Source organism: Sulfitobacter dubius, assembly GCF_027214245.1.
Lineage (GTDB): Bacteria > Pseudomonadota > Alphaproteobacteria > Rhodobacterales > Rhodobacteraceae > Sulfitobacter > Sulfitobacter dubius_A.
Genome location: NZ_JAPWHM010000004.1, coordinates 279,738 through 393,463 on the forward strand (window position 1 = coordinate 279,738; position 113,726 = coordinate 393,463).

The 113,726-nt window shown below is 62.7% G+C and carries 107 protein-coding genes, 3 tRNA genes and 1 riboswitch (2 of these 111 cut by a window edge); of the genes, 52 read left to right on the forward strand and 58 right to left on the reverse strand.

All coding sequences use genetic code 11. The annotated features are described in order from the left end of the window. The 9 genes from O4H31_RS11465 to O4H31_RS11505 form a co-directional block, all read right to left on the reverse strand. Positions 1-174 carry the 5' end (the start) of an ABC transporter substrate-binding protein gene (locus O4H31_RS11465; protein ID WP_269345885.1) on the reverse strand. Its footprint begins 972 nt before the window's first position, so only the first 174 of its 1,146 coding nucleotides appear in the window; the start codon lies at positions 172-174; its stop codon lies off the left edge, out of view. An 87-nt stretch (positions 175-261) separates the two neighbouring features. Beyond that, positions 262-1,449 carry a kynureninase gene (kynU, locus tag O4H31_RS11470; RefSeq protein WP_269345887.1) on the reverse strand — a complete coding sequence of 396 codons (1,188 nt, stop codon included), beginning with the start codon at positions 1,447-1,449 and terminating at the stop codon, positions 262-264. Beyond that, positions 1,450-2,277, reverse strand: a complete 828-nt coding sequence (locus O4H31_RS11475) for a tryptophan 2,3-dioxygenase (protein ID WP_269345889.1) — start codon at positions 2,275-2,277, stop codon at positions 1,450-1,452. Continuing rightward, positions 2,274-3,896 carry an AMP-binding protein gene (locus O4H31_RS11480; protein ID WP_269345891.1) on the reverse strand — a complete coding sequence of 541 codons (1,623 nt, stop codon included), beginning with the start codon at positions 3,894-3,896 and terminating at the stop codon, positions 2,274-2,276. The genes O4H31_RS11475 and O4H31_RS11480 overlap by 4 nt, the downstream gene beginning before the upstream one ends. Continuing rightward, a complete protein-coding gene (locus O4H31_RS11485; protein WP_269345893.1) occupies positions 3,893-5,044 on the reverse strand; it encodes an acyl-CoA dehydrogenase family protein in 1,152 nt (383 codons plus the stop codon). Before O4H31_RS11485 ends, O4H31_RS11480 begins: the two co-directional genes overlap by 4 nt. Before the next feature lie 43 nt (positions 5,045-5,087). Further along, positions 5,088-5,888, reverse strand: a complete 801-nt coding sequence (locus O4H31_RS11490; protein ID WP_269345895.1) for an enoyl-CoA hydratase family protein — start codon at positions 5,886-5,888, stop codon at positions 5,088-5,090. Beyond that, the gene (locus tag O4H31_RS11495; protein WP_269345897.1) at positions 5,878-6,339 is read right to left on the reverse strand and encodes a MarR family winged helix-turn-helix transcriptional regulator; all 462 of its coding nucleotides are present in this window, start codon (positions 6,337-6,339) and stop codon (positions 5,878-5,880) included. The genes O4H31_RS11490 and O4H31_RS11495 overlap by 11 nt, the downstream gene beginning before the upstream one ends. Beyond that, complete coding sequence (locus tag O4H31_RS11500; RefSeq protein ID WP_269345899.1) at positions 6,336-7,067, reverse strand: SDR family NAD(P)-dependent oxidoreductase; 732 nt, start codon at positions 7,065-7,067, stop codon at positions 6,336-6,338. The genes O4H31_RS11495 and O4H31_RS11500 overlap by 4 nt, the downstream gene beginning before the upstream one ends. Next, the gene (locus tag O4H31_RS11505; RefSeq protein ID WP_269345901.1) at positions 7,064-9,355 is read right to left on the reverse strand and encodes a bifunctional salicylyl-CoA 5-hydroxylase/oxidoreductase; all 2,292 of its coding nucleotides are present in this window, start codon (positions 9,353-9,355) and stop codon (positions 7,064-7,066) included. The genes O4H31_RS11500 and O4H31_RS11505 overlap by 4 nt, the downstream gene beginning before the upstream one ends. 181 nt (positions 9,356-9,536) lie before the next feature. Here O4H31_RS11505 and O4H31_RS11510 point away from each other — a divergent pair, with 181 nt between their 5' ends. Further along, positions 9,537-10,415, forward strand: a complete 879-nt coding sequence (locus O4H31_RS11510; protein ID WP_269345903.1) for a 2-dehydro-3-deoxygalactonokinase — start codon at positions 9,537-9,539, stop codon at positions 10,413-10,415. 11 nt (positions 10,416-10,426) lie between these two features. On the opposite strand, the gene hpaR is transcribed toward O4H31_RS11510, so the two are convergent. After that, a complete protein-coding gene (gene hpaR, locus O4H31_RS11515; RefSeq protein ID WP_236627358.1) occupies positions 10,427-10,897 on the reverse strand; it encodes a homoprotocatechuate degradation operon regulator HpaR in 471 nt (156 codons plus the stop codon). Here hpaR and O4H31_RS11520 point away from each other — a divergent pair. Beyond that, positions 10,890-11,087, forward strand: coding sequence for a hypothetical protein (locus O4H31_RS11520; protein WP_269345906.1), 198 nt, complete (start codon positions 10,890-10,892; stop codon positions 11,085-11,087). The two genes, hpaR and O4H31_RS11520, sit on opposite strands and share 8 nt — an antisense overlap. Further along, positions 11,084-12,490 carry a pyridoxal phosphate-dependent decarboxylase family protein gene (locus O4H31_RS11525; protein WP_269345907.1) on the forward strand — a complete coding sequence of 469 codons (1,407 nt, stop codon included), beginning with the start codon at positions 11,084-11,086 and terminating at the stop codon, positions 12,488-12,490. The genes O4H31_RS11520 and O4H31_RS11525 overlap by 4 nt, the downstream gene beginning before the upstream one ends. Here O4H31_RS11525 and O4H31_RS11530 read toward each other — a convergent pair. Continuing rightward, positions 12,487-13,362 (reverse strand): hypothetical protein, encoded by an 876-nt coding sequence (locus tag O4H31_RS11530; RefSeq protein WP_269345910.1) that lies wholly within the window; start codon positions 13,360-13,362, stop codon positions 12,487-12,489. The two genes, O4H31_RS11525 and O4H31_RS11530, sit on opposite strands and share 4 nt — an antisense overlap. Before the next feature lie 127 nt (positions 13,363-13,489). On the opposite strand from O4H31_RS11530, the gene O4H31_RS11535 reads away from it, so the two are divergent. Then, positions 13,490-13,565: transfer RNA gene (locus O4H31_RS11535), tRNA-Thr, on the forward strand. Positions 13,566-13,702: 137 nt separating this feature from the next. Here O4H31_RS11535 and purU read toward each other — a convergent pair. After that, positions 13,703-14,587, reverse strand: a complete 885-nt coding sequence (gene purU, locus O4H31_RS11540) for a formyltetrahydrofolate deformylase (protein ID WP_269345912.1) — start codon at positions 14,585-14,587, stop codon at positions 13,703-13,705. Positions 14,588-14,809: 222 nt separating this feature from the next. Between purU and egtB the strand changes: the two genes are divergently transcribed. Beyond that, on the forward strand, positions 14,810-16,072 hold the full coding sequence (egtB, locus tag O4H31_RS11545; RefSeq protein ID WP_269345914.1) for an ergothioneine biosynthesis protein EgtB: 1,263 nt from the start codon (positions 14,810-14,812) through the stop codon (positions 16,070-16,072). A gap of 134 nt (positions 16,073-16,206) precedes the next feature. Here the strand turns inward: egtB and O4H31_RS11550 are convergent, their stop codons facing one another. Further along, the gene (locus O4H31_RS11550) at positions 16,207-21,426 is read right to left on the reverse strand and encodes a DUF11 domain-containing protein (protein WP_269345916.1); all 5,220 of its coding nucleotides are present in this window, start codon (positions 21,424-21,426) and stop codon (positions 16,207-16,209) included. A 329-nt stretch (positions 21,427-21,755) separates the two neighbouring features. Between O4H31_RS11550 and O4H31_RS11555 the strand changes: the two genes are divergently transcribed. Both O4H31_RS11555 and cueR read left to right on the forward strand, forming a co-directional pair. Beyond that, on the forward strand, positions 21,756-24,263 hold the full coding sequence (locus tag O4H31_RS11555) for a heavy metal translocating P-type ATPase (RefSeq protein WP_269345918.1): 2,508 nt from the start codon (positions 21,756-21,758) through the stop codon (positions 24,261-24,263). A gap of 9 nt (positions 24,264-24,272) precedes the next feature. Next, a complete protein-coding gene (gene cueR, locus O4H31_RS11560; RefSeq protein WP_269345919.1) occupies positions 24,273-24,668 on the forward strand; it encodes a Cu(I)-responsive transcriptional regulator in 396 nt (131 codons plus the stop codon). 74 nt (positions 24,669-24,742) lie between these two features. Here cueR and choV read toward each other — a convergent pair whose 3' ends face one another. From choV to dctP, 14 genes are all read right to left on the reverse strand, one after another. Next, complete coding sequence (choV, locus tag O4H31_RS11565) at positions 24,743-25,762, reverse strand: choline ABC transporter ATP-binding protein (RefSeq protein WP_269345920.1); 1,020 nt, start codon at positions 25,760-25,762, stop codon at positions 24,743-24,745. Continuing rightward, positions 25,759-26,592, reverse strand: a complete 834-nt coding sequence (choW, locus tag O4H31_RS11570; protein WP_067626912.1) for a choline ABC transporter permease subunit — start codon at positions 26,590-26,592, stop codon at positions 25,759-25,761. The genes choV and choW overlap by 4 nt, the downstream gene beginning before the upstream one ends. 86 nt (positions 26,593-26,678) lie before the next feature. Then, positions 26,679-27,599 (reverse strand): choline ABC transporter substrate-binding protein, encoded by a 921-nt coding sequence (locus O4H31_RS11575; RefSeq protein WP_067940152.1) that lies wholly within the window; start codon positions 27,597-27,599, stop codon positions 26,679-26,681. Positions 27,600-27,727: 128 nt separating this feature from the next. Further along, entirely contained in the window at positions 27,728-29,347 is a 1,620-nt protein-coding gene (locus O4H31_RS11580; protein ID WP_269345922.1) for a caspase family protein, read from the reverse strand. Between the two features lie 119 nt (positions 29,348-29,466). Continuing rightward, positions 29,467-29,862: a monovalent cation/H(+) antiporter subunit G gene (gene mnhG / locus O4H31_RS11585; protein ID WP_067630875.1), complete on the reverse strand. Its 396-nt coding sequence runs from the start codon at positions 29,860-29,862 to the stop codon at positions 29,467-29,469. Beyond that, positions 29,859-30,146: a K+/H+ antiporter subunit F gene (locus tag O4H31_RS11590; RefSeq protein WP_067630872.1), complete on the reverse strand. Its 288-nt coding sequence runs from the start codon at positions 30,144-30,146 to the stop codon at positions 29,859-29,861. The genes mnhG and O4H31_RS11590 overlap by 4 nt, the downstream gene beginning before the upstream one ends. Next, entirely contained in the window at positions 30,143-30,643 is a 501-nt protein-coding gene (locus O4H31_RS11595; RefSeq protein ID WP_269345926.1) for a Na+/H+ antiporter subunit E, read from the reverse strand. Before O4H31_RS11595 ends, O4H31_RS11590 begins: the two co-directional genes overlap by 4 nt. A 1-nt stretch (position 30,644) precedes the next feature. Continuing rightward, on the reverse strand, positions 30,645-32,189 hold the full coding sequence (locus O4H31_RS11600) for a monovalent cation/H+ antiporter subunit D (protein WP_269345928.1): 1,545 nt from the start codon (positions 32,187-32,189) through the stop codon (positions 30,645-30,647). Continuing rightward, entirely contained in the window at positions 32,186-32,533 is a 348-nt protein-coding gene (locus O4H31_RS11605) for a Na+/H+ antiporter subunit C (RefSeq protein ID WP_120350813.1), read from the reverse strand. The genes O4H31_RS11600 and O4H31_RS11605 overlap by 4 nt, the downstream gene beginning before the upstream one ends. A 2-nt stretch (positions 32,534-32,535) precedes the next feature. Further along, entirely contained in the window at positions 32,536-35,394 is a 2,859-nt protein-coding gene (locus O4H31_RS11610; protein WP_269345932.1) for a monovalent cation/H+ antiporter subunit A, read from the reverse strand. 196 nt (positions 35,395-35,590) lie between these two features. Then, positions 35,591-37,108 (reverse strand): malonate--CoA ligase, encoded by a 1,518-nt coding sequence (locus O4H31_RS11615; RefSeq protein WP_269345934.1) that lies wholly within the window; start codon positions 37,106-37,108, stop codon positions 35,591-35,593. A gap of 177 nt (positions 37,109-37,285) precedes the next feature. Then, on the reverse strand, positions 37,286-38,602 hold the full coding sequence (locus O4H31_RS11620; RefSeq protein WP_269345936.1) for a TRAP transporter large permease: 1,317 nt from the start codon (positions 38,600-38,602) through the stop codon (positions 37,286-37,288). 1 nt (position 38,603) lies between these two features. Further along, positions 38,604-39,098 carry a TRAP transporter small permease gene (locus tag O4H31_RS11625; protein ID WP_269345937.1) on the reverse strand — a complete coding sequence of 165 codons (495 nt, stop codon included), beginning with the start codon at positions 39,096-39,098 and terminating at the stop codon, positions 38,604-38,606. 7 nt (positions 39,099-39,105) lie between these two features. Further along, positions 39,106-40,077, reverse strand: coding sequence for a TRAP transporter substrate-binding protein DctP (gene dctP, locus O4H31_RS11630; protein WP_120350809.1), 972 nt, complete (start codon positions 40,075-40,077; stop codon positions 39,106-39,108). A gap of 225 nt (positions 40,078-40,302) precedes the next feature. On the opposite strand from dctP, the gene O4H31_RS11635 reads away from it, so the two are divergent. Together O4H31_RS11635 and O4H31_RS11640 are read left to right on the forward strand one after the other, a co-directional pair. After that, on the forward strand, positions 40,303-41,538 hold the full coding sequence (locus O4H31_RS11635; RefSeq protein ID WP_269345940.1) for a putative DNA modification/repair radical SAM protein: 1,236 nt from the start codon (positions 40,303-40,305) through the stop codon (positions 41,536-41,538). After that, positions 41,538-42,968, forward strand: coding sequence for a UdgX family uracil-DNA binding protein (locus tag O4H31_RS11640; RefSeq protein ID WP_269345942.1), 1,431 nt, complete (start codon positions 41,538-41,540; stop codon positions 42,966-42,968). Before O4H31_RS11635 ends, O4H31_RS11640 begins: the two co-directional genes overlap by 1 nt. On the opposite strand, the gene O4H31_RS11645 is transcribed toward O4H31_RS11640, so the two are convergent. Then, positions 42,965-43,603, reverse strand: a complete 639-nt coding sequence (locus O4H31_RS11645) for an SOS response-associated peptidase (RefSeq protein WP_269345944.1) — start codon at positions 43,601-43,603, stop codon at positions 42,965-42,967. The two genes, O4H31_RS11640 and O4H31_RS11645, sit on opposite strands and share 4 nt — an antisense overlap. A gap of 144 nt (positions 43,604-43,747) precedes the next feature. Here O4H31_RS11645 and O4H31_RS11650 point away from each other — a divergent pair, with 144 nt between their 5' ends. The 13 genes from O4H31_RS11650 (at position 43,748) to O4H31_RS11710 (ending at position 56,951) form a co-directional block, all read left to right on the forward strand. After that, positions 43,748-44,482 carry an ImuA family protein gene (locus O4H31_RS11650; protein ID WP_269345946.1) on the forward strand — a complete coding sequence of 245 codons (735 nt, stop codon included), beginning with the start codon at positions 43,748-43,750 and terminating at the stop codon, positions 44,480-44,482. Further along, positions 44,430-45,917, forward strand: coding sequence for a Y-family DNA polymerase (locus O4H31_RS11655; protein ID WP_269346341.1), 1,488 nt, complete (start codon positions 44,430-44,432; stop codon positions 45,915-45,917). Before O4H31_RS11650 ends, O4H31_RS11655 begins: the two co-directional genes overlap by 53 nt. Further along, positions 45,917-49,246, forward strand: coding sequence for an error-prone DNA polymerase (locus O4H31_RS11660; RefSeq protein ID WP_269345947.1), 3,330 nt, complete (start codon positions 45,917-45,919; stop codon positions 49,244-49,246). The genes O4H31_RS11655 and O4H31_RS11660 overlap by 1 nt, the downstream gene beginning before the upstream one ends. Before the next feature lie 111 nt (positions 49,247-49,357). Further along, positions 49,358-49,454: riboswitch (TPP riboswitch) on the forward strand. Positions 49,455-49,520: 66 nt separating this feature from the next. Beyond that, positions 49,521-50,324 carry a bifunctional hydroxymethylpyrimidine kinase/phosphomethylpyrimidine kinase gene (gene thiD, locus O4H31_RS11665; protein WP_269345948.1) on the forward strand — a complete coding sequence of 268 codons (804 nt, stop codon included), beginning with the start codon at positions 49,521-49,523 and terminating at the stop codon, positions 50,322-50,324. Then, positions 50,317-51,297 (forward strand): FAD-dependent oxidoreductase, encoded by a 981-nt coding sequence (locus O4H31_RS11670; protein WP_269345950.1) that lies wholly within the window; start codon positions 50,317-50,319, stop codon positions 51,295-51,297. Before thiD ends, O4H31_RS11670 begins: the two co-directional genes overlap by 8 nt. Then, positions 51,287-51,484, forward strand: a complete 198-nt coding sequence (gene thiS / locus O4H31_RS11675) for a sulfur carrier protein ThiS (protein ID WP_269345952.1) — start codon at positions 51,287-51,289, stop codon at positions 51,482-51,484. Before O4H31_RS11670 ends, thiS begins: the two co-directional genes overlap by 11 nt. A 3-nt stretch (positions 51,485-51,487) precedes the next feature. Then, complete coding sequence (locus O4H31_RS11680) at positions 51,488-52,249, forward strand: thiazole synthase (RefSeq protein WP_269345955.1); 762 nt, start codon at positions 51,488-51,490, stop codon at positions 52,247-52,249. Beyond that, the gene (locus O4H31_RS11685; RefSeq protein ID WP_269345957.1) at positions 52,246-52,842 is read left to right on the forward strand and encodes a thiamine phosphate synthase; all 597 of its coding nucleotides are present in this window, start codon (positions 52,246-52,248) and stop codon (positions 52,840-52,842) included. The genes O4H31_RS11680 and O4H31_RS11685 overlap by 4 nt, the downstream gene beginning before the upstream one ends. Next, entirely contained in the window at positions 52,839-53,801 is a 963-nt protein-coding gene (locus O4H31_RS11690; RefSeq protein ID WP_269345959.1) for a HesA/MoeB/ThiF family protein, read from the forward strand. The genes O4H31_RS11685 and O4H31_RS11690 overlap by 4 nt, the downstream gene beginning before the upstream one ends. 36 nt (positions 53,802-53,837) lie before the next feature. After that, positions 53,838-54,785: an ABC transporter substrate-binding protein gene (locus O4H31_RS11695; RefSeq protein ID WP_269345961.1), complete on the forward strand. Its 948-nt coding sequence runs from the start codon at positions 53,838-53,840 to the stop codon at positions 54,783-54,785. Further along, a complete protein-coding gene (locus tag O4H31_RS11700; protein WP_269345963.1) occupies positions 54,782-55,465 on the forward strand; it encodes a TenA family protein in 684 nt (227 codons plus the stop codon). Before O4H31_RS11695 ends, O4H31_RS11700 begins: the two co-directional genes overlap by 4 nt. Next, positions 55,462-56,199, forward strand: coding sequence for an ABC transporter ATP-binding protein (locus O4H31_RS11705; RefSeq protein WP_269345965.1), 738 nt, complete (start codon positions 55,462-55,464; stop codon positions 56,197-56,199). Before O4H31_RS11700 ends, O4H31_RS11705 begins: the two co-directional genes overlap by 4 nt. Further along, a complete protein-coding gene (locus O4H31_RS11710) occupies positions 56,199-56,951 on the forward strand; it encodes an ABC transporter permease (protein ID WP_269345966.1) in 753 nt (250 codons plus the stop codon). The genes O4H31_RS11705 and O4H31_RS11710 overlap by 1 nt, the downstream gene beginning before the upstream one ends. 21 nt (positions 56,952-56,972) lie before the next feature. On the opposite strand, the gene O4H31_RS11715 is transcribed toward O4H31_RS11710, so the two are convergent. Then, positions 56,973-57,062, reverse strand: a tRNA-Ser gene (locus O4H31_RS11715). Positions 57,063-57,310: 248 nt separating this feature from the next. Here O4H31_RS11715 and O4H31_RS11720 point away from each other — a divergent pair. The 7 genes from O4H31_RS11720 to O4H31_RS11750 all read left to right on the forward strand — a co-directional run bounded on the left by O4H31_RS11720 (position 57,311) and on the right by O4H31_RS11750 (position 63,868). Next, complete coding sequence (locus O4H31_RS11720) at positions 57,311-58,228, forward strand: SPOR domain-containing protein (RefSeq protein ID WP_269345967.1); 918 nt, start codon at positions 57,311-57,313, stop codon at positions 58,226-58,228. A 22-nt stretch (positions 58,229-58,250) separates the two neighbouring features. Further along, the gene (locus O4H31_RS11725) at positions 58,251-59,441 is read left to right on the forward strand and encodes a D-alanyl-D-alanine carboxypeptidase family protein (protein ID WP_269345968.1); all 1,191 of its coding nucleotides are present in this window, start codon (positions 58,251-58,253) and stop codon (positions 59,439-59,441) included. 5 nt (positions 59,442-59,446) lie between these two features. Then, entirely contained in the window at positions 59,447-60,082 is a 636-nt protein-coding gene (gene tmk, locus O4H31_RS11730) for a dTMP kinase (protein ID WP_269346343.1), read from the forward strand. Positions 60,083-60,134: 52 nt separating this feature from the next. After that, positions 60,135-61,247 (forward strand): DNA polymerase III subunit delta', encoded by a 1,113-nt coding sequence (locus O4H31_RS11735; RefSeq protein WP_269345970.1) that lies wholly within the window; start codon positions 60,135-60,137, stop codon positions 61,245-61,247. Positions 61,248-61,260: 13 nt separating this feature from the next. Beyond that, a complete protein-coding gene (locus O4H31_RS11740; RefSeq protein WP_269345972.1) occupies positions 61,261-62,067 on the forward strand; it encodes a TatD family hydrolase in 807 nt (268 codons plus the stop codon). Next, positions 62,067-62,876, forward strand: coding sequence for an MBL fold metallo-hydrolase (locus O4H31_RS11745; RefSeq protein WP_269345974.1), 810 nt, complete (start codon positions 62,067-62,069; stop codon positions 62,874-62,876). Before O4H31_RS11740 ends, O4H31_RS11745 begins: the two co-directional genes overlap by 1 nt. A gap of 62 nt (positions 62,877-62,938) precedes the next feature. Further along, on the forward strand, positions 62,939-63,868 hold the full coding sequence (locus tag O4H31_RS11750) for an AEC family transporter (protein WP_269345976.1): 930 nt from the start codon (positions 62,939-62,941) through the stop codon (positions 63,866-63,868). Between the two features lie 50 nt (positions 63,869-63,918). Here O4H31_RS11750 and O4H31_RS11755 read toward each other — a convergent pair. Beyond that, a tRNA-Leu gene (locus tag O4H31_RS11755) sits at positions 63,919-64,002 on the reverse strand. A 134-nt stretch (positions 64,003-64,136) separates the two neighbouring features. Here O4H31_RS11755 and O4H31_RS11760 point away from each other — a divergent pair. Next, entirely contained in the window at positions 64,137-64,658 is a 522-nt protein-coding gene (locus O4H31_RS11760) for a Hint domain-containing protein (RefSeq protein WP_067939494.1), read from the forward strand. Here the strand turns inward: O4H31_RS11760 and O4H31_RS11765 are convergent. Beyond that, a complete protein-coding gene (locus O4H31_RS11765; RefSeq protein WP_269345980.1) occupies positions 64,655-65,509 on the reverse strand; it encodes an NAD(P)H-hydrate dehydratase in 855 nt (284 codons plus the stop codon). The genes O4H31_RS11760 and O4H31_RS11765 overlap by 4 nt on opposite strands. Before the next feature lie 211 nt (positions 65,510-65,720). Between O4H31_RS11765 and O4H31_RS11770 the strand changes: the two genes are divergently transcribed. From O4H31_RS11770 to ligD, 11 genes are all read left to right on the forward strand, one after another. Then, on the forward strand, positions 65,721-66,059 hold the full coding sequence (locus O4H31_RS11770; protein WP_067266338.1) for a P-II family nitrogen regulator: 339 nt from the start codon (positions 65,721-65,723) through the stop codon (positions 66,057-66,059). A gap of 49 nt (positions 66,060-66,108) precedes the next feature. Beyond that, positions 66,109-67,515 (forward strand): type I glutamate--ammonia ligase, encoded by a 1,407-nt coding sequence (gene glnA / locus O4H31_RS11775; protein WP_269345984.1) that lies wholly within the window; start codon positions 66,109-66,111, stop codon positions 67,513-67,515. A gap of 138 nt (positions 67,516-67,653) precedes the next feature. Beyond that, positions 67,654-68,244: an exopolysaccharide biosynthesis protein gene (locus tag O4H31_RS11780; protein ID WP_269345986.1), complete on the forward strand. Its 591-nt coding sequence runs from the start codon at positions 67,654-67,656 to the stop codon at positions 68,242-68,244. A gap of 83 nt (positions 68,245-68,327) precedes the next feature. After that, positions 68,328-68,558 (forward strand): hypothetical protein, encoded by a 231-nt coding sequence (locus O4H31_RS11785; RefSeq protein WP_269345987.1) that lies wholly within the window; start codon positions 68,328-68,330, stop codon positions 68,556-68,558. Positions 68,559-68,654: 96 nt separating this feature from the next. Continuing rightward, a complete protein-coding gene (locus tag O4H31_RS11790) occupies positions 68,655-69,455 on the forward strand; it encodes a lytic murein transglycosylase (RefSeq protein ID WP_067625783.1) in 801 nt (266 codons plus the stop codon). Between the two features lie 283 nt (positions 69,456-69,738). Then, complete coding sequence (locus O4H31_RS11795; protein ID WP_269345989.1) at positions 69,739-70,344, forward strand: hypothetical protein; 606 nt, start codon at positions 69,739-69,741, stop codon at positions 70,342-70,344. After that, positions 70,341-70,739, forward strand: coding sequence for a phage holin family protein (locus O4H31_RS11800; RefSeq protein WP_067623525.1), 399 nt, complete (start codon positions 70,341-70,343; stop codon positions 70,737-70,739). Before O4H31_RS11795 ends, O4H31_RS11800 begins: the two co-directional genes overlap by 4 nt. After that, positions 70,729-72,000, forward strand: coding sequence for a DUF3618 domain-containing protein (locus tag O4H31_RS11805; RefSeq protein WP_269345991.1), 1,272 nt, complete (start codon positions 70,729-70,731; stop codon positions 71,998-72,000). Before O4H31_RS11800 ends, O4H31_RS11805 begins: the two co-directional genes overlap by 11 nt. A gap of 78 nt (positions 72,001-72,078) precedes the next feature. Further along, the gene (locus O4H31_RS11810) at positions 72,079-73,026 is read left to right on the forward strand and encodes a YihY/virulence factor BrkB family protein (RefSeq protein ID WP_269345993.1); all 948 of its coding nucleotides are present in this window, start codon (positions 72,079-72,081) and stop codon (positions 73,024-73,026) included. An 11-nt stretch (positions 73,027-73,037) separates the two neighbouring features. Continuing rightward, positions 73,038-73,874, forward strand: a complete 837-nt coding sequence (locus O4H31_RS11815; protein ID WP_269345996.1) for a Ku protein — start codon at positions 73,038-73,040, stop codon at positions 73,872-73,874. After that, entirely contained in the window at positions 73,874-76,333 is a 2,460-nt protein-coding gene (gene ligD, locus O4H31_RS11820) for a DNA ligase D (protein ID WP_269345998.1), read from the forward strand. The genes O4H31_RS11815 and ligD overlap by 1 nt, the downstream gene beginning before the upstream one ends. Positions 76,334-76,415: 82 nt before the next feature. Here the strand turns inward: ligD and O4H31_RS11825 are convergent, their stop codons facing one another. Continuing rightward, on the reverse strand, positions 76,416-77,570 hold the full coding sequence (locus O4H31_RS11825; RefSeq protein WP_269346000.1) for a trans-sulfuration enzyme family protein: 1,155 nt from the start codon (positions 77,568-77,570) through the stop codon (positions 76,416-76,418). Between the two features lie 168 nt (positions 77,571-77,738). On the opposite strand from O4H31_RS11825, the gene O4H31_RS11830 reads away from it, so the two are divergent. From O4H31_RS11830 to O4H31_RS11845, 4 genes are all read left to right on the forward strand, one after another. After that, positions 77,739-78,950, forward strand: coding sequence for a bifunctional alpha/beta hydrolase/OsmC family protein (locus O4H31_RS11830; RefSeq protein WP_269346002.1), 1,212 nt, complete (start codon positions 77,739-77,741; stop codon positions 78,948-78,950). Between the two features lie 271 nt (positions 78,951-79,221). Continuing rightward, positions 79,222-80,526 (forward strand): adenylosuccinate lyase, encoded by a 1,305-nt coding sequence (gene purB / locus O4H31_RS11835; RefSeq protein ID WP_269346004.1) that lies wholly within the window; start codon positions 79,222-79,224, stop codon positions 80,524-80,526. 74 nt (positions 80,527-80,600) lie between these two features. Then, on the forward strand, positions 80,601-80,759 hold the full coding sequence (locus tag O4H31_RS11840; RefSeq protein ID WP_259949251.1) for a hypothetical protein: 159 nt from the start codon (positions 80,601-80,603) through the stop codon (positions 80,757-80,759). 179 nt (positions 80,760-80,938) lie between these two features. Then, on the forward strand, positions 80,939-81,847 hold the full coding sequence (locus tag O4H31_RS11845; RefSeq protein ID WP_269346009.1) for a lysophospholipid acyltransferase family protein: 909 nt from the start codon (positions 80,939-80,941) through the stop codon (positions 81,845-81,847). Positions 81,848-81,858: 11 nt separating this feature from the next. Here the strand turns inward: O4H31_RS11845 and O4H31_RS11850 are convergent, their stop codons facing one another. Then, the gene (locus O4H31_RS11850; protein WP_269346010.1) at positions 81,859-82,572 is read right to left on the reverse strand and encodes a DUF1223 domain-containing protein; all 714 of its coding nucleotides are present in this window, start codon (positions 82,570-82,572) and stop codon (positions 81,859-81,861) included. Positions 82,573-82,820: 248 nt separating this feature from the next. On the opposite strand from O4H31_RS11850, the gene acnA reads away from it, so the two are divergent. The 3 genes from acnA (at position 82,821) to O4H31_RS11865 (ending at position 87,207) form a co-directional block, all read left to right on the forward strand. Beyond that, positions 82,821-85,595, forward strand: a complete 2,775-nt coding sequence (acnA, locus tag O4H31_RS11855; protein ID WP_269346011.1) for an aconitate hydratase AcnA — start codon at positions 82,821-82,823, stop codon at positions 85,593-85,595. Between the two features lie 145 nt (positions 85,596-85,740). Further along, positions 85,741-86,553 carry a hypothetical protein gene (locus tag O4H31_RS11860; protein ID WP_269346012.1) on the forward strand — a complete coding sequence of 271 codons (813 nt, stop codon included), beginning with the start codon at positions 85,741-85,743 and terminating at the stop codon, positions 86,551-86,553. Positions 86,554-86,616: 63 nt separating this feature from the next. Continuing rightward, on the forward strand, positions 86,617-87,207 hold the full coding sequence (locus O4H31_RS11865) for an NAD(P)H-dependent oxidoreductase (RefSeq protein ID WP_259981617.1): 591 nt from the start codon (positions 86,617-86,619) through the stop codon (positions 87,205-87,207). Here the strand turns inward: O4H31_RS11865 and O4H31_RS11870 are convergent. The 10 genes from O4H31_RS11870 to yajC all read right to left on the reverse strand — a co-directional run bounded on the left by O4H31_RS11870 (position 87,197) and on the right by yajC (position 94,022). Continuing rightward, positions 87,197-87,715 carry a DsbE family thiol:disulfide interchange protein gene (locus O4H31_RS11870; protein ID WP_167360215.1) on the reverse strand — a complete coding sequence of 173 codons (519 nt, stop codon included), beginning with the start codon at positions 87,713-87,715 and terminating at the stop codon, positions 87,197-87,199. The two genes, O4H31_RS11865 and O4H31_RS11870, sit on opposite strands and share 11 nt — an antisense overlap. 13 nt (positions 87,716-87,728) lie before the next feature. Then, positions 87,729-87,884, reverse strand: coding sequence for a heme exporter protein CcmD (gene ccmD, locus O4H31_RS11875; protein WP_243260889.1), 156 nt, complete (start codon positions 87,882-87,884; stop codon positions 87,729-87,731). Then, positions 87,884-88,618, reverse strand: coding sequence for a heme ABC transporter permease (locus tag O4H31_RS11880; RefSeq protein WP_269346016.1), 735 nt, complete (start codon positions 88,616-88,618; stop codon positions 87,884-87,886). Before O4H31_RS11880 ends, ccmD begins: the two co-directional genes overlap by 1 nt. A gap of 66 nt (positions 88,619-88,684) precedes the next feature. Beyond that, positions 88,685-89,341 carry a heme exporter protein CcmB gene (gene ccmB, locus O4H31_RS11885; RefSeq protein WP_269346018.1) on the reverse strand — a complete coding sequence of 219 codons (657 nt, stop codon included), beginning with the start codon at positions 89,339-89,341 and terminating at the stop codon, positions 88,685-88,687. Continuing rightward, entirely contained in the window at positions 89,338-89,949 is a 612-nt protein-coding gene (gene ccmA / locus O4H31_RS11890) for a heme ABC exporter ATP-binding protein CcmA (protein ID WP_269346020.1), read from the reverse strand. Before ccmA ends, ccmB begins: the two co-directional genes overlap by 4 nt. Positions 89,950-89,968: 19 nt before the next feature. After that, positions 89,969-90,322, reverse strand: a complete 354-nt coding sequence (locus tag O4H31_RS11895; RefSeq protein ID WP_269346021.1) for an Mth938-like domain-containing protein — start codon at positions 90,320-90,322, stop codon at positions 89,969-89,971. Between the two features lie 18 nt (positions 90,323-90,340). Beyond that, complete coding sequence (locus O4H31_RS11900; protein WP_269346023.1) at positions 90,341-91,072, reverse strand: sulfite exporter TauE/SafE family protein; 732 nt, start codon at positions 91,070-91,072, stop codon at positions 90,341-90,343. Between the two features lie 16 nt (positions 91,073-91,088). After that, entirely contained in the window at positions 91,089-92,057 is a 969-nt protein-coding gene (secF, locus tag O4H31_RS11905; RefSeq protein ID WP_269346025.1) for a protein translocase subunit SecF, read from the reverse strand. A 1-nt stretch (position 92,058) separates the two neighbouring features. After that, a complete protein-coding gene (secD, locus tag O4H31_RS11910; RefSeq protein WP_269346027.1) occupies positions 92,059-93,708 on the reverse strand; it encodes a protein translocase subunit SecD in 1,650 nt (549 codons plus the stop codon). Between the two features lie 35 nt (positions 93,709-93,743). Further along, a complete protein-coding gene (yajC, locus tag O4H31_RS11915; RefSeq protein ID WP_067627241.1) occupies positions 93,744-94,022 on the reverse strand; it encodes a preprotein translocase subunit YajC in 279 nt (92 codons plus the stop codon). Between the two features lie 217 nt (positions 94,023-94,239). On the opposite strand from yajC, the gene serS reads away from it, so the two are divergent. Then, entirely contained in the window at positions 94,240-95,532 is a 1,293-nt protein-coding gene (gene serS, locus O4H31_RS11920) for a serine--tRNA ligase (RefSeq protein ID WP_269346029.1), read from the forward strand. 241 nt (positions 95,533-95,773) lie between these two features. Further along, complete coding sequence (locus O4H31_RS11925; protein ID WP_269346031.1) at positions 95,774-96,490, forward strand: tryptophan-rich sensory protein; 717 nt, start codon at positions 95,774-95,776, stop codon at positions 96,488-96,490. A 6-nt stretch (positions 96,491-96,496) separates the two neighbouring features. On the opposite strand, the gene der is transcribed toward O4H31_RS11925, so the two are convergent. The 3 genes from der to O4H31_RS11940 all read right to left on the reverse strand — a co-directional run bounded on the left by der (position 96,497) and on the right by O4H31_RS11940 (position 100,193). Then, positions 96,497-97,978, reverse strand: coding sequence for a ribosome biogenesis GTPase Der (gene der, locus O4H31_RS11930; protein ID WP_269346034.1), 1,482 nt, complete (start codon positions 97,976-97,978; stop codon positions 96,497-96,499). A 60-nt stretch (positions 97,979-98,038) separates the two neighbouring features. Continuing rightward, positions 98,039-99,421 carry a PQQ-like beta-propeller repeat protein gene (locus O4H31_RS11935; protein ID WP_269346036.1) on the reverse strand — a complete coding sequence of 461 codons (1,383 nt, stop codon included), beginning with the start codon at positions 99,419-99,421 and terminating at the stop codon, positions 98,039-98,041. A gap of 67 nt (positions 99,422-99,488) precedes the next feature. After that, positions 99,489-100,193, reverse strand: coding sequence for a tetratricopeptide repeat protein (locus tag O4H31_RS11940; protein ID WP_269346038.1), 705 nt, complete (start codon positions 100,191-100,193; stop codon positions 99,489-99,491). A gap of 147 nt (positions 100,194-100,340) precedes the next feature. Between O4H31_RS11940 and O4H31_RS11945 the strand changes: the two genes are divergently transcribed. Beyond that, on the forward strand, positions 100,341-100,790 hold the full coding sequence (locus O4H31_RS11945; RefSeq protein WP_419723596.1) for a DUF302 domain-containing protein: 450 nt from the start codon (positions 100,341-100,343) through the stop codon (positions 100,788-100,790). 20 nt (positions 100,791-100,810) lie between these two features. Here the strand turns inward: O4H31_RS11945 and O4H31_RS11950 are convergent, their stop codons facing one another. The 3 genes from O4H31_RS11950 to O4H31_RS11960 form a co-directional block, all read right to left on the reverse strand. Then, entirely contained in the window at positions 100,811-101,626 is an 816-nt protein-coding gene (locus O4H31_RS11950; protein ID WP_269346346.1) for an ion transporter, read from the reverse strand. A gap of 110 nt (positions 101,627-101,736) precedes the next feature. Beyond that, positions 101,737-103,614, reverse strand: a complete 1,878-nt coding sequence (locus O4H31_RS11955) for an ABCB family ABC transporter ATP-binding protein/permease (protein WP_419723597.1) — start codon at positions 103,612-103,614, stop codon at positions 101,737-101,739. Positions 103,615-103,743: 129 nt separating this feature from the next. Continuing rightward, positions 103,744-106,002 (reverse strand): LysM peptidoglycan-binding domain-containing protein, encoded by a 2,259-nt coding sequence (locus tag O4H31_RS11960; protein WP_269346041.1) that lies wholly within the window; start codon positions 106,000-106,002, stop codon positions 103,744-103,746. A gap of 104 nt (positions 106,003-106,106) precedes the next feature. Here O4H31_RS11960 and O4H31_RS11965 point away from each other — a divergent pair, with 104 nt between their 5' ends. Beyond that, positions 106,107-106,655, forward strand: a complete 549-nt coding sequence (locus tag O4H31_RS11965; RefSeq protein ID WP_269346043.1) for a TIGR00730 family Rossman fold protein — start codon at positions 106,107-106,109, stop codon at positions 106,653-106,655. On the opposite strand, the gene rarD is transcribed toward O4H31_RS11965, so the two are convergent. The 9 genes from rarD to O4H31_RS12010 all read right to left on the reverse strand — a co-directional run. Further along, positions 106,592-107,512 carry an EamA family transporter RarD gene (gene rarD, locus O4H31_RS11970; protein ID WP_269346045.1) on the reverse strand — a complete coding sequence of 307 codons (921 nt, stop codon included), beginning with the start codon at positions 107,510-107,512 and terminating at the stop codon, positions 106,592-106,594. The two genes, O4H31_RS11965 and rarD, sit on opposite strands and share 64 nt — an antisense overlap. Positions 107,513-107,578: 66 nt before the next feature. After that, a complete protein-coding gene (locus O4H31_RS11975) occupies positions 107,579-108,034 on the reverse strand; it encodes a host attachment family protein (RefSeq protein WP_269346047.1) in 456 nt (151 codons plus the stop codon). Continuing rightward, on the reverse strand, positions 108,031-108,240 hold the full coding sequence (locus O4H31_RS11980; RefSeq protein ID WP_067630683.1) for a hypothetical protein: 210 nt from the start codon (positions 108,238-108,240) through the stop codon (positions 108,031-108,033). Before O4H31_RS11980 ends, O4H31_RS11975 begins: the two co-directional genes overlap by 4 nt. Before the next feature lie 137 nt (positions 108,241-108,377). Beyond that, positions 108,378-108,977: a superoxide dismutase gene (locus O4H31_RS11985; protein ID WP_259949156.1), complete on the reverse strand. Its 600-nt coding sequence runs from the start codon at positions 108,975-108,977 to the stop codon at positions 108,378-108,380. Positions 108,978-109,099: 122 nt separating this feature from the next. Continuing rightward, the gene (locus O4H31_RS11990; protein WP_269346052.1) at positions 109,100-109,678 is read right to left on the reverse strand and encodes a sarcosine oxidase subunit gamma; all 579 of its coding nucleotides are present in this window, start codon (positions 109,676-109,678) and stop codon (positions 109,100-109,102) included. Continuing rightward, complete coding sequence (locus O4H31_RS11995) at positions 109,671-112,688, reverse strand: sarcosine oxidase subunit alpha family protein (RefSeq protein ID WP_269346054.1); 3,018 nt, start codon at positions 112,686-112,688, stop codon at positions 109,671-109,673. Before O4H31_RS11995 ends, O4H31_RS11990 begins: the two co-directional genes overlap by 8 nt. 62 nt (positions 112,689-112,750) lie before the next feature. Continuing rightward, positions 112,751-113,080 (reverse strand): sarcosine oxidase subunit delta, encoded by a 330-nt coding sequence (locus O4H31_RS12000; protein WP_269346055.1) that lies wholly within the window; start codon positions 113,078-113,080, stop codon positions 112,751-112,753. A 111-nt stretch (positions 113,081-113,191) separates the two neighbouring features. Then, complete coding sequence (locus O4H31_RS12005) at positions 113,192-113,482, reverse strand: hypothetical protein (protein WP_269346057.1); 291 nt, start codon at positions 113,480-113,482, stop codon at positions 113,192-113,194. Positions 113,483-113,585: 103 nt separating this feature from the next. Beyond that, positions 113,586-113,726, reverse strand: partial view of a sarcosine oxidase subunit beta family protein gene (locus O4H31_RS12010; protein ID WP_269346059.1) — the final stretch only. 1,104 nt of this gene lie beyond the right edge of the window; the window shows 141 of its 1,245 coding nt (coding positions 1,105-1,245); its start codon lies off the right edge, out of view; the stop codon is at positions 113,586-113,588.

The window sequence follows — 113,726 nt, forward strand, 5'->3', positions numbered from 1 at the left end:
CCCGGCCATCTTTGTGGCCAGCATAAAGCCATCGCGCACGTCAATGCCAAGGCCCGCGCCGCCGCCCGAGAGGGTGGTGATCATGCCGACCTTCACCTTGCCCTCTTCGGCCCATGCGCCGCTTGCCGCCAGTGCCGCGACCGAGGCCGCCATCACGAGTGATTTCATCTTCATTTCATTCTCCCTTGGTTGGTTTGGGCCTCTTTACCGGGCCCGTTCAATTGGGTCGTCTTGCCAGCTTAGCGCCTGCGCCTGATGCTGTCAGGTCACCCGCGCGCGGGTCTTGTATTTTTCGTTATCCCAGAGACGGTTCTCCATCACTTCGCGGATAATCGCGACCGCTTTGGAGACATCTTCGGCGTCGATATAAAGCGGAGTAAAGCCAAAACGCATGATGTCGGGCGCGCGGAAATCGCCAATCACGCCACGGTCGATCACCGCCTGCATCGCGGCATAGCCATCCTCAAAGCGGAACGACACCTGACTGCCCCGCTCGGCGCTGTTGCGTGGGCTGGCCAGCGTCAGCTGCGGCACGTCACGCTCAATCTCTTCGATGAACTGCTCTTGCAGCGCGATAGAGGCCGCGCGCAGTTCTTGCATGTCCACATCCGCCCAAAGCTCCATCGCCACTTCGAGCGCGGTCAACTGGATCACCGGCGGGGTGCCGACGCGCATCCGCTCGATCCCCTGTCCGGGCTGGTAGCTCTGCTCAAAGGCGAAGGGCTGACGGTGCCCCAGCCAACCGGCCAGCGCAGGTTGCACGTGGTCGGCCAAATCGGGGCGGACATAGATGAAGCCCGGCGCACCCGGCCCGCCGTTGAGATACTTGTAGGTGCAGCCCACCGCGAACTCGCAATTGCTGCCCGCAAGGTCCACCGGCAGCGCCCCCGCCGAATGGGCCAGATCCCAGATCATCACCGCGCCATTGGCATGGGCCAATTCGGTGATCGCCTTCATGTCGTGCCTGCGCCCGGTGCGGTAGTCGACCTCGGTCAGCATCACCGCGGCGATGTCTTCGCCGATCGCCTCGGTCACCTCATCGGGCGCCACGGTGCGCAGCTCATAGCCCTGTTCCAAGAGGCCCACCAGCCCCTCGGCCATATAGAGGTCCGACGGGAAGTTGCCGCAGTCCGACAGGATCACCTTGCGGTTCGGGCGCAGCTTCAGCGCCGAGGCCAGCGCCTGAAAAACCTTGATCGACAGGGTGTCGCCCATCACAACCGAGCTTTCTGGCGCGCCAACGATCCCGGCAACCATGTTGCCAACGCGGGCGGGCTGTTCCATCCAACCGGCTTGGTTCCAGCCGCGGATCAACATCTCACCCCATTCAGCAGTGATCATCTCCTGCACCCGCGCGGCGGCGGCCTTGGGCAATGGCCCCAGCGAATTGCCGTCGAGGTAGATAACACCGTCAGGCAGGATGAACTGATCTTTTTTCAAAACAGACACTTACAGTGCTCCTCTCACATGCCAAAGCTCGGGGAAAAGCTCCACCTCAAGCATTTTGCGCAAATAGGTCACCCCAGCGGTGCCCCCGGTGCCGCGCTTGAAACCGATGATACGTTCCACGGTGGTCACGTGGTTGAACCGCCAGCGCCGGAAGTAGTCTTCGAGATCGACCAGCTTTTCCGCCAATTCGTAGATTTCCCAATGGGTTGTCGGGTCTTCATAAACCTGTTTCCATAGGCTTTGAACCTCGGCCTTTGGCTGCCAAGCCTGCGGCTCGGGGCTGCCGGCAAGCGACGGCTCCCCCAGCCGCGTGCAAAGCAGATCAATCGCCACCTGATAGAGGCTCGGCTGCTGCATCTCCGCCACCAGCGCCGCATGGGGTTCGGGCGTATGTTCATGCAGTTTGGTCAGCGCCGCGATCCGGTTGCCCAGCAGGTATTCGATCAGACGGTACTGGTAGGACTGAAACCCAGAAGAGGCACCAAGGTGCGGACGGAACTGGGTATATTCGCTTGGCGTCATGGTTCGCAACACGTCCCAAGCCGAATTAAGCTGCTCGAAGATACGTGCCACACGGGTCAACATCTTGAAACTCTGGCGCATTTCCCCGGCCTGAAGCGCCTTTCGGCAGGCGGTCAACTCATGGATTCCCAGTTTCATCCATAGCTCCGAAGTCTGGTGCTGGATGATAAAAAGCAGCCCGTCATGCGCCATGTCGAGCGGGTTCTCGGTGGTCAGGATTTGGTCCAGGCCGAGGTAATCGCCATAGGACTTGTCCTTGGCGAAATCCATCTTAGCGCCTTTGGAGGCTTCGTCGAAACTGCTCATGTATCCTCTCTCAGCGCGAAACGCTGGATCTTGCCGGTCGCGGTTTTGGGCAGTTCTTTGATGAAACGAATGTCGCGCGGGTATTTATAGGGTGCGATGGTCGCCTTAACATGATCCTGCAATAGCTTGATAGTATTGGCGTCTTCGGGCGTTCCGTCAACCAGAACCACATGCGCCTGAACGATAGAGCCGCGCGCGTCATCCGCGGCGGCCACCACCCCGCATTCGCTGACACAAGGATGGCTCAACAGCGCCGCCTCGACCTCCGGCCCGGCGATATTGTAGCCAGAACTGATGATCATATCGTCGTTGCGGGCGGCGAAATGCAGATAGCCGTCCTCGTCCATGGTGAAACTGTCGCCGGTAATGTTCCACCCGTCCTTGACATAATCCGCCTGCCGCTTGTCGCCCAGATAGCGGCAGCCGATTGGGCCCCGCACGGCCAGACGGCCCACCTCGCCGCGCGGCACCTCGTTTCCGTCAACATCGATCACCCGCGCTTCATAGCCCGTGACGGGCTTGCCGGTGCAAGCGGCGCGGTGGTCGTCAAAGCGGTTCGAGATGAAGATATGCAGCATTTCCGTCGCGCCGATGCCGTCAAGCATGGGTTTACCGGTCTTTTCCTGCCATTCGTGATAAACTGGTGCGGGCAGCGTCTCTCCGGCGGAAACGGCGGCACGCAGGCTGCTGAGGTCCGCGCCCTCTTCCATCGCCTGCAACATCGCGCGATAGGCGGTCGGCGCGGTGAAACAGACGGTGGCTTTGTACTTCTCGATGATCTCGATCATGTTGGGCGGGCTTGCGGTTTCCAAAAGCGTCGCGGCGGCCCCGAAGCGCAGCGGGAAAACCGCGAGGCCACCAAGGCCAAAGGTAAAGGCCAAGGGCGGCGACCCGACGAAAACATCCCGTGGCGTAACGTTCAGCACTTCGCGCGCATAGCCATCTGCGATGATCAGAAGGTCGCGATGAAAGTGCATTGTTGCCTTAGGGTTACCCGTCGTTCCTGAAGTAAATCCAAGCAGCGCCACATCGTCCTGCGCGGTGTCCACCGGATCGAACTGCACCGGTTTTTCCAGCGCCAGACGGTCCAATTCGGCGTCGTGGTTGCTGGTGCCGTCAAAGCCCCCGACCGTTTTGAGGAATTTGGAGGTTTTGGCGCAGGCCGTCATCTCATCCATCAGCCGCGTGTCGCAGAGTGCGTGGGTGATCTCGGCCTTGTCGACGATGGCCGCAAGCTCGCCCGCGCGCAGCATCGGCATGGTGTTGACCACCACCGCCCCCGCCTTGGTCGCCGCCAACCAGCAGGCCACCATCGCAGGATTGTTGGCCGAGCGGATCAACACCCGGTTGCCGGGTTTCACGCCCAGATCCTCAACCAGCGCAACGGCCAGACGGTTGGTCCAGTCCGACAACTCCTTGTATGTGCGCCGGCGCCCGTTGCCGATCAGCGCCGTGTGATCGCCAAATCCCTTTTCCACCATCTTGTCAGTGAGTTCGACGCCGACGTTCAGGCGCTCGGGATAGTCGAAACGCTCCAGCAGAAGGTCCGGCCACTGGTCGAAAGGCGGCAGGTTATCGCGGGCGAAGGTGTCTTCATGTCCGGTCGGGTGCAGCTTCATGACATGGCTCCCAAAGTCTGGCGGGCGATGACTACACGTTGCACGTCCGACGCGCCCTCGTAAATGCGCAAGGCCCTGATTTCGCGGTAAAGTCGCTCTACTGCCTCGCCATTGCGCACGCCGTCGCCACCGTGCAATTGAACGGCCTTATCGATCACCTTTTGCGCCTGATCCGTGGCGAAAAGCTTGGCCATCGCCGCCTCGCGGGTGACGCGCGGTGCGCCGCTGTCTTTGGTCCAAGCGGCGCGGTAAACCAACAAAGCGGCAGCATCGACGTCAAGCGCCATGTCCGCGATATGGCCCTGCACCATCTGCAATTCGCTCAAAGGAGCACCCTGTACCCGGCGGCTGGTGACGCGCAAAAGCGCTTCGTCCAGGGCACGGCGGGCAAAGCCGAGGGCGGCGGCGGCGACGGTGGAGCGGAAGACATCCAACACCGACATGGCTATGGCAAAGCCGCGGCCCGCCTCGCCCAGAAGCGCCGATCCGGGCAGTTTCACGCCATCAAAATGCAAGGTGGCCAGTGGATGCGGCGCCATAACCTCTAGCCGTTCCTCAACCCTAAGCCCCGGCGTGTCGGCGGGCACGATGAAGGCCGACAACCCCTTGGCGCCCGGTGCCTCTCCGGTGCGGGCGAACACGGTGTAGACATCCGCGATGCCGCCGTTGGAAATCCACGTCTTGCGTCCGTCGAGCACATAGCCGTTGCCGTTTGGCGTGGCCGTCATCGTCGAGTTTGCAACGTCTGAGCCGGACTGCGGCTCGGTCAGGGCAAAGGCTGAAATCGCCTGTCCCGAACGGGTCTTGGGCAGCCATTCGGCCTTTTGCTCATCACTCCCGAAAAGCGAGATCGCACCGGTGCCAAGCCCTTGCATAGCAAAGGCAAAATCCGCCAATCCGTCGTGACGCGCCAGCGTTTCGCGGATCAGGCAAAGGCTGCGCACATCAAGCACCTCGTCCCCCTCCGCGCCGCTGTGGCGCAGCCAGCCGTCTTGGCCCATCATCGTCACCAGATCGCGGCAGGCCCCATCGGTGTCACCGTGATCCACGTTCTTCAACTCGCGTGCCGCCCACCCGTCCAGAGCCAGCGCCAGCTCCTTGTGGCGTGGCTCAAAAAAGGGCCAGTCGAGAAAACTTTTGTCAGCCATGGTTTACGCCTCCCCGCGTGTTTATCTTTTGGCTATTCGTGGCTCAGTCCCCTTCGAAGACCGGGCGTTCCTTGGCGACGAAAGCGTTGTAGGCGCGTTCAAAATCGCCCGTTTGCATGCAGATCGCCTGTGCTTGCGCCTCGGCTTCGATCGCTTGTTCGATGGACATCGCCCATTCTTGGGCCAGCATCGTCTTGGTCATCATATGCGCGAAGTTCGGGCCGGCTTGGATTTTCTGCGCTAGTTTAAGCGCCTCATCTTCCAGCGTCTCACCTGTCACCAGCCGGTTGTAAAACCCCCAGCGTTCCCCTTCTTCGGCAGACATGGCGCGCCCGGTGTAGAGCAGTTCGGCCGCCCGTGTCTGGCCGATGATGCGCGGCAGGATCGCGCAGGCGCCCATGTCGCAGCCGGCAAGTCCCACGCGGGTGAACAAAAAGGCCGTCTTGGCCTCAGCCGTTGCCAGCCGCAGGTCCGAGGCCATGGCGATGATCGCGCCCGCGCCCACGCAGACGCCATCGACGGCGGCAATGACCGGCTTGCCACAGTTCACAATGGCCTTGACCAAATCGCCGGTCATACGGGTGAAACGAAGCAGTTCCTTCATGTTCATCCGGGTCAAAGGCCCAATGATATCATGCACATCGCCGCCAGAGCTAAAGTTACCACCATTGGAGCCAAAGATCACCACATCGACGTCATCGGCATAGACCAGATCACGGAACCAGTCGCGCAATTCAGCGTAGCTGTCGAAAGTCAGCGGGTTCTTGCGGTCAGGCCGGTCAAGCCGCACGGTGGCGATCCGGTTTTTGATTTCACATTGGAAATGCGTCACATCACTGCGCATTGGCTTTTTCCTTTTCTTCCGTTTGGGCGGCGAAAGCCTGCAAGCGGGCCGCCATGGCGCGGGCTTCCTCAGAGGAGATTCCGCGCAGTTTTTCGTTGATCCAGTCTTCATGCGCCTGCGCTTGGCGGGCGAATTGCGCCGTGCCCGCGGGGGTTAAGCGCAGCATCATCGCGCGGCGGTCACCGGGGACCGGGATGCGTTCGACCAGCCCCTCCTCGCTCAGACGATCAGCGATGCCGGTGACATTGCCGTTAGACACGCGCAGCACGCCCGAAAGCTGGCTCATCTTTAGCCCTTCGGGATGGCGCGAGAGGGCCGACATCACGTCGAACCGCGGCAACGTCGTGTTATGTTCGCGCCGCAGCGTATCGCGCAACTCTTGCTCCAACCCGCGCACGACTTTCAGCAGCCGCAGCCAGAGGCGCACGCGATCCTTGGCCACGTTGCTCATACTTCGCCCCCCGATAGCGCGAGCGCGTGGCCGTTGACCGACGCCGCGGCGTCCGACAGCAGGTAGAGCACAGCGCCGGCGACCTCGGAGGTTTCGACAAAGCGGTTCTGCGGGCTGGCGCGTTTGAGCAAGGCGCGGGCCTCCTCGGCGCTTTTGCCGGTGGTACTGGTGATATTCTCGACCGAGCGATCTAGCAGCGGCGTGTCGATGAAACCGGGGCAGATCGCGTTCACGGTGATGCCCGTGCGGGCCAGTTCCAGCGCCAGCGCGCGGGTCAGGCCGACGACCCCATGTTTCGCCGCGACATAGCCCGCAACGTAAGGATAGCCCTTGAGCCCCGCGGTGGAGGCCACGGCGATCAAACGCCCCTGCCCGGCGTCTTTCATCTCTGAAAGCGCGGCCTGCCAGACGTTGAAGACGCCGGTGACGTTCACCACCATCATATCATTCATGTCCTGTGCGGTGATCTTGTGGAAGGGCGCGGAATGCGCCGCGCCCGCATTGGCGATGACGCCGGTGATGGGGCCATTCTCGGCGCGGGCGGCGGCAAAGGCCGCCTGCACGGCTTCCGCATCGGTCACGTCGCAGGTCTGGAACGGCAGGCCCTGCTCGCGCAGCGGCCCCTCGCGGCGGCCCATGATGGTGACCTTGGCGCCGGTTTTGGCCACCGCATGGGCGATCTCGGCCCCAACGCCAGTGCCGCCGCCGGTGATAACGATATGGCTCATACTTTCTCCATCTCCGCCGCGCGGTCTGCCAGACGCCATGCCTGATCGCGGCCCGGGCCGTAGGGCAGCGGCCAATCGGCGTGGCGGTCGCCGATGGCGGCCGCGGCGTGCAGGGTCCAATAGGGATCGGCCAGATGTGGCCGGGCAAGGCAGACCAGATCGGCACGCCCCGCCATCAGGATCGAGTTCACGTGGTCGGCCTCATAGATGTTGCCCACGGCCATGGTCTTGATACCGCCATCGTTGCGGATGCGGTCGCTGAAAGGGGTCTGGAACATGCGGCCATAGACGGGCTTGGCCTGTTTCGAGGTCTGGCCTGCCGAGACATCGATGATATCGGCCCCCGCCTCACTGAACATACGAGCGATTTCAACGGCTTCGTCGGGGGTCACGCCGTCTTCTTCGACCCAGTCGTTGGCCGAAATACGCACCGCCATCGGCTTGCCCTCGGGCCAAGCGTCGCGCATCGCTTTGAAGACCTCCAGCGGGTAGCGCATGCGGTTTTCAAGACTTCCGCCGTACTCATCGTCGCGCTGGTTCGACAGCGGCGAGATGAAGGACGAGATCAGGTAGCCGTGTGCCGCATGCAGTTCGACCATGTCGAAGTTGGCGCGCTCGGCCATGCGGGTGGCTTCGACGAATGCGTCGCGGATCACGTCCATGTCTGCGCGCGTCGCCGCTTTGGGCAGGGCATTGTTTTCCGACCACGGGATCGCGGAAGCCGAGATGATGTCCCAGTTGCCCGCTTTCAGCGGCGCGTCCATTTCTTCCCAACCCAGTTGGGTCGAGCCTTTGCGGCCCGAGTGCCCGATCTGGCAGCAAATCTTCGCCTCGGTCTCGGCATGAACAAAATCGGTCAGGCGTTTCCACGCGGCCTCGTGCTCAGGCGCATAAAGGCCCGGACAGCCCGGCGTGATGCGGCCCTCGGGCGAGACGCAGGTCATCTCGGTATAGACCAGCCCCGCGCCGCCCTTGGCGCGTTCGGCGTAATGCACGAAATGCCAGTCGGTCGGGCAGCCGTCGATGGCCTTGTACTGCGCCATGGGCGAGACGACGATGCGGTTTTCAAGCTTCATGTCGCGCAGCTGGAACGGCGCAAACATCGGCGCGCGCACCGGGCCATTGCTGTCGGCGCCCGCTTGATCCAGGAACCATCTCTCGGCCCCCTCAAGCCACTTGGGGTCACGTTCGCGCAGGTTCTCGTGGCTGATCCGCTGGCTGCGGGTCAGCATGGAGTAGTTCAACTGCACCGGGTCCAGATCGAGGTAACGCTCAACATCCTCGAACCATTCTACCGAGTTGCGCGCCGCCGATTGCAGGCGCAGCACTTCAAGGCGGCGGGCTTCTTCGTATTTCTCGAACGCCGTGGTCAGGTCTGTGTCGTCGCTGACATGTTTCGCCAGCGAGATCGCAGATTCCAGCGCCAGTTTCGTGCCCGACCCGATCGAGAAATGCGCCGTGGCCGAGGCATCGCCCAAAAGCACAACATTCTCGTGGCTCCATTTCTCGCAGAGGACGCGGGGGAACTTTATCCAAGCCGAGCCACGGATGTGGCTGGCGTTGGTCATCAGTTTGTGGCCGTCGAGGTGGTCTTTGAAGATATCCTCGCAGATCGCGATGGTCTCTTCTTGGGTCTTTTCGCCAAAGCCGTAGGCGTCGAAAGTCTCTTGACTGCATTCCACGATGAATGTCGCCGTGTCTTTGTCGAACTGATAGGCGTGGACCCAGATCCAGCCCTTGTCTGTCTTTTCAAAGATAAAGGTAAAAGCGTTGTCAAATTTCTGATGCGTGCCGAGCCAGACGAAGGGGCAGCGGCGCACGTCGATGTCTGGCTTGAAGGTTTCTTCGAATTCCATCCGGGTTTTGGAGTTCAGACCGTCGGAGGCGACCACCAAATCGTAGTCGTCCATGTATTCGGAGGCATCCTTGACCTCGGTCTCGAACTGCAGGTTCACGCCCAACGCGCGCGCCCGTTCTTGCAAGATCAGCAGCAGCCGCTTGCGCCCAATACCGCAGAAACCATGGCCGGTGCTGTGGCTCACGTTGCCCTTGTGGTGCAGGGCGATATCATCCCAATAGGCGAAATGGCTGCGGATTTCGCGTGCCGAGACGGGGTCGTTAACCTCAAGATTGTCCAGCGTTTCATCCGACAGCACAACGCCCCAGCCGAAGGTGTCATCGGCGCGGTTGCGTTCCAGCACCGTCACATCGGCCTCGGGCTGGCGCAGTTTCAGCGAAATCGCGAAGTACAGCCCCGCAGGACCGCCGCCAAGACAGATTGCACGCATCGAAATTCCCCTCTGGTTCGCTTTGGAACGGAGCCTAGGCTGAGTCGCTTTTTCGTTCAAGGATAAATATTTTAGGCTTGAAGTAATTAGGCAGTCTCACGGCTGACAGGGCATCGGACGCATTGAACCCGCAGCCCACAGGGCCTATGCCAGACGGAAATTCACGACGAGAGGCGGTGCGATGACCGATGTAAGCAAAGCAGACTGGCTGGCGGTTGAGGTCCAAGACGCGCGGTTGCAGGTCTGGGCGATGCAGGGCGGATCGGCGCTAGAGACCGCCACGGCGGAGTGCGACCCGGCGGGCCTGACCAGCGCCTCGGCCTTTGACGCCGCGCTCAAGACACTCACCGCGCCGTGGCAATTGCCGCGTTTGCCGGTCTTCGTGGCGGGCCTGCCCGTAGGCTGGACCGACGCCGCGCCCCGCATGGTGCCCTGCACCGCCGCTGCCGAAAGTGCGACGCCTCTCCCCACAGAAAACTTCGACATTCAGGTCATCCCCGCCCTGCAGCAGCAAAGCCCTAGCGGGCTGCTACAAGGGGCCGAGACACGGATCGCCGGCTTTCTGAGCCTCAATAAAGACTGGGACGGGGTGATCTGTTTGCCGGGCGCGACTTCGGTCTGGGCGCAGATCAGCGCGGGCGAAGTGGTGAGCTTTCAGACTTTCCTGACCGGGGAATTGCTGGACCTTTTGGGCGACGGCACCCCAGCCGAGGGCACGGCGCTGGACGACACGGCTTTTGACGATGCGCTTAGCGATGGGCTGTCGCGGCCCGAGCGGCTGGCGGGGCGTTTGGCCTCCATCCGGGCTGATCTGGCTTTGAAGGATATCCCGCCGCCCACGGCAGAGGCGCGGTTAGCTGGCACGCTGATCGGCGCGGAACTTGCGGCGGCGCGGGCCTATTGGCTGGGCCAAACGCTGGCGGTGATCGGCACGGGCGGCGCGGCGCAGCTTTACTTGCGGGCCCTGACCCAACAGGGTGCACCAGCGACAGAGGCCGAGGGCAGCCGCATGGCGCTGGCCGGAATTTGCGCGGTGCGGCGGGCAGTAAAGGGGGGCTAACCCCCTACGCGTCAGTCTTTCTTTGGACCGTCAGTCTTTTTCTGCATGTCCAGATTAACGAGGTCTTCGAGCATATCCAGCAGGTCTTCCATCCGCTGCTTGCCGAAACGGGCTTCGAAATCCGAAAACAACGCGGCGGCGTCGCCCGCGTGGTCTTGCAGCACCTGCTGGCCCTGATCGGTGATCGTGACGATAGATTTGCGCCCGTCGTCGGGATCACTGGCACGGCTTAGCAGACCTTCTTGCTCCATCGCGCGCAGCATGCGGGTCAGGCTCGGCAGCAACAAACAGGCTTGCTGCGCCAGTGCTGTCTGCTCCATGGGGCCAGATTCCTCGACGACGCGCAACACGCGAAACTTCTGTTCCGAGATGCCGCTTTCGTTCAGGATTTCCCGGATCGGCCCCATCACCCTTTCCCGCGCGCGCAAAAGCGCAATCGGAAGGGAGCGGGCAGTGCGGCGCAGGGGGGGCATTGTGGCCATTCTTGACGGTTTCCTGATCGCTACTTACCAAGTCAAAGAGCGCCCAAAAGGGCGTGACGATCACCATAACCGCTGCGGCATCATTCTTGAAGAGGCCAAGCCGCGCGGAACAACAGTGAGACAATACAACAACATGGGGCAGGAAATGCGGATGACAACCAGAATTAAAACCGACAGGAGCCGCGCATGAACTGGGAGGATTTCCGACAGTGGGGCCGCCGTGCGGCCGATTGGGCCGCAGACTACCACGCGGGCCTGCGCAATGAACCCGTCCGCGCGCAGGTCGCCCCCGGTGATGTGCTCTCTGCCCTGCCCGATGCGCCGCCCGAGGGGGCCGAGGCGATGCAGGCAATTTTTGACGATTTCGAGCAGACCATCATGCCCGGCATGACCCATTGGCAGCACCCCCGTTTCTTTGCCTATTTCCCGGCCAATGCCGCGCCTGTCTCGGTGCTGGCAGAATATTTCGTCTCAGCCATCGCGGCGCAGTGTATGCTGTGGCAGACCTCTCCGGCGGCGACAGAGCTGGAAACCCGCGTCTGCGATTGGATGCGCCAAGCGATCGGTCTGCCCGATGGGTTCACCGGCGTGATCCAAGACAGCGCCAGTTCCGCCACGCTTTGTGCCGTGCTGACGATGCGCGAACGCGCGCTTGATTGGCAGGGCAACAAAGCAGGTCTGTCGGGCCAGCCGCGCCTGCGGGTCTATTGCTCGGCAGAGGTGCACACCTCTGTCGACCGCGCCATTTGGATTGCGGGGCTGGGCGAAGAGAACCTTGTGCGCATCCCTACCCACGGCCCAAGCCGCGCGATGGATGCCGATGCCTTGCGCGCCGCCATCGCCGCCGACCGCGCGGCGGGGCATCTGCCTGCGGGCATCATCGCCTGCACCGGCGGCACCAACGCGGGGGCCAGCGATGATATCGCCGCCGTGATGGATGTGGCCGAGGCCGAGGGGCTCTATACCCATGTCGATGCCGCTTGGGCCGGATCGGCGATGATCTGCCCTGAGTTCCGCGGCCTCTGGGCCGGGGTCGAGCGGGCCGATTCCGTGGTCATGAACCCACATAAATGGCTCGGCGCGCAGTTCGATTGCACCACTCATTTCTTGCGCAATCCCGACGATTTGGTCCGCACATTGGCGATCCAGCCGGAATACCTGAAAACCCACGGCGCGGATGGGATCGTGAACTATTCCGAATGGTCGGTCCCACTGGGCCGTCGCTTCCGGGCACTGAAACTATGGTTCCTGATCCGTGCCCATGGGCTGGAAGGGCTGCGCGAGATGATCCGCAACCATGTGACATGGGCGCAGGACTTGGCCGCACGGCTGGAGGCGACGAAGGGTTTTGAGATCGTGACCGCGCCAATGCTCTCCCTCTTCACCTTCCGCCACCTCGCGACCGCAGACCTTGATGCGCATAACCAAGACCTGCTCAATCGCATCAACGACGATGGGCGGATCTACCTGACCCAGACCCGCATCGACGGGGCCTTGGTGATCCGCTTTCAGGCAGGTGCCTTCACCGCCACGGCCGAGGATGTGGCCATGGCCTATGACGTGATCACCGAATTGGCCGCCGCTGGCACTTAGGGCGCGATCAGACTGACGCCCGGCATGGCGCGGATGATTTCGACATCCGCGTCATAAAGTGCCGTCATCCGCTCGACCAATTCCTCGGTCCAGCCGGGCATGTCGAGTTCTTCTTCGATCTCTTCTTCCAGCGCGTATTTATCGAGAAACGCCGTGATCACACGCCGTTTCTGCGCCTCGGACATCTCCGGATGGGTGTCGAGATAGCTGCGGAACCGGCGCATCCCCTCTTCGGACATGATGGCGTGCAGCAGATCAAAGCCGCCTTTGATCTTGGTCTCCGGCTCCAATCCGGCCATCTCGCGGATGATCTGCGCCCAGATCAGCGGCGTGTCTTCGTTGCACCAGACCGTGATCGGAATGCCCGGCGCCGCTTCGCGCATTTGAGCAATCGTCTCAGACCAGCGCAGGTCTTCCGGCCCCCGCTCCCCCCAGAAGGCCGCCGAAGTCTTGTCGGCCGCTTTGTCATAGAGCACCGGCACCAGCGACGCGGGGTTTCGGATCGCCATAAAGATGCGAATCTCATCCTCGGGGAACAGCTGCGCCATGCGCAACATCCGAACGGCAGCGGCGGGATAGAGCACCCCTTCTTGCAGGGCCGTGGCGGGCGAGCGAAAGAAGTTCGCATCCGACAGGATCACCCGGCTGGCTGTCCCCTCATCGAGAATCGCATCAAGCAAAACATCCCGCGCCACCTCAGAAGGCTCTGCCTTGTGCATCGCGTTGAGCGTATCGCGAAACAGATTGCGATAGGTGCTGGGCCCGGGCACTTTGACGCCGATTTTGGCAAAGTCATCCTGATTGCGCAGCAGGCATTTCAGCAGCCGCTCGTCTTCCGTGAAATGAACACCTGTGTGCAAAACGAGCTGCATGATACTCTGCTCAACCTTGAAAATCTTGGCGTTGAATAGCCCGTCCCGCGCCGCGTGTAAAATCCGAAAGAAACTCTCATTTCCCCTCTTGCACCCCCCGCGCCATTTCTCTAAATGAGCCCTCAGTGCCCCTATAGCTCAGCTGGTAGAGCAACTGATTTGTAATCAGTAGGTCCGCGGTTCGAGTCCGTGTGGGGGCACCATTTTTCCCGCCAGATGAAACACTTATCCTCACGCTGATCCGATACCTGCCGTCCGCGGTTTACGGATGCCTGTGCGCATTGCCCGCCCCCAAGGCCCCGCGATCACACCAGTTCCGGCGAACGCGGGGCCGTGGCGCTTACCCCATCAGCTTGGAACTGTAGCTGCCCGGCGATGCCGGAAAGACCACGGTTTTATTCCCGTTCAGAAAGACCCGATGATGGGCATGGGCGTGGATCGCCCGCGCCAGGACACTGGCCTCAACGTCACGGCCCAGCGACACATAGTCAGAGGCGCTTTGCGCATGGGTGACCCGCACGGTATCCTGTTCGATAATCGGCCCTTCGTCCAAATCGGCGGTGACGTAATGCGACGTGGCACCGATCAATTTCACGCCCCGCTCATAGGCCTGTTTATAGGGATTCGCCCCCTTGAAGGACGGCAGGAAGGAATGGTGGATGTTGATGATCCGGCCCGACATTTTCTGACACATGGCATCCGAGAGGATCTGCATGTAACGCGCCAGCACGACCAGTTCCGCGCCGGTATCCTCGACCACCTCCATGATCCGCGCCTCTGCCTGCGGCTTGTTGTCCTTGGTCACCTTGATGCAATGAAACGGAATGTCATGGTTCGCCACCACCTTTTGGTAGTCCATGTGGTTCGAAATCACGGCGACGATCTCAATCGGGAGGGCCCCGATCCGCACCCGGTAGAGCAGATCGTTCAGGCAATGCCCAAAACGAGAGACCATGACCACAACCTTCATCGTGGTGCCTTGGTCATGGAAATCATAGGTCATGCCAAAGGGTTCTGCGACCGCATCAAACCCGTCGCGCAGGCTTTCAAGCGTGGCCCCGGTTTCCGCCTCTGCGCTGATGCGCATGAAAAACTGACCGTTCTCCGTATCGTCGAACTGCGCGCTGTCGGTGATATTGCACCCGGTTTCGGCGATGTAATTGGCGATGGCGGCGACGATCCCCCGTTTCGAGGGGCAGGTCACGGTCAGGCAGAACTGGGTCATGGGGTGGTCCTTTGGGCGGTTGTACGTGGCGGCAGGGGGCCTGTTTTGCTTGCGTAACGGATTGCAGGCTCCACGCGGGAAGGCAAGCGATAGCGGGCTCACGGGGCCGCCAAAGCGGCCCATACCAAATGGTGAGCATCTGTTATCGCTTGAAATCTACGCGGCGGCCTTAAATTTGCCCATAGTGGACCCTGTCTGCGGACCACCAAAGGAGCGCCCGAAATGAACGCCAAACCCCAGCCGATGTCCCCTGATGAGGCCTTGAGCCTTTTCACCACCACCCGCAGCCGGACGCAGGCTTTGGCAGCGCCGCTTTGTCCCGAAGACATGATGCTGCAAAGCATGGAGGATGCCTCTCCGGTGAAATGGCATCTGGCCCATACGACGTGGTTCTTTGAAGAGTTCATCATCAAACCTCGGGTTGCAGACTATCGCTCGCCCGATGACCGTTTTGCGGTGCTGTTCAACTCCTACTATGTGCAGGCCGGACCGCGTCATGCGCGTGACAAACGCGGATTGGTCTCGCGCCCCGATGGCGCTGCGGTGCGGGCCTATCGCGATCATGTGGAGAACAGCCTGAACGATCTGATGAACGCCAGCCGCGACGATGCCGATGAGATCGCTCAACTGGTTGAACTGGGCTGCCACCATGAGATGCAGCACCAAGAGCTGTTGATCACCGACCTGCTCCACGGGCTTAGTTTTAACCCTTTGCTGCCCACCTACAAAGACCCCGAGCCGCTGGCGGTCACCGACGAAATGCCACTCAATTTCAGCCGCCACAGGGGCGGTCTTGTTGAGATTGGCCATGAGGGGGGCGGCTTTGCCTATGATTGCGAAGGACCGCGCCACAGGGTCTGGCTTGATCCCTTTGAGATTGCCGACCGTCCGGTGACCAACCGCGAATGGATCGCTTTTATGGAGGACGGCGGGTACAGCGACGCGCGGCTGTGGCTGATGGAAGGTTATGCCGTGGCGCAGCGCGAAGCATGGACGCATCCGCTCTACTGGTGGCAGCAGGATGGCACGTGGTGGACCTTTTCCTTGCGCGGGCCGCAGCCCGTCGCGCTTGATGCGCCGGTGGTCCACGTCAGCTATTATGAGGCCGAAGCCTTTGCCCGTTGGGCCGGGGGCCGTCTGCCCACCGAAGCCGAACATGAAGTTGCCTTTCGCGATGTGCCGATCAACGGCAATCTGATGGGCGATGCCGATGCCATCGGCGCCCTACGCCCCCTGCCCGGCAATGGCATTTGGGGCGATGTCTGGGAGTGGACTGCCTCTGATTTTGCCCCCTACCCCGGTTTCCGCCCGCCTGAGGGTGCCTTGGGCGAATACAATGGCAAGTTCATGGTCAACCAGCGCGTGTTGCGCGGCGGGTCTTGCGCCACGCCAAAGCAACAGTTGCGCCCGAGCTACCGAACGTTTTTCTATCCGCATCAACGTTGGCAGATGATGGGTCTGCGGTTGGCGCGCGACGCGGATTAAGGCCCGAGCGAAGTAAGGTCCCGGAGGGAAAAGCCGAGCGGAAAAGCCGTGCGAGGAAAGGCCGGGCGAGAAAAAGGCCGAAACGCCGGGGCATCGTGGTGCCCCGGCATGAGCCTTACCGCTGGGCCCGCGGCCTATTGAATGCCAACCCTGAACTGCACCGCCCCGGTCTCACCCGGCAACATCTGTCCGGCGCAGTTCCACTCGATTGCCCCGGCATAGCCAGCCAGGTTGCTTGCTGGCCGCACCAAATCACAACTGAGGTTGGGTGAGACCTGTTGCGGATCGACGATGGGTTCCGACAGTTCCGTATAGGGTGGGGTCATGTCGTAAATCTTGACGTTCGATGCCTGCGTGGTCGCATTGTTGCGTAGGTATATTCGGTAAAGCAGGATATCATTCACTCCGCCAAGGTTGATGGTCCCTTCACCGGTGCCTTGGGTCTCATTCTCCACCGTTTTGCGCAGCTCGATCTGGGTCGATTGCCCCCCGACCGAGACTTCGTCGGTGTTGCTTGCCGAGCTGGTCACCGTGGTGCGCGCAAAGGCCGTGGCCGCCAGCACTTGATAGACATAGGTACTCCCCTGCCCAGCGCCGGACCCGGCAGAAACCCGCGAGACGATACAGACGGTTTGCCCCGTCGTGACCGCGATGGGACCGGTGATCGGCCCATCGACACTGTCGTCACAGCCGATGTCTTGAAAAAGTGCCGCGCTGAACGCGCCGGTCGGGGTAGAGGTGGCACCGGCGTAGGAAAAGGTCACCTGCCCTTCGGAGGTTGCGGTATAGATATGCGGCAGGGTCGCGACCTGCCCCTGAGCGACCGTCGTGGTTTGGTCGTTGGTCAGGCTGGGCAGTTGCAAAAGGCCGATATCCAGTCCCATGCGATTGCCGAAAGCCTCAGGGGTGAAGGTAAATTCACCGTCATGGGGGTTGGCGTTCACCAAGTCGGGCAGACCTGCCGCGGCTTCGGAAATCGCGCGGTAGTTATTGGCCGGGATCGCACGGATCGTGATCGAACCGCTATAGGCGCCGGAGAGCCCATAGCTCCACGTGCCATCCGTCGCCAGCCCGGGGGTGGCCAGCACCGCGCCGCCACTGTCGAGGATCTCAAGCACCGCCGAAGACGCCCCCTCTTCGCTGCCATTGCGCAGCGCGTCATGCGCGGTGCCGCCGCCTGCCCCATTGTCGATGAAGACACGGCCCGTCAGGATCCGCTCACCTGTCACAAGGTTCACGGAATAGGACGCTTCGTCGTCATCGGGCAGCTGGTCGAACAGGTCATCGGTCAACGGCCCTGTATTGGGATCGCTGTCGGGATCGGGCAGCGAGCTATAGATGATCTCGGCCTGGTTGGTGAAATCACCGCTGCCAAGCACCGTGGTGGTGATGGTCAGGGTCTCGCTCTCTCCGCTGAGCAGTTCATCCACGAACCACAATCCGGTGTCGGGGTCATAGGTATCGCCGGTCGCGGGCGCATCGTCCGAGACATAGGCAAAACCGCTTGGTATTTGGTCGATCACCTTGACGCCAGAGGGCGAGCCGCCGCTGACATTGGTGATCGTGATGATCCAATCGATCGTGTCCCCTTCCGAGACATTTGTGATCGGTGTTGTCGTCCCGGTCGCGGCGGCGATTTTGCTGAGTTCAAGGTCACTGCCCGCCGGATCGAACCCGAAGTCTTGGTCACTCGTCACGCTATTGCCGGAAACCGGGACGCCAATCAGCGGGTTGGAGGTGCCGATGGTCAGCCCCGAGGGCAGATCAGGGTCCGCCTCATCCAGCGCGACGCGGTAGGTCGTGTTCACCATCAAGTCCCCCACTGCATAGGTGCCATCGGCCAATGTATCCGTCGTGACAAGAAAAATATCATCAGCGGTATTGGCCGGAGTGCCATTGTCGGCAAAGACCGAGATGCCCACGCCCGCCCCGAAATTGGTCTCCCCATTGTCCTTCACGTCCGATGCATCCGCGTCCTCATAGATGTTGCCCGAAATGCCCCCCAGCGGGATCGGTGCTGGCCCCCGGCAAGAGATGCCATCACTGCGCCCGCCTTCGTCAAAGGGAATGCCGGAAACCAGCTGCGGCACACCCGTCGCCGTCGAAATCACGAAAAGATTGTTGGTGGTGTTGGAATAGCCATAGAGCCTGCCATCGCGGTCAAACCACAGCGCATCGAACATGCCCGCATAGACGGCGGGACCAATCGCTTGCGGTGTCACGCTGCCCGGTGTGCCGTTGTTGACCGCCGCGCGGAACAAAAAGCCTGAGTTCCTGTCGATCCCATACATGATGCCATCAACGGGATTAAAGGCAAGGTCTTCCGGATTGACGCCGATGGTAAGTGCGATGTCACCCAATACAATCGGTGCGGCAGGATTGGTCAGATCGACGATCTGCCACGTATTCGCGTCAACTTCGTAGATCAGCCGCCCATTGGGCAGAATATCTCCGGCGTTCAGCGCATCGTCCGCGCCAGGGATGTTGCCGAAATCCGTAATGTCGCCAGCCCCATCAATCCGGTAAAGCCTGCGGGTGTTCTGATCCACGCCATAGATATAGCCATCCAGCGCATTGTAGCCCCAAGCGCCATCGCGGTTCTGCCCGGTGCTGCCAGAAGCCTCAACCGTTGCGGCATAGCTGCCGCCGCTATCGCGGAACGTCATACGCACCAGTGTAGAAGGGCTGTCGACGATGGCATAGAGCGAGGCATCGCAGACCAGCGGCGGCGGATCGCTGGAGATGGTCAGCGTGTAGTCTTCCACCTCCCCTTCGAAAACAGTGGCAAGGCCGGTGCTGTCCGTCGACCAGCGAAAGCGGGCGTAGGTGGGCAATATGGTCGCCCCTGCGGGCACCGCCACTTCGAAAAGGATTGCCCCATTGGTCAGACCATCCTTATCCAGCAGGCCGCCGTCTTGCAGGTTCAGCGCGACCTGCTCTCCGGCTTGGTTAAAGGTGCCGTCGCCATCAAAATCGATGAAGGCTTGAAGATAAGAAGACCCCGGCGCTCCGGCCAGATCGCTGACCGCCACTGTGATCTCGGCCAACCCGCCGCGATAGAACTGTGGCAAGGTCACCCCGTCTTCGTCATCCGACCCATCGGTATCGTCGCCCGTGGCCCCGATGGAGTTCTGCGCCAAAAGATCGATATCGGGCGCTGTGCTGCCCAGATAGACCTCCGGCGCGCCGGGACCTTCGATGATATGCTGCGGATCGCCATAGCTGGCAGGGGCATCGCCGCGGTCGGCGTCGGGCGGTGTTCTGATGGTGATGCCATAGTCTTCGACTTCTCCATCGGGGGCGGGGGTGATCGCGTCCAGCCCAGGCGTCGAGGACCAGCGCAGCCGGACGAAAGTCGGGGTCAGCACCGCCGTGACCGGCACGCTGACGGGGAATGAAATCTCACCATTCACCATCCCATCGAGATCCTGCGCCCCGCCGTCTTGGATGTCGGTCGCGACCTGATCGCCAAGAAAGAGGCCATCGCCGCCGAAATCGACAAAGGCCTGCAAATATCCGGTGCCAGGCGTCGGCTCGTTCACCACCACGGTTACGGTGCGGGTCAGATCGCCGTAGAGCTGGGGAAAGCTCTCTTCGTCCTCGTCATCCTTGCCGTCGAGGTCATCGCCGGTGCCATCGACGGAATGCTGTGCCGACCCGTCGCCATCACCGTTGAGCGCGCCGATCCAGTATTGCGCGGTATCCGCGTGCTGCGGATCGCCATAGGTGACCGGCGCATCGCCCCGGTCGGGGCCGGAGCCTGCATAGATCGTCGTGGGGTCATCGCGCCCCTCGCCCGGCCCGTTGGACGCGACACCATCCCCGTCGCCGGGATTTTCGGAATCCGACAGGTCCGAGACAACCGTCCCGCCCGGCGTCTCGGCGGTGACCTCCGCTTGGTTGCTGATCGTGGTGTCCAAATCTTCGGGCACCAAGGTGTAGGTCGCCGTATAGACGGCCTTTTCCCCAACCAAGAGCGTGCCTTCGGGCGACAACGATGTCGCGGCCTGAAAGGTGATCACGGGCGGCACGCCTTTTCCACTGAACTGCGTTTCGGCAAGCTGCACATTGGTCAGATCGACATTGCCAAAGTTCTCAGCCGTAAAGACATAAGCGATCGTCTCTCCCGGATCGGCATAGCCGTTCAGGTTCGTATCGACCAATTGCGCGAGTTTCAGCAGACCGACAGACCCCACATCGATCGAGACCTGCGCCGGAGCGGAATAGGCCCGCGGCTCATTGGGCAGGATGATGGGCGATTGATAGCGGTAGCCAATCGGCGTCGGCGCGGCGAAAAAGGCCACGAAGGGGGTAAAGGTCAACTCTCCGGTCAGATCGTCATAGCTCCACGTGCCCTCTCCCAACACATCGAAACCCACCCGATGGCCTTCGGAATCGGTCACGACATTCTGCGCCCCGGTGGGCGGGATCAGATCGATGGCCTGTTTGGAATATTCGCTGGGCTGCCCGGAATTGTTGGCGGGCGCATTGTTGTTTTCGGTCGCGACGCTGTCATTGAACAGGATGTTCACCACCACAGGCTCGCTCAGCACCTGCTCTTTTATGTCGTCCTGCAGAACCGGGGCTTTGAAGTCACCACATTTCAGGTCATAGGTCTGCGCTTCGTCATAGGTTGGATTGGCAAGCCGGACGAGGAAGCCATTGTTGGCAGTCCGGCCAAAGCGAAAGGTCGAGGTCTGCGGGTAGAAAATTTCCAAACCCGATACCGGCTGGTTGCTATAATTGCGGTCCCCAGCGAGATAGAACACCTCTGTCCCGAGGTTCGCATCCGGCCCTTCGATATAGCCGCGATAGGTGGTCGCACTGCGGTCGACCCGAACATATTCGACCGTCCCGTCGCAAATATTCACATAGACCTGCTCGTTCAGCGGCCCATCAATGTCATTAATCTGAAAGAACACATCCGCCACCACCGGCACGCCGCCGGTGTTGGTCGAGATGTTATGGGTGCCTGCCTCATAGAGGGAGAAATCCATGAAATGAGGGTCTTGTCCGGTTGAGGTGATCTGGATCTGCCCATTGCCAGTGGCGAAAACATGGTCCCGACCCGTAAAGACCATCTCACCGACAATATCGACCGTCACCCCGCCAACCGTGCCCGCGTTGCGCCACAAGGCCCGCTCACCAATGCCCGCCCCGACCACAGTGGGGGCGGCGACGGGATTTAGGATCAACTGCTGGGCTACGGCGACCTTGGTCAGCAGAGCGAACGGAAGCAGGGACCAGAGCGCCTTTGAGATCAACCGCAGCCCCGTCCCCCGACTGACCAAACCGGAGAGAGAGCGCAGACCCTGCGCCACGAACAAGCCGAGAAAATGAAAATAGAAATGCATATCTTTGCTCACAATCTTATCAAGCAGCCTAGCAATGAACCTTTAAAACAGCTTAGCGACGAAGTGGGTTGGGAGGACTTACGCAGAAAGGTATTAAGATATGCTTTTGGTCATACAGGTGGCAGAAGACTAGGCACTGATACGACCTTCGCATATACCGCTACGCCTTTGCCGCTCCCGAAAATGGCCCAGCCCGTGCCGTGCTTCGGCCTGCTGTTAACCGTGATTCGCCTTTCCCTCGGCCCCCTGCTCAATTTTTCAAAATGCCCCCTTGACCCTCCAGCAACTGGAAGCCCCATATTCGGCATATGACGGATAGAGGGCATGAAATGCGCAAAGCAGATACATTCACTTTTGGCGTGCAAAACATGAGTTGCGCGTCCTGCGTGGCCCGTGTGGAAAAAGCGCTGAACGCGCTGGAGGGACTGCACGATGCGCGGGTGAACCTTGCCGCGGAGAACGTGCGGGTGACGACAGAACCGGGTTTTGACGCGGCAAAACTCGACGCCGCCTTGACGCAGGCGGGCTACCCGGCGCGCAAGACCACCCATAGGTTGCGACTGTCGAACATGAGCTGCGCCTCCTGCGTGGGCCGTGTCGAACGGGCGCTGCTTGCGGTGCCGGGGGTGATCTCGGCCTCGGTGAACCTTGCCAGCGAAGAGGCGACGGTCGAGAGCTTGGAGGATGCCGATCTGTTGCCTGCCCTGCGCGATGCGGCGGCGCAGGCTGGCTATCCTGCGAGTGTCGATGCCTCCGCGGCAGGCAGCCCTGATGCGACAGCGCGCAAAGAGGCGGAAGCCTCTCAGCTCAAACGGATGACCCTGTTGGCGGCGGCGCTCACCCTTCCGGTCTTCGTGCTGGAGATGGGCGGCCACCTGATCCCTGCATTCCACCATTGGATCGCGGCCACCATCGGGAGGGAGACAAGCTGGTTCATTCAGTTCATCCTCACCACCCTCGTGCTGGCGTGGCCGGGGCGGCATTTCTATAGCAAGGGGCTTCGCGCTTTGGCGAAAGGCGCGCCTGATATGAACTCTCTCGTGGCGCTTGGATCGGGGGCGGCATGGCTCTTTTCGGTCACCGCGCTCTTTGCGCCGGGGACCCTGCCCGAGGGCAGCCGCGTGGTCTATTTCGAAGCAGCTGCCGTGATCGTGACGCTGATCTTGCTGGGCCGCTACCTTGAGGCACGCGCCAAGGGGCAAACCGGGGCCGCGATTACCAAGCTTATGGGTCTGCGCGCCAGCAGCGCAAGGGTCGAGCGGGATGGCACAGTCGTTGAGTTGCCGTTGGACAAGATCGTCGCGGGCGATATCATCTACCTCCGCCCGGGCGAGAAGATCGCCACCGACGGCGTCGTCGTCGACGGGCAATCCTATGTCGACGAAAGCATGATCACCGGCGAGCCTGTGCCGGTGGAAAAGGCCAAAGGAACGGAGGTTGTCGGCGGCACGGTCAACGGCACCGGCAGCTTGACCTACCGCGCCACCAAAGTGGGCGGTGACACTGTATTGGCGCAGATCATCCGCATGGTTGAAGAGGCCCAAGGCGCAAAGCTGCCCATTCAGGACTTGGTCAACCGCATCACCCTGTGGTTCGTCCCGGTGGTGATCGTTGTGGCATTGGTCACCTTTGGCGTCTGGTTGGCCTTCGGCCCCTCCCTCAGCCACGCTTTGGTGGCGGCGGTAGCGGTACTGATCATCGCCTGCCCCTGCGCCATGGGTCTGGCCACGCCGACCTCGATCATGGTCGGCACCGGGCGCGCGGCGCAACTGGGCGTGCTCTTCCGGCAGGGCGATGCTTTGCAAAGCCTGCAAAGCGTCAAGACGGTCGCTTTGGACAAGACCGGCACGCTGACCAAGGGCGCGCCAGAACTGACCGATCTGGTGATGATGAACGACCTGCCCGAGGATGAATTGCTGCCCCTGATCGGCGCGGTCGAGGCGCGCTCGGAACATCCCATCGCTCAAGCCATCCTGCGGCGGGCAGAAGCTGCGGGCCCTGTGCCCGGTGAGGTCAGCGACTTCCAATCCCACACTGGTTTTGGCGTCAGCGCGACGGTCATGGGCCGCAAGGTTACCTTGGGTGCGGACCGCCTTATGACCCGCGACGGGATCGATTTGGGCGACACCGGGCAGATCGCGGCGGAATTGGCAAAGGCCGGGAAAACCCCGCTCTACGCCGCGCTAGACGGTCAGCTGGCGGCGGTGATCGCCGTGGCCGACCCGATCAAACCCGGCACGCCCGAGGCCATCGCGCGGCTGCATGACCTCAATCTCGATGTGGCGATGATCACTGGCGACAACCGGGTCACGGCAGACGCCATCGCGGCGCAACTGGGCATCGATTGGGTCATCGCCGAAGTGCTGCCAGACGGCAAAGTGGCCGCCATCGACAATCTCAGGGAAGGCGACAACCGCATCGCTTTCGTGGGCGACGGCATCAATGACGCCCCCGCGCTTGCGCAGGCCGATGTGGGGCTCGCCATCGGCACCGGCACCGATGTAGCGATCGAAGCCGCAGACGTGGTGCTGATGTCCGGGGACCTGCGCGGCGTGGTCAACGCCATCGACGTGAGCCAGCGCAGCATGGCGAATATCCGGCAGAACCTCTTTTGGGCCTTTGGCTACAACGTGCTGCTGATCCCGGTCGCCGCGGGTGCGTTCTATCCGCTCACCGGCTGGCTCTTGTCGCCCGCTCTGGCCGCCGGGGCGATGGCATTGTCGAGCGTATTCGTCCTCAGCAACGCGCTGCGCCTGCGCTGGATTGCCGCCCCCTTGGCCGAAAACGCCACCCCCTCACACGGCCCCCGGGCCACCGCCCCCGTGGCCGCAGAATAGGAGCGCATTATGAACATTGGAGAAGTCTCACAACATACGGGCCTGCCGCCGAAAACCATCCGCTATTACGAGGATATCGGGCTGGTCAAACCGCTGCGGGACGCCAACGGCTACCGCGCCTTTCGCGAAAGCGAGATGCACAAGCTCGCCTTTCTGGGCCGCGCCAGAACGCTGGGGTTCAGCATTGAGGATTGCCGCAACCTGCTGGCCCTCTGGGAGGACAAAAACCGCGCCAGTGCCGACGTGCGGGCCATCGCCAAAGAGCATCTGGCGCAGATCGAGGCCAAGATCAGCGGCCTGCAAGAAATGCGCGACACGCTGAGCACGCTGGTCCGCGACTGCGCCGGGGATGATCGACCCGACTGTCCGATCCTAAAGACCTTGGGCACCGCAGCAGCCATATAACCACCGCTTTCAATAGAAAAAGACGCCGCCCAGCCAAGCCGGGCGGCGCCTTTTGCGTTTTGTCAGACCTCGGCCTAGGCCTTGAGCCGGTCCACGATGCTATGCGCCGTGACTGTCCCAATCTGCGTGCCGTCTTCCATAACGGCAATCGCGGCATCGGCCCCACGCAGACGGTCCATCAATTCGCGCACCGGGGTCTCGGATGTGGTTTCGCCTTGGGTGGCAGCACCGTCATCCGCGCCCATCACGTCGCGCGCCGTCAGAACCTCAAGCGGGTTCATATTGGCCACGAACTCCGCCACATAGTCCGATGCAGGGTTCGAGAAAATCTCGCGCGGAGTGCCGATCTGCACGATGCGACCGCCTTCCATAATGGCGATGCGCCCGCCCAGCTTGAAGGCTTCGTCAAGGTCATGGCTCACGAAGATGATCGTACGATTCAACTCGCGCTGCAGGTCCAGCAGTTCGTCCTGCAGCCGCGTGCGGATCAGCGGGTCGAGCGCTGAGAATGGCTCATCCATCAGCAAGATCGGCGCCTCGGTAGCAAAGGCGCGGGCAAGCCCCACACGCTGCTGCATCCCGCCCGAAAGCTCGCCCACCTTGCGATCGGCCCAATCGCTGAGGCTCACCAGTTTCAACTGCCGCTCGGCCCGCTCTAGCCGCTCGGCCTTGGGGACATTCGACAGTTCCAACCCAAGCGCCACATTGTCGCGCACCGTGCGCCATGGCAGCAGGCCGAACTGCTGAAACACCATGGAAACCCCCTCGCGGCGCACCCGGCGCAGTTCAGCCGCGTTGCTGCCATGAATGTCACAAGACCAGCCTTCGGCATGCACATGCACCGTGCCGCGCACCATTGGGTTGAGCCCATTCACCGCACGCAGAAGCGTCGATTTGCCCGAGCCCGAAAGCCCCATCAGCACGAGGATTTCGCCATTCTCAACAGTGAGCGAGCAGTCATGCACGCCCAACACCTGCCCCGTCGCCGATTCAATCTCGGCGCGGCTTTGGCCCTCGTCCATCAGCGGCAGAGCCTTCTCCGGCTTGTCGCCAAAGACGATGGATACGTTATCGAATTCTACTGCTTTACTCATTTCCGTCCCACCCGCAGGATACGGTCGAGCATGATCGCCACAACGACGATCACCAACCCGGATTCAAATCCCAAGCCTGTGTTCACTTGGTTCAAGGCACGCACCACCGGCACACCTAAGCCATCTGCGCCCACCAGTGCGGCAATCACCACCATCGACAGCGACAACATGATTGTCTGGTTCAAACCCGTCATGATCTGCGGCAGCGCATAGGGCAGTTCGATCTTCCAAAGGGTCTGGCGCGGTTTGGCACCAAAGGCCTGCGCGGCCTCCAAAAGCGCCTTGGGGGTCGAGGAGATGCCCAGTTGCGTCAACCGGATCGGCGCGGGCAGCACGAAAATCACCGTGGCGATCAGCCCCGGCACCATGCCGATGCCGAAAAAGACGATCGCAGGGATCAGATAGACGAAAGTCGGCAGCGTCTGCATCAGGTCCAAGACCGGGGCCACCCATGCATAAAGCCGGGGCCGATGCGCCACGGCGATGCCAATCGGCACGCCGACGCCCATACAGACCACACAGGCCGAGAGCACGAGCGTCAGGCTCTCCATCGTCTCTTCCCAGTAGTCTTGGTTAAGAATAAACAGGAAGCCCAGCACAACAAAGGCCACGGTCTTCCAATTGCGCTGAATGCCCCATGTGATCGCGGCGAAGACGGCGATGAGGATCAGCGGATGCGGGGTTTGCAGCACCCAGAGGATCGCGTCGATCAGCCGTTCCATCAGGTCCGACAGCCCGTCAAAGAACCACGCCCCGTTCGTTTGCAGCCAATCCAGCGCGTCTTCGGCCACATCGGCCACGGGGATCTTGTTTTCTGTCAGCCAGTCCATGTCAGTCCTTCAGGCTTGGAGAATTGCGCAAGAGAATGACCCGCCCCATCGATCTGGGGCGGGTCTTTTCCATCATATCGCGATGATCACTTCAGCGAAGCGACAGCTTCCATCGCGTCGCCACCGTCGACGGTGGTCACACCGTCCAGCCAAGTGCTGAGCACGTCGGAGTTCGCTTTGATCCAAGCGGCGGCTGCCTCTTCCGGCTTTTCGCCGTCATCAAGGATCGCGCCCATGATTTCATTCTCCATCTCAAGCGTGAACTCAAGATTGTTCAGGAATTTACCAAGGTTCGGGCATTCCTCAACAAAACCGGCGCGGGTGTTGGTATAGACCGTCGCACCGCCCAAATCGGGGCCGAAGTAGTCATCGCCGCCTTCCAGATAGGTCAGGTCGAAGTTGGCGTTCATCGGGTGCGGTTCCCAACCGAGGAAGACAACGGGTTCTTCTTTGCGGGTCGCGCGCTGCACCTGAGCCAGCATCCCCTGCTCGGAGGATTCAACGACCTCAAACTCGCCCAGATCAAAAGCATTCTCGTCGATCATCGACTGGATCAGACGGTTGCCATCATTGCCGGGCTCAATGCCATAGATTTCACCTTCCAGCGCATCTTTGTTGGCGGCGATGTCAGCGAAGGTCTTGATGCCCATGTCGGCGGCGGCTTTGTTCACAGCCAGCGTGTACTTCGCGCCTTCGAGGTTGGCGCGCACGGTGTCGACGCTGCCCTCTTCGCGGTACTTCGCGATGTCGCCTTCCATGGTGGGCATCCAGTTGCCCAGAAACACGTCGATGTCACCCGACGCCATGGAGGTGTAGGTCACCGGCACGGCGAGGATCTTGGTCTCGGTATCATAGCCAAGCGCGTCCAGCACAACAGAGGCGGCGGCGGTTGTCGCTGTGATATCGGTCCAGCCCACGTCAGAGAAGGTGACTTCGTTGCATTCGGCAGCGGCCAGCGAGGACGCGGCGACCGTCGCCAGAGCGGATGTCATAAGCAGTTTTTTCATTGGTGTTCTCCCCAGAGAAGTTTTTATTGACTGATGCGCCAATCAAAAGCCATCGGCCGCAATATTGCAACCGGATTAATTTCGCCAACTTAATGGAGGGCAAAATGCAATACTACTTGTTTCAAAACTCACCCCCGCGCGGCCTGTTTCGGGCGCAGAACGGGGGTGACATTTTGGTCCGCACCCGGCTCGGGTTCGGCGTCAATCCTTGGGGTCTCTTCAGCGGGGGCGGCGGGCGTCTGAGCAGGCGCAGCCTCGGGCGTGGCGGGCGTTGAGGGGGGCGCTTCGGGTGCGTCGGCCCCTTGTGTTTCCTCAACGGATTCAGGGGCTTCGCCCTGACCCTTTGCGGCTACCATGCCAAATGCCGCGCGGATCGCGGCTTGAGTTCCCTCGCCGTAAAGCCCGTCAATCGCGCCGTCGTAAAATCCGAAATCCGAAAGTTTGCGTTGCAGGGCTTTGCGGGTCTCGCTGTTGAAAAGTTTGGGCTCATCCTGCATCAGCCCCAGCAGCGTGCCGTCCCCCGCCCGCAGCGCGCGATAGAGATAGAGCGCCGCATCCGCCGCCCCGCGACCGGGCACTTTGCCATCGTCGATCATCGCGGCAAAGTTGAACATCGCCGCTGGGTGTCGCCTATCGGCTGCGCGGCGGAAATAGTCCAACGCCAGATCGGAATCGGTTTCCTGCCCCAATTCCCCCTGTAGATGGATGAACCCCAGATCGTTCAGCGCGCCGGCATGGCCCCGCTCGGCGGCGTCGCGATAAAGGGTCATGGCGCGGTCCTGATCCTGAGCGACGCCGCGCCCTTCTTCGTAAAGCTGTGCAAGCTGATACCGCGCCTCGGCAGAGCCGGTTTCTACTGCCCGCATCAGTTGGGCCGCAGCGGTTTGCGGGTCATAGCGCGGATCGTCAGGGTCGCTTTGCAGGGCGGCGAGACCAAGTTGGGATCGGGTGTCCCCTTGCCGCGCCAATTCGGCCAAGCGCTGGCTTTGCGCAGGGTTCAAATCCCCCCAGGTCTGCGGGGTCGCGTCCGCGCTGTCCGTCACTGCAATGAAAGCTGGCGTCGGGGTCAGCCGCCCAAAGCGCCGGGCGGAGAGGCTGCCGCCGCTGCGGCTGCGCAGCGTCGCGCGAAATCCGTCCAGCATGGCGCCGACTTCGACATCCGGCTCGGTCAAAACCTCGGCCAATGTGGCCGCGAAAAGCCCTGCGTTTTCACCGCCCATGTCACAGGCGCCCACCTCACCGGAGGTGACGACCAGCGTGCCAAGGCGCGGCTCAGGCGGCGGCAGCGGCGCGGTCGACTGGCGGGGGGCCGCATGGCAGTTATCAAGCAGGACAAGCCGTATCTGTCGCGCCTTGCCCGCCGCGCGCAGCAGCGCGGGCAGCGCCACCCCCTGTTGCCGCAGCGCCGAGGCCGGGGCCAAGGGCGCGTCGACCGGGATCAGATAGCTCTGCCCGCCCGAGGCGACGCGGCGGCCCGCGTAGTAGACCAAGGCAATATCCGCCGTTTCGGCCTGAAAGGCAAAATCAGAGAGTTCTCGCTTGAACGTGGCGCTATCCGTGTCGATCAGCGTGTTAACATCGAACCCCTGCCCCTCTAACGTCTGGGTCAGCATCGCGGCATCGGCACGCGGCCCGTCAAGCGGGGCGGCATCCTCATAGGCAGAGATGCCAATCACCATCGCCACACGGTCTTGGGCCGCTGCAGCGAGGGGCAGAAACAACATCAAGAGGATCGCGGTCAAACGCATATGGCGGGCTCCTTTCGGTCAGCTTCGGTTGGGCGGCGCCGCCCATTAACCTATGCTGGCAGGAAAAGGTTTCCACCATCGTAACAGTTTGAAATGAATCCGACCCTTGCTGCCGTGGTTCAGGCGTTGGGCGAAGTCTCTTCGATCTCGCGGTCTTCTTCCGGCACGTTGAGCGTGGCCCACGTATCGCCATCCGGCAGTTCCGGCGGATGCGGCAGGCAATCACGCCGGTGGATATTCGCCTTGGCCATGAAATTTGCCGAAACCGGAGCCGTGACAAAGATGAAAGCCATGATCAGCAGTTCATGCAGCGACCCCGTCCCGGACAGAAACGAACTCACCATCGCCGCCAGCAGATAGGCCCCGATCCCCAGCGTCGCGGCCTTGGTCGGCGCATGCAGGCGGGTCATGGGGTCGTTCAGCTTGAGCAAGCCAATCCCGGCGACAAGCACGAAGAAACTGCCGATCACCAGCAGCACGATGATAAAATAGGTGGCGATAATGTCGGGGCTCATTCGATGATATCTCCGCGCAAGACGAACCTAGCATAGGCCACGGTCGAGACGAAACCCAGCATGGCGATGATCAGCGCCGCCTCGAAATAGATCTGCGTGCCCTGCAGGATGCCCAGAAGCACGATGATGCCGATGGCGTTGATGAACATCGTGTCCAGCGCCAGAATGCGGTCCCCGGTGCCGGGGCCGATCCACAGCCGGATCATCGCCATGAACTGCGCGATGGCGACGAGGGTCAGCGCGCCGTAGAGCGCAAGGGTCAAAAGGTCGGTCGCTTGGGTCATACGAAAATCTCCTTCAAGCGGCGTTCGTAGCGGTCTTTGATCTCATCGCGCACGGCGTCGGGGTCGGTGGCGTCCAGCGCGTGCACCAGCAGGTAGCGCCCGTTGTCCGACAGATCCGCCGAAACGGTGCCGGGGGTCAGGGTGATGGTGCCCGCAAGGATCGTGATCGCTTCGGGTTCTTTCAGGTCCAGCGGCACAACAACCCACGCGGGCGACATGCTGGCGTTGGATTTGGTCAGGATGATCCACGCCACTTGGATATTGGCGATGATGATATCCCACAGGACCAAGACCACATAGGCGATCATGCGCAGCGGGCGAATGCCTTGGGGTCGGTCGGTCCACCAACGCGCGGTCAACACCGGGATCACGATCCCGAGGATCAGACCAAAGACCAGCATGCCTGCGCTGAACTTGTTTTGCAGCAGAATCCACACAACGGTGAGCAATAAGGTCAGAAACGGGTGCGGCAAAAGCCAACGGATCGGTCGCATCATGTCAATGGGCCTCCTCTTTGCCGTCCGACAGCTTGCCGGGGGTCTCCAGCACGGTGGTCAGATAACGCTCCGGCCCGAACAATTGATTTGAGATCGCCGTGGCATATTGTGTGGCGGGGCCCGCCAGCAGCGTATGCGCGACCAGAAGGGCCAACAGCCCTCCGACCGCGACATAGCTCAGCGCCGATGGCGCCTCGGCTGGGGTGGCCCCCTCTTGCAGCGCGACACTGCGGGACTTCCAAAAGACCATGCTGCCCGCGCGGCCAAAGCCCACGAGGCTCAGAAGGCTCGCGCCTAAGATCACGGCCCAGATCCAGACCCAGTAATCATTCTCGGCAGCAGCATCCATGATCAGCAATTTACCCAGAAAGCCCGAGAGCGGCGGCACGCCGACCATGGCGATGGCCGCGACAAAGAACAGGGCCGAGGTCAGCTTGGCCCCCGCCACCTGCGGCTGTGCCGTCAGATCAAGGTTGTCCCGCCCTGCCCGCGCCAGATCAGCGATCAGGAACAGCGCGCCCGCAGCCAATGTCGAATGCACGATATAGTAAAGCGCCGCCGCGATCCCCTCGGGCGTGAACAGCGCGATAGAGATCATCACCATGCCCATGGAGCCGATGACGGAGAAGGCCACCATACGGTCCAACTGCTTGGCCGCCAGCACCCCGATCATGCCAAGCGCCAGCGACAGCAGCGCGGCAGGGAGCAGCCATGTGGTGTGCAAATCCGCCGTGGTTGCCAGTTCGGGCGGGAAGATCAGCGTATAGACGCGGATGATTGCATAGGCGCCGACCTTGGTCATGATGGCGAAAAGCGCCGCCACAGGGCCGGGTGCTTCGGCATAGCTCGACGGCAGCCAGAAGTGCAGCGGCACCACGGCAGCTTTGACCGCGAAGACCATCAAGAGCAGCACCGCTGCGGTGCGGATGCCCACGGTCGCGCCTGCATCGATCAAGGCCACCCGCTGCGCCAGATCGGCCATGTTGAGCGTCCCCGTCTCGGCATAGATCGCGCCAAGCGCAAAGAGGAACAGCGTCGAGCCCAAGAGGTTATAGAGCACATATTGCACCCCCGCCCGCAGCCGTGGCGTGCCGCCGGCATGAATCATCAAACCGTAGGAGGCGATCAGCAGCACTTCGAAAAAGACGAAGAGGTTGAAAAGGTCGCCCGTCAGGAAAGCGCCCATGATGCCCATCAGTTGGAACTGGAACAGCGCATGGAAATGCCGCCCGCGTTCGTCCCATTTGGAGCCGATGACATAAAGCAGCACGAAAAGCGCCAGCACCGCCGTCAGCGTGACCATCAGGGTCGACAGGCGGTCGCCCACTAGCACAATGCCAAAGGGCGCGGCCCAATCGCTGAGACGGTAGAGAATGACATCGCCGCTGGACGCCTCAAGCGACAAGCCAAGCCCAATAAGGATCAAGGCCACAGCGCCAAACAGCGATAGCACCCGCTGAATGGTGATGTGATAGCGCGCCGCCAGCACGATGAAGGGGGCGATAAAGGCGGGCAGCACGATGGGCAGGATCAGCCAATGGGTCATGTGCGGTCCTCCGCCTTGGTATCGGTCAGCGGGTCGTCGACATGGTCGTCATTGTTGCCCAGATAGGCGCCAAGCGCGATCATCACCACCACGGCTGTCATGCCAAAGGAAATCACGATGGCGGTCAGCACCAGCGCTTGGGGCAGCGGATCGGTATAGCGCGCGGCATCCGTGAGGATCGGCGGCGCGCCCACGGTCAAACGGCCCGAAGCAAAGAGAAACACGTTCACCGCATAGGTCAGCAGCGATGTGCCCATGATGACAGGAAAGCTCCGCAAGCGCAGCACGAGGTAGAGGCCAGAGGCCGTCAGGATGCCGATGGCGGATGCGACGAGAAGTTCCATGTTTATGCCTCCGCCTTGGTGGTGTCTTCGCGCGATGGGTCGATGTCCATCGGATGATCGGCCTCAGGCACATGCGCCCGGCGGGCCAGCCGCGAGAAGCTTTCCAGCGACAGCATCACCGCACCGACAACGGCAAGGAACACGCCAAGATCAAAAAGTGCCGCAGTCGCCAGCTCAAACTTGTCGAAGGGTGGGATGCGCACATAGGTGAAATCCGAGGTCAGGAACGGCTTGGCAAAGAGCCATGAGCCAATCCCCGTCAGCCCCGCGATCAGAACGCCCGTGCCGATGATCCCATGATAGGGATAGCGCAGCCGCGCCGAAGCCCAAGCAAAGCCGCTGGCCATATATTGCATCACCACGGCGATGGAGACGATCAGACCGGCGATAAACCCGCCGCCCGGCTCGTTATGGCCGCGCAGGAAGATGTAGAAGCCCACCATCAGGACCACCGGCATGATGACGCGGGTCATCACCACCATCATCATCGGGTGCCGGTCCCCTGCCCGTGGCTGGTCCGGCTTGCGGTTGAGCAGGCGTGCACGGACTGGGCCGGAGAGCAGCGTCTCGGTCAGGGCGTAGATCAGCAGCGCGGCGATGCCCAGCACGATAATCTCGCCGTAGGTGTCGAACCCCCGGAAATCGACGAGGATCACGTTCACCACATTGGTGCCGCCGCCGCCCTTGTAGGAGTTCGCAAGGTGGAATTCAGAAATGCTCGGCGCGACAGTGTCGCGCAGCAGATAGTGGTAAGACAGGGCCATGGTCGCCAAGCCTGCGCCGACCGACACCACCACATCGCGGCTGCGCCGCAAAACGCTGCTTTCGATCGGAGTGCGGTTGGGCAGGAAGTTCAGCGCCAGCAACAGCAAGATGATCGTCACCACCTCAACCGTCAGCTGGGTCATCGCCAAGTCGGGCGCGCTGAAAAAGACGAAACCGGCCGAGACGATCAGCCCCACGATGCCGATCAGGATCAGCGACAATAGGCGGTTGCGGTGCAGGAACACCAGCCCGCAGGCCGCCGCTACAAGCATCAGCCAGCCCGCAATCTGCACGGCGTTGGTCGGCTGCAACTCGCGGGTCGCCGCCCCCACAGTGCCGGTAGCCCAAGCGTGATAGCCCACCACAACCACGGTCACCGCCATAATCGCGGCATAGCGCGAGAAGGCACCGTTGTGCAGACGCAGCGAAATCGCCTGCGACAGGCCGACAAAGGCCGCAATGATCCGGTCAAAGATCGACTTGGCCTCGGGCCGGGGCGCGGCATCCCAAAGTCGCAGCAGCGGGGTGAAGAGCGCCAGCAAGATCAACCCGCCAACAACGGCGATGATCGACATATAAAGCGCCGGACCCAGCCCGTGCCAGATTTTGAAATGCGCCGAAGGCATCTCGGCCGCGCCGCCAAGGACAGAGGCTGTCACCAGTTTGACGAAAGGCTCGGCTAGGAAAGGCGCGAGACCGATCACCACAACGGGGATGATCAACAACGCAGGCGGCAGCCACAGACCGGGCTTGGGGTCATGCGGATGGTCGGGATAGTCGTCACGCTCTTTGCCAAGGAAGGTATGGCCGATCAGACGGAAACTATAGGCCGCCGAGAAGAGCGCACCAAAGGTCGCAAGCCCCGGCACCAGCCACTGCATGCCAAACAGCGTGGTGTGCAGGGTTTCCTCCAGCATCATCTCTTTCGACAGGAAGCCGTTGAGCAGCGGGATCCCCGCCATCGACAGCGCCGCCAGCGTGGCGATGACAAAGGTCACAGGCATCAGATGCCGCAACCCACCCAAGCGGCGGATGTCACGGGTATGCACCGCGTGATCCACGATCCCCGCCGACATAAAGAGCGCCGCCTTAAAGGTCGCGTGGTTCAGGATGTGAAACACTGCCGCCATCGCGCCAAAGGCCGTGCCAGTGCCCAAAAGCATGGTGATCAGGCCAAGGTGGCTGACGGTCGAGAAGGCCAGCAGCGCCTTGAGGTCATGTTTGAACAGCGCAATGATCGCGCCCAGCACCATGGTGATAAGCCCCGCCGTGGTAACGATGACAAACCACTCTGGCGTGCCCGACAGCACCGGCCACATGCGTGCCAACAGGAAAATGCCCGCCTTCACCATCGTGGCAGAGTGCAGATAGGCCGAAACCGGTGTCGGCGCGGCCATCGCGTGCGGCAACCAGAAGTGGAACGGGAACTGCGCGGATTTGGTGAAACAGCCCAAGAGGATCAGGATCAGCGCGGGCAGATAGAGCGGCGAGGCTTGGATCATCTCGCGATTGTCGAGGATCACGCTCAGGTCATGGCTGCCGACGATCTGACCCAGCAGCAACATGCCACCGATCATCGCAAGGCCGCCCATGCCGGTTACGGTCAACGCCATGCGCGCGCCTTGGCGGCCTTCGGGCAGATGTTTCCAATAGCCGATCAGCAGGAAGGACGAGAGCGAGGTCAGCTCCCAGAAAATCAGCAAGATCAGCACGTTATTGCTTAGGACGATACCGACCATCGCGCCTTGGAACAGCAGCAGATAGGTGAAAAACTCACCCATATGATCATCACGCGACAAGTAGGACCGCGCATAGGCGATGATCAACAGACCGATGCCAAGGATCAGACAGGCAAAGAAAAAGCCCAGACTGTCGAGCATCAAGGTCAGGTTCAGGCCAAGCTGCGGGATCCAGTCAACCCGCGCGGTGACCAATTCTCCGGCCAGCACGGCGGGCAGATGTGTGAGCAAGCCAATCAATGCCACCAGCGTCACCATGAAGGTCACCCCGGCACAGGCCTGACGTCCTGCGGAATTCATCAGTCCGGGCAACAATGCACCAAGGAAAGGCAAAGCAACGATAAGGAAGAGGGACACGCGAACTCCTGATCTGGCGGACTGAAAGGTCACCACGTTCTGTAGAAATTTTCCCGATACCTCAAGCGAAACCGGGCATTAAACGCCAGTTTGTCGCAGGTTACGCGGCCGAGGCAGACCCATGGCGGTCATGCGGGTGAAGATTTCGCGCAGGGCAAATCCGGTGTGGGGGACAGCCCCCTGCCCGCCCATGCCCTTAACTTGTCTGAAACAGGTCCCGGTAGGTGTCGCGCAGCACGTTCTTTTGCACCTTGCCCATGGTGTTGCGCGGCAGTTCCGGCAGCACGATCAACTTGCGGGGCTGTTTGAACTTAGCCAGCGATCCGGCCACGTCCGCGGCGATCTTCTCTAGGTCCAATTCCACACCCCGACGCGCCACCAGCACCGCCACGACGCTTTCACCGAAATCGGGATGCGGCACGCCGATCACGGCACTTTCCAACACGCCCGGTTGGTCGTCGAGCAGCAGTTCGACCTCCTTGGGGTAGATGTTATAGCCGCCCGAGATGATCAGGTCTTTGTCGCGGCCCACGATGGTCACATAGCCATCCGCATCGCGCCGCCCCAGATCGCCAGTGATGAAAAAGCCATCTTCGCGCAGTTCGGCGGCGGTTTTCTCGGGCATCTGCCAATAGCCCTTGAAGACATTCGGGCCGCGTACCTCAATGCTGCCGATCTCTCCGTCCGGGAGGGTCGCGCCGGTTTTGGGGTCGGTGATTTTCAACTCCACATCCGGCAGCGGCAGGCCCACGGTGCCCGCACGGCGCTCGCCCTCATAGGGGTTGGAGGTATTCATATTGGTCTCGGTCATGCCGTAACGCTCTAGGATACGGTGGCCGGTCCGAGTTTCGAAATCGACATGGGTTTCGGCCAAAAGCGGCGCCGACCCCGAAATGAACAGCCGCATGTTCGCTGCGGTTTCACTGGTAAAGCGTGCGTCATCCAAAAGCCGGGTATAGAAGGTCGGCACGCCCATCATCGCGGTGGCATGGGGCATCCGGTCGATCAGCCGGTCGATGTCGAGCTTGGGCATGAAGATCATCGCGCCCCCCGCCACCAGCGTCACATTCGTCGCTACAAACAGACCATGGGTGTGAAAGATCGGCAGCGCATGAAGCAACACGTCCCGCGCGGTGAAGCGCCACAATTCAGCCAGCGTCTGCGCGTTCGACAAGAGGTTCGCCTGCGTCAGCATCGCGCCCTTAGAGCGCCCCGTGGTCCCGGAGGTATAGAGGAAGGCCGCGAGGTCATCCGCCGCCCGCGCGACGGTCTCGAACTTGTCGGAGGCCGAAGTCGCACGATCTGCAAAGCTGCCATCGTTTTCGGTGCCCAAGGTCTCAAGCTGACAGCCTGCGGCCTTGGCCACCGGGGCCATCTCATTGCGGCGCGCGGGCTGGCAGACAAAGGCCGCCGCCCCGCTGTCAGTCACGAAATAGCGTACTTCGTCCGCGGTATAGGCAGTGTTGAGCGGCAAAAAGATCACCCCGGCCTGCACGCAAGAGGCATAGAGCGCCAGCGCATCGGCAGATTTGTCGATCTGCACCGCCAGCCGGTCACCGGGTTTCAGCCCCAGCCCGGTCAGTACATGGGCAAATCGCGCGGCACGGCCCAGAAATCCCGCATGGGTCAGGGTCACCCCGCCTTCGAGATGCAGAAAGGCTGTTGTCTTGCCAGCGTGACGGCCAAACAGGGTGTCATAAAGGGGGTTTGCCATCACGGTGCTCCTCGCGTGTTAGGGGTGGGAAAGCATTGCCCCCGCGCGGGATTACAAACGTATTACGCGGGGTAATGCAAGCGGACGCACGCCCCGCCCGAGCGCATGGTGCAGGCAAATGTCGAATTATGGCAATAACTTGCAGGGCGGCGCTGATCCGCACCGCCCTTGAGGTCTTTACCGGCCCATCAGGCTGGGCAGCCAAGTGCCGATGCCCGGTAGCCAGACGATGAGGGCCAGAACGAAGAGCTTGATCAGCAAGAACGGCATCACCGAGGCATAGATCTGCGGCATGCGAATTTCCGGCGGGGCGACCCCGCGCATGACAAACAGCAGCAACCCGAAGGGCGGCGTCAGCAGGCCGATCTCCATCGTCAGCAGGTAGACCACGCCGAGGGTCAGCTCGTTGATCTCCATCGCACCCGCCAGAGGCACGAAGACCGGCACGGTGACCATCAGCATCGACACTTGATCAATGAAGCAGCCCAGAAACAGCAGGATCGCGATCATCCCCAAAAGCACCATCAAAGGCGTCGGATCGACCGCGTTGATTGCGTTGATCAGCCCATTGGTCGCCCCCGAAAAGGACAACACCTGCGCGAAGGTCTGGCTGGCCGCGATGATGAACAGGATCATCACCGACAGCTTCAGCGTCTCCATCAGCGCGCGGCCCATCTTCTCCCAACTCAGCGCGCGGTAGGCCGCCCCGATGAGAACAGCGGTGATGCTGCCAAGGGCGGCACTTTCCGTGGGCGTTGCGATCCCCGCCAGAAGCGAGCCGATCACCACCGCGAAAAGCACCGACAGCGGCAGCACATAGATCACGAATGGTGTCCAACGTTCGCGCAGCGGCATTTCTTCGTAGACATCAGGCGGCGCGACTTTCGGGTCGAGAAGGCTCCGCCCCACCACATAGGCCACAAAAAGCACTGCCAGCAGCAGCGCGGGCAGCACCCCCGCGATCAGCAGCCCGGCGATGGAGATTCCCGCGAGCGAGCCCACCAGAACCGCCAGCGCCGAGGGCGGGATCAGCATCGCAATCGCGCCCGAGGCCATGATTGGCCCCATCGCCATCGACGGATGATAGCCGCGTTTCAGCATCCCCGGCAGCAGCGTGCCGCCCAGCATCGCGGTATTGGCGATGGTCGAGCCGGAAAGGGCTGCAAAGATCGTGCCGCCAAAGATCGTTACCACCGACATGCGGCCCGGAATGCGCGTCACCACACGCTCAATCGCATCAATGGCGCGATGCGCGACCCCGGTTTGAAAGAGGATCTCTCCCATCAAGATAAACAGCGGTATCGGCGCGAGCTGGAAATTCGCCACCGACTGCGCTGAGTTGCGTGCCAGTTGCAGAATGCCGCGGTCTCCGCCTAGCACGAAATACGCCCCCACGGTTGTCACGGCGATGAAGGCAAAGGCGACCGGCAGACCGATCAACAGCAAAACCGCCAATCCGCCCAGCATCAAGGTCAGTGTCAGGCCCCAATCCATGTCAAAGACCACTCAAGCTACGCTCGGCCGTTTCCGGATAGAGCAGACGACGGATAAAGATGATCGTACACAGCGCCAGCGACAGCGGCACAAAGGCCAGCATCCACCACTCCGGGATCACGAATGACGTGCGGATCATCGACCCACGGGCGGCAGAGGCCAGCACCGCCTGCAGCCCGTACCAGCCCAGCACCCCCGCCGTCACCGCGCCGATGGCGCTGGTCAGGCGGGTCAACCCATAGGCGGTGCGCTGCGACAGGTTGCTGGTGATCAGATCAACCTTCACATGCCCGCCGATTGACAGCACCCAAGGCGCGCCAAGGAAGGTGGCAATCATCAGCGCATATTGGATTGCATCCAGCGCCCCATAGACCACCGGCAGCCCCAGATTGCGCAGCACCACGTTGATCGCGATAAACACCGCGATCACCCCGAGGATACCGGCCGAGAAAACGGCCAGCCCCCGGAGTGTCCGGTCAAACAATGTTGAGATCATCGGGCGATCACTTGGTCATGCAGGCGCGCATCTGCTGCGCAAGATCGGCATCGACCTCTTCAACCGCCGCCCAACCGGCATCGCGCGCGGCATTGGTCCAAGCTTCGGCATCGGCCTCGCTGAAGGTGATCGTCTCGATCCCCGCATCCGCCTGCGCGGCGTATTCCGTCGCGTTGCGGTCGGCATTGTCGTTGTTAAGCTCTTCCATCCAAGCGGCACCTTCTTCGAGCTTGGCGCGCTGTTCGTCGGTCAGCCCGTTCCATGTGTCGAGGTTCACCAGCAGGTTCACGTCAACGTTATAGAAGCTCGGGTCGACCCGGTATTTCGTCTGCTCGTCCCAACCGAGATCCAGCACCCCTTGGCTCGGCCAGCCGTAGCCGTCGATCGCGCCGCGCTCCAGCGCGCTATAGACTTCGCCCGGCGCGGTGCGCACCAGATTGGCACCCAGCTGCGTAAACATCGCTTGATAGACCGGCGTGGTGCGGATGGTCAGACCGCTGAGGTCCGGCCCTTCGACCGGTTTGGTCAGATAGAGGTGATAGCCGATCCCGTCGCCGCCATGGCCGAGGTATTTGACGTTCATCTGCTCTTGGTGGATGCGGTCGACCAGTTCATAGCAACCATTCTCGCGCTGCTCTTGAATGGTGTTTTCCGCCAGATGCAGCGCGTCGCCCGTGGGCAGCAGGTTCGGGTAATAGGCGGTGGTGTTGTTGGCGATATCGACAACGCCTGATTGCACCGCATTGCCCAATTCAAAGGGCGGCACGGCTTCCGGCCCGCCGACCATATTGATCTGCACGACCCCCTTGCCGTTCTCGTTGATCCATTCGACAAAGGATTCAAACTCGCGACTAAAGGCGGTGCCGAGGGTAAAGGCCGAAACGGCGCGTAGCGTCACTTCGTCGGCGCTGGCGGTGCTGGTGGTGGCAAGGGTGCTGACGGCAAAGAGCGCCGCGCTGAGCGTAGTTGTTGTTTTCATGATCGTCTCCCGGTTGTGATCAAAAGCCCGCGATCTTTGCCCCGGTGCTCTCGCATGCATATGCATAATATGTATCTGCATGTAATTCGTAGCGACAAGATTTCGCTACGTCAATTTAAACTCTCACCCCTGCCCGCGCCATCGCACAGGCGGTGCCCTGCGCAGATTGTCGCGGCATTAAGATAGTTTAATGACACCCTAGCCATGAGAACATATATAGAACGCATGGCAAAACAGACACTCGATCAAAAACTGGCGATTCTCAGCGACGCGGCGAAATACGACGCCTCCTGCGCCTCCTCCGGCTCGACCAAACGCGACTCGCGCGATGGCAAGGGGCTGGGCTCAAACGAAGGCAGCGGCATCTGCCACGCATACGCCCCCGACGGGCGGTGCATCAGCCTCCTCAAGATCCTGATGACCAATTTCTGCATATACGATTGCAGCTATTGCATCAACCGCGTGTCGTCCAACGTCGACCGGGCGCGGTTCAGCGTGGATGAGGTGGTCAAGCTCACCATCGAATTCTACCGCCGCAACTATATCGAAGGGCTGTTCTTGTCCTCGGGCGTGATCCGCTCCCCCGATGCGACGATGTCGGATATGGTGCAGATCGCCCGCAAACTGCGGCACGAAGAGAACTTTCGCGGCTATATCCACCTCAAGACGATCCCCGATGCTTCCCCTGAGTTGATCGAGGAAGCAGGCCGTCTGGCGGACCGACTGTCGATCAATGTCGAACTTCCCACCGACAGCGCGGTGCAGCAATATGCGCCCGAGAAAAAGCCCGAGCAGATCCGCCGCGCGATGGCGAATGTGCGGATGGTCAAGGACGCGAGCAAAGAGAAATCCTTCTCTGGTAAGCGCCCGCCCCGCTTCGCGCCCGCAGGCCAGTCGACGCAGATGATCATCGGCGCGGATGGGTCGAACGACGCCACAGTGCTGGGCCAATCGACGCGGCTTTACTCCAGCTACAAGCTTAAGCGAGTTTATTACTCCGCCTTTTCACCGATCCCCGACAGTTCCGCCAAACTGCCGCTGATCCGCCCGCCGCTGCAACGCGAACACCGGCTGTATCAGGCCGATTGGCTGCTGCGCTTCTATGATTTTCAACTGGACGAGATCACCTCCGTCACCCGCGACGGCAACCTCGATCTCGAGGTCGACCCCAAGCTCGCCTGGGCGCTGGTGCACCGCGAGCACTTCCCCCTCGACGTCAACCGCGCAAGCCGCGAGATGCTGCTGCGCGTGCCGGGCTTCGGGGTGAAAACCGTGACCCGTATCCTCGCCGCGCGACGGCATCGCAGCTTGCGCTACGAAGACCTCACCCGCATGGGTGCCTCGATGAAAAAGGCCCGCGCCTTCGTCACCGCGGGCGGCTGGTCGCCCGGTGGGCTGACCGACAGCGCCGACCTGCGCGCGCGCTTCGCGCCGCCGCCCGAACAGTTGACGCTGTTCTAATGCAGCGCGTCTCCCTGCCCCCGATCGGTACCGCGAAGGCATGGCGCGAAGCGGCGCGCGGCTTTTTGGCCGCAGGTATCCCGCCCGAGGATATTCTCTGGGGCGACCATGCCGCCGCGCCCGATCTTTTCGGCGGCGAGAATGTGACGCCCAAGGGCGGGCAGGTCTCGGTCCCGCGCAGCTTCGTCTCCATGGCCGAGACGGCGGTCTGGCACAGCGATCCCGAACGCTTCGCGCGGCTCTATGCCTTTCTTTGGCGCGTGAAAGACGCGCCGCATCTGATGTCCGACCGGGGCGATGCCGACCTCGCCGTGCTGCGCGGAATGGAGAAGAACGTCCGCCGCTGCCAGCACAAGATGAAGGCCTTCGTCCGCTTCCGCGAGATCGGCGACCCAAACGCCCCGCGCCGAAGCTTCGCCGCTTGGTTCGAGCCCACGCATCACACGGTGGAGCCGACGGCGGATTTCTTCGTGCGGCGGTTTTCCGACATGGATTGGCGCATCCTGACGCCCGACGTCTCGGCGATCTTCGAGAATGGCAAGCTCAGCTTTCAGGAGGGCCACGCCAAGCCCGACCTGCCCGAGGACGCGGGCGAGCAGCTTTGGATCACCTACTTCCAAAACATCTTCAACCCCGCCCGCCTGATGGTGAAGGCGATGCAATCCGAGATGCCCAAGAAATACTGGAAAAACATGCCCGAGGCCGCCTTCATTCCCCAGATGATCGCCGAAGCCCCCGCCCGCGCCCGCGCCATGGCCGAAGCGGCCCCCACCCTGCCGCCGGTGCGGATGGACCGGGTGCAGGCGCAGCTTTCGGCCTTCTCATCCGCTTGGGACGGCCCGATGGAAGACCTGCCCTCCGCCATCCGCGCCTGTACCCGCTGCCCGCTGCATTGCCATGCGACCCAAGCCGTGCCGGGCGAAGGGCCAAACCGCGCCGATCTGATGGTGGTCGGTGAACAACCCGGCGATCAGGAGGATCTCGCGGGCCGCCCCTTCGTCGGGCCGGCGGGGCAAATGTTCGACCGCATCGCCGGTGAAGCGGGCCTCGATCGCGAGGCGGCTTTCGTCACCAATGCGGTCAAGCACTTCAAATTCACCGCGCGCGGCAAACGCCGCATTCACCAGCGCCCCGAGACGCCCGAGATCGACCAGTGCCGCTGGTGGATGAACGCCGAGGTGGCGCAGGTGCAGCCCAAGCTGATCCTCGCCATGGGCGCCACGGCGGCGCAGAGCCTCACCGGTAAGGGCACGGGCATCCTGAAACGGCGCGGCACGATCGAGGCGGGGCCAGAAGGCATCCCGGTGCTGATCACCCTGCACCCCTCCTACCTCTTGCGCGTGCCGGATCCGGCGCTGCGCGAAGAGGCCACGGCGCAGTTCCGCTCTGATCTGGCGATGGCGGCACGGATGATGGCCGAGGCGGCTTAATCCTCGGGGTCGATGACCTGTAGCGTGCCGTCCGGCAAGGGGCGTTGCAGGCTGGGCAGCTCGGCCGTTTCAACCGTAAGCCAGCGTTGCACCTCATCGGGCGTGGTCAGGATCACCGGCATTGCCTTGGGGTGCACGGCACCGACCTCGGCATTGGGCTCGGTGGTCAAGAAGCCGAAGAGGTTATCCGTGGTCTCCCCGTCCTTGAGTTTTCGCACGCTCGTCCATTGCGTCCAGACCCCGGCAAAGAAGGCCAGCGGACGGTCCTCGCCAAGCGCGAACCAGATCGGGCGCGAGCGTTCGCCGGGGCGGTTCAGCGGCTCGGAAAAGGCGGTGAAGGGCGCGACGCAGCGCTGCTCCGGCACCAGCCAGCGCCGCCAATGCGGTGAGGCGATGTTGCGGATGTTGGTCACGCCGCGGTCGGTCTTTTTGCCCTTGAGCGCGAAGGCCGGAGAGGGCATCCCCCACCGCATCATCTGCAGCACCGGGCCGCCCTCGCCGTGGCGCACCACCGGGGCCGGATAATCGGGGTAGATGCCGGGCATCGGCGGCAGATTGCCCGCGCGGTCCTCGATCCCGTCGAACCAGCCGCGGATCGCGTCCTGCCCCTTGGTGAGGGAGTAGAGATTGCACATTTTCGCCTCCTGTCGCCGCCCTTGGCTCAGTAGATGCGGTTTTTCCGCGCCCCGGCAAGGGCTTCGCGGCACCGCTCAAATCTTTGACAGAACCGCAGTTCATCGTTTATGAATAGAACAAAATGTGAACATATGGAGTCGTGCATGACAACCGATTCTACATATGGGCAGGTCCTTACCCTGCCGCGGCGCAGGCCGTCGACCCCCCCCGATCCGGGGGTTCTGGCAGCACATGCGCCGCTGACGGATGTCTTTCCGGGGGCCTTCGCCACGGCCCCGGCCAGTGCCTTCGTGCTGTCGCTGCTGCCGCGCGGCAAGGGGCCGGTGCTCTGGGTGCAGGACTTTCTGTCGCGGCGCGAGAATGGGGCGCCCTATACGCCCAGCTTGCGCGGTTTCGGGCTGGAACAACCGGTGCTGCTGGTCACCGTCAGCCACCCGCGCGACGTGCTTTGGACGATGGAGGAAGGGGCCGCCTGTGCGGGGCTTTCTGCCGTGATCGGCGAGGTGCACGGCGGGCCGGAGGTGCTGGATTTCACCGCCACCAAACGGCTCTCGCTTCGGGCCGAGGCCTCAAATGTGCCGCTCTATCTCATTCGCAGCGGCGATCCCGGCGGCTTGAGCGCGGCGCGCATGCGGTGGCGCATTTCCTCGCTGCCCTCTCAGGCCCATCCATACAATGCGCAGGCCCCCGGCGCGGCGCGGTGGGATTTGGAACTGTTTCGCGCGCGCGGCCATGCGCCGGGACGTTGGGTGGCTGCCCATGACCCCGACAAAAGCCAAAGCCCCCGCGCCGCGGATCGTCTCCGTCTGGTTCCCTATGCTGACGATGGAGCGGTGGCGCCGGGTGATCGCCCAATACCGCAGCGTTCCGGGGGATGAGGTGCCCGTCGTCCTGTCGCGCGACGGAACCCATGGGCCGGTGGTCTATGGGCTGAGCGCTGCCGCCACGATGCGCGGGATCGAGGCGGGCGCGCGGGTGGTCGATGTGCAGGCCATCCACCCCGATCTGCATGTGGAACCCGCCGATCTGGAGGGGGATGAGGCGCTGATCCAACGGCTGGTGCATTGGGCGCGGCGCTGGTGCCCTTGGACGGCGCGGGATCAGGACCACGGCCTGCTGCTGGACGTGACCGGCTGCACCCATCTGTTCGGCGGAGAGGCCGCGATGCTGCGCGACATCCGCAGCCGTTTTGCGCTACAGGGGCTGACCGCGCGGGTCGCCATGGCCCCCACTCCCGGTGCCGCGCAGGCACTGGCACGCTTCGGCTCCGGCGCGCAGATCTGCGGGGCCGAGGACGTGGCCACCGCCCTCGCCCCCCTGCCCGTCGCCGCCCTGCGGCTGGATGCCCAGACCACGCGGCTCTTGGGCCGTCTGGGCCTCAAGACCATCGGCGCGCTCAGCGATCTGCCCCGCGCCGCGCTGATGCGGCGCTTTGCCAGCCTCAAGCCCGATCGCAACCCGTTGATCCTGCTGGACAAGGCGCTCGGCAAGGCCGCCGATCCGCTGAACGCCCCGCCGGATCATCGCCATTTCATAACCCGCAACCGCCTGCCTGAGCCGGTGATCGACCCCGCCCCGCATCTGCCCGCGCTGGTCGATAACCTCTGCACCCTTCTGGCCCGCGCCGAGCTTGGCGCGCGGCGGCTGCGGCTGACCATCTACCGCATCGACGGCGATTGGCGTGCCCTTGGGGTCGCCACGGCGCGGGCCAGCCGTGATCCCGCGCATCTGCGCAGGCTTTTCGACGGCAAACTGGAAAACATCGACAGCGGCTTTGGCTTCGACCTGCTGACGCTGGAGGTACTGGCCAGCGAACCGCTGCCCCTGATGCAAGACCACCTCGACGGCAAACGCGACCCCTCGGCGGATGTGGCCGGGCTGCTCGACCGGCTCGCCACGAAGCTGGGCGCGGACAAGGTCAACTGGCCGCAGTGGCGCGAGACCCACAAGCCCGAACGGGTGGAACAACGTGTCGACGCCCAGCAAGGCACGCCCACCGCCGCACCCGCCTTGCTGCGCGACCGCCCGCTGCGTCTGCTGACCCCCGCCGAAGAGGTGCGCGTGATCTATGCCGTGCCCGAAGGCCCGCCCTCGCAGTTCAACTGGCGGCGCGTCACCTATAAAACCACGCGCCACGCCGGCCCCGAACGCATCGCGCCCGAATGGTGGCGCGACCGCCCCGGCACCCGTCTGCGCGATTATTATAAAGTGGAGGTCGAGGGCGGCCAGCGCTTCTGGCTCTACCGCGAGGGGGTGATCTATGACGGTCGCGGGGCCGAGCCACGCTGGTTTTTGCATGGGCTTTTCGCCTGATGCCCGAGCAGGAAGGACATAAACGCCGAACGCTGGGCGGGGACGGTTTTGCCGCCCCGCCGCGGGCGGAATACGTCGAATTCGGGCTGGCCAGTTGCTTTTCCTTCCTGCGCGCCGCCTCGGACGCCGTCGATCTGGTCGAGACGGCGCATCACCACGGCTACGACAGCCTCGGCATCGCGGATCACAACACGCTGGCAGGTGTGGTGCGGCTGCATGTGGAGGCGGAAAAGGCCCATATCCGCCCCCTGATCGGTGCGCGGCTGGTGCTGCTTTGTGGGACTGAACTGCTGGCCTACCCGCAAGACCGCGCCGCCTATGCGCGGCTCTCGACCTTGCTCTCGGCGGGCAAGATGCAATCGGTGGACGGCGAATGGCAGCAAAAGGGCGAGACCCATCTGACGCTGGAGATGCTGAGCCAACACGCCGAGGGGCTGCATCTGATCGTCATGCCGCCCGAAAACCTCGATGTCTTTGCCGCTGGCCTGCCGCGTCTGGTGAAAGCACTGCCGGACATGCGGCATGTGGGCGCAAGCTTCCTTTATCGTGGCGATGACCGGGCCCGGATCAACCGCTTGGACGCACTGGCCCGCGCCCATGGGCTGAGGATTTTGGCCACCAACGACGTGCTCTACCACGCGCGCCACCGGCGGCCCTTGCAGGACGTGATGGTGGCGATCCGCGAAGGCGTGATCGTGCCCAAGGCGGGCTATCTGCTGGCCGCCAATGCCGAGCGGCACCTGAAATCGCCCGAGGCGATGCTGCGCCTCTTCGCCGACTGGCCCCATGCCATCGCCGAGACGCGCCGGCTGGCGGACCGCATCGCCTTTCGCCTCACCGATCTGGCCTATGAATACCCGCATGAGATCGTCCCCGAAGGCCGCAGCCCGATGGAGGAATTGGCGCGGCTGACATGGGAGGGCGCGGCGCGGCGCTACCCCGAGGGCGTGCCCGAGACGGTGAAAAAGACGATCGAAAAGGAATTCGCGCTCATCTCCGCCAAAAAGATCGCCCGCTATTTCCTCACCATCTACGACATCGTGCGCTTTGCCCGCGAGGAGGCTGAGCCGCCGATCCTCTGCCAAGGGCGCGGCTCGGCGGCCAACTCCGCCGTCTGCTTCTGCCTCGGCATCACCTCGGTCGACCCGGCGGTGCACAACCTGCTGTTCGAGCGGTTCCTCAGCGAGGAACGCGACGAGCCGCCCGACATCGACGTCGACTTCGAGCATGAGCGCCGCGAGGAAGTCATCCAGTATATGTACGGCAAATACGGCCGCCACCGCGCCGGGCTTTGCGCCACAGTGATCCACTACCGCCCGCGCTCGGCCATTCGCGAGGTCGGCAAGGCGATGGGGCTGTCGGAAGACGTGACCTCGAAGCTTGCGGGCACGATCTGGGGCAGTTTCGAGGGCCAGATGGACGATGACCGCGCCCGCGAGGCGGGGTTGGACCTGTCGGCCCCCTATCTGCGCATGGTGCTGAAACTGGCCTCCCAGATGATCGGCATGCCGCGCCACCTATCCCAACACGTTGGCGGCTTCATCCTGACCGAACGCCCCCTGACCGAGATCGTGCCCATCGGCAACGGCGCCATGCCCGAGCGCAGTTTCATCGAGTGGGACAAGGACGACATCGACGCGCTGCAGATCTTCAAGGTCGACATCCTCGCCCTCGGCATGCTGACCTGTATCGCCAAATGTTTCGACCTGATCGAGGCGCATTACGACCGCCCGCTGGAACTTGCCACCGTCCCGGTCGAGGATCACGAGGACGACGCCACCGGGCGGCCCACCTACGACATGCTCTGCCGGGGCGACAGTCTGGGTGTCTTTCAGGTGGAAAGCCGTGCGCAGATGGCCATGCTGCCCAAGCTGCGCCCCCGCGTCTTCTATGATCTGGTGATCGAAGTCGCCATCGTCCGCCCCGGCCCGATCCAAGGCGATATGGTCCACCCCTACCTGCGCCGCCGCCAGGGGATGGAGAGCGTCGTCTACCCTGCCCCCGGCCCGGCCTATCCGCAGGACGAATTGTTCAGCATCCTCAGCCGCACCCTGGGCGTGCCGATCTTTCAAGAACAGGCGATGAAGATTTCCATCGACGCCGCACAGTTTTCACCGACCGAGGCGAACGAACTGCGCAAGGCCATGGCCACCTTCCGCTCGCGCGGGACCATCGAGAAGCTGCAGGACAAGATGGTGGGCCGGATGACCAAGCGCGGCTATGACCCGGTCTTTGCGCAGCGCTGTTTCGACCAGATCAAGGGGTTTGGCGAATACGGATTTCCCGAAAGCCATGCGGCGAGTTTTGCCAAGCTGGTCTATGTCTCGTCTTGGATGAAATGCCACTACCCGGCGGCCTTTGCCTGCGCGCTCTTAAACTCCCAGCCGATGGGCTTCTACGCCCCCGCCCAGATCGTGCGCGATGCGCGTGAGCATCAGGTTGAGGTGCGCGCGGTTGATGTGAATTACTCCGACTGGAACTGCACGCTGGAGCCCTGTGGCGACGGCTTCGCCCTGCGCCTTGGCCTGCGCATGGTGGACGGGCTGCAGGAAAAGGCGGGCGCGCGGATCATGGACCGGCGCGAGATGCCTTACGCGGATGTCGAGGACCTCAAGAGCCGCGCGGGGCTCGACGCCAAGGCGATCCGTCAACTCGCCGCCGCCGACACGATGCGCAGCATGGGGATCGACCGACGCCAAGCGCTCTGGCAAGCGCAAGGGCTGCGCGACGCGCCCGCCTTGCCGATCTTTGACCATGCCGAGGCCGCGGCTCAGGGGCCGGAGCCGGAAGTCACCCTGCCGGTGATGCCAAAGGCCGAACAGGTGGTGGCCGATTACCAAACCCTGCGGCTCTCGCTCAAGGCGCATCCAATGTCCTTTTACCGCAGCAGCCTTGCCGCGCAGGGGTTTGCTTCGGCCCGCGATTTGGGGCGAATGGGCCACGGGCGGCGGGTGAAACTCGCCGGGCTGGTGCTGGTGCGCCAGAAACCCGGCAGCGCCAAGGGGGTGTGTTTCATCACGCTGGAGGATGAATGCAGCGTGGCGAACCTCGTGATCTGGCCCAATATGTTCAAGCTCTACCGCCCCACGATCATGTCGGCGCGGCTTCTGGTGGTCGAGGGCCGCGTGCAGACCGACGGGCGGGTGATCCATGTGGTGGCCGACCGGCTTGAGGACCGCTCTGACAGGCTCGCCGCGCTGTCGGAGGCGCCGATGCCCGGCATCACGACGCGGGGCGATCACCCTACCAATCCGCTGCCCGGTCAGGTGGCCATGCACGGCCATCCGCGCGACGCCAAGGTGATCCCCAGATCGCGGGATTTTCATTAACGAATCCTCACGTGATGCATGAGATATGCAGCACAACCACATGATATAAAACGCAAACTAATAAATAACAGATCCCCTGTTGACCCTATGAACGCCCCTCGCTAGCCTGCCCGCAATCCGTTGGGGTGCCGCAAGGCTGAGAGGTGAAAACCGACCCATCGAACCTGATCCGGGTCGTACCGGCGTAGGGAACGGAACCAAGCATCGGCCCCAAACGGCCCGTCGTTTATCCCGTATCCACACGCCCTTGGCCCATCTAACACATGGGGGCCAAATGGCATTTCAAGCACTGACGATTGCGGGGTCCGACAGCGGCGGCGGGGCGGGGATTCAGGCCGATCTCAAGACCTTCAGCGCGCTTGGCGTTTACGGGGCCAGCGTGCTCACCGCCGTGACGGCGCAGAACACCCGCGCGGTCACCGGGGTTGAGATGATCTCTCCCGCGATGATCCGCGCACAGATGGCGGCGGTCTTTGATGATCTGGCGATCGGTGCGGTGAAAGTGGGCATGTTGGGCGATCTTGAAACGATCACCGCCGTGGCCGAGGGGCTGGCGGGCTGCGCCGCACCTGTGGTGCTCGACCCGGTGATGGTGGCGAAATCCGGCGATGCGCTGCTCTCTGCCGAGGCGGTGGCGACACTGCGTGACCGGATGCTGCCCTTGGCGCATGTGCTAACGCCAAACCTGCCCGAGGCCGCACGGCTGCTGGACAGGCCGGAAGCCACCGATGAGGCCGCCATGTTGGAACAGGGCCGCGCCCTGCTCTCTGCCGGTCCCGGCGCGGTGCTGATGAAGGGCGGGCATGGCAAGGGGCAGACCTGCGTCGATCTGCTGATCACCGCGGATGAAACCCTGCGCCTTTCCGCGCCCCGCCAGCACACCGCCAACACCCACGGCACCGGCTGCACACTTTCCGCCGCCATCGCCGCAGGGCTGGCGCGGGGGCAGACGTTGCCGCAGGCCGTGCAGGCCGCCCACGCCTATCTGCAACGCGCCATTACTGCTGCCGACACCCTCAACATCGGCAGCGGCCACGGTCCGGTCCACCACTTCCACGCGGTTTGGCCCCATGAGTGACGTCACCATCATCGGCGCAGGCGTTGCGGGGCTCTGGGCCGCGCGGGCCTGTCTGGCGCAGGGGCTGCGGCCCCGGTTGGTCGACCGCAAAGGCACGCCCGGTCCGCATGGCTGTTCATGGTGGGCGGGCGGGATGCTCGCCCCCTTCTGCGAAGGCGCGCTGAGCGAGCCTGCGGTGGTGACCCACGGGCGGCATGCCGCGGCGCTCTGGTCTGAGATTACCGAGGTCACCCACAGGGGCACGCTGGTCCTCGCCCCGGAACGGGACCGCGCTGAGATCCAGCGGTTCGCCGACCGGACCGACGGCCACACCCCTTGCGACGCCGAGGCCATCGCGGCGTTCGAGCCCGAGCTTGCCGGGCGTCATCGGCGCGGGCTGTTCTTTGACGAAGAAGCGCATCTGAACCCGCGCCAAGCCCTGCATGATCTGACCCAAACGCTCACCGCCCATGGGGTGAAGGTCGAGCCCACGCCCCTCACCCCATCCAAGGTCGCAGGCCCGGTGATCGACTGCCGTGGCATGGCCGCCAGCGCAGACCTGCCCGGCCTGCGGGCGGTGCGCGGCGAGATGATCTTGCTGCGCGCGCCTGATGTAACTCTCACCCGCCCGATCCGCCTGCTGCACCCGCGCCACCCGCTTTACGTGGTGCCGCGCGGGAACGGAATTTACATGCTGGGCGCAACCCAGATCGAAAGCGCCAGCCGCGCCCAAATGACCGCGCGCTCGGCGTTGGAACTGCTTTCGGCGGCCTATGCGCTCGACCCGCGCTTTGCCGAAGCCGAGATCATTGAGATGGGCGCCGACCTGCGCCCCGCCTTTGCCGACAACCTGCCCGGAATCGTCCAGCGCGGCGCGACGCTGCACCTTAATGGATTGTTTCGGCATGGATTTTTGATGGCTCCAGCCTTGGCAGAACAGGCCGCAGCCTTTCTTGCAACAGCGACAACGGGGGATTTATTTCGTGAAAATTGAAGTGAACGGCGAAGCGCGTGAGGTCACAGCCACGCAGCTTGACGCGGCCTTGGTGGAGCTTGGCTGGGGCGAGGCGAAGGTCGCCACCGCCCTCAACGGCAGTTTCGTCCCCGCAGGGGCGCGGGGTGAGACGATGCTCGGCGATGGTGACCGGCTCGAAGTGCTCAGCGCCATGCAGGGGGGCTGAGCGATGCGCGACTTTTACGGCGTTTCTCTGCCCCTGCCGCTAATGCTGGGCACCGCACGCTACCCCTCGCCCGCGGTGATGGAGGCCGCCTTTCGCCAAAGCGCCGCCCCGGTCGCAACCGTTTCGCTGCGCCGCGAACAGGGCGCGGGTCAGGCGTTTTGGGACATGGTGCGCGGGCTTGGCGTGCATCTGCTGCCCAACACCGCCGGCTGCCATTCCGCACGCGAGGCGATCACCACGGCACAGATGGCGCGAGAGTATTTCGGGACCAATTGGATCAAGCTTGAGGTCATCGGCCATGCCGACACGCTGCAACCTGACCCCTTCGGGCTCGTCGAGGCTGCCGAGGCGCTTTGCGCCGATGGGTTCGAGGTCTTTCCCTACACCACCGAAGATCAGGTGCTAGCTGCGCGGCTGGTCGATGCGGGCTGCCGGGTGCTGATGCCTTGGGGCGCGCCGATTGGGTCGGGGCTGGGGCTGAACAATCTCCACGGGCTGCGCAGCCTGAGGGCGGCATTTCCCGATGTGGCGATGGTGATTGATGCGGGGCTTGGCCTGCCCAGCCATGCTGCCCAGGCGCTTGAGATGGGGTTTGACGCGGTGCTTTTGAACACCGCCGTGGCCGAGGCCCGCGACCCCGCCGCTATGGCCGAAGCCTTCGCGCTGGCCTGCCGCGCGGGCGCGCTTGCCGCTGCCTCCGGCCCCATGGGCCAGCGTGACATGGCCGTGCCCTCCACCCCCGTCATCGGAAAGGCTTGGCTATGAGCTTGCCGCGTTTTTATCCCGTTTTTGACAGTGCTGCATGGGTCGCGCAGGCGGTGCCCTTGGGCGTGAAGCTGGTGCAGTTGCGTATCAAGGATGCGTCCGAAGAGGTGCTGCGCGATGAGATCACCACCGCGCTCGACCTCTGCCGCCAACACGGCGCGCTGCTGGTGGTGAATGACCATTGGGAATTGGCGATCGAACTGGGGGCCGACTGGCTGCATCTGGGCCAAGAGGATCTGGACACAGCCGACATCCCCGCGATCCGCCGCGCGGGGCTGAAACTGGGCCTCTCCACCCATGACCACGCCGAACTTGACCGCGCGCTGGCTCTCGCCCCCGACTACATCGCCCTCGGCCCCGTCTATCCGACGATCCTGAAAAAGATGAAATGGACCGAACAGGGCCTCGATAGGCTGACCGAATGGAAGGCGCGGATCGGGGATATCCCGCTTTGCGCTATTGGCGGCATGTCGGTCGCCCGCGCGCCGGGGGCCTTTGCCGCCGGGGCCGACACGGTGGCGGCGGTCACGGATATCACGCTGAACGCAGACCCCGAGGCGCGAATGCGCGAATGGCTTGAGGTGACGGCATGAGCCGCTACGCCCGGCAGACCATTCTGCCGCAGGTCGGTGCCGAGGGGCAGGAACGGCTTGCTGCGGCGCATGTGCTGGTTGTTGGTGCCGGAGCGCTGGCGGTGCCGGTGCTGCAATACCTCGTCGGGGCCGGTGTTGGGCAGATCACGTTGGTCGATGGCGATGTGGTGGCCGAGAGCAATCTACATCGACAGCCGCTCTACCGGATGGATGATATTGGCAGGTCCAAGGTCAAGGCCGCCGCCGAGGCGATGGCGGCGCTGAACCCCGAGGTGACGGTTACGCCCTGCGCTGAATGGCTTACCCCCGCCAATGCGCCCGCATTGCTCGCGGAATGCGATATCGCCCTCGACTGCGCGGATACGTTCGCCGCCAGCCTGACGCTTTCGGATGGGGCCTTGGCACAGGGCAAACCGCTGATCTCGGCGTCGGCGCTTGGGCTGTCGGGCTATGTCGGCGGCTTCTGTGGACCGGCCGCCTCCCTCCGCGCGGTTTTCCCGGACCTGCCGCAAACGGCAGCCACCTGTGCCACGGCGGGCGTCTTGGGCCCCGTGGTGGGGATGATCGGCGCGGCGCAGGCGCAGATGGCGCTTTCAGTGCTGCTGGGGCTGTCGCCTTCTCCGCTCGGGCAGCTGATGATCTGGGACGCTGCACAATGGCGGATGTCGGGCTTTCGCTTTGACAGCGCACTCGAACCTGCGTCGCCCGTGCGCTTCATTGCCGAGAGCCAGATCGCCCCGCGCGATATGGTCATCGACCTGCGCGCCGAAGCGCCCGCGCCCTTCTCAGCTCAAGCGCGCCATGTCCCCCCCGAGGCGCTGCCGGACCTGCTGCTGCCGCCCCACACACCGCGCATCGTGCTCGCCTGCCGCACCGGCCTGCGCGCGCATCACGCGGCCAACACCCTCCGCGCCCGCTGGCCGGGAGAGATCGCCCTGCTGGCCCTGCCCGGTGCCTGACCCTTTCTTGAACAAAACCACACAATGGAGCCTTTCGTGAAACACATCCTTACTCCCCTCGCCCTGACATTGATCGCCGCCCCGGCCTCGGCCCAAGACAAGATGACCGTCATGCTGGATTGGTTTATCAACCCCGACCACGGGCCGATCATTCTGGCCGAGGAAAAGGGCTATTTCACCGATGCTGGGCTGGAGGTTGAACTGATCTCTCCCGCCGACCCGAACGATCCGCCACGCATGGTGGCGGCAGGCCGGGTCGATCTGGCGGTCTCCTACCAGCCGGAACTGCATCTGGCCCAGCGCGAAGGGTTGGACCTGCGCCGCGTCGGCACCTTGGTCGAGACCCCGCTCACCTGCCTCGTGGTGCGCGCCGATGGGCCGGTCAAAGAGATGGCAGACCTCAAGGGCCGGAAAGTGGGTTTCGCCGTGGCAGGCGTGCAAGAGATGCTGTTGGACGCGATGCTGAACCACCATGGCGTGGCCCCCTCTGAGGTTGAGCAGATCAATATCGGCTGGTCGATCTCGCCCGCGCTCATGTCGGGTCAGGTCGACGGCGTGATCGGTGCGTTCCGCAATTTCGAGTTGAACCAAATGCAGATCGAAGGCCATGAGGGCCGTTGCTTTTACCCCGAGGCCGAAGGCGTGCCCGCCTATGACGAGTTGATCTATGTCGCCCATGCCGAGGATATGGACCGCGAGATGATCGCGCGCTTCCTGCGTGCCACTGAACGTGCCGCGGCCGATATCGTCAACGATCCGGGTGCCAGCGGCGAGACCTTTTTTGCCTCCAATGCCGAGTTGCGCAACGAGCTGAACACCCGCGCATGGGAAGACACATGGCCGCGTTTCGCCACCCGCCCCGCCGCCGTGGATCACGGGCGCTATGACCGGTTCGAGGCTTTCATGCAGAAAAGCGGTGTGGTCGAGACCGTGATCTCCGCCGCTGATCTGGTGGTCGATGTCACCGCGCAGGCCAAGCCATGACGGCACCCGACTACGGCGATGCCTTTGCCGCATGGCGCAGCGGCGCCGGAGAGGCGTGGCAGGACTACACCCGCCATGCCTTTGTCGAAGAGCTGCGCGCGGGGTCCCTGCCACAGGCCAGCTATCTGCACTATCTACGGCAGGACTATGTGTTTCTGATCCATTTCGCCCGCGCATGGGCGCTGGCCGCAGCCAAGGCGGAAACGCTGGATGAGATGGCCGCAGCCAGTGCCACGGTCCATGCGCTGGTTCATGTAGAGATGCCATTGCATGTGGAAACCTGTGCGCGACAAGGCATCGACCGCGCCACGCTTGAGGCCACGGCAGAGGCACCGGGCAACCTTGCCTATACGCGCTATGTGTTAGAGGCAGGCTATTCCGGTGATTTCCTTGATCTGATGGCCGCGCTTGCGCCCTGTGTGTTGGGCTATGGTGAGATTGGGCTGAGCCTTCGGGGCAATGATGGCCCCTATGGTGATTGGTGCGCCGTCTATGGCGGCGAAGATTACCAAGCGCTTTGCCGGGATGTTGGTGCTTTGATCGACGGCGCAGTGCGGCGACGTCTGGGCGCGGATTGGGAAACAGTGCCGCGCGCCAAAACCCTGCAAGAGCGTTTCAATACCGCGACCCGGCTTGAGGTTGGTTTCTGGGGCATGGCGCTCGCGCCCGCCGCACCATGACGGCGCCTGCGATCCATCTGTCGGGTGCGCTTCAGGGGGCCGCTGCCGCGCTAATCGACAGCTTTGATCTCACCCTCAGGGCGGGGCAATGGAACGTGCTGCTCGGCCCCTCCGGCGTTGGGAAAACGTCGCTGTTGCGCCTTCTGGCGGGCCTGCCCTCTACCGCTCGCCTAAACGGGCGCATAACTGCTGATGACGATCGGCCCCTCGCGCCCCGTGTCGCGATGATGGCGCAGGATGACCAGTTGCTGCCATGGGCGAGCGCCATGGAGAATGTCACCATCCCCGCCCGCCTGCGTGGAGAGCGCGCGGTTCCTGACCGCGCCACTGCGCTTTTGGCCGATGTGGGCCTCGCCGCCGAAGGGGACCGCAAACCCGCCGAGCTTTCCGCCGGTCAGCGCCAGCGCGTCGCCCTTGCGCGTACCCTCTACGAAAATCGCTCGGTTGTCCTACTGGATGAACCCTTCTCTGCCCTCGACGTGGTGACCCGCCTTAGAATGCAAGATTTGGCGGCGCGGCTGCTTTGCGGGCGGACTGTCGTGCTGATTACCCATGACCCTGCCGAAGCCCTACGGCTGGCCGATCATGCATGGATCGTGAGCCGCCAAGGGATCACGCCCTGCAGCCTGCCCGAAGCGCATCCACCACGCGAGATCGACGCGCCTGAAACCCTCGCGGCCCAAGCGGATCTCCTCCGCCGGATGGGGCTGGCCGCACCCGCGCAGGTCGCCTGATGGCGCATGTGGGGCATAGACTATGGCGCGGCGCGGTATGCTTTGCGCTTGCTCTGGCGATTTGGCAGCTTGTGGTCACCCTCAGCGAGGTGCCGCGTTTCATCCTGCCGGGACCATGGCTTGTCGTGCAGGCGCTGGGCGCGAATGCCGCGCTGCTGTGGCAGAATGCGCTGTGGTCGGCGGGCAATCTGGCACTTGGGTTGGGCGTGGGGATTTTTCTGGGCATTGAGACAGCGCTGCTGCTGACCCTTTCGCGCCGCGCGCGCTGGCTGCTGCGCCCGATGCTGGTGGTGGCCCAAGCCGTGCCTGTCTTCGCCCTCGCCCCGGTCATCACCCTCTGGCTTGGCTACGGCATGCCGTCCAAAATCGTCACCATCGCGCTTGTCACCTATTTCCCCATCGCCTCTGCCCTCTTCGACCGGCTGATGGCGCTGCCTGCGGGCCTTGGCGATCTGTCGCGTCTCTCTGGCGCCAACCGTTGGCGCGAGACGCTGCTGCTGCGCCTGCCCCATGCGGTGCCCGGCCTGATCTCGGGCCTGCGCCTCGCGGTGGTGTACGGCCCCCTCGCCGTGCTGATCGGCGAATGGGTCGGATCCTCCCGCGGCTTGGGGCATCTGATGCTGATGGCCAATGGCCGCGGCCAAACCGCTCTGATGTTCGCGGCGTTGATCGTGCTGGCGGCGCTGTCGCTGGTGCTCTGGTCCGCGGTCGAAGCGCTCGCCCGCTGGGCGGCACGGCGGTATTATATGTGAGGGGCAGCGCGGTGGATGCGGTGGCGGAGGAGGTGGGATTCGAACCCACGGTACGCTCTCACGCACGCCGGTTTTCAAGACCGGTGCATTCGACCACTCTGCCACTCCTCCGCAGCACGCTCCTCCTAGTGCGCCCTGATTGATTCGGCAAATGCACATTTTCGCGGCCAGACCCCTGCTGCCCTTTGGGGAAATTCGCCGATCTGCCCTGCGCGGTCTTTTCAAGGGCCGCTCGGTCGGGTTACTCTGCGCCAAAGCCCCTTTCAGGGGGGGCGAAGGGCGTGCCGATCCAACGGTGCGACATTCTCGCGGGACATGGGTCGCGGCGCGCGACGACAGCAGGCAAGGACATCGAAGGCATGAGCAGGGACAATCAACCGTTGCGCATCAAGAAAAGCCGCGCAGCGGGCTTGGGCGTGGGCATTCTGGCGCTTGGTTTGCTGGCTGGCTGTGAAGGCGGCGATTTCAAACTTCCCTTTGGCGCGAATGAGGGTGCCAGCGCTCCGCGCAGCACCTCGACCAAACTGGTCGAGCGCGATGTCGAAGCGCCTGAGGTGTTCTCGGCCACGGATGAGGGTCTGTGGGATGGTCGCCCCTCGCTTGGCGGGGTCTGGGTCGCGCATCCAGACGTGACCGAACCTGAGCGCGTGATCGTGCGCAATGAGGCGAACGGCAAATTCGTGATCGGCGCGCTGTTCCGCCGTGAGCGGGAACTGCCCGGCCCGAAATTGCAGATTTCCTCGGACGCTGCCGCGGCACTTGGCATTCTGGCGGGCGCTCCGGCGCCGCTCAACGTAACCGCGTTGCGCCGCGAGGAAAGCGCCGCCTCTGAGGAGAGCTTTGAGGCGGAAAACACCGGCGATGCTGCGGGCACGCTTGCCGCCCCTGCCCCCGTGACGGCCACGGCGTTGGAGCCTGCCGCGACGGCGTCGGCCAGTACAGCGGCCAATTCTGCGGCCAGCGCCACAGCCAGCACCACCCCGGCGGCCAAACCGCCAGTCGCCGCAGCCCCGAAACCGGCGCGAACGGCGAGCGGTGCCAAACTGTCCAAACCCTTCGTGCAACTGGGAATCTTCAGCGTTGAGGCCAATGCCACCCGCACCGCCAAACAGATGCGCGGCGCGGGCATGGTGCCCACCGTCAAGCAAAGCGCGATCAACAACAAACCCTTCTGGCGCGTGGTGATCGGCCCCGCCACCAGCCAATCCGAACTCGACGCCCTTCTCAAGAAGGTCAAGGCTGAGGGCTTTACCGACGCCTATGCCGTGTCGAACTGACAAACCGGAGGAAATGCTTCCTATGATCCGCCTTTTTGCCGCCGCCGTGGCGCTGGTGCTGACGCTCCAGCCTGCCGCCGCCTTCGATACCCGCGCCACCGCCGCCTATGTGCTGGACCAGACCACCGGCACCGTGCTGCTGGCCAAAAACGCGGATGAGCCGCTGCCGCCAGCCTCGATGTCCAAACTGATGACGCTCTACATGGCCTTTGAGGCTGTGGAACGCGGCAAGCAGAACGGCGGGCTCGACCTTGTCGAAAAACTGCCCGTGTCGGAACATGCCATGTCCTATGGCGGCTCGACCATGTTTCTCGACACCACCGACCGCGTCTCTGTCGAAGACCTGATCCGGGGCATTATCGTGCTCTCGGGCAACGACGCCTCTGCCGTGATCGCCGAGGCGCTGAGCCCCGATGGCACGGAATACGGATTTGCACGGCTGATGACACAGCGCGCACAGCAGATGGGGATGACCAACTCGACCTTCGCCAACTCCAACGGTTGGCCGCAGGCGGGGCATCTGATGTCCGTGCGTGACCTCGGTCTGCTGGCGAACCGGATCATCTCGGACTACCCGCAGTTCTACCCGCTCTTTGCCGAGCGCGAGTTCGCCTTTGATGGCCGCGCGCCACAGAACAAGAGCAATCGCAACCCACTGCTGGGTCTCGGCATCGGCGCGGATGGGCTGAAGACCGGGCACACCAATGAAGCGGGCTATGGTCTTGTTGGCTCTGCCAAACAGGGCGACCGCCGGGTGATCTTTGTGCTCTCGGGCCTCGACAGCGCAGCCGCCCGTGCACAAGAGGCTGAATCGGTGGTCAACTGGGCCTTCCGTCAGTTCACACAGCGCGATCTGGGCGCGGCGGGCAGCCGTATTGCCGAGGCGCCTGTGGCCCTTGGCACGACCCAATCGGTCGGGCTGGAACTGAAGGACGATCTGTCGATGCTCGTGCCCGTCACCGGCGGGGATGAGATCGAGGCCGAAGTGATCTATACCGGCCCGTTCCAAGCGCCAATCAGCAAGGGCGACGAATTGGGCGAGTTGGTAATCGATCGGGGCGAATTGCCAGCCATGCGCGTGCCGCTGGTGGCTTCCGCCTCCATCTCGCCGGGTGGCTTCATGGTCAAGATGACCGCCGCCGCAATGCATCTGATGAACCGCCTCAACGCGGGGCCGCAGGCCGCCCCCGAAGTGGAAGCGGAAGCTTCGTGACGACTATAGAAAAGGCCCGCACGCCGGGTCTGTTTGTCACCTTTGAAGGCATTGACGGGTCCGGCAAATCCACCCAAGCGCGGCTTTTGGCAGACCATCTGACAGCGCAGGGCCATGATGTGGTGCTGACCCGCGAACCAGGCGGCAGCGCGGGGGCCGAGGAAATCCGCGCGCTGGTGTTGCAAGGCGATCCGGACCGCTGGTCGGCCCAAACCGAAATTCTGCTGTTCACCGCCGCGCGGCGCGACCATCTGGAGCGGACCATTCGCCCCGCGCTGGAGGCTGGCAAGATCGTGATTTGCGACCGCTTTGCCGACAGCACAAGGATGTATCAGGGCCTCTCGCGGGGTGATTTGCGGCAGATGGTAGATGATCTGCATGCGCTGATGATCGGTGTGGAGCCTGATCTAACCATCCTGATCGACATGGACCCGGCAAACGGTCTCGAACGCGCCTTGTCGCGCCAGACAGCAGAAGAACGTTTCGAGGATTTCGGCGTCGAGCTTCAGGCGAAGATGCGGGCGGGTTTTCTCAGCCTTGCCGAGGAATTCAGCGACCGTTTCCATGTAATAGACGGTGGCCGCGATATTGACAGCGTGGCACGCGATGTGACCGCAAGAGTTACGGCGCGATTGGGCTGATCCACGCGCCCTGCCCGCTTCCCTCTGCGGCGAAACATGCTAGACCGAGACCATGACAGACGACGCCCCCCAGCCAGACCGTGTGGAAGGTGCCCGCCACCCGCGCGACACGCCGAACCTGATCGGCCAAAGCGCAGCCGAGGCTGCCTTTCTCGACGCCTTTAACAGTGGCAAGTTGCACCACGCTTGGATGCTGACCGGCCCGCGCGGTGTAGGCAAGGCGACACTGGCATGGCGCATCGCACGGTTCCTTTTGGCCACGCCCGACCCCGATGGCGGCATGTTCGATTTGCCCCCGGCTGACACGCTTGAGATCGACCCCGAGCATCCTGTCGCCCGCCGTGTGGCCGCCGGCGCCGAAGCGGGGCTGAAATCCGTCACCCGCACGCTGAACCCCGATACCAAGAAGATGCGCAAGCAGATCGTCGTCGATGACATCCGCGCTTTGAACGGCTTCTTCCAGATGTCCGCCGCCGACGGGGGCCGCCGTGTGGTCATCATCGACGACGCGGATGAGATGAACCCCAACGCCGCCAATGCGCTTCTTAAGATGCTCGAAGAACCGCCAGAGCGCGCAATTCTGCTGCTGCTGAGCCATCAACCTTCCAGCCTGTTGCCCACCATTCGCTCGCGTTGCCGTACGCTGCGGCTTGGCACGCTCGACGCGGACCAGATGGCCGAGGCGCTAGCCGGCTCGGGTGTCGAGGTCGAAGGCGACCCCGGAGCGCTGGCCGAGCTGTCCGGCGGCTCTGTCGGTGGGGCGCTGCGCCTATCGCTGATGGGCGGGGTCAAGACCTATGCCGATCTTGTGGGGCTGATCTCTTCGCTGCCGCAACTCGACCGAGGCCGTGCCATCAAACTGGCCGAAGCCGCAGCACAGCGTGGGGCCGAGGCCAAGCTCGACCTGCTCTTTACCCTGCTCGACCTGCTGCTGGTGCGTCTGGCACGCACCGGGGCCACCGGTGCGCCGCCCGCGCGCGCCGCCTGCCCCGATGAGATCGCCGTGCTGCAGCGCCTTTCGCCCAGCCCTGCACAGGGCCGCGCTTGGGCCGATGCCGCGCAACAGATATCCGACCGCGCCCGTCACGGGCTGGCAGTGAACCTTGACCCTGCCGCGCTGGTCCTAGATACCCTGCGGCAAATAGGCCAGACGGCGCCGCGATAGCCGAAAGGACAGCATGACCGACACGCCCCACATCACCGACAGCCATTGTCACCTCGATTTCGAGAGCCTTGCCGCAGACCTGCCCGGCGTCATCGCCCGAGCAGGTGAAGCTGGCGTCACACGGATGGTCACCATCTGCACCCGGCTGAAGAACGAGCCGAGCGTCCGGGCCATCGCCGAAGCGCATGATCCGGTTTTCTACGCTGCAGGCACCCACCCGATGTCCGCTGCCGAAGAGCCTCTGACTTCCGTCGACGAACTGCTCTCCCTGACCCAGCACCCCAAGATGGTCGGCATCGGAGAGACCGGCCTTGATTACCACTACACCGCTGAAAGTGCCGAGGTGCAAAAGACCTCCCTGCGGATCCATATCGCCGCAGCGCGGGAAAGTGGCCTGCCGTTGATCATTCACGCCCGCGACGCGGATGACGACATGGCCCGCATCCTGCGCGAGGAACATGCGCAAGGTGCCTATTCCTGTGTCATGCATTGCTTCTCCTCCTCGGCTGAGCTGGCCCGCGCGGCGCTTGATCTGGGATTCTACCTGTCGATGTCCGGCATCACCGCCTTCCCCAAGTCGCAGGATCTGCGCGACATTTTCGCCGCCGCCCCGCTCGACCGTATTCTGGTGGAAACCGACGCGCCCTATCTCGCCCCGCCGCCGCATCGCGGCAAGCCGAATGAGCCCGCCTTCACCGCCCATACCGCCCGCCGCGGGGCTAAGACCTTCGGCCTCGACTACGCCGATTTCGCGGCCCGCACGCAGGCGAATTTCGAGCGTCTCTTTACGAAAGCCGCCGCTTGGGAGCCCGCGCGCTGATGGCTGACTTGCGGGTGACCATATTGGGCTGCGGCTCTTCTGGCGGTGTCCCGCGCATCGGCGACCACTGGGGCGCTTGCGACCCGAATGAGCCCAAAAACGCCCGCCGCCGCTGTTCGATCCTTGTCGAGCGGGTGACGGATACGGGCACAACCACCGTTCTGATCGACACCTCCCCCGACATGCGCAGCCAACTTCTCGACGCGGGCGTCGGGCGGCTTGATGCGGTGATCTACACCCATGCCCATGCGGACCACGTGCACGGGCTGGATGACCTGCGCATGGTGGTGATGAACATGCGCGCGCGCCTGCCGGTCTGGGCCGATGCGCCCACGCGGGACGCGCTGATCGAACGGTTCGGCTATGCCTTTGTGCAACCCGAATGGTCCAGTTATCCGCCCATCCTCGACATGCATGACATCACCGGCGAGGTCAGCATCGACGGCCCCGGCGGCACGCTAAAATTCACACCCTTCACCGTCACCCACGGCAATATCGACGCGCTTGGCTTTCGCTTTGACGATATCGTCTATTTGCCCGACGTCTCGGCCATTCCCGAGGAATGCTGGCCGATGATGGACAACCTGCGCTGCTGGATCGTCGATGCGCTGCGCCGTGACCCGCACCCAACCCATAGCCATTTGGCACAGACGTTGGAGTGGATCGCCCGCGTGGCCCCACAAACCGCCGTTCTGACCAATATGCACAACGATCTTGATTACCACACCGTCACCGCAGAGACCCCGGATCATATTCAACCGGCCTATGACGGGCTGACCCTTCATTTCCCCCTTCTCCATTCAGATTAGGCAACGCCGGGCGCGGGCCTAAGGGTCGGCGCCCCGCCGCGCCCCCAAAAGGCCCCTTTTAAGTGCAAACTCTTTTAGATGTTATTCTGCCGGTCTTTCTGGTCATCGGCTTTGGTTACGTGGCGGTCTGGCGCGGGCTGTTCCCCGTCTCTGGCATCGACGGGGTGATGAAATTCACCCAGAATTTCGCCATCCCCTGCCTGTTGTTCCAAGCCATTGCCCGCATTGACCTTTCCAGCAGCTATGATCCGCGTCTCTTAGGCAGTTTCTACGGCGGTGCGGCGCTGTGCTTTGCGCTTGGTATCCTTGGTGCGCGGGTGCTCTTCCGCCGCGATTGGGAGGACAGTGTGGCAATCGGGTTTTGTTGCCTGTTTTCGAACTCGATCCTCTTGGGCCTGCCGATCACCGAACGGGCTTACGGGCCCGAGGCGCTGGCCGGGAACTATGCGATCCTGTCGTTCCACGCGCCCTTTTGCTACGGTTTGGGCATCACGGTGATGGAATTCGTGCGCAACCGCGGGCAATCGGGCCTGTCGCTGTTGCGCAATGTCAGCCGCGCGATGTTCCGCAACGCGCTGGTGATTGCGATTCTTGGTGGATTTGCCGTCAACCTCAGCGGCTTGCCGATCCCCGGCGTGGTGGATGACGCGCTATCCTTGATCGTCCGGGCCGCCCTGCCTGCCGCCCTCTTTGCGCTTGGCGGGGTGCTGCTGCAATACAAGCCCGAAGGCGACATGAAAGCGATCCTCATGGTCTGCGCCATCGCCCTTTTGGTGCATCCCGCGCTGGTCTGGAGCTTTGGCACCATGTTTGACCTGCCGCAGGCAGGATTTCGGTCCGGCGTGCTGACGGCGGCCATGGCACCGGGGTTTAACGCCTATATTTTTGCCAATATGTACGGCCGCGCCCGCCGTGTCGCGGCAAGCTCGGTGCTGATCGCGACGGGCAGTTCGATCTTGACGGTATGGCTTTGGTTGACGGTTCTGGGCTGAACGAAAGCGACCGAGAGAAGCCTTCAATACCCGTCATTTAGAAGGGGAAGTGGTGCGGGTGAAGGGACTCGAACCCCCACGCCATAGGCGCCAGAACCTAAATCTGGTGCGTCTACCAATTCCGCCACACCCGCACTGCACCAACCGGTGCCCGCGCTGATTAGCAAACCCGCGCGGCAGATGCGAGAGCAAAAAAGCACAAGACATTAACCAGATGTTTGCATATGGTTGGTGATACCTGAGGCAGGTACAATAGAAAGAGACGCCCATGAAACCGAATACGGTCGGGTGCGTAGGCGACAATGATCGCCATGGGGGGCAGTTTTCCCCATTTGCTGCGCTGGACACCGGTCTTGTGCAGGGCGCCCTTATTCTGACGCTGGACGGTGAAATCCCGGTTGAGTTCCTCTCGGTCGGGGATCGGGTCATCACGCGCGACAGTGGCTTTGCCAAAATCCTTCATATTCAACGCACGACCCGCAAGGTGCGGCGCATCGCGCTGGCGGCAGGATCGCTGGGCCACACGCGGCCCGAACGCGATGTTCAACTCGCCGGGGATCAGATGCTGCTGGTGCGCGATTGGCGCGCGCGGGCGCTTTTCAACTCCGAACGCGCTTTGGTCGCAGCGCGCGCATTGGTTGACGAGGAATTCATCACCGATCTGGGTGAGGAAGAGACGACGTTGATCCAGATTTTCTGCAACGGCCCGCATATCATCTATGCCGATGGGCTGGAGCTTGGCACCGCCGACGCCGCCCGCGCCCGCGGCGCGGTGCTGCACGCCGCTTAAACCCCTAAGTCGCGCAACACCTGTGGCATCAGGTCCGGCAGGTCCTCAGCAATCAGCCCCGGCCCGTGCTGCAACGCCGCCTGCGCATGCATCCATGTGGCGAGGGTGGCCGCCTCTACCGGTGCGATCCCCCGCGCGAGCAGGCCGGTAATAAGCCCCGCCAAGACATCGCCCGCCCCCGCAGTGGCCAGCCACGGCGTCGCGCGGTCTTGGGTCGCACGGTGACGCCGCAGGTCCCCCTCAGGCGTGGCGATGATCGTCTCGGGCCCTTTTAGCAAGACCACGCACCCAAATCGCGCGGCTGCATACCGGCTGGCCTGCGCTTTGGCACCCTGCCCCTCAGCCGTGGCGGCCTCCGCCAGATCGGGAGCGAGCCGGGCGAACTCTCCCATATGGGGGGTTAAAACGCAGCCGGGATGAAGGGCGGCGCGCAGATCAGCGTCTTGTGACAGCAGGGTAATCGCATCGGCGTCCAGAACAACTTGGGGCGCGGCAAGGGCGGCCTTGACCATTTCCGCCGCACGCGCGCCCAATCCCAAGGCGGGACCAAGACAAAGCGCGTTGATCCGGCTGTCTTTCAACGCCTCCGACAACGCCGCGCCATCCGGCACTCTTTGCAGCATGATCGCCGTGACCTGCATTGCCGTTTCTAGCTGCGCCGCTGGCGGCACGCCCAATGTCACCGCCCCGGCGCCGATCCTCAGCGCCGCGCGCGCCGCCATCCGTGCGGCACCGGTCTGGCCCGGCCCGCCGGACAGGATCAACGCATGGCCATGGTCGTATTTATGCCCCGGCTGCTTGCGCAACAGTGCAACATCAAGCCTCTCGCGGGTGATCTCGGAAATGGTCATGCATAGGGTTCTAGCAAGCACCACACGAAGGTACAGTCCGAGTCCGATTCATCACCGCCTATTTTTTAGGCGTATCGCCCAAATTCTCAGCGCCCCTTGGCAAATGCATCCGCCGCGCCATGTTACCCCCTGCCCGGCGCTGGACGTTACGCGGGCAGGATGCTCTGTCGAAACCAGAGCATAAATGCGCGGGAATTGTCAGGGGAATACCATGAAAAAGATCGAAGCCATCATCAAGCCGTTCAAACTCGACGAAGTCAAAGAAGCCCTTCAAGATGTGGGCGTTCAAGGCCTCAGCGTGATTGAAGTAAAAGGCTTCGGCCGTCAGAAAGGCCACACCGAACTCTACCGTGGTGCGGAATATGTCGTAGATTTCCTTCCCAAAGTGAAGGTGGAAGTGGTATTGGATGACGATCAGGTCGATGCCGCTATTGAGGCCATCGTCGACGCCGCCAAAACGGAGAAAATCGGTGACGGCAAAATCTTCGTTTCCCCTGTAGAACAAACAATTCGCATCCGTACCGGTGAATCCGGTTCAGACGCACTTTGACATCGGCCTTCGGGCCCAGACTACGAATAGACCATAAAGGACCTACACGATGGATACCCAGGAATTCCTGAGCAAAATCAAAGATGAAGGCATCGAATATGTCGACATCCGCTTCACTGACACCCGCGGCGCCTTGCAGCACGTTACCATCGTAAGCGATCTGGTCGACGAAGATTTCCTCGAAGAAGGCTTCATGTTCGACGGCTCGTCCATCGCAGGTTGGAAAAGCATCGAAGCCTCCGACATGAAGCTGATGCCCGACGTCAGCACCGCCTATGTCGACCCCTTCTATGCAGAAACCACAATCTGTCTGCATTGCTCCATCGCCGAGCCCGACACCGGCGAAAGCTATGAGCGTGACCCCCGCGGCACCGCCGAAAAAGCCGAAGCCTATCTGCGCTCCTCCGGCATCGGCGACAATGCCTACTTTGGCCCCGAGGCCGAGTTCTTCCTGTTCGACAACGTCAAGTTTTCGAACCAGATCAACAAAGTATCTTACGAAGTTGACGCATCCGACGGCTCGTGGAACTCCGACACGGACTATGAAATGGGCAACATGGGCCACCGCCCGGGCCTCAAGGGCGGCTACTTCCCGGTGAACCCCGTGGACGAAGCCCAAGACCTGCGCGCCGAGATGCTTTCGACGATGAAGCGCCTTGGCATGAAGGTCGACAAGCACCACCACGAAGTTGCGTCCTGCCAGCACGAACTGGGTCTGATCTTTGGTGAGTTGACCGAACAGGGGGACGAAATCCAGAAATACAAATACGTGGTCCACAACGTGGCCCATGCCTATGGCAAGTCGGCCACCTTCATGCCTAAGCCGATCTTTGGCGACAACGGCTCTGGTATGCACGTCAACATGTCGATCTGGAAAGATGGCAAGCCGCTGTTTGCGGGCGACAAATACGCCGATCTCAGCCAAGAAGCGCTGTGGTTCATCGGCGGCATTCTGACCCACGCCAAATCGCTTAACGCCTTCACCAACCCGACGACCAACAGCTACAAGCGTCTGATCCCGGGTTTTGAAGCCCCCGTTCTGCGCGCCTATTCCGCGCGCAACCGGTCGGGCTGCGTGCGTATCCCATGGACCGAAAGCCCCAAAGCCAAGCGCGTTGAGGCCCGTTTCCCCGATCCGGCGGCGAACCCCTATCTGGCCTTCTCGGCCCTCTTGATGGCTGGCCTTGACGGCATCAAGAACAAGATCGATCCGGGCGAGGCGATGGATAAGAACCTCTATGACCTGCCCGCAGAAGAGCTGGCGGACATCCCGACAGTGGCCGGCTCGCTGCGCGAAGCGCTGGACGAACTGTCCAAGGACATGGACTACCTGCTGGCCGGTGACGTGTTCACCCGCGACCAGATCGACGGCTATATCGGGCTGAAGATGGAAGAGGTTCTGAAATTCGAACAGACCCCACACCCCGTCGAATTCGGCATGTACTACAGTTGCTGATCCAGCCCCGCCCTGCCGGGCGGTTGGAGAATTTAGAAAGGGCGCGGTTCATTCCGCGCCCTTTTGCATAGAGCACCCCGGAACAGAGCTTCCCGTGCCGCGTTGGCTTGGCAGAGCAGTGAGAGAGGGGTGCGCATCATGGCCGATGATTCAACGGCGCTTACGGATGTTGTTGACGAGCTGAAAGACGCCTCCAAGGGGAAAGACACCGTTGAAGTCGGCCAGTTGATCGACGCGCTAGACCAACGGGGCTACGGCCCTGCCCTTGCTGTCATTCCGCTGATGGAGCTTACCCCCTTGGGCGGCATTCCCGGCTTCCCAACCGTATTGGCGCTGTTGGTGGGCATTCTCGCGTTGCGTCTGCTGTTGGGCTATGAGCATTTTTGGGCCCCGAACTGGCTGCGCGAACGATCTCTGAAATCCGAAAAGGTGTTAAAGTCGGTTGAGTGGCTGCGGCCCGTGTCCGAATGGATCGACGACAAGTTGCATGCCCGGCTGTCCCGCTTTGCGGGCCCCACCGGTCAGAAGGTCGCCTGTGTCGTCATCCTCTGCCTCTGCTTCTCCGTCCCGCCGCTTGAAGTGGTGCCCTTTGCCACCTCGGCCCCGATGATCGTGATCTCAATCTTCGGGCTGGCACTGCTCTACCGTGACGGCCTGCTGATGTTGCTGGCCTTTATCGGGGCGGGTATCGCGGGATTTGCGGGCGCGTCCTATTTTCTGGGCGGCTGACCGCAACCCGCCCCACCATCGCCATAAAAGGGCCACAGGACCTAAGCAATCTTTAACGAGACCCTGCAAAGGAAGCAGATAAGATGGCGATTTCCACGACGACTTTCAGCGAGCGGCTGACCCGCATCGAACAGCGCGCAAGACGCGCGGACGGCAAGCACCGCCGCGCCAAACGCAGCCGAAAAGGGCTGATGTTTCTGGTGTCCCTCGGTCTGCTGTTCGGCGGGGCGAGTTTTGCCCAAGATAGCGCCCCGCAGGTCAATGCTTGGGCAGGCACCGCGATCGAATATATCCGCGCCCTGCTGCCGCGCTAAGGGTCAAAGATTTTACCTTTCCTTCTTCAACTCAGTTGAACCGTTGTCCATATGGGCTAACCTCTGATCGGCACACAGACGCAGAGGGTCAAACTCATGTTCAAATCACTATTCACCACCACCGCGGCCATCTGCACCTTTATGGCCGCGCCCGCATTGGCAGCCCAATGCGGGAATACGGCCAATGGCTTTGAGGCCTGGAAAGGCGCATTCGCCCAAGAGGCCCGCGCCGCCGGAGTAGGCCAGCGCGGATTGGATGCCTTGGCCAGCGCCCGCTACGCCAATGGGACTATCGCCGCTGACCGGAACCAGAAATCCTTTAAGTATTCCTTGTCCAAGTTCATGCAGGTGCGTGGCGCGGATACGATCGTGGCCCAAGGTCGCAAGCGCAAAGCCCGCAGCGCGGGGCTCTTTAACGCGCTTGAGCAACGCTATGGCGTGCCCGCCGGGGTTTTGCTGGCGATCCACGGGATGGAAACGGGCTTTGGCGGATTTATGGGCAATAGCGCGGTCGTCTCGGCGATCACCACGCTGGCCTATGATTGCCGCCGCTCCGACTTTTTCGTGCCCCATGCCATCGGTGCCCTGAAGCTGGTGGACCGCGGCGCGATCACGCCCAACACCCAAGGCGCGAAACACGGTGAGCTTGGCCACACCCAATTCCTGCCCGGCAACGCGCTGACCTATGGTGTCGATGGCAATGGTGACGGCCGCGTAGATTTCTACAACGAAGTCGACGCGCTCGCCTCGACCGCCAATTTCCTGCGCCAGAAAGGCTGGCAGCCGGGGGCTGGCTATCAGGAGGGGCAGCCGAACTTCCGCGTCATTCAGGCGTGGAACGCGGCGGGTGTCTATCAAAAGGCCATCGCCATCATGGCCAGCCGCATCGACGGCTAAGAACCACTTAACCTTTGTTAAGCCGCGGCGCGTCCCCTTGGGGCGCGCCGCTTGCGTTTGTGGGCTCGGCGGGCCTCTGAGCCCGTTTAATTCCCACAGGTCAACGGGTTCCCTGCAATCTTTTGGCCCGTCTGGGGAACCGCCCGCAGCGTCAGTCGTTGGACTGTAGATAAGATAATTACTGCAGACGAATGGAGGGACCCATGCACGGAATTTTCTACCTCATCGGCCTGATCGTGGTCGTTCTCGCGATCCTGAATCTCGTATTTTAAAGGAGGTCACCATGCCCGACGACAAAAACACACAGACCCAAAGCGCCGCCGCGAAAGAGCAGGCGACCGCTGCAAAAGACAAAGCCGCCGCTGCCGCCAGCAGTGCTGCCGAGAGCGCCAAGGCACAGGCCCGGGACGTGGCCGACACTGTATCCGCCGAAGCCACCAACTACGCCTACCAAGCGCGTGACACCGCCGCCGATGAAGTCAAAGGCGTCGCATCCGCACTGCGCACCGCAGCCGATGAGCTGCGCAGCGGCTCCCCGCAGGAGCGCAGCTTTAGCCAACTCGCCGATGGCCTTGCCGATGTTTCCGACACGATGCGCGACAAAGATCTGGGCGAAATGATGGGCGACCTCAATGGCTTTGCCAAGCGCAACCCGCTGGTCTTCCTCGGTGGCGCTGCCCTTCTGGGCTTTGTGGCGACCCGCTTTGCCAAAGCGTCCAGCGACCGGCCTCAAGGCGGCTATGGCGGCAGCGGCGTCGAATATGACGACGACGACCGTATCGACCGGCCCATGCCCGGCACGCCGCCCACAGGCGCCGCAAGCACCGTGCCCGGCCGCACCGCCGCACAGCCTGCCGCGCCCAACGTCGTAACAGGAGAGAAAGCATGACTACCGAAAGCAATAAATCCGCCGGGAGCCTGCTGACCGAAGCACTCTCCCACGTCAGTTCCCTGATGCGCAAAGAGGTCGATCTGGCCCGCGCTGAAGTGAACGAGAACCTGAAACATGCGGGCGTGGCCATTGGCCTGATCGTCGGCGCCGTGGTTGTGGCCCTCACTGCACTGAACGTGCTGAGCGCTGCCCTAGTTGCCGCGCTGACCGAAGCTGGCATCGCTGCTGGCTGGTCCGCCGTGATCGTCGGCGTTCTTCTGGCCATCGTCGCCTATGTGATGGTCCAGAAAGGCACCAATGATCTGAAACTCAGCAGCCTTGCGCCGACCCGCACCGCCAAAAACGTCAAGCGTGACGCAGCAACCATGAAGGAGGTCTACGATGACAAATGACTCCAGAAACCCCGAAGAAATTGAACGCGAAATCGAACGGGAGCGCGCCGGTCTGGCCGATACGCTGGACGATTTGCAAGACCGCTTCTCAGTCGAAGGCATCGCGCGACAGTTTTCTGACCAGTTCCGCGAACATGGCGGCGACTGGGGTCGCTCCATCTCTGACGCGGCCAAGCGCAACCCGGTTGCTCTGGCGCTGACAGGTGCTGGTCTGGCGTGGATGATGTTCGGCAGCGGCAACAGCCGTGACCGCCGTGGCTACGAAGGGCTGGACCGCGACCGCGCCCATCCCGTGCCGGTGCCGGTAACCAACACCGAAAACCGTCCTGCCGTGCGCGACGCAGGCCGCTCCTCCGCTCCCGCAAGCGCCTATGCGTCCAGCTATGGCTCCGAGCGTGGCGCAGGTGACAATGTGCCCGCATGGGCTCGTGACGTGCACCATGACGACGATGACAGCCGTGGCTTGGGCGACCGTGCCCGCTCTGCCGCTGGTAGCGTAAAGGGGGCCGCAGGCTCCGCCGCGAGTGGTGTGTCCGGTGCCGCAGGGTCCGCCGCCGGTAGCGTCAAAGGCGCTGCAAGCTCGGCTGCCGGTCGTGCCCGCTCTGCCGGGTCGTCGGTTGCCAGCGGTGCCCGCTATGCCCGTGACCGCGCGTCTTATGGTGCAAGCTCTGCCGTCGACAGCATCCGCAGCACCGCCAGTGGCGCCGCCCATAGCGTGCGTGACAGCGCCAATGCAGCCAACGAGCGCGCCCATGCGCTGCGCGATCGTCTGTCGGAAGGCACCGAAAGCATGACCGCAGAAGCGCGTGAGCGCATCGTGATGGCCCGTGCGCGTGCCGTGGATGCGTGGAATGCTGGTGGCCGCTATGCCCGTCAGGGCGGTGAGCGTGCCTCGGATATGTTCGAAGAGCATCCGATGGTCGCTGGCGCATTGGCCCTCGCAGTGGGTGCTGCCATCGGTGCCGCCCTACCCCGCAGCCGCACCGAAGACGTCTATCTGGGCGAGCACAGCGATGCGCTCTTTAGCGAAGCCGAGCGTATCTACGTGGAAGAGCGTGACAAGCTGAGCAAAGTGGCCAAGGCTGCAACGGATGAAGCAGGCAAAGTCTTGAAAGAGACGAAAGCTAACGCCGACGCCGCAGCCGACGAAGAGACCGCCGCCGACGCCGCCGTGAAAAAGGCCAAGGAAAGCGGTCAGCGCGTTGCTGATGCTGCCAAAAGCGAAGCCGACAAGCAAAAGCTCGGTGACGTAAAGAGCTAAGCGATACCATTGCCCGCTCCCAGCACCCCGGGGGTGGGCTCCTTTTTACGACAATAATTGCAAGTCAGAGGTACGATTATGGCGCGCGGACGTGAAGCGGAAACGCCGATGGAGATACCGGCCCCCGGATGGAAAGACATCCTGTTTCGGGTCAAGGATGAAATCGCCGCCGATCACGTGTCGCTCGTTGCCGCTGGTGTTGCCTTTTATGCGCTGCTGGCGATTTTTCCCGCTGTTACCGCGCTGATGGCGCTGGCCGGGCTGGTGATGGAGCCTGCACAGGTCACCGCCCAGCTCGAAGCGCTGACAAACCTCATCCCCAAAGAAGCCGCCACCATCATTCTTGATCAAGCCGTTGCTGTGACCGGGTCGGAAGAGACCGGGCTCGGCTGGGCCTTTCTCATCGGTCTGGGTCTTGCGCTCTATTCTGCCTCCAAGGGCGTTGGCAGCCTGATGGAAGGCCTCAACGTGGCCTATGATGAGAATGAAACCCGCGGTTTCGTCACCAAACTGATCTGGACACTGGGCCTCACCGTGATGCTGATCGGTGTGCTGCTCTTGGGTCTTGCCGCGACGCTGGCGGTGCCTGCGGTGGTGGCCTTCCTCGCCCTGCCTGATTGGATTGAAACATTGCTCACCTATGGCAGTTGGGTACTGCTGGCCGCGCTCACAACGCTCGCGCTGGCCGTGCTTTACCGCTATGGCCCCGCCCGCGACAATGCCGAATGGAAATGGCTCACCCCCGGCTCCGTTATCGCCTGCATCCTGTGGATCGTCGCCTCTGTCGGTTTTTCGATCTACGTCAGCAACTTCGGCAGCTATAACGAGAGCTTCGGCAGCATGGCCGGGGCGATCATCCTGCTGATGTGGCTTTGGATTTCGGCCTTCATTGTGCTCTTGGGGGCCGAGTTCAACTCCGAAATGGAAGCCCAGACCCGTAAGGACAGCACCACCGGTCCAGATGAGCCGATGGGCCACCGCGATGCGGTAAAGGCCGACAGGCTGGGCCGCGCCAAGGGTAAATAGGAGGAGATCCAATGGCACCGCGCGCACTCTGGAAAGGTCAGCTTCGCCTGTCGTTGGTGTCGATCCCGGTCGAGATATTCTCGGCCACCAAGACCAGCTCCAAAGTCTCTTTTCGGCAGATTCACAAACCCTCGGGCAAGCGGGTGCGCTATGAGAAGTCCGTGCCCGGCATCGGTCCGGTCAAGGCCGAGGATATCGTCAAGGGCTATGAAGTCAGCAATGACGAATACATCCTGCTTGACCCTGATGAGGTGGATCAGATCAAGCTGGAGACGAAAAAGACCTTTGAACTGGTGCAATTCGTCGATGCCTGCGAAATCTCTCCGCTCTATTTCGACAAACCCTATTACATCACCGCCTCTGACGATCTGGCCCAAGATGCCTACCGCGTGGTGCGCGACGCGCTGCGCCAAGCGGGCAAGGTGGGCTTGGGGCAGGTCACCATGCGCGGCAAGGAATATCTGGCCTGCGTCAAACCCTGCGGCGACGGCCTGTTGATGGAGACGCTGCACTACGCCGATGAACTGCGCGAAGCGGATGAGATTTTCACCGATATCGAAGATGAGAAGACCGACAAAGACCTGCTCGATGTGGCGACATCGCTGATCGACAAGAAAACAGCCCCCTTCGACGCCTCCGCCTATACCGACAAATACGCCGAGGCGATGCAAAAGCTGTTGGATGCGAAGGTGAAGAACAAGAAAACCCCGCGCGTGCAAACCGGTGATGACGGCCCTGTCGAGGGCGAGAATGTCATAGACCTGATGGGCGCGTTGAAAGAAAGCCTGAAGGAAGCGGGCGGTAAATCCAGCGCCAAGAAGAAGGCGCCGCGCAAGAAGGCCTCGTGATGGCCAAATCTCCCGACAGGCTTGCCGATTATAACGCCAAGCGCGATTTTGAGACGACAGCCGAACCTCGTGGCCAGATTGGCAGCGGCGCGGGCCAAAGCTTCGTTGTCCAAAAACATGACGCAACCCGCCTGCACTATGACTTTCGTCTTGAATGGGAGGGGGTGCTGCTAAGCTGGGCTGTCACCAAAGGCCCCTCCCCCGACCCATCCGAAAAGCGTCTTGCCGTGCGGACAGAGGACCACCCGCTTGACTACGGCGGGTTCGAAGGGACGATCCCAAAAGGGCAATATGGCGGCGGCACGGTGATGCTATGGGACCGGGGCACTTGGATGCCGCATGGCGATGTCGCTAAGGGGTTGAAGGACGGCAAGCTCAAATTCACGCTGCAAGGCCAACAGATGCAGGGCGGTTGGACACTGGTGCGGATGCGGGGCCAGGAAAAGCGCGAGAACTGGCTGCTGATCAAGGAACGCGACGACTATGCCCGCGATGTGCCGGACGGGCTGACCAAGGGCACCGCCCGGTCGATCACCACAGGCCGCACCATGGCGGAAATCGCCAAGGATGCCCCCGCGAAAGATGTCGCCGACCCGCGGCCCAAACGCAAAGGCAAGAACCCCAGCTTCGTCAAACCACAGCTTGCCACGCTCGTTTCCGACGCGCCCGAGGGCGAGGATTGGATGCATGAGACGAAATTCGACGGCTACCGCTGTCTGGTCTCTCTCGGCAAGGGCGGTGCGCGGCTCTTTACCCGCTCGGGCAAGGATTGGACCGACAAATTTAACGGGCTTGGCCATGCCTTTGATCCGCTGCCCTGCGACCGCGCCCTGCTGGACGGAGAAGTCATGGCGGCCAAGATCAATGGCTCTGCATTTTCATCGCTGCAAAAAGCGCTGAAAGAGGGGCATCCGCTGGTTTTTTACGCTTTCGATTTGCTGTCGCTTGATGGCGATGACTTTCGGAGCGAGGCGCAAAAAGACCGCCGCGCGCGTCTGGCAAAGTTGCTTTCCGGCGTGCCAGCGGGCGGGCCGTTGCGGCTGAGCGAACATGTTGTCGGTCATGGCCCCGAAGTCTTTGACCGCGCGTGCAAAGCCGGGGCCGAGGGGATCATCAGCAAACGTATCGACGCACCCTACTCCGGCAGACGCAGCAAGAGTTGGCTCAAGGTCAAATGCACCCGGCGGCAGGAATTCGTCATCATCGGCTATTCCCCCTCTGACAAAAAGGGCCGCGCCTTTGCCTCTCTGCTGTTGGGCAGCCATGAGGGGGGTGAGTTGCGCTATAAAGGCCGTGTCGGCACGGGGTTTTCCGAAACGGTGATGGCCGATCTTGCCCGTGCCATGACCGCCCGCAAAACCCCGCCCGCCAGCGACGTGCCAGCCGAGGTTGCGCGGGATGCAAAATGGGTCCGGGCAGATCTGGTGGCCGAGGTCGACTTTACCGAGTTCACCGCCGATGGCGTGATCCGCCACGGCAGTTTTCTAGGCCTACGTCAGGACAAGGACGCCGCCCAAGTGACGTTGGAGGAACCGCAGGAGGAGCCGAAGATGGGCGATGACAGCAAGATCGGCGGCGTGCAGATCACCAACGCCGACCGCAAGGTTTTCCCCGATGCCGGTTGCACCAAGGGTGACGTGGCGCGGCATTACGCGCGTGTCGGCCCGCGCATGATTGAACTCATGGGCTATCGCCCTCTGTCGCTGTTCCGCTGCCCCTCGGGGATCGACGGGCAATGTTTCTTTCAAAAACACGACAGCGGCGGGATGCCTGATGCACTGTCGCGGGTGTCGATTGAACAAAGCGGTGGCGATGCGGCGGATTACCTCTATGCCACGCGGCCCGAAAGCCTGATCGCGGCGGCGCAGATGGGCAGTCTGGAATATCACATCTGGGGCGCGCGGGTTGACCGGTTGGACCGCCCCGACAGGCTGGTCTTTGACCTTGACCCCGATGAGGGGCTGGACTGGCCCGATGTCCGCGCGGCAGCCTTTGAGCTGCGCGACGCGCTGGCGGCTCTGGGCCTGCAATCGGGTGCCATCGTCACCGGCGGCAAAGGCGTGCACGTCTGGCTTGCCTTACGCCGGACACGCGGCTGGGAGACGGTCAAGCTGTTCTCCAAGACCTTTGCCCATGTCATGGCCGCGCAGAACCCTGATCGCTATGTCGCGACCATGTCCAAGGCCAAGCGCAAGGGCCGCATTTTCATCGATTGGCTGCGCAACGAACGCGGGTCTACGGCCATCGCGCCCTATTCCCTGCGCGCACGCCCCGGTGCGCCGGTTGCCGTGCCGGTGACATGGGAAGAGTTGGAAAACCTCGACAGTGCCAACGGGTTCCGCATGGGCGATATCGCCGCGCGGCTGGATCGGCCCTGCCCCGCGCTGGCGGTGCAAGACGATCTGCAATCGTTGACCGATGGGGTGATCGAGAAGCTGCAGGCGTGGTCTGAAACCTAGCGGTTATCTTTCGCGCACCTGCACGGGCACAAAACCGTGCCTTGGGTGAGATTGGCCGCGGAGGCCCGCGGCCAGTCCAGCCTCACTGGCCGAGCGCTTGCCCCAGATCAGCACCAAGGTCTTCGACATCCTCAATCCCGACCGAGAGCCGCAGCAGCCCTTCGGGGATCCCGGTGTGCGGCTCGATGGTGTGGCGATGCTCGACAAGGCTTTCCACACCGCCAAGCGACGTGGCGCGGTGGAAAAGCTGCAACCGCCCTGCCGCCTTCAGCGCCGCTTCGGCCCCGCCTTTGACGACAAAGGACAACAGCCCGCCATAGCCCCCGCTCATCTGCTGCGCAGCAAGGGCGTGGCCGGGATGGTCCGGCAGGCCCGGATACATCACCTGTTCGACCTGCGGGTGATCCGCCAGAAACTCCGCCAATGTCATGGCATTGCGAGACATCTCGCGCATCCTGAGCGGCAGCGTGCGCATGCCGCGCGCCAGCAACCACGCCTCCATCGGGCCGATCACCGCGCCCGCCTCATTGCGGTCATCGCGGATCATCTGCCAGCGCGGCGCGCCTGCGTCATTGGTGGCAAGCGAGCCGGCCAAAACGTCGGAATGGCCATTGATCCCCTTGGTCGCCGAATGCATCACGATATCCGCGCCATGCTCCAGCGGATGGCTCAGCACGGGCGAGGCCGCCGTGCTGTCGACCACCAGCGTCGCGCCCACCTCATGCGCAGCGGCGGCGGCCCCGGCGATATCGGTGATCCGCAGCCATGGGTTCGAAGGGGTCTCGATCAAACACAGGTCAGGCTTTTCGGCCCGGCAGAGCGCGGCGAATGCATCCAGATCGCTGGCGTCCACCTCATGTAGCGCAATCTGCCGACGGGTGCAGAAATCGCGGATCCATTTCGTCGTGCCCCAGTAAATCTGGCTTTGCACCACCACGCTCGCGCCATTGGGCACGGTCCGAAAGACTGCCGCGATGGCGGCCATGCCCGAGGGGAAAATGAGCGTCTCTTCGGCCCCTTCGAGCGCGTTCAGAATACGCTCCGCCACGCGGGTGTTTTCATTGTGCGAGCGCAGATAGACGTTGTCGGGATTGACCAGATCGTAGTTCTCATCGCGCAGATAGGTGGTGGCAAATTGCACCGGCGGCACCACCCCGCCGGAGGCGGGATCGACGGCGCCCGCGGCTTGGGCCGCGATGGTGGCAGGGTGCAATTGCGATTTGGGAGGCTGTGCCAAGTGGTTTCTCCAACAGATGTTTTCTCAAGTGGTATACAAAGCAATAAGCCGGGGCAAATGCGATCACGGCCAGTGCTTTTACGTAACGCTTGGGTGAGCAGAGAGCCACGGCCCTTGATCCACCGGCAGAACATGTCACCTTTGATGCACCCCAAACTGGAGCGCCCCATGGCCACCGAACGCATCACATTCCCCGGCCCGGATGGCACGGAACTGGCCGCCCGGCTGGACATGCCCGAAGGGCCGCATCTGGCGACCGCCCTGTTTGCGCATTGCTTTACCTGTGGCAAGGACATCCCCGCCGCGCGGCGTATCGCCGGGCGGTTGGCGGCGATGGGCATTGCCGTGCTGCGGTTTGATTTTACCGGGCTGGGCCATTCGGGCGGTGAATTTGAGAACACGTCTTTTTCCTCCAACGTCGACGACTTGATCGCTGCCTGCAGCTATCTATCGAGCCGCGACATGGCCCCGGCGCTGTTGATCGGTCATTCTCTGGGCGGAGCGGCGGTGCTAAAGGCAGCGGCGCAACTGGCTCATGTCAAAGCGGTCGCCACCCTCGGCGCGCCCTTCGATCCGGCCCATGTCACCCATAATTTTGCCGAGAGCCTGCCCGAGATTTCGGCCAATGGCAGCGCCGAAGTCAATCTTGGCGGGCGGCCTTTCACCATCAGTCAGGGCTTTATCGACGATGTGCAGGGCGCCTCCCTCGCCCCTGATATCGCCAAGCTGAAAGCTGCGCTGCTGGTGCTCCACGCCCCGCGGGATGAGATTGTCAGCATCGACAACGCGGGCCAGATTTTCTTGGCCGCGAAACATCCCAAAAGCTTTGTTACGCTGGACGATGCCGATCACCTGATCACCCGCGCGGGCGATGCCGAATATGCGGCAGAGATCATCGCCACATGGGCGGATCGCTATATGACGCTGAAATCTCCCGCCCCGCCCCCCGGCGCGCCGGAGGGGATCGTGCGCGTGACCGAAGCCGACGCCGATGGGTTCTTGCAAGACGTGAACGCAGGCCCCCACCACCACGCACTGGCGGATGAACCACTGGCCTATGGCGGCACCAATCGCGGCATGTCGCCCTATGGGTTTTTGTCTGCAGGCTTGGGCGCTTGCACGTCAATGACGATCCGCATGTATGCCCGACGCAAGGGATGGCCGCTGACGGGGGTGAGCGTCGACGTTTGCCACGACAAGGTGCACGCGCAGGATGCGGGCACGGGGGCTGCGGAGAAGATTGACACGTGGCGGCGGCGTATCCGGTTAGAAGGGGATTTGAGCGAGGAGCAGCGCCAGCGGTTGTTGGAGATCGCGGATAAGTGTCCGGTGCATCGGACGTTGGAGCGGAGTTCTACGGTGGTGACCGAACTGCTTTAGCTACAACAGGTTTACCATCCCGGCCCGGAATCAAGCCGCAGGCGCCGGGGCGTCGTCTGCCCGCCCGGACGGGTAGGCGATTTGGTAAGGCTGGGCGTAACCTCGCGAGCGCCCATCATGGTTGAGCCATAAAGTAGCACCGACCTACGTATGATCGCCGACCCGCGGGCAGGCGATGGCCCTCGTCACCCTCACCACCCCAGACTTGTCCTTAACCCCAAGTCAGTCTATGCCGCCCCTGACCCATCCCCTGTCCTAAAAAGGTGCGCGCATGATCCCCCGCTACTCCCGTCCCGATATGGTTGCCGTTTGGTCGCCGGAAACGAAATTCCGCATCTGGTTCGAGATCGAAGCCCATGCCTGCGACGCGATGGCCGATCTGGGCACCATCCCGCGCGAGAATGCCGACGCCGTGTGGAAAGCCAAAGACGTTGAATTCGACGTGGCCCGCATTGACGAGATCGAGGCCGTCACCAAACATGACGTCATCGCCTTCCTCACCCATCTGGCCGAACATGTCGGCAGCGATGAGGCGCGTTTCGTGCATCAGGGGATGACCTCGTCGGATGTGCTCGATACCTGTTTCAACGTACAACTGACCCGCGCCGCTGATCTGCTGCTGGAGGGCATGGACAAGCTGCTGGCCGCGCTGAAGAAACGCGCGCTTGAGCATAAAGACACCGTGCGCGTGGGCCGCAGCCACGGCATCCACGCCGAGCCGACAACCATGGGCCTGACCTTTGCCCGCTTCTATGCCGAGATGGACCGCAACCGCGCCCGCCTCGTCGCCGCGCGTGAGGAAATCGCCACCGGCGCGATCTCGGGCGCTGTCGGCACTTTCGCCAACATCGACCCGCGCGTCGAAGAGCATGTCTGCGAGAAACTGGGCCTCAACCCCGAGCCGATCTCGACCCAAGTCATCCCGCGCGACCGTCATGCGATGTTCTTTGCCACGCTCGGCGTCATTGCCAGCAGCATCGAAAACGTCGCGATTGAAATCCGCCATATGCAGCGCACCGAAGTGCTGGAAGGCGCGGAATTCTTCTCGATGGGGCAAAAAGGCTCCTCGGCCATGCCGCATAAGAAGAATCCGGTGCTGACCGAGAACCTGACCGGGCTTGCCCGTCTGGTGCGCATGGCCGTGGTTCCGGCAATGGAGAACGTAGCGCTTTGGCATGAGCGCGACATCTCGCATTCCTCGGTCGAGCGCGGCATCGGCCCTGACGCCACCGTCACACTCGATTTCGCCCTGCACCGTCTGGCTGGCGTAATCGACAAAATGCTCGTCTTCCCCGAGAACATGCTGGAGAACATGAACAAATTCCCCGGCTTGGTGATGAGCCAGCGGGTGCTTCTGGCCCTGACCCAAGCGGGCGTAAGCCGTGAGGATGCCTATTCCATGGTGCAGCGCAACGCGCTGAAAGTCTGGGAAGAACGCCTCGATTTCCGCGAATTGCTGCTGGCCGACAAAGAGGTCGTCGCGGCCCTTGGCGAAGACGGCATCAATGAGAAATTCGATATGGGCTATCACACCAAACATGTCGACACGATTTTCAAGCGCGTCTTTGGCGACTGATCTGAGAATTGTAACGCTTTGAGATTGGCGCGGACGGGTGTACCCTGTCTGCGCCTGTCAAAGGAGCAAACGACATGAAACTCGCACTGACACTCGGCGCCCTCATGGCGCTCACGGCCCCCTCCCTCGCCCTGGCATCGGGCTGCGTTCATGACAAACAGGTCATGACCTGCGCCGAGGGGATGAAACTCGACATCAGCAGCGGCACCTGCGTGCCAGACACCACCGCCTGAGGTTTTCACGGGCGGCAGGGTTTCCCATTGCTGGATCAGAGGGCCGCGCCTAGGCGGCCCTCGCGGCTGCGACTGCGCGGCCCTTCGACGGCTGACCCCGGCCTATGACGCGCAGGATGGCTTGTTGCGCAGGGCGGCGCAGGCTATGTCAGGAAAACTTTAACAGCCTGTCAGAGCCCATGTCGGACCAAGCCCCCCAAGTCAAAAAGCCCTATCCCTTCGGTCGCCGGGCGCGCCATTACCTCAGCAATCTGCTGATCGTCGGGATCATTCGCACGGCTTTGGCCCTGCCCTATAAGGCGCGGCTCAGCTTTGTCGGCAGCTTGGTACAGCATGTCTTGGCCCCGCTGGCGGGCTACCGCCGCCGCGCGCTCGACAATCTTGAACATGTCTGGCCCGAGATGCCGCTCGTCCGTCGCGAGGAAATCGCCACGCGCTGTCTCAACAACCTTGGCCGGTCTTTCATCGAGAATTACTCGGCCGATGATTTCCCCAAACGCATGGCCGATGCCGAGCCACGCGGCCCCGGCATGGCGGCGCTGGAGGAGGCCAACCGCACCGGCCAGCCGGTGATCTTGGTGACCGGACATTACGGCAATTACGAAGCGGCGCGGGCGTCCCTCGTGGCGCGGGGCTATGACATCGGCGGGCTCTACCGCGAGATGAAGAACCCTTATTTCAACGCTCATTACGTCAAAACGCTCGAAGCCTTCGGCGGGCCAGTATTTCCGCAAGGGCGGCGCGGCACGGCAGGGTTCGTGCGGCACCTGAAACAGGGCGGTCGGCTGGTGCTGCTGTTTGACCAACATGTGATCCGCGCGCCGATCCTCGACTTTATCGGCAAACCTGCCCGCACCGCAATCTCGGCGGCGGAGCTGGCGTTGCGCTATGATGCGCTGTTGATCCCATTCTACGGCATTCGCCAAGACGATGGGGTCAGCTTTGACGTGGTGCTTGAAGCGCCGGTGCCGCATAGCGATCCGATGACCATGACGCAGGCGCTGAACGACAGCCTGACCGCGCAGGTCACCAAAACGCCAGAGCAGTGGTTCTGGGTGCACCGCCGCTGGCGTCCGCACGAAACCTAATCTTTGCGCGCCTACTTAATGCGCGCTGCCGCGAGAATCGCGCCCGGACCGCCCGGCTCTTGGCGTTGAACAATCACCACAACGGGCTGATCACCTTTGGTTTTTGCTGTCAGCGACAGCGGCGCTGACCCGTCCCAATCCGCCAAAACCTGCCAGCCCCGCACGACATTGCTGTGTTCCATGACATGGCCTGCATTCTCGCCGCGGGTGACCTTGGTCCGCTCCATCGGCGAATAGCGCAACATATGGACATGCATCGGCCCCGCAGCGGCGTCGGTCAGGGGTTTCGCCGCGATATCAACCGTCTCACCCGATCGCGTGAGCGTCAGCGCCACCTGAGGCGCGGCCTCGGCGTGCCGCTCCACCGCGTCCATCAGCTTCATCGGTTTGGCGCCCACGATATCGGTCTGGCCCTGCACGATCAGCTCGGGCGTGTACACACTGCGCCGCCCGCCCACGGCGGCATAGCCGCGCTGGCGCTCGGCATGGGCCGGGTCGCCAAAGGGGTCTTCCCAACCGATATAATCCCAGTAATCCACGTGCAGCGCCAAGGCGATAATGTCCTCCCGATCGGCCAATTCGGCGAGCATTTCATCGGCGGCGGGACAAGAGGAACAGCCCTGAGAGGTAAAGAGTTCGACCACCACAGGCTGATCCTGCTCAGCCTTCAACGGGGCGGCCAGCAGCGAAAACGCGGCGAGAACGGGATAAATCAGGGGCTTCATAAAATTCCAGACGGATCAATATCGCGGTGGCATTGGTCTAACGGCTTGGCGGGTGAAACACCAATCAACCTTTGTTGAGACGCCCGTTAGCGCCCACAGAGGGCTTTGCGCAGACTGCCCCCTTTAATCTCGGTACACAATGGTATACAAATTCGCGCGAAACCACCTGATAACAGTTGAACCGCCGCGCCCGTAGTGGCATTGAGACGACAATCTAGCCACCCATCAGACCCCGAAGGGAGCCCGCCATGACAATCCAAGTCGGTCACGACAGTGCCAAGACACGCAAGACCCTCTCCGTTGGCAGCCAGAACATCGCCTATTACTCCATTCCTGCTGCCGAGGCTGCGGGCTTGGGCGATTTCTCCAAATTGCCAGCGGCACTGAAAGTCGTTCTGGAAAACATGCTGCGTTTCGAGGACGGCAAGACCGTCACTCAGGACGACATCAAGGCATTTGCCGAATGGGCGACCAAGGGCGGCAAGAACCCCCGCGAAATCGCCTATCGCCCTGCCCGCGTCTTGATGCAGGATTTCACCGGCGTTCCGGCCGTCGTTGACCTTGCCGCGATGCGCGACGGTCTGGTGGCGCTTGGCGGCGACGCGGACAAGATCAACCCGCTGAACCCCGTCGACCTCGTGATCGATCACTCCGTCATGATCGACGAATTTGGCAACCCGCGCGCGTTCCAGATGAACGTCGACCGCGAATATGAGCGCAACATCGAGCGTTACACATTCCTCAAGTGGGGCCAAAAGGCGTTTAACAACTTCCGCGTTGTGCCCCCCGGCACCGGCATCTGCCACCAGGTGAACCTTGAGTATCTCAGCCAGACCGTTTGGACCGACAAGGACCAAAACGGCGAGGAAGTCGCCTACCCCGACACGCTCGTCGGCACCGACAGCCACACCACCATGGTCAACGGCGCTGCCGTTCTGGGCTGGGGCGTTGGCGGGATCGAGGCCGAAGCCGCGATGCTGGGCCAGCCGATCTCTATGTTGATCCCCGAAGTCATCGGCTTTGAGCTGACAGGCCGCATGATGGAAGGCACCACCGGCACCGACCTCGTGCTGAAAGTCGTTGAAATGCTACGCGAAAAAGGCGTGGTGAGCAAATTCGTCGAATTCTACGGCGAAGGTCTGGATCACCTGCCGCTGGCGGACCGGGCAACCATCGCCAACATGGCGCCTGAATACGGTGCTACCTGCGGTTTCTTCCCGATCGACGATGAGACCCTGCGTTACCTGACCAACACAGGCCGCGACAAAGATCGTGTTGCGCTGGTCAAAGCCTATGCCCAAGAGAACGGCATGTGGCGCGATGCGAACTATGCGCCGGTCTACACCGACACGCTCTCGCTCGACATGGGCACCATCGTGCCTGCGATTTCCGGCCCGAAACGTCCGCAGGATTACATCGCTCTCGACAGTGCGCATACCGCATTCGCCGAATACGTGAAAGGCATCCGCGAAGGGAAAGACACCTCCGCGAACTCGGAAATCCGTTGGGAAGGCGAAGGCGGCCAGCCCGAACCGCAGGACATCCCCGGCGACGAAGGCCATCACAACCGCGGTTTTGTCTCCACCGAAGATGACAACTACCAGCTGCATGACGGCTCCATCGTGATCGCCTCGATCACGTCCTGCACCAACACCTCGAACCCCTATGTCATGATCGGCGCGGGCCTCGTGGCACGCAAAGCGCGTGAACTGGGTCTGACCCGCAAGCCTTGGGTCAAGACATCGCTGGCGCCGGGCTCGCAGGTCGTGTCGCATTATCTTGAGGCCGCTGGCCTGCAAGAAGACCTCGATGCCATCGGCTTCAACCTCGTGGGCTATGGCTGCACCACCTGCATCGGCAACTCCGGCCCGCTGGAAGCGCCGATCAGCAAGGCGATCAACGACTATGACCTGATCGGCACCTCGGTCCTGTCGGGCAACCGTAACTTCGAAGGCCGGATCAGCCCCGACGTGCGTGCCAACTACCTCGCCTCTCCGCCCCTCGTGGTGGCCTATGCGCTGGTGGGTGACATGAACCACGACCTGACAAACAGCCCGCTGGGTCAGGACAAGAACGGCAACGACGTCTACCTGAAAGACATCTGGCCCACGACGCACGAAGTTGCGGAGCTGGTCGAACAGACAGTGACGCGCGAAGCCTTCCAAGAGAAATATGCCGACGTCTTCAAGGGCGACGAGAAGTGGCAGTCGGTCGAAACCACCGACAGCAAGACCTACGACTGGCCGCCAACCTCGACCTACGTGCAAAACCCGCCCTACTTCCAAGGCATGTCGCCAGAGCCGGGCGTGATCTCCAACATCGACGGCGCGAAAGTGCTGGCGGTGCTGGGTGACATGATCACCACCGACCACATCTCGCCCGCCGGGTCCTTTAAGGAAACCACCCCTGCGGGTCAGTACCTGACAGAGCGTCAGGTGCCGGTGCGTGAGTTCAACTCCTACGGCTCCCGTCGTGGTAACCACGAGGTCATGATGCGCGGCACCTTCGCCAACATCCGCATCAAGAACGAGATGCTGGACGGCGTTGAGGGCGGTTACACCAAAGGCCCCGATGGTCAGCAGACCTCGATCTTTGATGCCGCCATGGCGCATCAGGAGAACGGCACACCGCTCGTGATCTTCGGTGGTGAACAGTACGGCGCGGGTTCCTCGCGTGACTGGGCCGCGAAGGGCACGGCTCTGCTGGGCGTGAAAGCCGTGATCGCCGAGAGCTTTGAGCGCATCCACCGCTCCAACCTCGTCGGCATGGGCGTCATCCCGTTTGAGTTCACCGGCGGTGACACCCGCAAATCGCTGGGCCTGACCGGCGAGGAAACCGTGTCGATCAGCGGGTTGGACACAATCAAGCCGCTGCAGGAAGTGCCCTGCACGATCACGATGGCCGATGGCAGCACCAAAGAGATCACGCTGAAGTGCCGCATCGATACCGCGATTGAGATCGAATACATCGAACACGGTGGCGTGCTGCACTACGTGCTGCGCAACTTGGCGAAATCGGCCTAAGCGCCGATCGCCCTCGCGAACTGATCCAAGGAGCGGCCCCCACCGGGCCGCTCCTTTTCTTTTGGCCCCAAGCTCCTGCGCGGGAACCTGCCTGCCGATCACGGGTTGCCCCTGTAAGACGATCGCGTTCGGGGAAGGCAAAGCAATGATAGCAGGTTACGCGCTTGGCGCTTTGGGCGCGGTGATCCTAGCTGTTGTGCTGCTGGACTTTCTCTACACCGCCATTGGTGCTGCCCCTGTCGCGCCCCTGTCGGAGCGGGTTGCACGGGCGGCGTTCTTCGTCTTTTCCAAGATCATGCCAGAGGGCAACGCCCGCCACCGCCTCTCTGGCCCGGTGGTGATGACAGCCATTGCGGTGACATGGATCATACTCGTCTCGCTTGGTTGGACCTTGGTCTTCCAGATAAGCCGCGAGGCCGTGATGATGACCGAAAGCGAACGCCCGGCGGGCTTCCTGCGCGATTTCGCATTCGTCGGCCATCTGCTCTCAACCCTCGGCGGCGGGCCGTTTCAGACCGAAAACCCCTTTTGGCTGGTGCTGTCGGTCCTTGCCGGGGTCAACGGTATGGTGATCCTCACCCTGTCGGTCAGCTTTGTGCTGTCGACCACCACCACCGTCGCCCAAGCGCGCGGGCTGCTGACCAAAGCGTCCATGTTTGCAGCCGATAGCAACGAGATGAACACCATCATCCTGCCTGAGCTTGCCGATCTGGTGTCGAACCTCAACGCGATGCAATTCGCGCTTTACTACAGTGCCGAACACCCTGCCCGCCGCGTGCCCGCGGCGATGGTCGAGATGGCCCAGCGGGTCGCACCCTACCCCGAACAGATGCGCCGCCTGCGCATTGCACTAGAGCCGCTGCCCGACTTTACCGCGCCTGAGGGCACCTTGGATCAACTGACCGATGCGCAGTTCATCGCCCGGCTGCGAGGCTGGGCGCGGCAGTATTCACTTTGAGCGCGAGGAACAGAACACCCTGCGAGCCGTTGGTCTTGACTCACCCAAGTGAAAGGAAACTTCATGAGCCCGAAAATCACCGTTCTTTTCTATTCCACCTATGGCACAAACCACGCCATTGCTGAGGAAGCCGCCCGCGCCGCCGAAGAAGCCGGCGCCGAGGTTCGCCTCCGCCGCTGCGCAGAGACCGCCCCGCAGGCCGTTGTCGATGGTCAAGACGCTTGGCGTGAACAGTTGGACAAGATGAAAGACATCCCCGAGGCCAAGCCCGAAGACATGGAATGGGCCGATGGCTATTTCATCTCTGCCCCGACGCGCTTCGGCGTCGCCGCCAGCCAGTTCCGCGCTTTCATCGACACGCTGGGGCCACAGTGGCAATCAGGTGCGCTGGCCAATAAGGCAGTCACCGCGACCACTTCTGCGCAGAACCCGCACGGGGGCCAAGAAACCACGATCCAGTCGATCTATGTCACCGCCATGCACTGGGGCGCAATCATCGTGCCGCCGGGCTATGCCGATGGGGTGAAGTTTGAAGACGGCGGCAACCCCTACGGCTATTCCTGCGAACCCGGCCCGCTGGATGAAACCGGCAAAAAATCCGTCGCCTTCCAAGCCAAACGTCTGGTCGAATTCGCAGGCAAGATCAGCGGCTGAGCGCGTCTTGCAATGCCGGGAGAAACCGCTGCTCATAGTCGCTGCCGACAAGCGGCCCGGCAAAGCGGAACAGCACCGTGCCGTCCCCGCCAACGATGAATGTCTCTGGCGGGGCGGTGACACCCCAATCAATCGCCACCCGCCCTTGGGGGTCGAACCCGACCCCGGCAAAGGGGCTCTTTTCGTCTTCCAGATAGGCGGTGGCGTTCTTCTCGGTATCTTTGAAGTTCACGCCAATGATGTTCATCCCCTCGGCCTGCATTTCCAGCAGTTTGGGGTGCTCAGCACGGCAGGGCGGGCACCAGCTTGCCCAGAAGTTAACGAGGCTCACCTCTCCCCCCCGCAGCATGTCGTCCGTCGCCTGCGGATAGCCCGGCAGCGCCGCCTCAGGCATCGCGGGTGCCTGTTGCCCGACCAGCGTAGAGGGCAACCCCTCGGGGTCATCGCGGTACATGCCGACCGCTGCCAGCGCCACGAAGGCCGCGAAAATCAGCGGCGGGGCGATCATCATGGGAGAGAGTTTAGCCACGGCGTCCGGCCTCCGCTTCGGTTTCTTCCAAAGCGCGGCGTGCCGCCCGGCCTCGCAGCAGGGTCAGCCCCACCAATGCGGCCAACAGCAGCAGCGACACGCCATAGGCCGAGAGCACCTCGGCCGCATATTTTCCAAGTTCCGGCATCACGCCCCCCTGTTCATCCGCGCCCGCAGCGCCGCCGTACGGCGCAGGCGAATTTCGGTGCCCGTGCGGTAAACCACCAGCGCCAGAAACAGCAGGCCGAAGCCGATCATCGCCAGCACCAAAGGATAGAAAAACACATCCGCCACGCTGCGGTTGCCCGTGGCCACGGGGATCGACGTGCCCTGATGCAGCCCTTGGTTCCAGAACTGCACCGCATAGCGCGACAGCACCGCAAAGACCGAGCCCACAAGGCAGAGCACCGAGGTCAGATCAGCGGCGGTGTCCGGGTCTTCGACCGCCTGCCACAGGGCGATATAGCCAAGGTAAAAGAGGAAAAGGATCAGGAACGACGTTAGCCGCGGATCCCATGCCCACCATGTGCCCCACATCGGCTGGCCCCAGATCGCCCCGGTCACCAGCGCAATCAGCGTCATGACCAAGCCTACGGGGGCCGCGGCCTTGGCCGCCAAGGCGCTGACGTGGTGACGGCGGATCAGCCAGATCAGCGAGGCGACCAGCATCATAAACCATGCATTGATCGCCATCAGTGCGGCAGGCACATGCAGATAGATGATCTTGACCGTGCTACCTTGCCGCGCGTCATCAGGTGTGCCGAAGAACCCCCAAAGCAGGCCGACGCTTGCAAAGACAGCCGCCAGCGCCCAAAGCACAGGTTGCACACGCTCTGAAAGCGCAAGGAATTTGACCGGGTTTGCGTATTGCCAAAGGGACATGCAGTTTACCTATCGCGCGGGTGGGTGGTGCTCAATGCACAAATACTTGGGGCACAATTTCTTGGGTCATCGCAACCCCATCCGAAGCACCGCCGCTGCGGCAAATGGCATCAAGGCCACCACGGCCAGCGTCAGCCCCGCCAGCATCAAAAGCGGCGTCGTGGCATCCAAGCCCGCCGCCCCACGCCGCGCAACCTCGGCCCCGAAGATCAGCGTCGGGATATAAAGCGGCAGCACCAGCAGCGACAGCAGCAAGCCGCCGCGTTTGATCCCCACCGTCAGCGCCGCGCCGAACATGCCGATCACTGAGAGCGCAGGCGTGCCGAGTGCGAGCGAGGCCAGCAGCCACAGATGACCGGGCGCCGCGAGTTGCAGCATCACCCCAAGGAAAGGCGCAGCCAGCACCAACGGCAGACCCGTGGTCAGCCAATGCGCCAAAGCCTTGATCGCCAGCGCCCCTTCGAGGGGCAAAGGTGCGGTGAACAGCAGTTCGAGAGAGCCGTCCTCAAGGTCCAGCGCCAAGAGACGGTCAAGTGACAAGAGGCAGGCCAACAACGCCCCGAGCCAGAGCACACCGGGGGCAATCGCTTTGAGCAGCGTGGCCTCTGGCCCGACGCTAAAGGGCACCAGCATCGTCACGATCAGGAAGAACGCCAAGCCAAGGCCAAAGCCCCCGCCTGCTCGCAGCGCCAAGCGCAGATCCCGTTGCAACAGCGCCTTCATAGAAAGGCCGCGTCGCTGGCGCCGAGATCGGCATCGGGGGCCGCGCGAAAGGTGCTGATGTCAAGCACGCGGGCATCGACCCCCAGATCAATATGCGTAGCCATCAGCGCCGATCCCCCCGCCGCCAGATGCCCGCGCAGAACGCTGCCGAAGAGCGCCACGGCATCCGCATCGAGCGAAACCGTCGGTTCATCCAACACCCAAATCGGCCGCCCGGTTACCAACAGCCGCGCCAGCCCCAGTCGCCGCTTTTGCCCGGCAGAGAGCGTACCTGCCAAACGATCTGCAAGCGGTCGCAGCGCATAACCATCAAGCGCCTGCGAAATATCAACATTTCCAAAGACTTGCGCCCAAAAGCTCAGGTTCTCGCGTACGGTCAGCATGGATTTCAGCCCATCCGCATGGGCAGCATAGGCCACGCGGTCCGCTGCCCCTTCGATCTGCCCCGTGAGCGGCGCTTGCAGCCCCGCAATGCAGCGCAGCAGCGTCGTTTTTCCGGCCCCGTTCGGGCCACGCAGCACCAAGGCCTCCCCCGCCTCCAGAGCAAAGGATACGCCCGAAAGCACCGGCACCCCGCCGCGCGCCACGCTGAGATCGCTCACTTTCACTGGCGACGCCGCTCCGCCGTCAGACCGGCAACAGGGCCAGCGCGATGCGCCGCCCCTCGCTCAGCAAAATATTATAGGTCCGACAGGCGGCGGGGGAGGACATGACCTCGACCCCCAGCCCGGCCTCTTCCAAGGTCTCACGCAGGTCGTCGGGGATATGCGCCACCTCCGCCCCGGTGCCGAGGAAGACCACATCGACCTTGCCCGCCAGCGCCAGCACCGGCGCGGGATCGGCCAAACCACCCCAACCGGTGATGCCTTCGGGACCGATCACCTGCGGGCCTTGCACGACCTCTCCGCCAATGCGGAAAAAGCCCGGGCCATAGCCGTCGATCGGTTTGGCGTCGGTATAGGTGATCTCGTTCAATCGCATGTCATGTCTCTCTCAGGCTCAGATATTCCACAGCGGCAGCCCAAGGATAGCCGATGCGGCGATGACGATATAGGCCACCGCGCGAAAAAGCCGCTCTCGGCCCGGATCAAATAGCTGCGCCCCGATGATATTGGCGATGACATTCGGCACCCCGGCCAAGAGGCCCAGCATCAGCACCGGCCAGACCACCTGCCCCGTCGCTGCCAGCATCGCAAAAAGCATCAGGTCAAGCCCCAGAAGATAGAGCAGAAAATTGGCGCGGATCACCGCAGCGGGCCGACGGCTGGCCATATAGAGCAGGATCACCGGCGGCCCGGCGATGCCCGCAAAACCGGTCATGAAGCCGCCCAAAGCACCCGTTGCCGTCACCAGCTTCGCGCTCAGCGGCCCATGATAGCGCCAGCCCGCCAGCAGCAGCGCCAAAAGCCCCAGAACCACGCCGGAAACGATCCAGCCAAAGCCCTCGGGCGACATCAGCGACAGCCCCCAGAGCCCCAGCGGCATCCCGATCAGCACGCCCAGCAGTAGCCGCCCCACTTCACGGGGGGCACCTTCGCGCAGGGCATCGGGGAAGTTTGGCAGGGGGCCGATCAACTCGGCCGCGGTCATGAAAAGGATCGCTTCGACCGGAGAGAGCACAGAGGCCGCCACCGGCATGATAATCATGGCAGAGCCGAAACCCGCAAAGCCGCGAACCAGCCCCGCCACGATCACGGCCAGCGCAAGCCAAGCCACCCCGGGGGTGGCCATGGCCTGCGCCAGCAGGTCAGGCATCAATATTGGCGAATTGCGTACCCGCGCCCGCGTCGGGCTTGGACCAGTCGCGTTTTACGCCGAGATAAAGCACCACATTCTTGGCCACATAGACCGAGGAATAGGTGCCGACGATCACGCCCCATGTAATCGCAAAGACAAAGGCTCGGATCACATCGCCGCCCAAGATCAGCAGCGCGATCAGCGCGAGCAGCGTGGTGCCCGAGGTCATCAGCGTCCGGCTCAGCGTTTCATTGACGGATAGGTTCATCACCTCACGCAGAGGGCGCTTCTTGTATTTGCGCAGGTTCTCCCGCAGGCGGTCAAAGATCACCACGGTGTCGTTGATCGAATAGCCGATGATGGTCAGGATCGCGGCCACCACAGGCAGGTCGAAACGGATTTGCAAGATCGAGAACAGGCCAATGGTCAGCACCACATCGTGGAACAAGGCCACCACCGCGCCGACCGAGAACTGCCATTCGAACCGCAACCAGATATAGATCAGGATCGCCGCCAGCGCCCCGCCGACGGCAAGGAACGCCGTCTGAATCAATTCGCCCGAGACCTTGGGCCCAACGGATTCGACAGAGGTGAACTTGATGTCGGGGGACACGCTTTGCAGCGCCGCTTCGATGGTTTCGATGGTGTCGGTGGTCGCCGCTTCTTGGCCCTCTTGGGCCTGAACGCGAATCATAGCCACATGGCGGTCTTCCCCAAAACCGGGGTCAAAGACCTCGGAAATGGTTACATCGCCCAGCTCCAATGGAGCCAGCGCATCGCGGTAGGCGCCCACGTCGATGGCCTCAGAGCTTTCGGTCCGCAGGGTCGTGCCGCCGCGGAAGTCGATGCCAAAGTTCAGCCCCATCACGCCCCAAGCGATCAGCGACAGGATCATCGCCACCACGGAAGCGCCAAAGGTGATCTTGGCATAGCCAAAGAAATCGAAGTTCGTGTTGTCGGGTACCAGCTTCAGTCGCATGTCAAACCTCGATTGTCTTGGGACGGCGGCGTTCAAACCAGATCACCACCAGCAAACGGGTGACGAAATAGGCGGTGAATACCGATGTGACGATGCCAAGACCAAGCGTCACGGCAAAGCCGCGCACCGGGCCAGAGCCTAGGGCAAAGAGGATGACCGCCACGATGAAAGTGGTGATGTTGGCATCCAAAATGGCGCTGAGTGCGCGCTCATAGCCCAGCGAGATCGCCCGCGCGGCACCCTTGGCGTTGCGTTGCTCTTCGCGGATACGCTCAAAGATCAGCACGTTGGCGTCGACCGCCATGCCGACCGTCAGCACGATCCCGGCGATGCCCGGCAGGGTCAGCGTGGCCCCGATGAGGCTCAGCAGGCCAAAGATCAGCCCGACGTTGATGATCAGCGCGATATTGGCAAAGAACCCGAAGAGCCCGTAAGACGCCCACATGAAGAACAGCACAGCGGCAAAGGCTACCATGGTCGCGATCTTGCCCGCGTCGATGCTGTCTTGGCCCAGTTCCGGCCCGATGGTGCGCTCTTCGACAAAGCTCAGCCCCGCAGGCAGTGCCCCGGCGCGCAGCAGCACGGCAAGGTTCGTGCTTTCCTCGACCGAGAAACGCCCGGTGATGATGCCTGAGCCGCCGGGAATATGGCTTTGGATGGTGGGCGCGCTGATGACTTCGTTGTCGAGCACGATGGCAAAGGGCGAGCCGATGTTCTCGGCCGTGTAATCACCGAACTTGCGCGCGCCGGAAGTGTCAAAGCGGAAGGACACGGCAGGTGCCCCGTTCTGGTCAAAGCTCGGCTGTGCGTCAACGAGTTGCTCGCCGGTGACGACGGGGGCGGTTTCGATCGTGTAGAACACGCCCTCTTCATCCGCCGCAGGCAGGATCGCGTTGCCGATGCCGGGGTTGTCGTTTTCATTGGAGCCGCGGTTGACCACCGGGTTGAAGGTCAACTGCGCCGTGGTGCCGATGATGGCTTTCAACTCGGCAGCGGAGCCGATGCCCGGCACCTGAATCAGAATGCGGTCCGCCCCCTGACGTTGGATCGTCGGCTCGCGGGTGCCGACTTCGTCGATGCGGCGGCGCACGATTTCGAGGCTCTGCTGCATGGTGCGCTCATCGGTGGCCTGCATTTCGGCCTCCGACAGGGTGATTGTGATGACGCCATCAGCGCCGCTCACGTCGATGTCACTGCCGCCTGCCCCGGTCACCGTGGTAACGGGGCGGGCCAAATCACGGGTAATCTGCAGCGCTTCGGCCATTTTCGACGGATCGTTCAAACGGACCCGCAATTCGCCTGCCGGTGCCTCTTCGCGCCGGACCGGGGTCAGGCTGCGCAGGGCATCGCGAACCTCGGGCCATTGTGCTTCCATGCGCGAGGCATAGACATCGGCCAGTTGCACTTCGGCCAGCAGATGCGCACCGCCGCGCAGGTCAAGGCCAAGGTTCACCAGCCCCGAGGGCATCCACTCAGGCCAAAGCGCGCGCTGCGCTTCCAGTTCTGGCGTGCTGCCCTGAACTTCGATGGCCGCAACGGCGTCATTGTGCTTTTCGACAGGAGCGTAAAAGGCATTGGGAAGCGCGAGCCAAAGCCCTGCCAAACAGGTCAGGACAATGACAATCCGCTTCCACAGATCAATCTGTAGCATAGTTCCGCCTTTGGGTTGCGGCCTCGGGGTAGGGTTTATTTCGCCGGTTCGGTCTTGGAAACGACGGTCGCGATGGTGGCCTGCACCACACGGATTTTCACGCCTTCGGCGATTTCCACCTCAAGCTCGCCGTCGTCTTTGACCTTGGAGACCTTGCCGATGATCCCGCCTTGGGTGACGACCTGATCGCCGCGGCGTAGGCCGGCCACCATGGCCTGATGTTCTTTGGCCTTCTTCTGCTGCGGGCGGATGAGCAGAAAATACATGATCGCGAAGATCAGGATCAGCGGCACAAATTGCTGGATGCCTTCCATGGGGGTCGTCCTTTTCGATGGGTATTGGGCCGCAGGATGGGCCCTAAGAATTTGGCCAGAACCTATGCGCGGCGGCAGCGGGGTGCAAGGTGGAAAGCCGCCGCCGCATGGCCGTCTGCGCGGGGCCAATCGCCGCACGGTTGCGGCCCCTACCGCCGCGCAGCACATTGAGGCATAAGGCAGGAAAACCGACTCACCCGATTTTGAGGACAAACCCATGCACGACATCCGCGCCATCCGCGACAATCCCGAGGCTTTTGACGCCGCTCTCGCCCGCCGGGGCGAGGCTGCGATGTCGCAGGCGGTGCTGTCGCTCGATGCCGCGCGCCGCGCCAAGATCGCCGCGGCTGAGACTGCGAGGGCCGAGCAAAACAAGGCCAGCAAGGAAGTCGGCGCTGCCAAGGCCAAAGGCGACGAGGCAGAGTTTGACCGTCTGCGGGCCTTGGTCAGCGACAAAAAGGCCGAAGTTGCCGCGATGAACGTCGAGGCGCAGGAGTTGGACGCGAAGCTGACCGATATGCTCGCCCGGATCCCCAACAACCCCGCCGATGATGTGCCCCAAGGCGATGATGAAGGTGACAATGTCGAGGTGAAAAGCTGGGGCGAGAAGCCCAGCTTTGATTTCAAACCGGTTGAGCATTACGAGATCACTGGCGTCAAACCCGGCATGGATTTCGAGACCGCGGCCAAGACTTCGGGCGCGCGGTTCGTCATGCTGAAAGGCGCCGTGGCGCGGGTGCACCGGGCGCTGGCGCAGTTCATGATCGACACCCATGTGGATGAGAACGGCCTGACAGAGGTGAACTCCCCCGTGCTGGTGCGCGACGAGGCGATGTATGGCACGGATAAGCTGCCCAAATTCGGCGAAGACAGCTATCAAACCACCAATGGCTGGTGGCTGGTCCCGACCTCGGAAGTGCCGCTGACCTATTCGGTGGGCGGCGATACGTTAGAGGAAAGCGCCCTGCCGATCCGGCTGACCGCCCATACCCTCTGCTTCCGCTCCGAGGCCGGGAGTGCTGGCCGCGACACCGCTGGCATGCTGCGCCAACACCAGTTTGAGAAGGTTGAGATGGTCTCGGTCACCCACCCGGATGAAAGCGACGCCGAGCAGCAGCGCATGGTTGGCTGTGCCGAAGGCATCCTTGAAAAACTCGGCGTGCCCTACCGCACGGTGATCCTCTGCACCGGCGACATGGGGTTCGGCGCGCGGCGCACCTATGACATCGAGGCTTGGGTGCCGGGGCAGGATTGCTACCGCGAGATCTCCTCGGTCTCGACCACGGGCGATTTCCAGGCCCGGCGCATGAACGCGCGGTTCAAGCCCGAAGGCGGCGGCAAGCCGCAGTTTGTGCATACGCTGAATGGGTCGGGTTTGGCTGTGGGGCGCTGCTTGATCGCTGTGCTGGAGAATGGCCAACAGGCGGATGGGTCGGTGAAGCTGCCTGAGGTGCTGGCGGGGTATCTGGGCGGGAAGACGACGCTAACCGCTGAGGGTGTGCTCGCCTAAGGCGATCACCAGGCCCGGAATCAAGCCGCAGGCGCCGGGCCATCGCCTGCCCGTCCCCCGGGTAGGCGATTTGGTGATGCTGGGTGCTCCCTCGCGATCGCACATCACGGCAGAACCATAAAGTGGCATGAACCAACGTCAGATCGCCCACCCACGGGCAGGCGATGGCCCTTGGTTGCCGTGGCGAGCGGGCGCTCTAGGATTAGATGTACCGCAACATCCAATCCCGCGAGGCCCCCGCTTGCCCAAATCATCCCGCACCCTGACCGCAGCCCTCGCCCTGCTGCTCAGCATCGCCTTCGCCGCCTCCCCGCTTTTCGTGCCCAGCTTTTCAGGCTTCGACCCCAACCAATTCCCAATCCCGCAAGACAACCCACCCGCGCAGCCTGCGGGCTATGCGTTTTCCATCTGGGGCGTGATCTATCTTTGGCTGATTATCGGACTGGCCTATGGGCTTTTGCGCGCGCCGCGGGATGGGCAGTGGCATGACATGCGCCTGCCGCTCTGCCTGTCGCTCGCCGTGGGGACAACATGGCTCGCGGTGGCCACCATGAGCCCGGTCTGGGCGGCGGTGCTGATCTGGGTCATGCTGATCACAGCTTTAATCGCCCTGTTCCTCGCCCCGGTCGAAGACCCGCTCTGGGCCGCGGCCCCGGTGGGGCTCTACGCAGGCTGGCTCTCTGCCGCATCCTGTGTGTCACTGGCGCTGCTGGCGGCGGGCTATGGCTATCTGGAAGAGCAGACGGCAGCCGTGGTCTTTGTCGGGCTCGCAGGGGCAATTGGGGCCATCGTGCAGACCGCCCTTGGCCGGACCCCCACCTACGGTATCGCGGTGATCTGGGGGCTGGTGGGCGTGATCGTGACCAATTGGGGCGAAACGCCCTTGGTCGCCTATCTGGCGCTTGGGGGCAGCATCCTTGTGGCGCTGCCCACGCTCAGGGCGTTTCGGCGGGGCTGACCGAGGTTAGTCCCGGCGGCGGCCGTCGGTGTGCTTGCGCAGCTTCGACGGCGCGGCCTTTTTGCGGTTTTTATAGGGGTTGGCATCCGACTGGCCGCGCATCCAAAGTCGGATCGGCGTGCCGGGCATGTCGAAATCCAACCGCAACCCGTTGACCAGATAGCGGGTGTAGCTGTCCGGCACCTTGTCGGGATGGCTGCACATCACAACGAAGCCCGGCGGACGGGTCTTGGCCTGGGTCATGTAACGCAGTTTGATGCGCTTGCCCTGCGGCGCGGGGGGCGGATGCGCCTCCATCATGCCCGAGAGCCAGCGGTTGAGCTGTGCGGTGGTAACCCGACGGTTCCAGACCTCATAGGCGCGCATGATGGCGGCCTGAAGACGGTCAAGCCCCCTGCCCGTCTTGGCAGACACAGTGATCAGCGGCGCGCCACGCAGCTGCGGCAACAGCCGCTCAGAGCTTTCCTTCAATTCGCGCAGCTTGTCCTGACGGTTTTCCTCGATGTCCCATTTGTTCACGGCGATCACGACCGCCCGCCCCTCACGCTCGGCCAGATCGGCGATGCGCAGGTCCTGCTGCTCAAAGGGAATTTCGGCGTCGAGCAGAACCACAACAACCTCGGCAAATTTCACCGCGCGCAAACCGTCGCTGACGCTGAGTTTCTCCAGCTTCTCCTGCACCTTGGCTTTCTTACGCATGCCTGCAGTGTCGAAAATCCGCATCGGCACAGGATCGCCGTCCGGCCCGGCCCAGTCGGTCATAAGTGAGATCGCATCGCGGGTGATCCCGGCCTCAGGCCCGGTCAACAAACGGTCTTCACCCAAAATCTGGTTGATCAGCGTCGACTTGCCCGCATTGGGGCGGCCCACCACGGCAACTTGCAGGGGTTTGGCGCGCGTGGGCATCGGCACGGATTCGGCTTCGAGATCGGCGTCATCCTCGGGCAGGTCCACATCCGTCTCGGGCGCGTCCTGCGTGGCGCGGTCTTCGTATTGATCGGCCAGCGGCATCAACATGGAGTAGAGATCGTTCAGACCTTCGCCATGTTCGGCGGAGAGGCGGATCGGCTCACCGAGACCCAGCGAATAGGCCTCGATCATGCCAGCATCGGCGGCTTTGCCCTCGGCTTTGTTACCGGCGAGAATCACATGAGCGGATTTCTTGCGCAAGATCTCGGCAAAGACCATATCAGAGGGGGTCACGCCGACACGGGCGTCGATCATGAACAGACAGATATCGGCCATATCCACGGCACGCTCGGTCAGGCGGCGCATCCGGCCTTGCAGGCTGTCGTCGGTGACCTCTTCCAGACCGGCCGTGTCGATCACGGTAAAGCGCAGGTCGGCCAGTTTGGCCGCGCCTTCGCGCAAATCGCGTGTCACGCCGGGCTGGTCGTCGACCAGCGCGAGGCGTTTTCCGACAAGGCGGTTAAACAGCGTGGATTTCCCGACATTGGGACGGCCCACGATGGCAAGGGTAAAGGACATAATTCAGGCTCCGGGCCCCGGTTGGGCCAGTTCAGACACGCGCCTTAGCCTATTTGCGGCCTAACGGAAAGCGTGCAATTGCCCTTTGGTGGAGACGACATAAAGCGTGCCGCCCGCCACGACGGGGGCGGTGGTCGCCCCGCCAGGGATTTGGGTGGTGCCCGTCAGCCCGCCGCTCACAGGGTCAAAGCTGCGCAGCACCCCGTCGTTGGACGCCACGATCACGCGGCCCCCGGCGATGATCGGGCCGTAATGCGCCACCACTTCGGATTGCCTTCTGGGCCGGTCCTTGACGAAATTCGGCAGCGGCGTGCCCCAGATACGGCGGCCCGTGCCGGCGTCGAGCCGTACCAGTTCATTGAGGTCGGTGACCGCGAAAACAGAATCGCCCGCGGGCCAGACCGGGCCGATCGCCCCGTCGCGCGCGACCCATTTACGGTCCCCGCTGTTCACGTCGAGCGCGGCCAGACGGCCCGAATGGTTGCCCACATAGACGGTCCCGCCCGAGACCACGGGCGCGCTTGTCACGTCGCCAACAAAGCTCAGCGCGCGGCCCTGACGTTTGCCCAGAACAGAGGTCGCCCACCGCTCCAGCCCGCCTTGACGGAACAGCCCCTGAACCTCACCCGAGCCGAAGGCAAAGATCGCAAGATCATTGGTGACGGCGGGCGCCGGTGCGCCCAACACGTTGCTGAGGCTGGTGACAGCACCGGTCTGCCACTGGATGCGGCCTGTGGTTTTGTCGAGCGCGAAGCCGGTATCGTCACCGGCCGTGAGATAGACCAGATCGCCCGAGACGGTCGGTGTGCCGGAGCCCGTGGCGTCGAGGTCTTGCGTCCAACGCACTCCGCCCGTTGTTACGTCGAGCGCGGCCAGAACACCAAAGCCCACAGAGACGTAAAGCGTTTCGCCGTCCACGGCGAGCCCGCCACCGGTGGCTTGGCCTTGGCGGTCGGATGCGGGGGTGAGGTCGCGGGTCCAGAGCGTTTGCCCGGAGGTCGAGGTCGCAGTGACCTGCGCGCCGGCATCGAGCGTAAAGACGCGCCCGCCCGCGACCACCGGATCGGCAGTGATGCGCTGTTTGCGGCTGTCGCCCGCGCCGATCTTGGCGCTCCAGACCGGCTGCAAAGTGCTGCGCAACGCGGGGTGGCCCACGCGGGTCGAGGGGGTGCCGACACTGTGGGTCCAGTTGGCGTTGTTCACCGCGCCGCCCAAAGCGATGGCGCGGCTGGTGTTTTCCGGTACGGGTCCATCGATGGCGTCAAAGGCCGGGTCTTGCACACCGGGGTTTTGCAGCACCGCGCGCACGTCTTCACGTTTGCCCGGCAGATAGGTCTGCTCATCCGCGCAGGCCGCCAGCAACAGCGCGGCACCGATGGCTCCCGCCACGCCCAGCCCCCGCAGACCCGCATGGCCGGGTTCGGATTCGCGATGCTTCGTCATGGACCTGCTCACTTTCTGTCTTTCCTCAACTTTCACGCCCCCGCCGTTTTCGGCGGGTGGATATGTGTCAGTCACCCGTTGCTTCGGGGATCTCCAGCTCAGCCGCTGCAGCAGCGTCTTCGACCCCCGGTTCTTCACCCAAGGCCACAATCACCTGAAGGGCGCGTTGTTGCAAGTCCGGGGTGGTTTCCGCATCGGAGAGAATGGACTGGTATCGCGCCACGGCCTTGTCGGTCTCACCCTCTTCGATGTCGATCAGGGCCAGTTGCTCTTCGGCCAGAAGGCGCAGCGGGGCACCGGGTTGGGCCAGTGCTTCGAGCGCCTGACGCCGCTCTGCCACGGGCACCGATTGACCCTGAAGGGTCACGGCCTTGAACTGCGCCAACTGGCGGTAAATCGGCGCAAGATCGCCGTCGAGCGCCACGGCGTCGAGCTGTTCCACGGCGGCGTCGATCTCACCGGCCTCGGCCAAGGCATCGGCGCGCAAGAAATTCAGCACGGCGCGGGCACCGGGGCCTTCGGCTTCAATCGGGGCGAGTGCTTCGGCGCGGGCATTGCTGGCATCCGCCTCAAGCGCTTCGAGCATGGCATCGCCCAAGGCTTCGGCCTGCGCACGCTCTTGTGCTTTGCTGTACTCGTTCCACGCAGCACCGCCGACGATGGCAACCACAGCGACCACAGCGATCCAACCATAGCGGCGCAGCAGACCATAAAACCGGTCGCGGCGGACCTCTTCGTTCACTTCGTCAATAAAACTGTCGGTATCGCTCATCGCGCCCTGCCCCCGGCCTGATTTTGCCCCTCTTACCGCGCGTGGACAGCCAAGCCAAGACCCAGCGAACCGCAGCACGGTGTTGAGCGCTTGGCACGGGCAAAGGTCACGCTAGATCAGGGGCAGGATGCAGCAAAGGAGACGATGATGAGAGCGATTGCAATGGCCGCAGGTCTGGTGATGGCAGCGGTACCCGCTTTGGCCCAAGATTTGGTGGCCAAAGTGTCACCCCATGACGTGGTGACAACGATGGACCGGCTGGAAAGCGCCGTCGAAGAGGCCGGGGCCGAGGTTTTCGCCCGCGTCGATCACGCCGCCGGGGCCGAGAAGGTCGAGATGGAGTTGCGCCCAACGCAGCTTTTGATCTTTGGCAACCCCAAACTCGGCACGCCCGCGATGCAGGACGCCCAGACCGCCGGGCTGGACCTGCCGATGCGGGTGCTGGTCTATGCTGATGGTGAAGGCGCGGTGCACGTTGCCTATGCCGCGCCCGAGACGTTGATCACGGCGCATGGCCTGCCGGAAGAGGCCGAATATATCACCAAGATGACCGAGGCGCTGGACAACCTCACCGCCAAGGCGATCGGCGAAGAGTAACGCTTCTTCCCGCCCGGACCTTAGCGTTTGGGCGGGGTGTTCTGCGCTTTGATCAGGTTTTCCAGATCGGTGAGGCGCGACATGACCTCATCACGGTAGGTGTTGGTCTGCTCGTTGCTTTCCTCATGATGCGCGTCTTGCATCGAGTTCACGATCAGACCGACCAGCAGGTTTACCACCGCGAAGGTCGTGACCATGATGAAGGGCACGAAGAACATCCACGCAAAGGGATAAACCTCCATCACCGGGCGGACGATGCCCATGGACCACGACTCAAGCGTCATGATCTGGAACAGCGAATAGCCCGAGCGCCCCAGCGTGCCGAACCACTGCGGGAAATCAGCGCCAAAGAGCTTGGTGGCCATGACAGAGGCGATGTAAAAGATCACCCCCATCAGCAGGAAAACCGAGCCCATACCGGGCAGCGCGTTGACCAGCCCCTCGACCACGCGGCGCAGCGAGGGGGCAACGGAGACGACGCGCAGCAGACGCAAGATGCGCAGGGCACGCAGCACGCTGAGCCCTTGGGTCGCCGGGATCAGCGAAATGGCGACGATCACGAAGTCGAAGATGCTCCAGCCGCGTTTGAAGAAATCCATCCCCCGACCGTAGAGCTTAATCGCGATCTCAATGACAAAGATGCCGAGACAGATCCTGTCGAGCAGCAAGATCAACGGCCCCACCTGCGCCATAACCTCATCCGAGGTCTCAAGCCCCAGAATGACAGCGTTAAAAAGAATCACGGCCAGAATAAAGTTCTGGAACGAGGCGCGGTCAGCCAGTCGTGCCGCACGGGCGCGCAGCGACTGTGGCGAGGAAGGGGAGAGATCGGTCATGGCGGTAGATATCGTGTGCCGCTTGGCACAACGCAAGAGCAGATCAGCGTCAAAAACGCCATAGGCGGCAATGCCCCGCCCCCCTGCCGCAACAGGGGGCAGGGTTTGCATTAGATCTTTTCTTCTTCCGCCTGCTGGCGCTGCCAGAGTTGGGCATAGCGCCCGCCTTGAGCGAGCAGCACCTCGTGGCTGCCCTGCTCAATAATCTCGCCCTTCTCCAGCACGACGATGCGATCCGCCTCTGCGATGGTGGAAAGACGGTGGGCGATGGTCAGCACTGTGCGGCCTTGGCTCGCGCGGCGCAGTGCGTCTTGGATTTCGTGCTCCGTCTCACTGTCAAGCGCGCTTGTCGCCTCGTCCAACAGCAGGATGGGCGGGTCTTTCAGCAGCGTCCGGGCGATGCCCACGCGCTGTTTCTCGCCGCCCGACAGTTTCAGCCCCCGCTCGCCCACCGTGGTCTTATACCCCTGCGGCAGCGCCATGATGAAATCGTGGATCTGTGCTGCACGTGCCGCATCCTCGACCTCGGCCTGCGTCGCCCCATCGCGGCCATAGGCGATGTTATAGCCGATGGTGTCGTTGAACAGCACCGTATCCTGCGGCACCACGCCAATCGCCATATGCAGCGAATGCTGGGTCACATCGCGCACGTCCTGCCCGTCGATCTTCAGCGCGCCACCAGCGACATCGTAGAAGCGGAACAACAGCCGCCCGATGGTGGATTTGCCCGAGCCGGTCGAGCCGACAATCGCCACCGTCTCTCCCGGTCGCGCCTCAAGCGAGACGCCTTTGAGGATTTCGCGGTCGGTGTCATAGGCAAAGCGTACATTCTCCAGCGTCACATGCCCGCCTGATACCTTAAGGTCTGGCGCATTGGGCTTGTCATCAATCTCTGCCGGTTGTTCGAGCAGGCCGAACATCTGGCCCATATCCACCAGCGCCTGACGGATCTCCCGGTAAACGGTGCCAAGGAAGTTCAGCGGCACGGTCAGTTGGATCATGTAGGAGTTCACCATAACGAAGTCGCCGACGCTCAGCTCGCCGCTTTGCACGCCCATCGCGGCCATGACCATAACGCCCACCAGCCCTGCGGTGATGATCAACGCTTGGCCAAAGTTCAGGAAGGCCAGCGAATAGTTCGTCTTGATCGCCGCGTTCTCATAGTCGGCCATCGCCAAGTCATAACGCGCGGCCTCGCGGCCCTCGGCGCCGAAGTATTTCACCGTCTCATAGTTCAACAGGCTGTCAATCGCGCGTTGATTGGCCTCGGTGTCGCTGTCGTTCATCTGCCTGCGCAGACGCACACGCCATTCGGTCACGGCAAAGGTGAACCAGACGTAGACCGCAATGGTCACGGTCACGACCGCCAGATACCAAATGTCGAACAAAACGGCGAGGATCACGCCGACAAGGATCAACTCAAGGATCAGCGGCCCGATGGAGAACAGCAAGAAGCGCAGCAGGAAATCGACGCCTTTGACACCGCGCTCAATGATCCGGCTCAGCCCCCCGGTTTTACGGGTGATGTGATAGCGCATCGAGAGTTTGTGGATGTGCTGAAAGGTCTCAAGCGCCAACATTCGCAGGGCACGCTGTCCGACACGGGCAAAGACCGCATCGCGCACCTGTTGAAAGCCCACGCCCATCAGCCGCGCCATGCCGTAGGCCACGGTCAGGCCAATCGCCCCAAGCGCCAGCATCGGCGCGCCCTCGCCCGCCAGCGCATCCACCGCGTCGCGGTAGAAGAACGGCGTGGCGACGATGATCAGTTTCGACACCAAAAGCGCCAACATCGCCAGAACCACCCGGCGTTTCACCCATGGCATATCTTTCGGCCAAAGGTAGGGCGCGACCTTGCGCAGCACCAAAAAGCCCGACTGACGCTCGGCGGCGTCGATCATTTCGGCCTCTGTGGGGATGCGCTCAGGCTTGGGGGTTTTGCGGTCGCGCCGACGCGCGGCGGGCGTTTGGTCTGTATCGGCTAGCATGGGAATTCCTGAAGTGATTACAGGCTACATAGGCCCCAAAGCCGAGGGTTGCCAGTGTGGGGCGGCGCACAGCCGCTCTGCGCGCTGCGAATGCCACCCCGGTTTGGGCCCCTGAGGTCGGGCGTCAGATCACTCCGTTGCAGGTTCTTCAGGCAGATCGAAAACCTGTCCGGGGTAGATCAGATCGGGGTCGCGGATATTGGCGCTATTGGCCTCGAACACTTTCACGTAGAGTAATGGGTCGCCGTAGCGGTCACGTGAGATTGCCCAGAGCGTGTCGCCCTTCTGGACCGTCACGGCGCTCAGCGGCCCGGTCAGCCCTTCGGTGGCCGCGGCCAGCACCTCGGGGGATTCGCGCTTGAACGGAGTCTCTACCCGGCTGGTCACATCGCCCGCGCGAGAAAGCTCATCCACCCGAAGGGTATAGACGCCCTCATCGACGTTCGGCAGATCGCCCCGCCAGCGGCCCTCCTGATCGACCGGCAGGCTGATCACCGCGTTATTGTTCAGATAGACGCGCACCTCGCTGGTGTCCGGCTGCGCACGGCCTGCAAGCTGCACGTCACCCTGATCAGAATAGCCGATGGTGTCGAGCGCCACATTGGTCATTACCTGCGGCGGCGCGGTGTCGAGCCGCTCCACACCCTCGGCCGTGGATTTCAGCACCGGCGCTGGCGCAGATGGCCGGGCCGGGGCGGCAGCGGTGTCGGTTTCTTCCGTGGGCATCGGGGTTGTGGTCTCAGGGCTGGGCGCGTCGCGTTCCGCGAGGCTGGGGGCATCGGTTGTGGGATTTGGCGTCGGGGCCCCCTGCGCAGGGGAAGCGGTACCGTCGGCAGCGCCAGTGGCGGCGTCCGCCGTTCCCGTCCCCGCCAGCAGTGTGGCTTGGGCCGGGGTGTCGGAGGTCGCCTGCTGCCCTTGGTCTGGCGCAGTGCTGTCGCCCGCGCCGGTGCCTGTTCCGGCCAATCCCGCGCCAGTGCCCGTTCCGGCCGATCCCGCGCCAGTGCCCGTTCCGGCCAACGGAGTCGCTTGAGCGGGCGCGGTGCCGATGGCAAGGTCTTCCCCCGCCTCGATGGCTTGGTCCTGATCCGGTGCGGAACCCGCTCCCTCGGCGCTGCCGGTATCGGAAAGCGATGTGGCTTGAGAGGGGTCAGAGCCGATGGCAATCTCTCCTTCACCCGCAGCAGGCTCTTGCTCAGGGGCGGAGTTCGCGCCCTCCGCGGTGCCGGTTCCGGAAAGCGGTGTGGCCTGAGTGGGGTCAGAGACGGTCTCTCCTTCGCCCGCAGTAGGCTCTTGCTCTGGGGCGGCGTTCACGCCCTCAGCCGTGCCAGTTCCGGAAAGCGGTGTGGCCTGATTGAGGTCGGATACGTTTGCAATCGCTCCTTCACCCGCGGCAGGCTCTTGCTCTGCTGCGCTGCCCTGAGCCCCGCCGGTTTCCAGAGGGTCGAGTTGGCCTCCGCCCTCAATGGTCTCTTGCTCCGCTGTGGCCGTCTCGCTTGCAGCGGCGGGCGTTGCCGAACCGTCGTGAGATGTTGGCTGGCTTTCGGCAGCCTCCTCAGCCTCGCCGGTCGCGGTCCCGGCCAGCGGGGTTGCCTGTTCCGGAGCGGTCGCGGCGGGCTCGGTTGCGGCCTCGTTCCGCTCTCCAGCGGGAGCATTGGTTGAAGCCGTCTGATCCGCAGACGTCTCTCGCGTCATCTCGGCCTCGGCTAGCGAGGTCACGTCAGAGGCTTCAGCCGCCGCCTGCACGTCGTCCGGCGATGCGGGGTCAGGCTCGGCCCCCTCGTCTGCAGCCGCCTCGCCACCGGGGTCCGCGCCCTCCTCCGCAAGGGCAAGCGGGCTTTGTTCAGGCGTGGTGTCCGCCTCTGCCATCTGCAGAGGCGCTGCGGTCGGCGTGAGGATGATCTCTTCTTCCGAGGCGAGCTTGGTCTCACCGTCCTGCCCCAAAAGCGTCAGCACATGTCCCTTGCCGTCGGGGGGGATCATCGCGAGGGTCGCGAATTTTCCGGACCCATCGGCGGTGGCGGTGGCGATCTCTTCGCCGTCTTTCAACACGGCCACACTGCTGCCGGGGGCCGCGCGGCCTGCGATCACGGTCATCCCATCGCTTTCGCGGCGCACTTCGTCAAAGGCCGGTGCCTGCGGTGCCGCCTCGGGCTCCGTCGCCGCCACACCCTCAGGGCCGACCGAAACACCTTTCACCGCATTTGGCACAAGCGTGGCGTTCTCAGGGGTGGCATCGCGTTCGGGGAGCACGGCCACCGTGGTTTGTCCTGCCTCCTCTGGCCCGCTGCGCTTGCTGCCGATCCAAGCGCCAAGCGCCAGCACCGCCGCCGCGAAGGCGCCAGCCGCCATCGCCCCCATGCCGCCAAACCGGCCAAATCCCTTGAACATCTTCTACTTCCCCTGTGGTTGAGCCTTTTTAGCAAGCAGGCTAACAGGGGTCAAAAGCGCAGACGATCTGCGCCAAATTTTCCTAATCATCAGGACACTTTACCATGCAACATTCTGTCTGTGTCTATTGCGGCTCCCGCCCCGGCGATGACGATGCCTTTACCCATGACGCCGAAACACTGGGCCGTGGTATTGCGCAAGCCGGGCTGCGGCTGGTCTATGGCGCGGGCGATGTCGGCCTGATGGGCAGCGTCGCCCGTGCCGCCCAAGCGGCTGGCGGCGACACCTTCGGCGTGATCCCCGCGCATCTTGTTGCATGGGAAGTCGGCAAGACCGATCTGACCCGCTACATCGTGACCGAGACGATGCACGAGCGCAAGAAAGTGATGTTCATGAACTGCGATGCCGTAGCCGTTTTGCCCGGCGGCGCGGGATCACTGGATGAGCTTTTCGAAGTGCTGACATGGCGCCAGTTGGGCCTGCATGAAAAGCCGATTTTCCTTGTGAACACACATGGATACTGGGATCCTTTCATGTCAATGATGAACCATGTCGTGGCCCATGGTTTTGCCGATGCAACCCTTCTGGATTACGTCACCGTGGTGGCGGATGCCGATGCCGCTCTCAGCGCCCTGCGCCGCGCCTTGTCCTGACGGAAGCTGCTGACGGAATAGACCGCCAACGCGCACCAGATCAGAACGAAAGCCTGCACATGCCAGCCGGTGAAAGGTTCGCGAAACAGGACCACGGCGCAGAAAAACTGCAAAGTCGGATTGATGTAGCTCAGCAATCCGGCTGTCGCCATCGACAGCCGCCGCGCGGCGTAGCTGAACAGGATCAGCGGCGTGGCCGTGATCGGTCCGGCCAGTATCAAAAGCGCCGTATCGCGAAACGACACGCCAAAGGCCCCGGTCCCATTGTCACCCGTTTGCCACAGCACGAGCACCGCGAGGGGCGACAAAAGCAGTACTTCCGCCGTGACGGAGACCACCGGCCCCACCGCCAACCGCTTTTTCGCCAGCCCATAAAGCCCGAAGGAGGCCGCCAGCGCCAAGGCGAGCCAAGGCGCGGCGCCCAGCCCATGGGTGAGCAATGAGACGGCCACGGTGACCAAACCGACCGCGAAAAGCTGCACAGGGCTCAGCCGCTCGCCAAAGACCAACCGCCCCAGCAGGACAGAGACTAGCGGGAAGATGTAGTAGCCCAAAGCGGCCTCGGTCGCCTGCCCGCTCTGCACCGCTGAGATGAAAAGATACCAGTTCGTCGCAATCACCAGCGCCGCGAAGGCGAGTAGAGCAAAGGCCCGCGGCCCCGCCATCGCGTCGAATACCGCCCGCAGACGCCGCTGTACCGTCAAGACGATGATGAAAAACACCAGCGACCATAGGGTACGATGCGCGAGCACCTCGGCGGCGGGCACATGCGACAACAATTTGTAGAAGATCGACGACAGCCCCCAGATGCAGCAGGCCGCGATCATGGCGGCGAAACCCTTGGTGGTATCGGTCATTGACAATCCTTGGCGCGGTAAACTGCTTCCTTGTGAAGGCAATCAATTCCCGCGCCAAGGGAAAAGTCAGGCTTGGGCCAATTCCCCGGCCACGATCTTTTCGATCTCGTCAATGGGGTGGTTGGTCAGGGTCTTGGGGATTTCACCCACGACCTTGTTCCGCACCTCTTTATGAAGGTCATCGCGCAGATCACCCAGCACGGCGGGTGGCGCCACCAGAACGATCCGCTCGAAACGTCCCTTGTGGGCGAGCTTGTAAAGAATGTCCGCCAAGTCTTTGGCAAAACGCTCTTTTTCCAGTTCATGCCAATCGGTATCGTCAAAGGCAGAGCGGTGCCCGCTGGGCCCATCGCTCATCCGACCGGGGCGGTTGGCGGCTTGTTCCCGCGCCGGGGGATTCTCCTGCTCTTCCTTGCGCACGACCTGAAGATAAGGGTCTTCGCCGTCCGTGTGGTTCTGCAGAAAAAGGGCCTTTTCGCCATCCGCGATCAGAACCCATGTATCTTGGCTGAGTTTGGTCATGAAGGCTCTCCATGGTTGCGTTTGTCTTCGCCGGTGACACGGGTCACGCCGTCTTCACCCTTCTCGGCGCGGCGCATGGCGTCTTGGGTGCCCACGTCCTTTTGCAAATCGCCCCCGGCGCGGCCGCCTTGATCTGGCGTCTCAGTCTCGGAGAGGAATTTTTCCGTTTCCTTGGTACCGTCGTTGGATCGTTTCCGCTCGGCCATGTTGTCCTCCTTTTTTTGACGTGAAGTCTCAGGGGAAAAACATCCGCGATGGGGCTTGGGTTCCAACGAAAAAACCCCGCAGCAGGCTGCGGGGTTCGGTATGTCACTTGGGCCGACTCAAAGGCCGGAGGGTCACATCACAGACGCGAGGCGACGTTGTCCCAGTTCACCAGATTGTCGAGGAAGTTCGACAGGTAGTCGGGGCGCGCGTTGCGGAAGTCGATGTAGTAGGAGTGTTCCCACACGTCGCAGCCCAACAAAGCCGTCTGGTCAAAGCAGAGCGGGTTCACGCCGTTCTCGGTCTTGGTGACCTTCAGGCTGCCGTCTTTATCTTTCACCAGCCACGCCCAGCCCGAGCCGAACTGGCCCGCGCCTGCGGCTTTGAACTCATCCTTGAACTTGTCGACGGAACCAAAGCTCTCGGTGATCGCTTTTTCCAGCTCGCCGGGAAGCTTGTTATCTTCGGGGCTCATCATTTCCCAGAACTGGTTGTGGTTCCACAGCTGGCTGATGTTGTTGAAGATGCCGCTTTGCGCCACGGCGTTCGGATCATAGGTGCCCTTGATAATCTCTTCGAGGGTCTTGCCCTCCCACTCGGTGCCTTCGATCGCCTTGTTGCCGTTGGTCACATAGGCGTTGTGGTGCTTGTCGTGGTGGTATTCCAGCGTTTCCTTGGACATGCCTTTGGATGCAAGCGCGTCGTGGGCATAGGGGAGATCGGGAAGTTCAAAAGCCATTTCTGGGCCTCCTCATTTGGGAATTTCGCTGCGGCCACTTGATGGGGATCAAGCGGCAACGTCAAGGTCAACGTCTGCAAATCGCATCCGTTCCAAGCGAAATAGTCAGTTTTTCTCCCGACTTATGCCGTTTGGAAATGGCCGACCTCGCTGCCGGGTTGGGCCGCGACACTGAGCAGGTCGAACATATACTGTGCAATTGACCGAAAGCAGATCACCTCAAAAGCACCGTCTTCGCGCAGCCAAAAGGCCGCTGGCACCTGCCCCATGCGGGTGCGGCGGAACATGCCGGGGGTGAACTGACCGGGTGCGAGGTCGACCGGCGCCAGCTTGGCCAGCACCTCCCGCGCATGGGGGCCTTCGACACGAAACGCCGCCCGCGCGCCGGAGACATCCACTGCGGTGGTATGGGTATCCTCGAAGGCCGCGTGCAGCCGCGCAAGTACCTCTGGCACCTGAGGGTGCGGACAGAAAAGCAGCAGTTCGTCGGGCGACATCCAAGCCACGCCGGTAGCGCCTTCGAACTGGCACTGCCCGCGCTCCGGGCGGTCAACGCCGGTGAGTTTTTTGGTCACCTTGCGGACATAGGGGGCATCCAGATCGCCGCGAATGGTGATCATGCCCAAGGGGGCGACTTCGGAAATCGTAGCGATACCAGCGTCGTAGCGGGCGTTCTTCAATGCGGTGACGGGTTCAGACATTCTGTTTCTCCCCTTTGGGATCATAAAACACCGGGTCGACGATCATCGCCTCATAGGTTTTGCCGTCGGTCCCGGGGAAGGTCAGCACTTCGCCCATCCGGTCCGGCCCGTTCAGCACCAGCCCCATGGCGATGCCGCGGTCGAGCGTCGGCGAATGATAGGTCGAGGTCACGCGCCCCTGCATCACCTTTTGCCCGTTCTCATTCTCGCCCTCGCCGAGCGCATAGGCGCCATCCGGCAGGGTGCTGCCATCCGTGGTCTCTAGGCCCACCAACTTCCAGCGTGTCGGGTCCTGCATATGGCTGCGCTGCTGCGCGCGTTTACCAAGGTAGTCGTCTTTCTTTTTCGAGATCGCCCAGTTGAGGCCAAGGTCTTGGGGGATCACCGTGCCATCGGTTTCGTCCCCAATCATAATGAAGCCCTTTTCGGCACGCAGGATGTGCAGACATTCCGTGCCATATGGCATCACGCCCAGGTCATGCCCGGCGATGAGCAGCGCATCCCAAAAGGCCTGCCCCTGCCCGGCCCCGACCGCGATCTCATAGCTCAGCTCGCCCGAGAAAGAGATACGGAAGACCCGCACCTTGAAGCCGCCCAACTCGCCCTCTGTCCACTCCATGAAGCCAAGCGCCTCGCGGCTCAGGTCCATGCCGCCGAGTTTCTCTAAACACTTCCGTGCGTTAGGGCCGACCACGGCCACCTGCGCGTAGTGCTCGGTGGCGTTGACCACATGAACCTTCCAGTCCCACCATTCAGTCTGAAGCCATTCCTCCATATGCGCGTGGATGCTGTCGGCCCCGCCTGTGGTGGTGTGGCAGAGGAAGGTCTGTTCATCCACCCGCGCGACGACGCCGTCGTCGATCAGGAAACCGTTTTCGTTGCACATCAGCCCATAGCGGCATTTTCCGGGTTTCAGCGTCGACATCATGTTCGTGTAGAGCATGTCGAGAAAGCGTTCCGCATCCGGCCCGCGCACGATTAACTTGCCCAGCGTCGAGGCATCCAACAAGCCGAGGTTCTGGCGGGTGTTTGTCACCTCACGCATCACCGCGTCATGGGTGCTTTCGCCGCTTTGCACATAGGCATAGGGCCGCCGCCATTGGCCGACCGGCTCCCAGATCGCACCGTTGCTTTCGTGCCAATCATGCAGCGGCGTGCGGCGGATCGGCTGGAAAGTGTCGCCCCGCGCAGCCCCCGCAATCGCGCCCATCGAAATCGGGTGATAGGGCGGGCGGAAGGTGGTGGTGCCGACGCTGGGAATCTCGGCGTCCAGCGCCCCGGCGAGCGTAGCCAGCCCGTTGATATTGCTCAGCTTCCCTTGATCCGTTGCCATGCCGAGCGTGGTATAGCGTTTGGCGTGTTCGACCGAGACGAAGCCCTCCTGGGCGGCAAGACGCACGTCCGAGACTTTAACGTCGTTCTGGTAATCGAGAAAGGTCTTTTCGCGCAGTTTGACGCTGGCGCCCTGTGGCATTTGCCAGACCGGCATCATCGGCGCTTCTTCGCGCCGGGCCGCCGTGGGCGCGGTCAGATCGCGCGGCAGTTTGAAGCCGAGCGATGTCGCCACCCCATCTGCGGCGGCATGGGCGTCATGCAGCACGTCGTCGAGGGCAAAGACCCCTGCCGCGGCCCCTGCTGGCGTTACGAAACCATGACCGTCTGCCCCGGTGGGCGGGTGGTCTTGATCGGGGCGGAAACAGGCTTTTGCCCCGTCCCACGTCAGCTTGCCGCCGCAATGGGACCACAGATGCACCACAGGTGACCAGCCGCCCGACATGGCGACGGCATCGCAGGCGATCTCTTCCAGCACGGCACCTTCGCCCGCCTGCGAACAGACGGCCACACCGGTCACCCGCTTGCCCCCCTGAACCGAGGATACCGCATGGCCCATGACCACCCGAATGCCAAGCGCGCGGGCCTGCGCCACCAGCTCGCTGTCTTGCGGCAATACCCGGGCATCTAGCACCGCAGGCACCTCCAGCCCCGCCTGTTTCAGCGCAATCGCCGTGAGATAGGCGTTGTCGTTATTGGTCACTACCACAGTGCGATCGCCCGGTGAGACCCCGTAATTCGCCACATAGTCGCGTATGGCCGAGGCCAGCATTACGCCCGGCACGTCATTGCCCGCAAAGCTGAGCGGGCGCTCAATTGCCCCGGTTGCGGTAATCACGTGGCCAGCGCGGACACGCCAGAGCCGGTGGCGTGGTCCGGCATCCTCCGGCGTATGATCCCGCAGCCGTTCATAGCCCAGCACATAGCCGTGATCGTAAACCCCTGCCCCCATGGTCCGGTCGCGCAGGTCGACATTCTCCATGCCGCGCAGACGGTTGAGCGTTTGCGCGATCCAATCCTCAACCGGTGCGTCATCCACCGTGCCCCCATCGACCGGCGCACGCCCGCCCCAATGGGCGGATTGCTCCATCACGATGACCCGCGCGCCGCTCAGCCCTGCCGCCAGCGCCGCTTGCAGCCCCGCAACCCCGCCGCCGATGACCAGCACATCGCAGAAGGCGTGGAAGTGCTCATAGGTATCCGCATCCGCCGCCTTTGGCGCTTTGCCCAAGCCTGCGGAATGGCGGATGATTGGCTCATAGAGGTGCTTCCACAGCGGGCGTGGATGCATGAACATCTTGTAGTAGAAGCCCGCAGGCAGAAAGCGGCTGAGGTGTTTGTTGATCGCCCCCACGTCGAACTCAAGGCTCGGCCAGTGGTTCTGGCTTTCCGCCGCCAACCCCTCGTGAAGCTCGGTCGTGGTGGCGCGGGCATTGGGCTCAAACCGCCCCTCTTGGCCGAGACCAACCAGACCGTTGGGCTCTTCGGGGCCGGAGGTCACGATGCCGCGCGGGCGGTGGTATTTGAACGAACGCCCGACCAGCACCTGATCATTGGCCAAAAGCGCCGAGGCCAGTGTATCGCCCTCATAGCCGCGCATTTGCTTGCCGTTGAAGGTGAAACTCAGCGGTTTGCTTTTGTTCAGCAGGCGGCCGCCTGTGGCCAGTCTTGTGCTCATCGTGGAAAACCTTGGGGACTGAGGATGGGGGTAATGCCGGGGCGGGAAGATCGGGTGCTGGACTAGCTGGCGCGTTGCCATTGCCAATCAGGATGGCGATTGCGGATCGCCTCAAGGATGTGTTCCGGCGGGGCGAGGGCCTGGGCCGCATAGCTGCCAAAGACCTCAAGCGTAGCGGTATCACGGGCCATGTGAAACCACTTGCCACAGCCATAGACATGGCGCCACCGCTCCAGATGCACTCCCTTCGGGTTCTCGCGCATGAACAGATAGCTCTCGAAATCGTCGTCCGCGCCGCCGGGGCCGACACGTTTCAGATGCGCTTCACCGCCGCCGTGAAACTCTGTCTCCTCGGCGGTGACATGACAGCAAGGACAGGTGAGGATCAGCATGGGCAGGCTCCTTGTCGTATGGAGAACGGCAAAACGCCGCCCCGGCGCAAAAGCGCGGAACGGCGTCGGTCGTGACAGGGCAGCGCCGCGCGGGACGCTGCCAAAGTCAGATTACTCAGTCGGTGTGGCTGTCTCTTCGACGGCGTCCGCTGTGCTTTCGGCTGCGCCTTCGATGGCTTCGCCTGTGCTTTCGGTTGCGCCTTCGACGTTGACGTTAACGTCATTCGCACCGTCGATGTCGCCACCTGCAAAGAGGAAATAGGCCAGCAGAGCCACAACAACGACAACCGCGCCAACGATAAAGGCAAGGCCGCTATTGCCGCCACGATCAGTCGTGGTTGTGGTCGTGGTGGTGTTGGTGTGATCGACGTGGTCTGTGCGGTTGTTTTCCGGGGTTGCCATTGTTCAGCTCCGTTATATTCAATGTCTGAACAGGCAACTCCAGCGCGGGCGAAATCGTTCCGCGCAATACAACGCTTCAGCGATTTGTGGCCGATCCGCAACATCAATGGGCCACCCCGGCGGCCACGGATTCGTCGATAAAGCGCCCTTCGGCGAACCGTTCCAGCCCAAAGGCTTGGGTCAACGGTGAATGCCCCTTGGCCATCAACTCAGCAAAGCCCCAGCCCGATCCGGGGATTGCCTT

Excerpts from the sequence above, each read along its gene's own strand:
- ccmD (WP_243260889.1), bottom strand. The coding sequence starts at position 87,884 with ATGCCGGAACTTGGAAAATATGCGGCCGAGGTGCTCTCGGCCTATGGC.
- O4H31_RS11555 (WP_269345918.1), top strand. The coding sequence starts at position 21,756 with ATGCGCAAAGCAGATACATTCACTTTTGGCGTGCAAAACATGAGTTGC.
- O4H31_RS11765 (WP_269345980.1), bottom strand. The coding sequence starts at position 65,509 with ATGACCATTTCCGAGATCACCCGCGAGAGGCTTGATGTTGCACTGTTG.
- O4H31_RS11805 (WP_269345991.1), top strand. The coding sequence starts at position 70,729 with ATGACAAATGACTCCAGAAACCCCGAAGAAATTGAACGCGAAATCGAA.
- O4H31_RS11700 (WP_269345963.1), top strand. The coding sequence starts at position 54,782 with ATGACGGCACCCGACTACGGCGATGCCTTTGCCGCATGGCGCAGCGGC.
- O4H31_RS11705 (WP_269345965.1), top strand. The coding sequence starts at position 55,462 with ATGACGGCGCCTGCGATCCATCTGTCGGGTGCGCTTCAGGGGGCCGCT.
- O4H31_RS12000 (WP_269346055.1), bottom strand. The coding sequence starts at position 113,080 with ATGCTGATCCTCACCTGTCCTTGCTGTCATGTCACCGCCGAGGAGACA.
- O4H31_RS11600 (WP_269345928.1), bottom strand. The coding sequence starts at position 32,189 with ATGACCCATTGGCTGATCCTGCCCATCGTGCTGCCCGCCTTTATCGCC.
- O4H31_RS11660 (WP_269345947.1), top strand. The coding sequence starts at position 45,917 with ATGCCCGAGCAGGAAGGACATAAACGCCGAACGCTGGGCGGGGACGGT.
- O4H31_RS11635 (WP_269345940.1), top strand. The coding sequence starts at position 40,303 with ATGGCAAAACAGACACTCGATCAAAAACTGGCGATTCTCAGCGACGCG.
- O4H31_RS11580 (WP_269345922.1), bottom strand. The coding sequence starts at position 29,347 with ATGCGTTTGACCGCGATCCTCTTGATGTTGTTTCTGCCCCTCGCTGCA.
- O4H31_RS11800 (WP_067623525.1), top strand. The coding sequence starts at position 70,341 with ATGACTACCGAAAGCAATAAATCCGCCGGGAGCCTGCTGACCGAAGCA.
- O4H31_RS11505 (WP_269345901.1), bottom strand. The coding sequence starts at position 9,355 with ATGCGTGCAATCTGTCTTGGCGGCGGTCCTGCGGGGCTGTACTTCGCG.
- O4H31_RS12005 (WP_269346057.1), bottom strand. The coding sequence starts at position 113,482 with ATGGCAACCCCGGAAAACAACCGCACAGACCACGTCGATCACACCAAC.
- der (WP_269346034.1), bottom strand. The coding sequence starts at position 97,978 with ATGTCCTTTACCCTTGCCATCGTGGGCCGTCCCAATGTCGGGAAATCC.
- O4H31_RS11480 (WP_269345891.1), bottom strand. The coding sequence starts at position 3,896 with ATGAAGCTGCACCCGACCGGACATGAAGACACCTTCGCCCGCGATAAC.
- O4H31_RS11645 (WP_269345944.1), bottom strand. The coding sequence starts at position 43,603 with ATGTGCAATCTCTACTCCCTCACCAAGGGGCAGGACGCGATCCGCGGC.
- O4H31_RS11745 (WP_269345974.1), top strand. The coding sequence starts at position 62,067 with ATGGCTGACTTGCGGGTGACCATATTGGGCTGCGGCTCTTCTGGCGGT.
- O4H31_RS11995 (WP_269346054.1), bottom strand. The coding sequence starts at position 112,688 with ATGAGCACAAGACTGGCCACAGGCGGCCGCCTGCTGAACAAAAGCAAA.
- O4H31_RS11655 (WP_269346341.1), top strand. The coding sequence starts at position 44,430 with ATGGAGCGGTGGCGCCGGGTGATCGCCCAATACCGCAGCGTTCCGGGG.
- hpaR (WP_236627358.1), bottom strand. The coding sequence starts at position 10,897 with ATGGCCACAATGCCCCCCCTGCGCCGCACTGCCCGCTCCCTTCCGATT.
- ligD (WP_269345998.1), top strand. The coding sequence starts at position 73,874 with ATGGCCAAATCTCCCGACAGGCTTGCCGATTATAACGCCAAGCGCGAT.
- O4H31_RS11735 (WP_269345970.1), top strand. The coding sequence starts at position 60,135 with ATGACAGACGACGCCCCCCAGCCAGACCGTGTGGAAGGTGCCCGCCAC.
- O4H31_RS11740 (WP_269345972.1), top strand. The coding sequence starts at position 61,261 with ATGACCGACACGCCCCACATCACCGACAGCCATTGTCACCTCGATTTC.
- O4H31_RS11575 (WP_067940152.1), bottom strand. The coding sequence starts at position 27,599 with ATGAAAAAACTGCTTATGACATCCGCTCTGGCGACGGTCGCCGCGTCC.
- O4H31_RS11690 (WP_269345959.1), top strand. The coding sequence starts at position 52,839 with ATGAGCCGCTACGCCCGGCAGACCATTCTGCCGCAGGTCGGTGCCGAG.
- acnA (WP_269346011.1), top strand. The coding sequence starts at position 82,821 with ATGACAATCCAAGTCGGTCACGACAGTGCCAAGACACGCAAGACCCTC.
- O4H31_RS11490 (WP_269345895.1), bottom strand. The coding sequence starts at position 5,888 with ATGCGCAGTGATGTGACGCATTTCCAATGTGAAATCAAAAACCGGATC.
- rarD (WP_269346045.1), bottom strand. The coding sequence starts at position 107,512 with ATGACCGATACCACCAAGGGTTTCGCCGCCATGATCGCGGCCTGCTGC.
- purU (WP_269345912.1), bottom strand. The coding sequence starts at position 14,587 with ATGACCCAGTTCTGCCTGACCGTGACCTGCCCCTCGAAACGGGGGATC.
- O4H31_RS11485 (WP_269345893.1), bottom strand. The coding sequence starts at position 5,044 with ATGGCTGACAAAAGTTTTCTCGACTGGCCCTTTTTTGAGCCACGCCAC.
- choV (WP_269345920.1), bottom strand. The coding sequence starts at position 25,762 with ATGAGTAAAGCAGTAGAATTCGATAACGTATCCATCGTCTTTGGCGAC.
- O4H31_RS11945 (WP_419723596.1), top strand. The coding sequence starts at position 100,341 with ATGAGAGCGATTGCAATGGCCGCAGGTCTGGTGATGGCAGCGGTACCC.
- O4H31_RS11670 (WP_269345950.1), top strand. The coding sequence starts at position 50,317 with ATGAGTGACGTCACCATCATCGGCGCAGGCGTTGCGGGGCTCTGGGCC.
- mnhG (WP_067630875.1), bottom strand. The coding sequence starts at position 29,862 with ATGAGCCCCGACATTATCGCCACCTATTTTATCATCGTGCTGCTGGTG.
- O4H31_RS11950 (WP_269346346.1), bottom strand. The coding sequence starts at position 101,626 with ATGACCGATCTCTCCCCTTCCTCGCCACAGTCGCTGCGCGCCCGTGCG.
- O4H31_RS11680 (WP_269345955.1), top strand. The coding sequence starts at position 51,488 with ATGCGCGACTTTTACGGCGTTTCTCTGCCCCTGCCGCTAATGCTGGGC.
- O4H31_RS11620 (WP_269345936.1), bottom strand. The coding sequence starts at position 38,602 with ATGGATTGGGGCCTGACACTGACCTTGATGCTGGGCGGATTGGCGGTT.
- choW (WP_067626912.1), bottom strand. The coding sequence starts at position 26,592 with ATGGACTGGCTGACAGAAAACAAGATCCCCGTGGCCGATGTGGCCGAA.
- secF (WP_269346025.1), bottom strand. The coding sequence starts at position 92,057 with ATGCGACTGAAGCTGGTACCCGACAACACGAACTTCGATTTCTTTGGC.
- O4H31_RS11990 (WP_269346052.1), bottom strand. The coding sequence starts at position 109,678 with ATGTCTGAACCCGTCACCGCATTGAAGAACGCCCGCTACGACGCTGGT.
- glnA (WP_269345984.1), top strand. The coding sequence starts at position 66,109 with ATGGATACCCAGGAATTCCTGAGCAAAATCAAAGATGAAGGCATCGAA.
- O4H31_RS11790 (WP_067625783.1), top strand. The coding sequence starts at position 68,655 with ATGTTCAAATCACTATTCACCACCACCGCGGCCATCTGCACCTTTATG.
- O4H31_RS11495 (WP_269345897.1), bottom strand. The coding sequence starts at position 6,339 with ATGAGCAACGTGGCCAAGGATCGCGTGCGCCTCTGGCTGCGGCTGCTG.
- egtB (WP_269345914.1), top strand. The coding sequence starts at position 14,810 with ATGAACGCCAAACCCCAGCCGATGTCCCCTGATGAGGCCTTGAGCCTT.
- serS (WP_269346029.1), top strand. The coding sequence starts at position 94,240 with ATGCACGACATCCGCGCCATCCGCGACAATCCCGAGGCTTTTGACGCC.
- O4H31_RS11595 (WP_269345926.1), bottom strand. The coding sequence starts at position 30,643 with ATGATGCGACCGATCCGTTGGCTTTTGCCGCACCCGTTTCTGACCTTA.
- O4H31_RS11725 (WP_269345968.1), top strand. The coding sequence starts at position 58,251 with ATGATCCGCCTTTTTGCCGCCGCCGTGGCGCTGGTGCTGACGCTCCAG.
- O4H31_RS11815 (WP_269345996.1), top strand. The coding sequence starts at position 73,038 with ATGGCACCGCGCGCACTCTGGAAAGGTCAGCTTCGCCTGTCGTTGGTG.
- O4H31_RS11605 (WP_120350813.1), bottom strand. The coding sequence starts at position 32,533 with ATGGAACTTCTCGTCGCATCCGCCATCGGCATCCTGACGGCCTCTGGC.
- O4H31_RS11770 (WP_067266338.1), top strand. The coding sequence starts at position 65,721 with ATGAAAAAGATCGAAGCCATCATCAAGCCGTTCAAACTCGACGAAGTC.
- O4H31_RS11510 (WP_269345903.1), top strand. The coding sequence starts at position 9,537 with ATGACCGATGTAAGCAAAGCAGACTGGCTGGCGGTTGAGGTCCAAGAC.
- secD (WP_269346027.1), bottom strand. The coding sequence starts at position 93,708 with ATGCTACAGATTGATCTGTGGAAGCGGATTGTCATTGTCCTGACCTGT.
- O4H31_RS11955 (WP_419723597.1), bottom strand. The coding sequence starts at position 103,614 with ATGCTAGCCGATACAGACCAAACGCCCGCCGCGCGTCGGCGCGACCGC.
- O4H31_RS11880 (WP_269346016.1), bottom strand. The coding sequence starts at position 88,618 with ATGTCCCTTTGGCAATACGCAAACCCGGTCAAATTCCTTGCGCTTTCA.
- O4H31_RS11710 (WP_269345966.1), top strand. The coding sequence starts at position 56,199 with ATGGCGCATGTGGGGCATAGACTATGGCGCGGCGCGGTATGCTTTGCG.
- O4H31_RS11590 (WP_067630872.1), bottom strand. The coding sequence starts at position 30,146 with ATGACCCAAGCGACCGACCTTTTGACCCTTGCGCTCTACGGCGCGCTG.
- O4H31_RS11625 (WP_269345937.1), bottom strand. The coding sequence starts at position 39,098 with ATGATCTCAACATTGTTTGACCGGACACTCCGGGGGCTGGCCGTTTTC.
- ccmB (WP_269346018.1), bottom strand. The coding sequence starts at position 89,341 with ATGAAGGCGCTGTTGCAACGGGATCTGCGCTTGGCGCTGCGAGCAGGC.
- O4H31_RS11985 (WP_259949156.1), bottom strand. The coding sequence starts at position 108,977 with ATGGCTTTTGAACTTCCCGATCTCCCCTATGCCCACGACGCGCTTGCA.
- thiD (WP_269345948.1), top strand. The coding sequence starts at position 49,521 with ATGGCATTTCAAGCACTGACGATTGCGGGGTCCGACAGCGGCGGCGGG.
- O4H31_RS11650 (WP_269345946.1), top strand. The coding sequence starts at position 43,748 with ATGACAACCGATTCTACATATGGGCAGGTCCTTACCCTGCCGCGGCGC.
- O4H31_RS11500 (WP_269345899.1), bottom strand. The coding sequence starts at position 7,067 with ATGAGCCATATCGTTATCACCGGCGGCGGCACTGGCGTTGGGGCCGAG.
- O4H31_RS11960 (WP_269346041.1), bottom strand. The coding sequence starts at position 106,002 with ATGTTCAAGGGATTTGGCCGGTTTGGCGGCATGGGGGCGATGGCGGCT.
- O4H31_RS11530 (WP_269345910.1), bottom strand. The coding sequence starts at position 13,362 with ATGCAGCTCGTTTTGCACACAGGTGTTCATTTCACGGAAGACGAGCGG.
- O4H31_RS11720 (WP_269345967.1), top strand. The coding sequence starts at position 57,311 with ATGAGCAGGGACAATCAACCGTTGCGCATCAAGAAAAGCCGCGCAGCG.
- dctP (WP_120350809.1), bottom strand. The coding sequence starts at position 40,077 with ATGAAAACAACAACTACGCTCAGCGCGGCGCTCTTTGCCGTCAGCACC.
- O4H31_RS11865 (WP_259981617.1), top strand. The coding sequence starts at position 86,617 with ATGAGCCCGAAAATCACCGTTCTTTTCTATTCCACCTATGGCACAAAC.
- O4H31_RS11525 (WP_269345907.1), top strand. The coding sequence starts at position 11,084 with ATGAACTGGGAGGATTTCCGACAGTGGGGCCGCCGTGCGGCCGATTGG.
- O4H31_RS11845 (WP_269346009.1), top strand. The coding sequence starts at position 80,939 with ATGTCGGACCAAGCCCCCCAAGTCAAAAAGCCCTATCCCTTCGGTCGC.
- O4H31_RS11615 (WP_269345934.1), bottom strand. The coding sequence starts at position 37,108 with ATGGCAAACCCCCTTTATGACACCCTGTTTGGCCGTCACGCTGGCAAG.
- O4H31_RS11900 (WP_269346023.1), bottom strand. The coding sequence starts at position 91,072 with ATGGCCACCCCCGGGGTGGCTTGGCTTGCGCTGGCCGTGATCGTGGCG.
- O4H31_RS11795 (WP_269345989.1), top strand. The coding sequence starts at position 69,739 with ATGCCCGACGACAAAAACACACAGACCCAAAGCGCCGCCGCGAAAGAG.
- O4H31_RS11640 (WP_269345942.1), top strand. The coding sequence starts at position 41,538 with ATGCAGCGCGTCTCCCTGCCCCCGATCGGTACCGCGAAGGCATGGCGC.
- O4H31_RS11965 (WP_269346043.1), top strand. The coding sequence starts at position 106,107 with ATGCAACATTCTGTCTGTGTCTATTGCGGCTCCCGCCCCGGCGATGAC.
- O4H31_RS11895 (WP_269346021.1), bottom strand. The coding sequence starts at position 90,322 with ATGCGATTGAACGAGATCACCTATACCGACGCCAAACCGATCGACGGC.
- O4H31_RS11860 (WP_269346012.1), top strand. The coding sequence starts at position 85,741 with ATGATAGCAGGTTACGCGCTTGGCGCTTTGGGCGCGGTGATCCTAGCT.
- O4H31_RS11940 (WP_269346038.1), bottom strand. The coding sequence starts at position 100,193 with ATGAGCGATACCGACAGTTTTATTGACGAAGTGAACGAAGAGGTCCGC.
- O4H31_RS11840 (WP_259949251.1), top strand. The coding sequence starts at position 80,601 with ATGAAACTCGCACTGACACTCGGCGCCCTCATGGCGCTCACGGCCCCC.
- O4H31_RS11550 (WP_269345916.1), bottom strand. The coding sequence starts at position 21,426 with ATGCATTTCTATTTTCATTTTCTCGGCTTGTTCGTGGCGCAGGGTCTG.
- O4H31_RS11475 (WP_269345889.1), bottom strand. The coding sequence starts at position 2,277 with ATGAGCAGTTTCGACGAAGCCTCCAAAGGCGCTAAGATGGATTTCGCC.
- yajC (WP_067627241.1), bottom strand. The coding sequence starts at position 94,022 with ATGGAAGGCATCCAGCAATTTGTGCCGCTGATCCTGATCTTCGCGATC.
- O4H31_RS11935 (WP_269346036.1), bottom strand. The coding sequence starts at position 99,421 with ATGACGAAGCATCGCGAATCCGAACCCGGCCATGCGGGTCTGCGGGGG.
- O4H31_RS11870 (WP_167360215.1), bottom strand. The coding sequence starts at position 87,715 with ATGATCGCCCCGCCGCTGATTTTCGCGGCCTTCGTGGCGCTGGCAGCG.
- O4H31_RS11685 (WP_269345957.1), top strand. The coding sequence starts at position 52,246 with ATGAGCTTGCCGCGTTTTTATCCCGTTTTTGACAGTGCTGCATGGGTC.
- cueR (WP_269345919.1), top strand. The coding sequence starts at position 24,273 with ATGAACATTGGAGAAGTCTCACAACATACGGGCCTGCCGCCGAAAACC.
- O4H31_RS11850 (WP_269346010.1), bottom strand. The coding sequence starts at position 82,572 with ATGAAGCCCCTGATTTATCCCGTTCTCGCCGCGTTTTCGCTGCTGGCC.
- O4H31_RS11830 (WP_269346002.1), top strand. The coding sequence starts at position 77,739 with ATGGCCACCGAACGCATCACATTCCCCGGCCCGGATGGCACGGAACTG.
- O4H31_RS11785 (WP_269345987.1), top strand. The coding sequence starts at position 68,328 with ATGGCGATTTCCACGACGACTTTCAGCGAGCGGCTGACCCGCATCGAA.
- purB (WP_269346004.1), top strand. The coding sequence starts at position 79,222 with ATGATCCCCCGCTACTCCCGTCCCGATATGGTTGCCGTTTGGTCGCCG.
- O4H31_RS11760 (WP_067939494.1), top strand. The coding sequence starts at position 64,137 with ATGAAACCGAATACGGTCGGGTGCGTAGGCGACAATGATCGCCATGGG.
- O4H31_RS11810 (WP_269345993.1), top strand. The coding sequence starts at position 72,079 with ATGGCGCGCGGACGTGAAGCGGAAACGCCGATGGAGATACCGGCCCCC.
- O4H31_RS11780 (WP_269345986.1), top strand. The coding sequence starts at position 67,654 with ATGGCCGATGATTCAACGGCGCTTACGGATGTTGTTGACGAGCTGAAA.
- O4H31_RS11975 (WP_269346047.1), bottom strand. The coding sequence starts at position 108,034 with ATGACCAAACTCAGCCAAGATACATGGGTTCTGATCGCGGATGGCGAA.
- O4H31_RS11980 (WP_067630683.1), bottom strand. The coding sequence starts at position 108,240 with ATGGCCGAGCGGAAACGATCCAACGACGGTACCAAGGAAACGGAAAAA.